The 115,343-nt window shown below is 31.8% G+C and carries 114 protein-coding genes and 1 tRNA gene (2 of these 115 running past the window's edge); 60 read left to right on the forward strand and 55 right to left on the reverse strand.

Annotated features, from left to right (window positions below; all coding sequences use genetic code 11):
* Positions 1-355: the 5' portion of a (4Fe-4S)-binding protein gene (locus AAFP94_RS00555; protein WP_316661152.1), read on the reverse strand. The gene continues 68 nt to the left of window position 1, outside the view; the window shows 355 of its 423 coding nt (coding positions 1-355); its start codon is at positions 353-355; its stop codon lies beyond the left edge, outside the window.
* Between the two features lie 116 nt (positions 356-471).
* Here AAFP94_RS00555 and kynU point away from each other — a divergent pair, with 116 nt between their 5' ends.
* The 12 genes from kynU (at position 472) to AAFP94_RS00615 (ending at position 11,140) form a co-directional block, all read left to right on the forward strand.
* A complete protein-coding gene (gene kynU / locus AAFP94_RS00560; RefSeq protein WP_316661151.1) occupies positions 472-1,743 on the forward strand; it encodes a kynureninase in 1,272 nt (423 codons plus the stop codon).
* Complete coding sequence (locus AAFP94_RS00565) at positions 1,736-3,133, forward strand: FAD-dependent oxidoreductase (protein ID WP_316661149.1); 1,398 nt, start codon at positions 1,736-1,738, stop codon at positions 3,131-3,133. Before kynU ends, AAFP94_RS00565 begins: the two co-directional genes overlap by 8 nt.
* A gap of 93 nt (positions 3,134-3,226) precedes the next feature.
* The gene (locus AAFP94_RS00570; RefSeq protein WP_316661148.1) at positions 3,227-3,628 is read left to right on the forward strand and encodes a RidA family protein; all 402 of its coding nucleotides are present in this window, start codon (positions 3,227-3,229) and stop codon (positions 3,626-3,628) included.
* A gap of 89 nt (positions 3,629-3,717) precedes the next feature.
* Entirely contained in the window at positions 3,718-5,157 is a 1,440-nt protein-coding gene (locus tag AAFP94_RS00575) for an aldehyde dehydrogenase (protein WP_316661146.1), read from the forward strand.
* Positions 5,158-5,165: 8 nt separating this feature from the next.
* Positions 5,166-5,948 carry an SDR family oxidoreductase gene (locus AAFP94_RS00580; protein WP_316661145.1) on the forward strand — a complete coding sequence of 261 codons (783 nt, stop codon included), beginning with the start codon at positions 5,166-5,168 and terminating at the stop codon, positions 5,946-5,948.
* Positions 5,949-5,972: 24 nt separating this feature from the next.
* A complete protein-coding gene (locus tag AAFP94_RS00585) occupies positions 5,973-6,509 on the forward strand; it encodes a 3-hydroxyanthranilate 3,4-dioxygenase (protein ID WP_316661144.1) in 537 nt (178 codons plus the stop codon).
* A 6-nt stretch (positions 6,510-6,515) separates the two neighbouring features.
* On the forward strand, positions 6,516-7,598 hold the full coding sequence (locus AAFP94_RS00590) for an amidohydrolase family protein (RefSeq protein WP_316661143.1): 1,083 nt from the start codon (positions 6,516-6,518) through the stop codon (positions 7,596-7,598).
* 44 nt (positions 7,599-7,642) lie between these two features.
* Positions 7,643-7,963: a GIY-YIG nuclease family protein gene (locus AAFP94_RS00595; RefSeq protein WP_316661142.1), complete on the forward strand. Its 321-nt coding sequence runs from the start codon at positions 7,643-7,645 to the stop codon at positions 7,961-7,963.
* 56 nt (positions 7,964-8,019) lie between these two features.
* Positions 8,020-8,667 carry an O-methyltransferase gene (locus AAFP94_RS00600; RefSeq protein WP_316661141.1) on the forward strand — a complete coding sequence of 216 codons (648 nt, stop codon included), beginning with the start codon at positions 8,020-8,022 and terminating at the stop codon, positions 8,665-8,667.
* A 13-nt stretch (positions 8,668-8,680) separates the two neighbouring features.
* Positions 8,681-9,451, forward strand: a complete 771-nt coding sequence (locus AAFP94_RS00605) for a carboxylesterase family protein (RefSeq protein WP_316661140.1) — start codon at positions 8,681-8,683, stop codon at positions 9,449-9,451.
* 29 nt (positions 9,452-9,480) lie between these two features.
* Positions 9,481-10,137, forward strand: coding sequence for a class I SAM-dependent methyltransferase (locus tag AAFP94_RS00610; protein WP_316661139.1), 657 nt, complete (start codon positions 9,481-9,483; stop codon positions 10,135-10,137).
* A gap of 202 nt (positions 10,138-10,339) precedes the next feature.
* On the forward strand, positions 10,340-11,140 hold the full coding sequence (locus AAFP94_RS00615) for a cyclase family protein (RefSeq protein WP_316661138.1): 801 nt from the start codon (positions 10,340-10,342) through the stop codon (positions 11,138-11,140).
* A gap of 110 nt (positions 11,141-11,250) precedes the next feature.
* On the opposite strand, the gene AAFP94_RS00620 is transcribed toward AAFP94_RS00615, so the two are convergent.
* The 5 genes from AAFP94_RS00620 to AAFP94_RS00640 form a co-directional block, all read right to left on the reverse strand.
* Positions 11,251-11,541, reverse strand: a complete 291-nt coding sequence (locus tag AAFP94_RS00620) for a Sec-independent protein translocase subunit TatA/TatB (protein ID WP_316661137.1) — start codon at positions 11,539-11,541, stop codon at positions 11,251-11,253.
* A gap of 42 nt (positions 11,542-11,583) precedes the next feature.
* Entirely contained in the window at positions 11,584-13,881 is a 2,298-nt protein-coding gene (locus AAFP94_RS00625) for a M1 family metallopeptidase (protein ID WP_316661136.1), read from the reverse strand.
* A gap of 74 nt (positions 13,882-13,955) precedes the next feature.
* Positions 13,956-16,202: a M1 family metallopeptidase gene (locus AAFP94_RS00630; protein ID WP_316661135.1), complete on the reverse strand. Its 2,247-nt coding sequence runs from the start codon at positions 16,200-16,202 to the stop codon at positions 13,956-13,958.
* 64 nt (positions 16,203-16,266) lie between these two features.
* Positions 16,267-16,770 (reverse strand): DUF6702 family protein, encoded by a 504-nt coding sequence (locus AAFP94_RS00635; RefSeq protein ID WP_316661134.1) that lies wholly within the window; start codon positions 16,768-16,770, stop codon positions 16,267-16,269.
* Positions 16,771-16,844: 74 nt separating this feature from the next.
* Positions 16,845-17,627: a carboxypeptidase-like regulatory domain-containing protein gene (locus AAFP94_RS00640; RefSeq protein ID WP_316661133.1), complete on the reverse strand. Its 783-nt coding sequence runs from the start codon at positions 17,625-17,627 to the stop codon at positions 16,845-16,847.
* Positions 17,628-17,740: 113 nt separating this feature from the next.
* Here AAFP94_RS00640 and pepE point away from each other — a divergent pair, with 113 nt between their 5' ends.
* Positions 17,741-18,448 (forward strand): dipeptidase PepE, encoded by a 708-nt coding sequence (pepE, locus tag AAFP94_RS00645; RefSeq protein WP_316661132.1) that lies wholly within the window; start codon positions 17,741-17,743, stop codon positions 18,446-18,448.
* A gap of 6 nt (positions 18,449-18,454) precedes the next feature.
* On the opposite strand, the gene AAFP94_RS00650 is transcribed toward pepE, so the two are convergent.
* Positions 18,455-18,880 (reverse strand): GNAT family N-acetyltransferase, encoded by a 426-nt coding sequence (locus AAFP94_RS00650; protein WP_316661131.1) that lies wholly within the window; start codon positions 18,878-18,880, stop codon positions 18,455-18,457.
* A gap of 87 nt (positions 18,881-18,967) precedes the next feature.
* On the opposite strand from AAFP94_RS00650, the gene AAFP94_RS00655 reads away from it, so the two are divergent.
* Entirely contained in the window at positions 18,968-19,735 is a 768-nt protein-coding gene (locus AAFP94_RS00655) for a M48 family metalloprotease (protein ID WP_316661130.1), read from the forward strand.
* 64 nt (positions 19,736-19,799) lie between these two features.
* Here the strand turns inward: AAFP94_RS00655 and AAFP94_RS00660 are convergent, their stop codons facing one another.
* Positions 19,800-20,189: an ankyrin repeat domain-containing protein gene (locus tag AAFP94_RS00660; protein WP_316661129.1), complete on the reverse strand. Its 390-nt coding sequence runs from the start codon at positions 20,187-20,189 to the stop codon at positions 19,800-19,802.
* Between the two features lie 256 nt (positions 20,190-20,445).
* Between AAFP94_RS00660 and gpmI the strand changes: the two genes are divergently transcribed.
* Positions 20,446-21,963: a 2,3-bisphosphoglycerate-independent phosphoglycerate mutase gene (gpmI, locus tag AAFP94_RS00665; protein WP_316661128.1), complete on the forward strand. Its 1,518-nt coding sequence runs from the start codon at positions 20,446-20,448 to the stop codon at positions 21,961-21,963.
* Between the two features lie 48 nt (positions 21,964-22,011).
* Complete coding sequence (locus tag AAFP94_RS00670) at positions 22,012-22,422, forward strand: BT0820 family HAD-type phosphatase (RefSeq protein ID WP_316661127.1); 411 nt, start codon at positions 22,012-22,014, stop codon at positions 22,420-22,422.
* 3 nt (positions 22,423-22,425) lie between these two features.
* Here the strand turns inward: AAFP94_RS00670 and AAFP94_RS00675 are convergent, their stop codons facing one another.
* Complete coding sequence (locus AAFP94_RS00675; RefSeq protein WP_316661126.1) at positions 22,426-23,697, reverse strand: acetyl-CoA hydrolase/transferase family protein; 1,272 nt, start codon at positions 23,695-23,697, stop codon at positions 22,426-22,428.
* Between the two features lie 122 nt (positions 23,698-23,819).
* Here AAFP94_RS00675 and map point away from each other — a divergent pair, with 122 nt between their 5' ends.
* Genes map through AAFP94_RS00695 form a run of 4 tightly spaced genes read left to right on the forward strand, consistent with a single transcriptional unit; the run spans position 23,820 to position 26,472 of the window.
* Positions 23,820-24,638 (forward strand): type I methionyl aminopeptidase, encoded by an 819-nt coding sequence (map, locus tag AAFP94_RS00680; RefSeq protein WP_316661125.1) that lies wholly within the window; start codon positions 23,820-23,822, stop codon positions 24,636-24,638.
* Between the two features lie 7 nt (positions 24,639-24,645).
* Entirely contained in the window at positions 24,646-24,963 is a 318-nt protein-coding gene (locus tag AAFP94_RS00685; RefSeq protein ID WP_316661124.1) for a cupin domain-containing protein, read from the forward strand.
* A 4-nt stretch (positions 24,964-24,967) separates the two neighbouring features.
* On the forward strand, positions 24,968-25,702 hold the full coding sequence (locus AAFP94_RS00690) for a DUF6090 family protein (protein WP_316661123.1): 735 nt from the start codon (positions 24,968-24,970) through the stop codon (positions 25,700-25,702).
* Between the two features lie 5 nt (positions 25,703-25,707).
* A complete protein-coding gene (locus AAFP94_RS00695) occupies positions 25,708-26,472 on the forward strand; it encodes a class I SAM-dependent methyltransferase (protein WP_316661122.1) in 765 nt (254 codons plus the stop codon).
* 80 nt (positions 26,473-26,552) lie between these two features.
* Here AAFP94_RS00695 and AAFP94_RS00700 read toward each other — a convergent pair whose 3' ends face one another.
* Together AAFP94_RS00700 and AAFP94_RS00705 are read right to left on the reverse strand one after the other, a co-directional pair.
* A complete protein-coding gene (locus tag AAFP94_RS00700; protein WP_316661121.1) occupies positions 26,553-27,533 on the reverse strand; it encodes an FAD:protein FMN transferase in 981 nt (326 codons plus the stop codon).
* Positions 27,534-27,911: a Na(+)-translocating NADH-quinone reductase subunit F gene (locus AAFP94_RS00705; RefSeq protein WP_316661120.1), complete on the reverse strand. Its 378-nt coding sequence runs from the start codon at positions 27,909-27,911 to the stop codon at positions 27,534-27,536.
* A 71-nt stretch (positions 27,912-27,982) separates the two neighbouring features.
* Between AAFP94_RS00705 and AAFP94_RS00710 the strand changes: the two genes are divergently transcribed.
* Genes AAFP94_RS00710 through AAFP94_RS00730 form a run of 5 tightly spaced genes read left to right on the forward strand, consistent with a single transcriptional unit; the run spans position 27,983 to position 32,551 of the window.
* Complete coding sequence (locus tag AAFP94_RS00710; protein ID WP_316661119.1) at positions 27,983-28,738, forward strand: DUF6090 family protein; 756 nt, start codon at positions 27,983-27,985, stop codon at positions 28,736-28,738.
* The gene (locus tag AAFP94_RS00715) at positions 28,735-29,349 is read left to right on the forward strand and encodes a peptidylprolyl isomerase (protein WP_316661118.1); all 615 of its coding nucleotides are present in this window, start codon (positions 28,735-28,737) and stop codon (positions 29,347-29,349) included. Before AAFP94_RS00710 ends, AAFP94_RS00715 begins: the two co-directional genes overlap by 4 nt.
* Positions 29,350-29,351: 2 nt before the next feature.
* The gene (locus AAFP94_RS00720; RefSeq protein ID WP_316661117.1) at positions 29,352-31,094 is read left to right on the forward strand and encodes a potassium channel family protein; all 1,743 of its coding nucleotides are present in this window, start codon (positions 29,352-29,354) and stop codon (positions 31,092-31,094) included.
* A gap of 1 nt (position 31,095) precedes the next feature.
* Positions 31,096-31,827 (forward strand): DUF6090 family protein, encoded by a 732-nt coding sequence (locus AAFP94_RS00725; RefSeq protein ID WP_316661116.1) that lies wholly within the window; start codon positions 31,096-31,098, stop codon positions 31,825-31,827.
* Positions 31,828-31,831: 4 nt separating this feature from the next.
* Positions 31,832-32,551 carry a DUF6090 family protein gene (locus AAFP94_RS00730; protein ID WP_316661115.1) on the forward strand — a complete coding sequence of 240 codons (720 nt, stop codon included), beginning with the start codon at positions 31,832-31,834 and terminating at the stop codon, positions 32,549-32,551.
* 78 nt (positions 32,552-32,629) lie between these two features.
* On the opposite strand, the gene nqrF is transcribed toward AAFP94_RS00730, so the two are convergent.
* Genes nqrF through AAFP94_RS00760 form a run of 6 tightly spaced genes read right to left on the reverse strand, consistent with a single transcriptional unit; the run spans position 32,630 to position 38,766 of the window.
* Positions 32,630-33,937 carry an NADH:ubiquinone reductase (Na(+)-transporting) subunit F gene (gene nqrF / locus AAFP94_RS00735; protein ID WP_316661276.1) on the reverse strand — a complete coding sequence of 436 codons (1,308 nt, stop codon included), beginning with the start codon at positions 33,935-33,937 and terminating at the stop codon, positions 32,630-32,632.
* Between the two features lies 1 nt (position 33,938).
* A complete protein-coding gene (nqrE, locus tag AAFP94_RS00740) occupies positions 33,939-34,676 on the reverse strand; it encodes an NADH:ubiquinone reductase (Na(+)-transporting) subunit E (RefSeq protein WP_316661114.1) in 738 nt (245 codons plus the stop codon).
* A gap of 50 nt (positions 34,677-34,726) precedes the next feature.
* Positions 34,727-35,371 carry an NADH:ubiquinone reductase (Na(+)-transporting) subunit D gene (locus AAFP94_RS00745; RefSeq protein ID WP_316661113.1) on the reverse strand — a complete coding sequence of 215 codons (645 nt, stop codon included), beginning with the start codon at positions 35,369-35,371 and terminating at the stop codon, positions 34,727-34,729.
* A gap of 3 nt (positions 35,372-35,374) precedes the next feature.
* Complete coding sequence (locus AAFP94_RS00750; RefSeq protein ID WP_316661112.1) at positions 35,375-36,127, reverse strand: Na(+)-translocating NADH-quinone reductase subunit C; 753 nt, start codon at positions 36,125-36,127, stop codon at positions 35,375-35,377.
* Positions 36,128-36,129: 2 nt separating this feature from the next.
* Positions 36,130-37,353: an NADH:ubiquinone reductase (Na(+)-transporting) subunit B gene (locus AAFP94_RS00755; RefSeq protein ID WP_316661111.1), complete on the reverse strand. Its 1,224-nt coding sequence runs from the start codon at positions 37,351-37,353 to the stop codon at positions 36,130-36,132.
* Positions 37,354-37,410: 57 nt separating this feature from the next.
* On the reverse strand, positions 37,411-38,766 hold the full coding sequence (locus AAFP94_RS00760; protein WP_316661110.1) for a Na(+)-translocating NADH-quinone reductase subunit A: 1,356 nt from the start codon (positions 38,764-38,766) through the stop codon (positions 37,411-37,413).
* A gap of 141 nt (positions 38,767-38,907) precedes the next feature.
* Between AAFP94_RS00760 and AAFP94_RS00765 the strand changes: the two genes are divergently transcribed.
* Positions 38,908-40,176, forward strand: a complete 1,269-nt coding sequence (locus AAFP94_RS00765; protein WP_316661109.1) for a type IX secretion system plug protein — start codon at positions 38,908-38,910, stop codon at positions 40,174-40,176.
* Positions 40,177-40,283: 107 nt separating this feature from the next.
* A complete protein-coding gene (apaG, locus tag AAFP94_RS00770; RefSeq protein WP_316661108.1) occupies positions 40,284-40,670 on the forward strand; it encodes a Co2+/Mg2+ efflux protein ApaG in 387 nt (128 codons plus the stop codon).
* A 3-nt stretch (positions 40,671-40,673) separates the two neighbouring features.
* Here apaG and AAFP94_RS00775 read toward each other — a convergent pair whose 3' ends face one another.
* The gene (locus tag AAFP94_RS00775) at positions 40,674-41,663 is read right to left on the reverse strand and encodes a DUF6695 family protein (RefSeq protein ID WP_316661107.1); all 990 of its coding nucleotides are present in this window, start codon (positions 41,661-41,663) and stop codon (positions 40,674-40,676) included.
* Positions 41,656-42,381, reverse strand: coding sequence for an NRDE family protein (locus AAFP94_RS00780; protein WP_316661106.1), 726 nt, complete (start codon positions 42,379-42,381; stop codon positions 41,656-41,658). The genes AAFP94_RS00775 and AAFP94_RS00780 overlap by 8 nt, the downstream gene beginning before the upstream one ends.
* Before the next feature lie 102 nt (positions 42,382-42,483).
* On the opposite strand from AAFP94_RS00780, the gene pruA reads away from it, so the two are divergent.
* Positions 42,484-44,109 (forward strand): L-glutamate gamma-semialdehyde dehydrogenase, encoded by a 1,626-nt coding sequence (gene pruA, locus AAFP94_RS00785; RefSeq protein WP_316661105.1) that lies wholly within the window; start codon positions 42,484-42,486, stop codon positions 44,107-44,109.
* A 511-nt stretch (positions 44,110-44,620) separates the two neighbouring features.
* Complete coding sequence (locus tag AAFP94_RS00790) at positions 44,621-45,580, forward strand: tetratricopeptide repeat protein (RefSeq protein ID WP_316661104.1); 960 nt, start codon at positions 44,621-44,623, stop codon at positions 45,578-45,580.
* A gap of 14 nt (positions 45,581-45,594) precedes the next feature.
* On the opposite strand, the gene rsmG is transcribed toward AAFP94_RS00790, so the two are convergent.
* The gene (gene rsmG, locus AAFP94_RS00795; RefSeq protein WP_316661103.1) at positions 45,595-46,221 is read right to left on the reverse strand and encodes a 16S rRNA (guanine(527)-N(7))-methyltransferase RsmG; all 627 of its coding nucleotides are present in this window, start codon (positions 46,219-46,221) and stop codon (positions 45,595-45,597) included.
* A 142-nt stretch (positions 46,222-46,363) separates the two neighbouring features.
* On the opposite strand from rsmG, the gene AAFP94_RS00800 reads away from it, so the two are divergent.
* Both AAFP94_RS00800 and AAFP94_RS00805 read left to right on the forward strand, forming a co-directional pair.
* Positions 46,364-47,464: a fatty acid desaturase family protein gene (locus AAFP94_RS00800; protein ID WP_316661102.1), complete on the forward strand. Its 1,101-nt coding sequence runs from the start codon at positions 46,364-46,366 to the stop codon at positions 47,462-47,464.
* Positions 47,465-47,477: 13 nt separating this feature from the next.
* The gene (locus AAFP94_RS00805) at positions 47,478-48,662 is read left to right on the forward strand and encodes a pyridoxal phosphate-dependent aminotransferase (RefSeq protein WP_316661101.1); all 1,185 of its coding nucleotides are present in this window, start codon (positions 47,478-47,480) and stop codon (positions 48,660-48,662) included.
* 47 nt (positions 48,663-48,709) lie between these two features.
* Here AAFP94_RS00805 and AAFP94_RS00810 read toward each other — a convergent pair whose 3' ends face one another.
* The 4 genes from AAFP94_RS00810 to trkA form a co-directional block, all read right to left on the reverse strand.
* Positions 48,710-48,982 carry a hypothetical protein gene (locus AAFP94_RS00810; protein ID WP_316661100.1) on the reverse strand — a complete coding sequence of 91 codons (273 nt, stop codon included), beginning with the start codon at positions 48,980-48,982 and terminating at the stop codon, positions 48,710-48,712.
* A gap of 128 nt (positions 48,983-49,110) precedes the next feature.
* Positions 49,111-49,365 carry a hypothetical protein gene (locus AAFP94_RS00815; RefSeq protein WP_316661099.1) on the reverse strand — a complete coding sequence of 85 codons (255 nt, stop codon included), beginning with the start codon at positions 49,363-49,365 and terminating at the stop codon, positions 49,111-49,113.
* Between the two features lie 151 nt (positions 49,366-49,516).
* Complete coding sequence (locus AAFP94_RS00820) at positions 49,517-51,010, reverse strand: TrkH family potassium uptake protein (protein ID WP_316661098.1); 1,494 nt, start codon at positions 51,008-51,010, stop codon at positions 49,517-49,519.
* A 3-nt stretch (positions 51,011-51,013) separates the two neighbouring features.
* Positions 51,014-52,363 carry a Trk system potassium transporter TrkA gene (gene trkA, locus AAFP94_RS00825; protein WP_316661097.1) on the reverse strand — a complete coding sequence of 450 codons (1,350 nt, stop codon included), beginning with the start codon at positions 52,361-52,363 and terminating at the stop codon, positions 51,014-51,016.
* Between the two features lie 169 nt (positions 52,364-52,532).
* On the opposite strand from trkA, the gene ubiE reads away from it, so the two are divergent.
* Both ubiE and porT read left to right on the forward strand, forming a co-directional pair.
* Positions 52,533-53,258 (forward strand): bifunctional demethylmenaquinone methyltransferase/2-methoxy-6-polyprenyl-1,4-benzoquinol methylase UbiE, encoded by a 726-nt coding sequence (gene ubiE, locus AAFP94_RS00830; protein ID WP_316661096.1) that lies wholly within the window; start codon positions 52,533-52,535, stop codon positions 53,256-53,258.
* Position 53,259: 1 nt separating this feature from the next.
* On the forward strand, positions 53,260-53,973 hold the full coding sequence (porT, locus tag AAFP94_RS00835; RefSeq protein WP_316661095.1) for a type IX secretion/gliding motility protein PorT/SprT: 714 nt from the start codon (positions 53,260-53,262) through the stop codon (positions 53,971-53,973).
* Here porT and AAFP94_RS00840 read toward each other — a convergent pair.
* Positions 53,960-54,691, reverse strand: coding sequence for a TrmH family RNA methyltransferase (locus AAFP94_RS00840; protein WP_316661094.1), 732 nt, complete (start codon positions 54,689-54,691; stop codon positions 53,960-53,962). The genes porT and AAFP94_RS00840 overlap by 14 nt on opposite strands.
* 125 nt (positions 54,692-54,816) lie before the next feature.
* Here AAFP94_RS00840 and tamL point away from each other — a divergent pair, with 125 nt between their 5' ends.
* The 5 genes from tamL (at position 54,817) to AAFP94_RS00865 (ending at position 62,273) form a co-directional block, all read left to right on the forward strand.
* The gene (tamL, locus tag AAFP94_RS00845; RefSeq protein ID WP_316661093.1) at positions 54,817-57,339 is read left to right on the forward strand and encodes a translocation and assembly module lipoprotein TamL; all 2,523 of its coding nucleotides are present in this window, start codon (positions 54,817-54,819) and stop codon (positions 57,337-57,339) included.
* Positions 57,340-57,468: 129 nt separating this feature from the next.
* On the forward strand, positions 57,469-58,536 hold the full coding sequence (fbaA, locus tag AAFP94_RS00850; RefSeq protein WP_316661092.1) for a class II fructose-bisphosphate aldolase: 1,068 nt from the start codon (positions 57,469-57,471) through the stop codon (positions 58,534-58,536).
* Positions 58,537-58,585: 49 nt separating this feature from the next.
* The gene (gene accD, locus AAFP94_RS00855) at positions 58,586-59,443 is read left to right on the forward strand and encodes an acetyl-CoA carboxylase, carboxyltransferase subunit beta (protein WP_316661091.1); all 858 of its coding nucleotides are present in this window, start codon (positions 58,586-58,588) and stop codon (positions 59,441-59,443) included.
* 120 nt (positions 59,444-59,563) lie between these two features.
* Positions 59,564-59,833 (forward strand): 30S ribosomal protein S15, encoded by a 270-nt coding sequence (gene rpsO / locus AAFP94_RS00860; RefSeq protein WP_316661090.1) that lies wholly within the window; start codon positions 59,564-59,566, stop codon positions 59,831-59,833.
* A gap of 202 nt (positions 59,834-60,035) precedes the next feature.
* Positions 60,036-62,273 carry a polyribonucleotide nucleotidyltransferase gene (locus AAFP94_RS00865; RefSeq protein WP_316661089.1) on the forward strand — a complete coding sequence of 746 codons (2,238 nt, stop codon included), beginning with the start codon at positions 60,036-60,038 and terminating at the stop codon, positions 62,271-62,273.
* A 91-nt stretch (positions 62,274-62,364) separates the two neighbouring features.
* Here AAFP94_RS00865 and AAFP94_RS00870 read toward each other — a convergent pair whose 3' ends face one another.
* The 11 genes from AAFP94_RS00870 to AAFP94_RS00920 all read right to left on the reverse strand — a co-directional run bounded on the left by AAFP94_RS00870 (position 62,365) and on the right by AAFP94_RS00920 (position 71,703).
* A complete protein-coding gene (locus AAFP94_RS00870) occupies positions 62,365-62,901 on the reverse strand; it encodes a hypothetical protein (protein ID WP_316661088.1) in 537 nt (178 codons plus the stop codon).
* A 25-nt stretch (positions 62,902-62,926) separates the two neighbouring features.
* Complete coding sequence (locus tag AAFP94_RS00875) at positions 62,927-63,310, reverse strand: hypothetical protein (protein WP_316661087.1); 384 nt, start codon at positions 63,308-63,310, stop codon at positions 62,927-62,929.
* 16 nt (positions 63,311-63,326) lie between these two features.
* Positions 63,327-63,725, reverse strand: coding sequence for a hypothetical protein (locus AAFP94_RS00880; RefSeq protein ID WP_316661086.1), 399 nt, complete (start codon positions 63,723-63,725; stop codon positions 63,327-63,329).
* Between the two features lie 2 nt (positions 63,726-63,727).
* Positions 63,728-64,543, reverse strand: a complete 816-nt coding sequence (locus AAFP94_RS00885) for an SDR family NAD(P)-dependent oxidoreductase (RefSeq protein ID WP_316661085.1) — start codon at positions 64,541-64,543, stop codon at positions 63,728-63,730.
* Between the two features lie 169 nt (positions 64,544-64,712).
* On the reverse strand, positions 64,713-66,140 hold the full coding sequence (locus tag AAFP94_RS00890) for a membrane dipeptidase (protein ID WP_316661084.1): 1,428 nt from the start codon (positions 66,138-66,140) through the stop codon (positions 64,713-64,715).
* Between the two features lie 17 nt (positions 66,141-66,157).
* Positions 66,158-67,249, reverse strand: coding sequence for a fatty acid desaturase family protein (locus AAFP94_RS00895; protein WP_316661083.1), 1,092 nt, complete (start codon positions 67,247-67,249; stop codon positions 66,158-66,160).
* Between the two features lie 11 nt (positions 67,250-67,260).
* Positions 67,261-68,190 (reverse strand): sterol desaturase family protein, encoded by a 930-nt coding sequence (locus AAFP94_RS00900; RefSeq protein ID WP_316661082.1) that lies wholly within the window; start codon positions 68,188-68,190, stop codon positions 67,261-67,263.
* A 10-nt stretch (positions 68,191-68,200) separates the two neighbouring features.
* Positions 68,201-68,905, reverse strand: a complete 705-nt coding sequence (locus AAFP94_RS00905) for a DUF6134 family protein (protein ID WP_316661081.1) — start codon at positions 68,903-68,905, stop codon at positions 68,201-68,203.
* Positions 68,906-68,951: 46 nt separating this feature from the next.
* Positions 68,952-69,230, reverse strand: coding sequence for a hypothetical protein (locus AAFP94_RS00910; protein ID WP_316661080.1), 279 nt, complete (start codon positions 69,228-69,230; stop codon positions 68,952-68,954).
* Between the two features lie 149 nt (positions 69,231-69,379).
* Entirely contained in the window at positions 69,380-70,525 is a 1,146-nt protein-coding gene (locus AAFP94_RS00915) for a helix-turn-helix domain-containing protein (RefSeq protein WP_316661079.1), read from the reverse strand.
* Positions 70,526-70,557: 32 nt separating this feature from the next.
* Positions 70,558-71,703: a helix-turn-helix domain-containing protein gene (locus tag AAFP94_RS00920; protein ID WP_316661078.1), complete on the reverse strand. Its 1,146-nt coding sequence runs from the start codon at positions 71,701-71,703 to the stop codon at positions 70,558-70,560.
* 208 nt (positions 71,704-71,911) lie between these two features.
* Between AAFP94_RS00920 and AAFP94_RS00925 the strand changes: the two genes are divergently transcribed.
* The 3 genes from AAFP94_RS00925 (at position 71,912) to rpe (ending at position 74,029) form a co-directional block, all read left to right on the forward strand.
* The gene (locus tag AAFP94_RS00925) at positions 71,912-72,286 is read left to right on the forward strand and encodes a hypothetical protein (protein WP_316661077.1); all 375 of its coding nucleotides are present in this window, start codon (positions 71,912-71,914) and stop codon (positions 72,284-72,286) included.
* Positions 72,287-72,373: 87 nt separating this feature from the next.
* Positions 72,374-73,237: a sigma-70 family RNA polymerase sigma factor gene (locus AAFP94_RS00930; protein ID WP_036121481.1), complete on the forward strand. Its 864-nt coding sequence runs from the start codon at positions 72,374-72,376 to the stop codon at positions 73,235-73,237.
* A gap of 132 nt (positions 73,238-73,369) precedes the next feature.
* Positions 73,370-74,029 (forward strand): ribulose-phosphate 3-epimerase, encoded by a 660-nt coding sequence (gene rpe, locus AAFP94_RS00935; RefSeq protein WP_316661076.1) that lies wholly within the window; start codon positions 73,370-73,372, stop codon positions 74,027-74,029.
* Positions 74,030-74,047: 18 nt separating this feature from the next.
* Here rpe and AAFP94_RS00940 read toward each other — a convergent pair whose 3' ends face one another.
* A complete protein-coding gene (locus AAFP94_RS00940) occupies positions 74,048-74,464 on the reverse strand; it encodes a CBS domain-containing protein (RefSeq protein WP_316661075.1) in 417 nt (138 codons plus the stop codon).
* Positions 74,465-74,659: 195 nt separating this feature from the next.
* On the opposite strand from AAFP94_RS00940, the gene AAFP94_RS00945 reads away from it, so the two are divergent.
* Positions 74,660-75,196, forward strand: a complete 537-nt coding sequence (locus AAFP94_RS00945) for a CHRD domain-containing protein (RefSeq protein ID WP_316661074.1) — start codon at positions 74,660-74,662, stop codon at positions 75,194-75,196.
* A gap of 46 nt (positions 75,197-75,242) precedes the next feature.
* Here the strand turns inward: AAFP94_RS00945 and AAFP94_RS00950 are convergent, their stop codons facing one another.
* The gene (locus AAFP94_RS00950) at positions 75,243-76,094 is read right to left on the reverse strand and encodes a zinc-dependent peptidase (protein ID WP_316661073.1); all 852 of its coding nucleotides are present in this window, start codon (positions 76,092-76,094) and stop codon (positions 75,243-75,245) included.
* A gap of 368 nt (positions 76,095-76,462) precedes the next feature.
* Here AAFP94_RS00950 and AAFP94_RS00955 point away from each other — a divergent pair, with 368 nt between their 5' ends.
* The 12 genes from AAFP94_RS00955 (at position 76,463) to AAFP94_RS01010 (ending at position 91,632) form a co-directional block, all read left to right on the forward strand.
* The gene (locus AAFP94_RS00955) at positions 76,463-77,776 is read left to right on the forward strand and encodes a tyrosine-type recombinase/integrase (RefSeq protein WP_316661071.1); all 1,314 of its coding nucleotides are present in this window, start codon (positions 76,463-76,465) and stop codon (positions 77,774-77,776) included.
* A gap of 85 nt (positions 77,777-77,861) precedes the next feature.
* Positions 77,862-78,863: a hypothetical protein gene (locus tag AAFP94_RS00960; RefSeq protein ID WP_316661070.1), complete on the forward strand. Its 1,002-nt coding sequence runs from the start codon at positions 77,862-77,864 to the stop codon at positions 78,861-78,863.
* A gap of 72 nt (positions 78,864-78,935) precedes the next feature.
* Positions 78,936-79,208: a helix-turn-helix domain-containing protein gene (locus tag AAFP94_RS00965; RefSeq protein WP_316661069.1), complete on the forward strand. Its 273-nt coding sequence runs from the start codon at positions 78,936-78,938 to the stop codon at positions 79,206-79,208.
* A gap of 29 nt (positions 79,209-79,237) precedes the next feature.
* Positions 79,238-81,442 carry a DUF3987 domain-containing protein gene (locus tag AAFP94_RS00970; RefSeq protein WP_316661068.1) on the forward strand — a complete coding sequence of 735 codons (2,205 nt, stop codon included), beginning with the start codon at positions 79,238-79,240 and terminating at the stop codon, positions 81,440-81,442.
* 189 nt (positions 81,443-81,631) lie between these two features.
* A complete protein-coding gene (locus AAFP94_RS00975) occupies positions 81,632-81,859 on the forward strand; it encodes a hypothetical protein (protein WP_316661067.1) in 228 nt (75 codons plus the stop codon).
* A 99-nt stretch (positions 81,860-81,958) separates the two neighbouring features.
* Positions 81,959-85,303 (forward strand): Eco57I restriction-modification methylase domain-containing protein, encoded by a 3,345-nt coding sequence (locus tag AAFP94_RS00980; RefSeq protein WP_316661066.1) that lies wholly within the window; start codon positions 81,959-81,961, stop codon positions 85,301-85,303.
* Positions 85,300-88,677, forward strand: a complete 3,378-nt coding sequence (locus AAFP94_RS00985; protein ID WP_316661065.1) for a helicase-related protein — start codon at positions 85,300-85,302, stop codon at positions 88,675-88,677. Before AAFP94_RS00980 ends, AAFP94_RS00985 begins: the two co-directional genes overlap by 4 nt.
* 5 nt (positions 88,678-88,682) lie before the next feature.
* Positions 88,683-89,426 (forward strand): hypothetical protein, encoded by a 744-nt coding sequence (locus tag AAFP94_RS00990; RefSeq protein WP_316661064.1) that lies wholly within the window; start codon positions 88,683-88,685, stop codon positions 89,424-89,426.
* A gap of 106 nt (positions 89,427-89,532) precedes the next feature.
* Positions 89,533-90,177, forward strand: coding sequence for a hypothetical protein (locus tag AAFP94_RS00995; RefSeq protein ID WP_316661063.1), 645 nt, complete (start codon positions 89,533-89,535; stop codon positions 90,175-90,177).
* Between the two features lie 85 nt (positions 90,178-90,262).
* Positions 90,263-90,418, forward strand: a complete 156-nt coding sequence (locus AAFP94_RS01000) for a hypothetical protein (RefSeq protein ID WP_316661062.1) — start codon at positions 90,263-90,265, stop codon at positions 90,416-90,418.
* Positions 90,419-90,537: 119 nt separating this feature from the next.
* The gene (locus tag AAFP94_RS01005; protein ID WP_316661061.1) at positions 90,538-91,329 is read left to right on the forward strand and encodes a hypothetical protein; all 792 of its coding nucleotides are present in this window, start codon (positions 90,538-90,540) and stop codon (positions 91,327-91,329) included.
* A 15-nt stretch (positions 91,330-91,344) separates the two neighbouring features.
* Complete coding sequence (locus tag AAFP94_RS01010) at positions 91,345-91,632, forward strand: hypothetical protein (protein ID WP_409627907.1); 288 nt, start codon at positions 91,345-91,347, stop codon at positions 91,630-91,632.
* A gap of 117 nt (positions 91,633-91,749) precedes the next feature.
* Here AAFP94_RS01010 and AAFP94_RS01015 read toward each other — a convergent pair.
* The 15 genes from AAFP94_RS01015 to mraZ all read right to left on the reverse strand — a co-directional run bounded on the left by AAFP94_RS01015 (position 91,750) and on the right by mraZ (position 107,785).
* Positions 91,750-91,823: transfer RNA gene (locus AAFP94_RS01015), tRNA-Arg, on the reverse strand.
* Positions 91,824-91,828: 5 nt separating this feature from the next.
* Positions 91,829-92,278 (reverse strand): GatB/YqeY domain-containing protein, encoded by a 450-nt coding sequence (locus AAFP94_RS01020; RefSeq protein ID WP_316661060.1) that lies wholly within the window; start codon positions 92,276-92,278, stop codon positions 91,829-91,831.
* A gap of 98 nt (positions 92,279-92,376) precedes the next feature.
* Complete coding sequence (gene ftsZ / locus AAFP94_RS01025; RefSeq protein WP_316661059.1) at positions 92,377-94,326, reverse strand: cell division protein FtsZ; 1,950 nt, start codon at positions 94,324-94,326, stop codon at positions 92,377-92,379.
* Between the two features lie 27 nt (positions 94,327-94,353).
* Positions 94,354-95,667 carry a cell division protein FtsA gene (gene ftsA / locus AAFP94_RS01030; RefSeq protein WP_316661058.1) on the reverse strand — a complete coding sequence of 438 codons (1,314 nt, stop codon included), beginning with the start codon at positions 95,665-95,667 and terminating at the stop codon, positions 94,354-94,356.
* 3 nt (positions 95,668-95,670) lie between these two features.
* Positions 95,671-96,303, reverse strand: a complete 633-nt coding sequence (locus AAFP94_RS01035) for a cell division protein FtsQ/DivIB (protein WP_316661057.1) — start codon at positions 96,301-96,303, stop codon at positions 95,671-95,673.
* Between the two features lie 76 nt (positions 96,304-96,379).
* The gene (murC, locus tag AAFP94_RS01040) at positions 96,380-97,732 is read right to left on the reverse strand and encodes a UDP-N-acetylmuramate--L-alanine ligase (protein WP_316661056.1); all 1,353 of its coding nucleotides are present in this window, start codon (positions 97,730-97,732) and stop codon (positions 96,380-96,382) included.
* Entirely contained in the window at positions 97,729-98,823 is a 1,095-nt protein-coding gene (gene murG / locus AAFP94_RS01045) for an undecaprenyldiphospho-muramoylpentapeptide beta-N-acetylglucosaminyltransferase (protein WP_316661055.1), read from the reverse strand. Before murG ends, murC begins: the two co-directional genes overlap by 4 nt.
* The gene (locus tag AAFP94_RS01050) at positions 98,823-100,016 is read right to left on the reverse strand and encodes an FtsW/RodA/SpoVE family cell cycle protein (RefSeq protein WP_316661054.1); all 1,194 of its coding nucleotides are present in this window, start codon (positions 100,014-100,016) and stop codon (positions 98,823-98,825) included. Before AAFP94_RS01050 ends, murG begins: the two co-directional genes overlap by 1 nt.
* Positions 100,016-101,353, reverse strand: coding sequence for a UDP-N-acetylmuramoyl-L-alanine--D-glutamate ligase (gene murD / locus AAFP94_RS01055; RefSeq protein WP_316661053.1), 1,338 nt, complete (start codon positions 101,351-101,353; stop codon positions 100,016-100,018). Before murD ends, AAFP94_RS01050 begins: the two co-directional genes overlap by 1 nt.
* 44 nt (positions 101,354-101,397) lie before the next feature.
* A complete protein-coding gene (gene mraY / locus AAFP94_RS01060; RefSeq protein ID WP_316661052.1) occupies positions 101,398-102,639 on the reverse strand; it encodes a phospho-N-acetylmuramoyl-pentapeptide-transferase in 1,242 nt (413 codons plus the stop codon).
* A gap of 1 nt (position 102,640) precedes the next feature.
* Positions 102,641-104,104 carry a UDP-N-acetylmuramoyl-L-alanyl-D-glutamate--2,6-diaminopimelate ligase gene (locus AAFP94_RS01065; RefSeq protein ID WP_316661051.1) on the reverse strand — a complete coding sequence of 488 codons (1,464 nt, stop codon included), beginning with the start codon at positions 104,102-104,104 and terminating at the stop codon, positions 102,641-102,643.
* Entirely contained in the window at positions 104,101-106,056 is a 1,956-nt protein-coding gene (locus AAFP94_RS01070; protein WP_316661275.1) for a penicillin-binding protein, read from the reverse strand. The genes AAFP94_RS01065 and AAFP94_RS01070 overlap by 4 nt, the downstream gene beginning before the upstream one ends.
* A 64-nt stretch (positions 106,057-106,120) precedes the next feature.
* Positions 106,121-106,438 (reverse strand): FtsL-like putative cell division protein, encoded by a 318-nt coding sequence (locus AAFP94_RS01075; protein WP_316661050.1) that lies wholly within the window; start codon positions 106,436-106,438, stop codon positions 106,121-106,123.
* Positions 106,435-107,331, reverse strand: a complete 897-nt coding sequence (gene rsmH, locus AAFP94_RS01080) for a 16S rRNA (cytosine(1402)-N(4))-methyltransferase RsmH (RefSeq protein WP_316661049.1) — start codon at positions 107,329-107,331, stop codon at positions 106,435-106,437. Before rsmH ends, AAFP94_RS01075 begins: the two co-directional genes overlap by 4 nt.
* Positions 107,318-107,785 (reverse strand): division/cell wall cluster transcriptional repressor MraZ, encoded by a 468-nt coding sequence (gene mraZ / locus AAFP94_RS01085; RefSeq protein ID WP_316661048.1) that lies wholly within the window; start codon positions 107,783-107,785, stop codon positions 107,318-107,320. Before mraZ ends, rsmH begins: the two co-directional genes overlap by 14 nt.
* A 292-nt stretch (positions 107,786-108,077) precedes the next feature.
* Between mraZ and AAFP94_RS01090 the strand changes: the two genes are divergently transcribed.
* Complete coding sequence (locus AAFP94_RS01090; RefSeq protein ID WP_316661047.1) at positions 108,078-108,842, forward strand: alpha/beta fold hydrolase; 765 nt, start codon at positions 108,078-108,080, stop codon at positions 108,840-108,842.
* Positions 108,843-108,853: 11 nt separating this feature from the next.
* On the forward strand, positions 108,854-109,456 hold the full coding sequence (gene yihA / locus AAFP94_RS01095) for a ribosome biogenesis GTP-binding protein YihA/YsxC (protein WP_316661046.1): 603 nt from the start codon (positions 108,854-108,856) through the stop codon (positions 109,454-109,456).
* Positions 109,457-109,461: 5 nt separating this feature from the next.
* Here the strand turns inward: yihA and AAFP94_RS01100 are convergent, their stop codons facing one another.
* Together AAFP94_RS01100 and AAFP94_RS01105 are read right to left on the reverse strand one after the other, a co-directional pair.
* The gene (locus AAFP94_RS01100; RefSeq protein WP_316661045.1) at positions 109,462-110,556 is read right to left on the reverse strand and encodes an ABC transporter permease; all 1,095 of its coding nucleotides are present in this window, start codon (positions 110,554-110,556) and stop codon (positions 109,462-109,464) included.
* Between the two features lie 8 nt (positions 110,557-110,564).
* On the reverse strand, positions 110,565-112,697 hold the full coding sequence (locus tag AAFP94_RS01105; RefSeq protein WP_316661044.1) for a carboxy terminal-processing peptidase: 2,133 nt from the start codon (positions 112,695-112,697) through the stop codon (positions 110,565-110,567).
* Between the two features lie 151 nt (positions 112,698-112,848).
* Here AAFP94_RS01105 and surE point away from each other — a divergent pair, with 151 nt between their 5' ends.
* The 4 genes in view from surE to AAFP94_RS01125 are tightly spaced (at most 11 nt apart) and all read left to right on the forward strand, a layout consistent with a single transcriptional unit that may run on beyond the window.
* Positions 112,849-113,625, forward strand: a complete 777-nt coding sequence (surE, locus tag AAFP94_RS01110) for a 5'/3'-nucleotidase SurE (protein WP_316661043.1) — start codon at positions 112,849-112,851, stop codon at positions 113,623-113,625.
* Positions 113,618-113,896, forward strand: a complete 279-nt coding sequence (locus tag AAFP94_RS01115) for a hypothetical protein (protein WP_316661042.1) — start codon at positions 113,618-113,620, stop codon at positions 113,894-113,896. The genes surE and AAFP94_RS01115 overlap by 8 nt, the downstream gene beginning before the upstream one ends.
* Positions 113,897-113,907: 11 nt before the next feature.
* Positions 113,908-115,023: a lipid-A-disaccharide synthase gene (lpxB, locus tag AAFP94_RS01120; RefSeq protein ID WP_316661041.1), complete on the forward strand. Its 1,116-nt coding sequence runs from the start codon at positions 113,908-113,910 to the stop codon at positions 115,021-115,023.
* Positions 115,016-115,343, forward strand: the 5' portion of a protein-coding gene (locus AAFP94_RS01125) for a C40 family peptidase (protein WP_316661040.1). 209 nt of this gene lie beyond the right edge of the window; only the first 328 of its 537 coding nucleotides appear in the window; the start codon lies at positions 115,016-115,018; its stop codon lies off the right edge, out of view. Before lpxB ends, AAFP94_RS01125 begins: the two co-directional genes overlap by 8 nt.

Below are 115,343 nucleotides of genomic sequence, written 5' to 3' on the forward strand. Positions count from 1 at the left end.
TACAAAAAGCAGTCGTTTTATTTTTAGTCTCTTCATCGCCATTATTATGGATAACTTTAAGTGTGCCATAAACCAACAATGGGCCGTCTTTTAAAACCTCGATTTTTGTTTCTATATTATTAACAGCAATATCAACTTCTTCATTATTCATATAATAACTCAATGCTCCAGAAGGACAACACTTTACTTGATTAATTACAGCCTCGGTAGTGGCTGCGTTAATTCTAACCCATGGTCTTACTTTTGGTCTAAAAACATCGGGCAACCCTTTAAAGCAAATTCTAGAATGGGTGCATTTTTTGGCTTCCCAAACCACAGTAACTTCCCCATTTGAATACTCTCTTTTTTTAGCCATAGGATAAATATTTTACTAAATATACAAAAAGATTCTTCTAAAATTTAGTCTAACTTATCGGTTCATTTCTAAATTTATAATTCTTATTTTTGTTAGGAACTGAAAAACATCAGACATTGTCCAACTACAAATTAGGTCTTGATTTTGCTGAAGAATTAGACCAGAATGACGAATTATCATCTTATAGATATCAATTTCATATTCCAAAAGACAAGAATGGAAATGAATTAATTTACCTCTGTGGAAATTCTCTTGGTTTGCAACCAAAAAGAACCAAGTCATACATCAATCAAGAGCTTGAAGATTGGGCAAATTTAGGTGTAGAAGGTCATACTGAAGCAAAAAATCCTTGGCTACCTTATCATGAATTTTTAACTGAAAGCATGGCAAAACTAGTAGGTGCAAAACCTATTGAAGTAGTAACCATGAATACACTTACAGCAAATCTTCATTTTATGATGGTGTCGTTTTACAAACCTACAGAAACACGCTATAAAATATTAATTGAAAGCGATGCTTTTCCAAGTGATAAATATGCTGTAGAATCGCAATTACGTCATCATGGATTTGATGATAAAGAAGGTTTAATTCTTTGGAAACCTCGTACAGGAGAAGAATTATTACGCTATGAAGACCTAGAAACCATTATGGAGGAAAACGGTCATGAAATCGCTTTGGTAATGATAGGAGGAGTTAATTATTACACTGGGCAATTTTTCGATTTAAAACGTATTACAAAACTTGGTCATAAACATGGTTGTTTGGTTGGTTTTGATTGCGCTCATGGGGCAGGAAACGTAGAATTAAATTTACATGATTCAGAAGCAGATTTTGCAGTTTGGTGTACTTATAAATACTTAAATTCTGGTCCAGGAAGTATAGCCGGAGTTTTTGTGCACGAACGACATGCCTATAACAAAACTTTAAATCGATTTACAGGTTGGTGGAGTCATAATAAAGAAGCGCGCTTTAATATGCGTCAGGAATTTGACCAACTTCCTGGTGCAGAAGGTTGGCAATTATCTAATCCTCCTATTTTATCATTGGCAGCCATACGTGCGTCATTAGATATTTTTAACGAAGTAGGTATGGAAAAACTCAATAAAAAATTAAAAAAGCTTACTGGTTATTTTGAGTTCTTACTCAAACAATTAGGAGAAGATACTATCAGAATCATCACGCCAAGCAATTATGAAGAACGTGGTTGTCAATTGTCAATACAAGTAAAGAATACAGACAAAAAACTGTTTGATAAGTTAACAGAATCAGGTGTAATCAGTGACTGGCGTGAACCAGATGTCATTCGCTGTGCTCCGGTACCATTGTATAATTCTTATCAAGATGTTTATAAAATGGTTGAACGATTGAAAGCTATTTTAAATGAATAGACAACAAAACATTCTTATTATTGGTGCAGGTCTTTGTGGTTCACTCCTAGCTTTACGTTTAGGACAAAGAGGTTATAACGTAACGGTTTATGAAATGCGACCAGACTTACGTAAAGTGGATATTTCTGCCGGGCGTTCTATAAACCTAGCTTTTTCAGATCGAGGTATCAAAGCTATGAAACTAGTTGGTATTCAAGAGAAAGTGGAGTCACTTTGTATTCCAATGCATGGCCGTATGTTACATGACCTTGAAGGCAATACCACATTGGCTCCTTATAGTGGGCGAGATCACGAATATATCAATTCTATTTCACGAGGTCAACTCAACGCATTACTTCTTGATGAGGCCGAAAAACATGAAAATGTAACCATTCATTTTAATAAAAAATGTAAATCGGTGAACTTCGAAAAAACTACTGCCTCATTTAAAAATTATGAAACTGGCAATCTGTTTATTGAAGATGCAGATGTCATTATTGCTACAGATGGAGCTGGTTCGGCAATGCGAAAAAGTTATTATTTAGGAAAAAAATTCCTTTTTAGTTTTTCACAAGATTGGTTATCACACGGTTATAAAGAGTTGAGTATTTTACCAGATGAAAAAGGTAGTTATAAAGCGTATAAAAATGCATTGCATATTTGGGGACGAGAAGACTTTATGCTTATTGCTCTGCCTAATCTTGATGGCAGCTTTACAGTGACACTATTTTTAAGTTATGACGAAGGCGAATATAATTTCAACAATCTAACAACAAAATCACGTGTTTTAGAATTTTTTGAAAAATACTTTAAAGACGCCTTATCATTAATGCCAAATTTGGTTGATGATTTTTTCAACAATCCAACATCAGCTTTAGGCACAGTAAAATGCTCACCTTGGCATTACAAAGGAAATACTTTGCTAATGGGTGATGCTGCACACGCCATAGTTCCTTTTTATGGGCAAGGCATGAATGCTTCGTTTGAAGATGTTGTTGAGTTTGATAAAATTCTGGAGCAAGGGCATTCAAGCTGGGAAGCCGTTTTTAAAAACTATGAAAAGAATCGTAAAAAAGATACAGATGCTATTGCTGATTTAGCTATAGATAATTTTTACGAAATGAAAGGTCATGTTAATCATGTTAATTTCAGAGAAAAGCGTAATTTAGAAATGGCTTTTGAAAAAACATTTCCAAACGAATATTCTTCAAAATATTCGTTGGTAACTTTTAATGAAGATATTGGTTATCGTGAAGCTATGTTACGAGGTAGAGCGCAAGACAAAGCTATCTTAAATATGTTGGCAGATGGCACTTTAAATCTTGAAGATAATTTAAAAACCAATTTAGCCAAAGTAAAGTACGAAACAGAAAATATATTGGAAGACGACAGAATAGCAGGATTAAATTAATTTGTCATTTAGCACTATGATGCAGAATCCAATATGAATGAAATAACAATAAGTAGATTCTGAATCAAGTTCAGAATGGCAAAAAAGAATAAAATGAGTAAAGGCAAAGTAACACCAAGAGGCGCTTATCCACATGTAAAAGTGGTTGGCGATTTTATATTTGTTTCAGGAACCAGTTCTCGCAGATCAGACAATTCCATTGCTGGAGTTGATCTTATAGATGAGATGGGGACCAAACGTCTCAACATTGAAGTCCAGACACGTGAAGTTTTAAAGAACATTGATAAGAATTTACAAACTGTAGGAGCTTCATTAAATGATGTTGTAGATGTCACTACTTTTTTAGTAAACATGAACGATTTTGCAGGTTACAACAAAGCCTACGCAGAATTTTTTAATGCAGAAACTGGACCAGCAAGAACTACAGTTGCAGTACATCAATTACCTCATCCAGATTTGGTGGTAGAAATTAAAGTTATGGCTTATAAGAAATAAGAATAATATTATCATTCCGCACTTGATGCAGAATCCAAAAAAAAAAACAAACTAGTGTAGATCCTGAATCAAGTTCAGGATGACATAAGATGAATATAAAAAACTACATCAACGGCAACTTGCATGATCCAATTCAAAATAATTGGTTAGATAATTATTGTCCTGCTACTGGTAAAGTTTATGGACAAATACCTAATTCATCAGAAGAAGATGTAGAGAACGCTTATATCGCTGCCAAATCAGCTTTTCCGAGTTGGTCTCAAACTACTCTTGAAGAACGCAGTAGAATTCTGATAAGAATTTCGGAACTAATTGAAAAAAACCTAGATAAATTGGTCGAAGCTGAAAGTGAAGACAACGGCAAACCTATAAGTTTGGCCAAAACAATAGATATTCCAAGAGCCTCTAGTAACTTTCGTTTTTTCGGAAATGCCATAACTCAATTTGCGAGTGAAAGTCATGAGAGTGTTGGACTTAATGCAATCAACTATACTTTAAGACAGCCTATTGGTGTTGTTGGATGTATTTCTCCTTGGAATCTTCCACTCTATTTATTTACATGGAAAATTGCTCCAGCAATGGCAGCAGGAAATTGTGTTATTGCTAAACCTAGTGAAGTTACACCAATGACAGCCTATTTGCTAGGTGAAATTTGTAATGAAGCAGGTTTGCCAAAAGGCGTTTTGAACATTGTTCATGGTCTTGGTAACACAACAGGACAATCCATTATTGAGCATCCAGATATAAAAGCCATAAGTTTTACAGGTGGTACAGCAACAGGAGCACATATTGCAAAAGTCGCTGCTCCAATGTTTAAAAAACTGTCATTGGAATTGGGTGGAAAAAACCCAAATATCATATTTGATGATTGCGATTACAACGATATGTTAGATACTACTGTTCGTTCTTCTTTTGCAAATCAAGGACAGATTTGTTTGTGCGGTAGTCGAATTTTTGTTGAAGCATCTATTTACGATAAATTCAAAACTGATTTTGTGGAAAAAGTAAAAAGATTAAAAGTTGGTCATCCTTCAGAAAAGTCAACCGATATTGGTGCTATAGTTTCTAAACCTCATCTAGAAAAAGTATTGAATTATATTAGCATTGCTAAAGAAGAAAAAAGTAAAATATTGTGTGGAGGCAATCAAGTTATATTAAATGGTTTTGAAAATGGCTATTATCTAGAACCAACAGTTATTGAGGTTCCAACAGATGAATGTAGAGTGAATCAAGAAGAAATTTTTGGGCCAGTTGTTACTATCATGCCTTTCAACACAGAAGATGAAGTCTTGCAAATGGCAAACAAAGTTAAATATGGTTTGTCAGCAACACTTTGGACAAGTAATTTGCAACGAACCATGCGCATGACCAATCAATTGCAAGCTGGAGTAGTTTGGGTAAACACTTGGTTAATGCGTGATTTGCGAACGCCTTTTGGAGGTATAAAAGATAGTGGTGTTGGTCGTGAAGGTGGATTTGAAGCTTTGCGATTTTTTACAGAACCTAAAAATGTATGTATAAAATATTAGAATAATATATGAACTTAAACTTAAATAATAAAAACGCTTTAGTATGTGGCAGCACTGCCGGCATTGGAAAAGCAACTGCAATAGCATTAGCTGATGAAGGAGTAAATGTGACATTAGTAGCGCGAAATAGAGAAAAGTTAAAAGAAGTTTTATCAGAATTGTCAGAAGGAGGAAAACACAGTTATATTGTTGCAGATTTTTCTAACCCAAGAGATTTACAAGAACAAGTCATCAAATTTGTTGATCAATTTCACGGTTTTCATATTCTGGTGAATAATAGTGGTGGTCCAAGAAGTGGTGAAATACTAACAGCCAGTTTAGTTGAGTTTGAAAACGCATTTACACAACATTTGAAATGTAGTCATGTTTTAGCTCAATCTACTATTCCGTTCATGAAAGACGAAGGTTTCGGAAGAATCATAAACATTATATCAACATCTGTAAAAGAGCCAATTCCTGGACTTGGTGTTAGTAACACCATCCGAGGTGCCGTTGGTAATTGGAGTAAAACTTTGGCAACCGAAGTTGGTCAATTCGGTATAACTGTAAATAATGTATTACCTGGTTTCACAGAAACTGAACGGTTAAACGAAATAATTAATATTAAAGCCGATAAGGAAGGAACCTCATTTGAAGAAATGGCAGAAATCATGAAAGGCTATTCGCCTTCCAAGCGTTTTGCAAAACCAGAAGAAACAGCAAAAGTCATTACATTTTTGGCAAGTGAAGCAGCAAGCTATATTAACGGTATTAACGTTCCTGTTGATGGAGGACGTACAAAATCTTTGTAACTTTATAATATAAAATCAAACGTCATGAGTAAATTATTTCCTCCTATTAATTTTAAAGAATGGATTGAAGAAAACAGACATTTATTAAAGCCACCTGTTGGCAATAAAGTGGTTTGGAAAGATGGCGATTTCATAGTGATGGTTGTTGGTGGTCCAAACAATAGAAAAGATTATCATTACAATGAAACTCCAGAGTTTTTCTATCAAGTAGAAGGTGATATTGTTCTAAAAGTTATTGAGAATGGAGAGCCAAAAGATATTCATATCAGAGAAGGTGAAATATTTTTATTACCTCCAAAAGTGCCTCATTCTCCACAACGTGGAGCAAACACAGTAGGTTTAGTTATAGAATATCCAAGAGAAGAAGGTGTGCAAGATGCTTTGCTTTGGTTTTGTGAAAATTGTACTACCAAACTATACGAAGAAGATTTTACATTAGATAATATTGAAACAGACATGCCAAAAATCTTTGATAAATACTACAGTGATCAAGAAAAACGTGCTTGTCCAAATTGCGGCAAAATTATGCAACCACCAAAAAAAGTTCAGTTAGAAGATTAGTTTTATATGAAACGTAAACTTCGCATTAACGGTCATTCTCACCTTCTACCATATCCGGAAGAGATTCCTTCTTTCATGAAGGACAAAGGTATTTTTTGGGTAGATAAAGACCGTAAATTCATGCTTCAAAAAGATTGGAGTCGTCCTGTTACAGATTCTAGTTTTTTCCTAAATGAAAAGTTAGAATGGATGGAACGCTACAAAATTGACCATGCTGTTGTCCTAAACTTATCACAGCTCTATGGTAATGGTTTACGTCTGGAAGAAATGAAACAAGCCTTAAGGTTTCAAAACGACTTTAATGCAAGAATTCAGCATGACCATCCTGGTAAATTTACTTGTGGATTTGTTGTGCATCCCGGTTTTGTTCGTGGAGCATGCTGGGAAATTGAACGATGTGTAGAAGTTTTAGGTTTGCGATTACTTTGTCTTCCAACACATTATATGGATACTATTGGAACTTGGAGAAGCATTTTCGACGAAGAAAACCAACCAATTTTTGAGCTGGCCAATAAGTACAATTTAGCCGTAGAAATTCATCCTTATGATGGTGAAAAATTCATAAAACTTGAGAATACGTCTTGGCGTTTTCATTTAATCTGGATGCTGGCACAATGTGCAGATGCTTATCACTTTTTAACCTTAAATGGTCTTCAGGATAAATACCCAAACATGAGAACTTGTTTTGCTCATGGTGGACAATTAGCCCAAATTAATTTAGGACGTCGTATTCAAGGGTTTGATGGAAGACCCGATTTGTTTAAAGGCAAACACCATCCGCGAAAAGCTGTTGGCCATAAAAACATTTTCTTTGATACTTTGGTTCATGATACGGGCTCATTAGAGTTACTAATTAAAAATCAAACTTCAAAACAAGTTTTAATGGGCTTGGACGACCCTTATCCATTAGGCGAAATGGAAAGTGCCAAACAATCTTCCTATCCAGGAAAAATTTTAGATTTGGCTGTAGAGCGAAACATCATAAATGAAGAAGAACGAGATGCTATTTGGGAAGATAATGTGATACAATGGCTATATGGTGATGATGAAAAAGGCAAGCAAAAAATGGTAAACAAGATTTTAGGGTAATGTCTGTTCGAGCGCAGTCGAGAACTATTTAAAACGAAATGTAAATGACAACATATTATGTTTATATATTAAAATGTGCTGACAGCTTAACTTATACTAGAATAACAAATAATATTTCAAGACGATTTAAAGAACATCAAAAAGGTTTGAATAAAAATTGTTTTACGTATAACAGAAGACCATTAGAATTGATTTTTCATCAAGAATTTAATGATATTGAACAGGCAATTTCTTTTGAAAAAAAAATCAAAAACTGGAGTGCAAAGAAAAAGTTGGCATTAGCAAATGGTAATTTTGAAATGTTGCAAATTTTAGCAGAGTGCAGAAATGCAAGTCATTCAAAGTATAAATCTATAAAAGAATGAGGTCTCATCTCGACTGCGCTCGATGTGACAGTTCGACTTAACAAAATAGAAAAATCATGCATTTCATACCAGAAAAAATTGATGATTATGTTGTAAACCATTCTGAAGATGAACCAGAATTATTACAGCAACTCAATAGAGAAACCAATCAAAAAATTCTGCAACCACGCATGTTGAGTGGTCATTACCAGGGCAGAGTATTAAGTATGATATCTAAATTAGTAAACCCCAAAAACATTCTTGAAATTGGAACCTATACAGGTTATTCTGCATTGTGTTTGGCAGAAGGCATGCAAGCTGATGGAGAATTGCACACCATAGATATTAATGAAGAATTGTTCGATATTCAACGTAAATATTTTGACCTATCTGACTACAGAAAACAAATACACCAGCATTTAGGAGATGCTTTGAAGATTATCCCAAAATTAGAGGTTAAGTTCGATTTGGTGTTTATTGATGCAGACAAAGGCAATTACGTTAATTACTTTCATACTGCAATAGACAAATTAAACTCTGGTGGCATCATTCTCTCTGACAATGTACTTTGGACTGGAAAAGTATTAGAAACAGTGCAACCTGACGATATTGACACTAAAACCCTTATTAATTACAACAAACTTCTTAAAGAAGATACTAGAATTGAAACCGTCGTTCTCCCAATACGAGATGGATTGACCATCAGTAGAAAGAAGAATACCTAACAAATAATGAAAAATGAAATTATTTAAATCTGAATTAATTAGTGTATTAATATTACTTTTTTGTTTTAGTACTATTTTTAAATCGTTTTCACAATCATCTCATTTTAGTTATGAAGAATATATAAATAGCGACGGTGAGATATTAAAATATAGACAAATGGTATCCGACTACGCTTTTGATACCAAATACCCATTAGTTATTTTTTTACACGGTTCAGGTGAAAGAGGAAGTGATAATGAAGCACAATTAAAATGGGGAGTAAAAAATTTTGCGACCAGTGAAAATATGAAATTACATCCTTCATTTGTAATTGCACCACAGTGCCCACAAGATATGAGTTGGGGAAATTTTCAAGGTGAAGATGTTTTGCTTCAACCTAAACCAACTAAACCCATGAAGCTTTTAATAGAGCTTGTTCATGAAGTTATTAATAATTTACCCATTGATACAAATAGAATTTATATTACCGGACTTTCTATGGGTGGATTTGGAACTTTTGATGCCATATCAAGATATCCAGACTTGTTTGCTGCTGCAGTGCCAGTTTGTGGTGGTGGCGATGTGACAAAAGCAACATCTATTGCACATATACCAATGTGGATATTTCATGGGGCAAAAGATGATACCGTAGACCCAGTTTTATCACAAAAAATGATAGCTGCATTAACTAAAGCTGGAGCGCATCCTGGTTTTACGCAATATCCTGAAGTTGGTCATTTTTCTTGGATTGCAGCTTATAGCGATACTATGATGATGGAATGGTTATTCAATCAGCGAAAGTAATACTTGCCATGATAAAAAATAGTAAACTTATGAATAAGAAAACCGAATTAAAGAAGCCAGCCTTACCACCTATGGGAGCACAAGACTTCTCGGAGATAGAAGATTGGTCTGGATATTTCAATGCTGTTCTTGGTAAAGGGGCAAGAGACACACTTATTGCAGCCCTAGATTCTTTTGAAAAAGAAGGATTTAATAATAGATTTGCCATCGATTTAGCAGCTGGTGAAGGACGTGATTCACTAGAACTGCTCAAAAGAAACTGGCAAGTATTAGCAACCGATAATCACCCAGAAGCATTCACTTATTTATGGGCTAGAGTCCCTGAAATTTTGAAACCCAACTTGACGACCACCGAGGTGAACTTCTGTAATATGAAGTTTCCAGAATGTGACATGGTGAATGCTAGTTTCGCTTTACCATTTTGCGAACCTCAATATTTTGAAGTGCTATGGAATAAAATCGTAGCATCAATTCGTCCTGGAGGTAGGTTTGCAGGTCAGTTCTTTGGAAATAGAGACACATGGGCATCTCTTGCAAATCGCTCCCATCATTCCCGTGAAGAAGTTTTAAAGCTATTGGAAGGGTTTTCAATAGAACTAATGAGGGAAGAAGAACGAGATGATCCGCCGGGCTTAAGAAAACCAAAACATTGGCATATATTTCATATAGTAGCTAGGAAACATTAATAGTAAAAGAAGATAAAAACAATTTGTTTATCAACAGGGTAGTTAAAGATAGTAACTCTTGACTTTTTTAAAAAAATTGAACTTTGTTTAACTGTTGAGACGAAGAACTTGTATTAAGTGAAGCCGAATTATTAAAACAGATTTATTTCAAAGCATTATGTCTTATAGAAAACCATAATTCATGAAAATTCTAATTTATTCAATGCTATTTTTTTTGTCGATGGTTGGATGTAAACCAAAGCCTAGCTATCAGAATTTTATTACTCCAAAAGAAATCATAGACCTCGGGGCACTTGTCACAGAAGATCTTCCCGAGCAAGTTTGGGGCAGACTTTTGAATCAATATGGATTTGAAGAATCCAACTCCTTTAATGTAATTAATCAAGAATTTGAATTTCCTGATGGGGTTCTATCAGTTACTAACTCATACTTAACAATATTCAATCATGGAGGACCACATGTGGATGTACCAAGCCATTTGAATTTAGGTTGGGGAATCGATAGTTATGAGATTGATGATTTTATAGGTCCATTGACGGTAATTGATGTCAGCCACCTACCATTTGGAAGAACCGTTTCATTATCGGAAATTATGAAACATGATATTCAACCGGGTGATATTGTGATAATTTATACCAAATACTCCTTGCCTGATGTGGATGAAATGCCACAACGAATAGCTCTATCTCAAAAAGCTGCTAAATATCTTGCCAATCTCCCTATAAAAGCATTTGGAACCGATTCATTTAATGTTGAAAGTGATGATAATCCGACCAATGTTGAACGCGATGATAAGCTGACTGAATTAATTTCTGAAACTGCAGTTCAACGAATTGTTCCTATTCATTATGAATTTTTGAGTAAAGGTATTCCAATATTTGAACAACTTTTCAATGTGGACAAACTATTAACTAAAAAAAAGATGTATTTTGTTGGTCCACCGTTAAATATAAAGGATGGAGATGGCATGATAGTTAGACCGGTGGTTTTTGTTTATGAGTAATGATCTAATTACTTAAATTGAAGAAATAATAAAAAAACAAGACATAACAGCAACTATATGTCAATACTCGCACTCGCTTCATACTGCATCTAGCCTACAGTCAAACGAAGCTACAATTTCCGTCTTACAGAACCTGTAAAATCTTCAAGATCGTCTTTTACTTTTTTGAGTTCGTTATCAACATCTTTGGTAACGCTAGTATCTATACCATGACTTTCGGCACTTTTGGTAATCTCGTGTTTGATCTCGTTAGTAGCATCTTTAAGCGTTCGCATACCTTTACCTAAACCACGAGCAATTTCTGGCAGTTTATCTGCACCAAAGACCATGATGACAATAAATAGTACAAAAACTATTTCTCCACCACTAATAAATAAAAATGTTGCTTGTTGTATCACCATGCAAATATACAAGATGTTTTATTCTGTTATTAAAAAAGAAAATTAATTATTACTCTTAAACTGATCAAATCTACTTTGTTTAATTTCTCTTGGCCAAGAATTATTATAAGTATCAACATCTGCAGTTTCCAGATTTGGATCTACCTTGATGGATTTAATCTCTTTATTAGAAGCCAGAACCTTACTTACCTCTTGATGATTATGTCGCCAAACTTCTGCAGGATAGGTTTCAGTTTTGGTTGAACCATCTTCAAATGTGTATTCTACAATAATTGGCATAACCAAACCTCCAGGTTTTTCGAAAGTAATATTGTAAAAATACTTTGGAACTTGAATGTCTTTTCGCTCTTCATCAGAAAAATTAGTGTCTAAATAATCCTTTAAAGTTTCAACAGTTTGAGTAATATCTTGGTCTTTCAATTCTGGTTTAAAATCTTCACTATTCTCGTCTACTAAAAACACATAATCCTTATAGTAACTCGCTTCTCTACTTCTTTGTGCAGCCAATTTCTTTGCTAGAGCATTTGGTTCTGCTGTGACATAAAACTTACTTACGTTTTTTACACCAATATCTACATAATCTGTAGTGTAAAACCAACCTCTCCAAAACCAATCCAAATCAAAAGCCGAGGCGTCTTCCATAGTTCTGAAAAAGTCTTCTGGTGTAGGATGTTTAAACATCCAACGTCTAGAATATTCTCTTAAAGCAAAATCAAATAGTTCTGGACCCATCACAGTTTCTCTTAAAATATTTAAAGCGGCAGCAGGTTTCCCGTAGGCATTATTACCAAATTGATGTGTATTCAATCCTTTGGTCATTATTGGTGCAATATAGGTTTGGTCTCCACCCATGTAAGGAACAATCTTTGTCGCTGGTCCTCTTTTTGAAGGATATTTTTCGTCTCCAGGCGATAAAGCATCTGGATACCAAGCGGCAAAATCTTGTTCGGCTACATATTGAACAAATGTGTTTAAACCTTCGTCCATCCATGTCCATTGACGTTCGTCGCTATTAATGATCATCGGGAAAAAATTATGTCCAACTTCATGAATAATAACACTCATCATACCATATTTTACCTTATCAGAATAAGTACCATCCTTTTTAGGACGACCATGGTTCCAACAAATCATCGGATATTCCATACCTTGATTTTTTGCGTGAACAGAAATGGCCTTATGATATGGATAATCGAAAGTCATTCTTGAATATGATTTTAAAGTACTAGCAACTGCTTTTGTAGACCAATCTTCCCAAAGTGGATTTCCTTCTTTTGGATACAACGAAACCGCCATAACATCTCTGTCACCAATCTTTACAGCCATCATGTCCCAAATAAAGCGTCTGGAAGTACAAAAAGCAAAATCACGAACATTTTCTGCGTAAAGTTTCCAGGTTTTTGTGTCTTTAGATTTACTCTTTTCAGCAGCTTCAGCTTCTGCTTGCGTGACAATCATTATAGGTTCATCATAAGATTTTTTGGCTTTCTCATAACGTTGCATCATGGTTTTTGTAAACACCTCTTCTCTATTCATGAGTTTACCAGTAGCATCAAGAATATGGTCTGCAGGAACCGTAATATTCACTTCGTAATCCCCAAAATTTAATGCAAACTCATCACGTCCCCAAAACTGTGAGTTTTGCCATCCTTCAACATCATTATATACTGCCATTCTAGGGAAAAATTGTGCAATAACATAAGCTCTATTATCATCTTCAGCAAAATACTCATAACCAGAACGACCTCTTCCATTAACATGGTCATTAATATTATACCACCATTTGATTTTGAACGTATATTTTTGGCCTGTTTTTAACGGTTTAGGAAGATTGACCCTCATCATGGTTTGATTGATCAAGTATTCTAAATCTTTTCCGTTAGCATCCTTTACTTCTTCAATATTAAATCCTCCATCAAAAGGGTCTTTCATAAAAGTTGACGTAAAAACATCTGGTTTTACAACAGCGGAAGCATTGCTATCTTCAATTAAAGGTGATTTTGAATCTTTAGCTCGCATGTTCTGATCCAATTGTATCCATAGATATCTCAATTCATCTGGTGAATTGTTGGTATAGGTTATTGTTTCGTTACCATATAATCTGGCGTTTTCATCATCAAGTTCGATATCCATTTTATAATCTGCCTTTTGCTGATAATAAGCAGGTCCAGGAGCTCCAGATCCTGTTCTAAACATATTAGGTGTAGAAAACTCTTCGTACAATTGTTTGAATTTGTTATTGTTTAAATGCCCTTGCTGTCTTTCTGGTTGCTCCTCTTGGGAAAAAATAGAAGTTGAAATAAAAACAGTCAATAGAAGAAATATTTTAAACAGTTTCATTGTGATGCTTTAACAGGTTATTTTCTAAAGTTATAATTAAAATATAGTTATACCAATCAATTCTTTTTGAATTATTAGTCGTTACTTTTAAATTGTTCAAATTTACTTTGTTTAATCTCCCTTGGCCATGAATTATTAGAGGTGTCAACATCGGCAGTTTCTTGACTTGGGTCTATTGTAATTTTTACAATGGCCTTATCAGATTTAATAACTTTACTCACTTCATTTTCATTGTATCGCCATATTTGAGCTGGATATTTTTTTGTTTCGGTAGTACCATCTTCATAAGTGATTTTAGCTATTATAGGCATCACCAAACCTCCAGGTTTTTCAAACGTTACTTGATAAAAATAGTTTGGAATAACACCTAATTGCTTTTTTTCTTCTTCTGGAAGGGTTTCTAAATAATAGGTCAAAATCTCGAAATCTGATGCCTTTTTTATGTCTTCTTTATTAATACTATCATTCATTTCTGTATAGAAAATTAAATAGTCTTTATACTGATCTAAATTTAGATTATAATTCTTCGAAAATTCTTCGGCTTTTTTTGTTGGTTTGTTGGTTAAATAAAATCGTTTTACATCTTTAACACCAATATCACAAACATCTGTTGTATAAAACCATCCTCTCCAAAACCAGTCCAAATCCATAGCTGAAGCATCTTCCATGGTTCTAAAAAAATCTGCAGGAGTTGGGTGTTTAAACATCCATCTTTTAGCATAGGTTTTAAAAGCATAGTCAAATAATTCTGGTCCCATAATAGTATGCCTTAACATATATAAAGCTGCGGCAGGTTTTGTATATGCATTAGGGCTTAACTGATGTACGTAATCACCTTGGGACATTATTGGAGAGATAAATTTTTGGTCACCAGCCATATACCTAACAATGTCTTTGGGTAAATTTCCTGTATCGAAATTAGGATCATAATCTAACTCGGCTAATGTTTCAAGAAACGAGTTAATGCCTTCATCCATCCAAGCCCATTGGCGTTCATCAGAATTGACTATCATTGGAAAAAAGTTATGACCAATTTCGTGGGTAATTACATTAATCATACTGTTTTTGGTATATTCAGAATATGTGCCATCTGGTCTTGGTCTTCCCCAATTAAAACAAATCATTGGGTATTCCATTCCCATGCCCGCTGCATGTACCGAAACTGCTTTATGATATGGGTAATCAAAAGTGAAACTAGAGTATAGCTCTAGCGTATTGGCAACCACTCTAGTTGAATGTTCTTCCCATAGTGGATTTCCCTCTTTTGGATACAAAGAAACTGCCATGACTGTTTTGCCATTAATATTAACTGCCATTTGCTCCCAAATAAATTTTCGAGATGATGCAAATGCAAAATCCCTAACATTTTTGGCCCTATAATGCCATGTTTGGGTTTCAATAGCAGTTGTCATTTCATTAGCTCTAGCTTCTTCTTCTGTAACGATAAAGACTGGATCTGTAAAGGATTTTTTAGCCAATTCTATTCGTTTTCGCTGTTCATTGGATAAAACTTCTTTTTCATTTTGTAATTTTCCTGTAGCCTCGACAATATGATCTTTTGGTACTGTAATTTTTACATCATAATCTCCAAATTCCAAAGCAAATTCACTTGTTCCCCAGAATTGCATGTTCTGCCAACCTTCTACATTATTATATACTGCTAGTCTTGGAAAAAATTGAGCAATGGCATAGGAGTTATTGCCATCATCAAAAGTTTCATAACCTGACCTACCATCATCTTCTACATGATTATTGATGTTGTACCACCATTTGATATTAAACTCAAAAGAATCTCCTGGAGGAATTGGCTTAACTAAATTGATTCGCATCATCGTTTGATTAATACTATAGGATAAAGGGTTACCGTCAGCATTTTTCACATATTCAATATTAAAACCACCATCGAAAGGTTTTTTTATATTATTATTTGTGAAAAACATGGGGTCATTCATGGGTGTATCAAATACTTCTGACGTGATATCTGGAGTTTTAGAATTTGCTGCTCTTTTATTTTGGTCTAGTTGTAACCAAAGATATTCTAAATGGTGTTTTGAGTTATTTTTGTAGGTTATTTCTTCTTGGCCATAAATGCGGTTACTGTTTTCATCAAGACGAATATTCATAACATAATCAACTTTTTGTTGTGTATATTCATATCCTGGAGCTCCCGAAGCAGTATGCTGGTTATTAGGTGTAGGCAATAGATCTTTCATTTGACGAAATTTATTCTGATCTGTATGCCCTACACTAGGTTGGTTTTGGGAATAACCATAAGAAGCTATAAGAAAGAAAATAAGAAGTGATTTTATGAAATTCTTCATATAAGATGTATTAAAAAAATGGAGCGCAAATTACTATTTATAAAGGTATTTTACTTTTAATAGATTAAAAATTTAACAAACCTTTATCATTCTTTTTAGTAAGTAAAAGGCTGTCAAACTTATCATTGATTTTAAGTTTTATGAGGTTTTGTTGGTCAGGAAAGAAATCTATAAGTATATTATTTTTAACCTCAATTGTGCTAATAGTTTTAACATTCTCAATTTCTATGTAAAGATATATAATATCACCTTCATATTCTTTTCCTAAATAATTGGTTTTAAATGTTTTATTATCAACCTTAATTTCAAAATGGTCTTGCAAATATTTTTTGATGAAATCATTGCTGTTTTTTAATTCTTCTCTTGAATTTAAGTTAAAGGTTTTGTCGAAAGTTTTATTTAGAGCAAGATCAAAATCATCCAGAAATAAATTCATAGTTATCTGAACAGATTTAGACTCTTTTATATAATCGATTTGCGTTAAACTAATATAATATTCATGTGCCTTTGTAAAAGATGAAGATAGGATAGTAAGCAATCCAATAAAAACTATTTTCTTTAAACGCATGGATATAATTTATTTTGTAAAGATATCATGTTTTGAGAATTTCAAAAAACATTCCAAAAATACTATTTTCAAGTTTAAGACTTCAAAAACAAACCACTTTGTACATGTAGATATTCTATAAGCTGCATTCTGTTTTTTTCTAAAAGAAGGTTTTGATCTACTCCATTGCTTTCAACAAATACAAGAAAAGCATCAAGTCTATCATCAGGAATATTAAATTTATTAACAATATAAGTTCTACCTAAAACGCCTTCTAGACTTTTATTATATACTTCTTGAAGATTTTCTTTATTATTCTTGCCTTTAGTTTTATTCGGCATAATAGCATCAAAAAGAAGTCCAATAACAGCTCCAACATTCATCGCATACATTAGCTCTCCGTTATTCATAAATGGGTTTACAACTTCTGTGTATTGATCATCTGGGAGTTCAAAGGCATTCATGTTTCCCAATTCAAAAAGAATGGGCTCTATTAACCTGACTTCTTCTGTATCAACAACCATATTTCCGGTAAGATCATAGGGCAAAATAAAGACTTCTTGAAGCTGTGTGACATTCTCTATGAGCGATATTTTTACAAATTCCTTGTTTAGTATTTCTTCTGTAATTATTATACTACCTTTTATATACTGTAAAGCAGATATTTCTAATACATCATTTAAAGCGACTTCAATTTTAAACTCACCATTTTCATTGGTGATAGTTCCTCTGTTTGATGACATGTTATAAACTGTTACGCTTTCTACTTCATTATTTTTTGAAAAAACTTTCCCTTCAATTTCAACTCTGTTAACACTTTGAGATAGCACATGCGTGAGAGGAAAAAGCAAAATTAACAAGTAAATTATTCTTCTCATGTCGCTGGTTTAGGATAATGAAGTAACCGAATCAAATTAAAAATTAATCACAAAATGTGTTTAAACTTTTGTTAAAACCTGTGATTACTTAAATTTACAACAAATACTGTTAAATGAAAAAAATTATTATCGCAAGTACATCCACTGTGTATGGGAGCGATTTTTTAGAATATCTTCTTGAAGATTTGATAATCTTTTTTAAATCTGTCGAAACTATTTTATTTATTCCTTATGCAAAACCTGGCGGCATTTCTCATGATGAATATACTAAAAAAGTAAGCAATGCTTTTTTAAAGATTGATAAAATGGTAAAAGGAATTCATGAATTTGAAGACCCAAAATTGGCAATTAAAAATGCAGAAGCAATTTTTGTTGGTGGTGGAAATACTTTTGTCCTCTTGAATCAATTATATAAAAATAATTTGATTGATGATTTAAAAACAAGTGTTTTAGGCGGCACTCCATATTTAGGAACAAGTGCAGGCAGCAATATTTGTGGGCTTACCATTAACACTACAAACGATATGCCTATTGTGTATCCTCCAAGTTTTAAAACCTTTGGCTTTGTTCCGTTTAATATTAATCCACATTATTTGGATCCAGATCCAACAAGTAAACACATGGGAGAAACACGAGAAACACGTATCATGGAGTTTCATAAATTCAATACTCAACCAGTAATTGGCTTAAGAGAAGGTAGTTGGTTAGCTGTAAATGGTAACTCTATCACTTTAAAAGGACGTATAACTGCTCGAATTTTTGAACAGGGAAAATCGCCTTACGAAGTTTCACCTGAAACAGAATTAAATACATTGAATTGAATAAAGCTATAATTTCTTTAAAAAATGATAGCCTAAAATTTCAAAACCTTCATTATAATAAAACTTATGTGATGGATGATTTTGTACATACGTGTTTAATTCAATGGTTTCACAACCTTTGGCTTTGGTATATTCGTAAATCCATTTAAAAAATTGTTTTCCTAGACCTTTACTCCTATAGTCATCATCAATATATACATGATCAACTTCAACACTTTTCCCAGCATAATGTCTTGTGCAATACCATAAACCAGTAACTCCAATAATTTTATCATTTTCAAAAATACAAGCACACTCATAGTTTTGTTTTGTCATTTCGAGTAAACGTTGCTTCAATATTTCATAAGAAATTTTAGAGCTATTCAATTTTTGTACTAGAGGAACAACCTTTTCTATGTCTTTGGCATCAATAATTTTAAAATTATAGGACATTCTAAATTCTTTAAGTGAAGATAGTTCAATTTAAAGTGAATACAATATTACGATATTTTGTAAATTTAATTTTAAATTTTCAAGTTTGTGAGAAGTAACAGATTTAAAATTAGATTATTAATTGGTATAGCAATTGTTGCTTTTGCTTTAATAAAAAGATGCAGTAGTAAAGAGACCAACCCATTCACTGGAAGAGTTCAAACCATAAATATGAGCTCAGAACAGGAAATAGCTATAGGCTTGCAAAGTGCTCCACAAATGACACAACAATATGGGGGTTTATATCCAGATGATAACTATCAGGCATTTGTTGATCAAGTAGGTAATAAACTTGTAAATAGTAGTATTGCCAAAGACACACCTTATAAGTATGAATTTCATTTACTTTTAGACGAAAATACCATAAATGCATTTGCTCTTCCAGGCGGTCAGATCTTTATAACGTATGCTTTATTTTCAAAACTGGAGAATGAAGATCAACTTGCAGGTGTTTTGGGTCATGAAATTGGTCATGTTCTGGGACGTCATTCTGCAGAGCGAATAGCTGAAAGCGAATTTTGGAATACAGTAAGCACCGGAGCACAAGTTGGAGCTGATATGGGTGGGCTTGTAAGCGGTATTGGACAACAAACCCTACTAACTAATGGCAGGGATGATGAACTTGAAAGCGATGAATTAGGTGTGCTTTTCATGATAAAAGCCAACTACAATCCCGATGAAATGATCGGTGTTATGGAAATTCTAAAAGCCGCTGCAGGACCTAATAGAGTACCTGAATTTCAGAGTACTCATCCAGACCCAGACAATAGGATAGAGAAAATTAAAGAAGCCATCAAAAAATATAAGGCACAATAAAAAAAGCCTTGCTATGCAAGGCTTTCTAACTAACTACTCAACAACTCGCTTTATAAAAAGGATATTACCTTTTAGTTAACGCGTTTTCTATTACAGATACTGCTTCATTAGCATTAGATAGTTCTGCATATTTTTTTGCAGTCCATCCTTGATCTGATTTTACTTTTAAATTAGCTCCATTAGCTATTAATAATTCTAATATTTCTGTTCTGTTAAATTTAGCTGCGTACATGGCTGGAGTCATTCCATTGGACCTGCTATTGACATCAGTACCAAGATCGATTAGTTTTTTTACTGTATCATAGTCTCCTTTTACAACCGAAAGACAAAACGCACTTACTTTGAAAGTGGCTACAGTTGTATTATCATTAAAGGATTCAGAAGAGGAATTGGCATTAACATTTACAATAGATAAACATACTGCCATAGCAGAAATAATGATTGTTTTTTTCATGATGAAAGAATTTAAATTGATTAATGATCGTTTTTTGATATACTAAAGAGACGAATAATTTTGATATGTGTTACACAAAAAATTGTTAAAAACTTTTTTTTAACGCTCTCTTAACAATTTTTTAAGATTACAAATGCATTAATACCAAGGCTTTTTTCAAGTTATTGATATTGAATTAAAAATATTTTACACAATTAATCTTATCACTTATCTTATCAAACTTCTTTATCTTTGACAACTCTTGAAATTTTTAAAAATGAATAAAAAAGTTATACTCATGATTCTTGATGGTTGGGGAAAATCTCCGGACCCAAAAGTATCTGCTATAGATAATGCCAACACACCTTTTATAGATTCACTTTATACAAAATATCCTAGCGCAAGCTTAAGAACAGACGGTTTGCATGTTGGATTACCTGAAGGACAAATGGGTAATAGTGAAGTTGGACATATGAATCTTGGAGCTGGACGCATAGTGTATCAAGATTTGGTTAAAGTAAATCTGGCAGTTAAAAACAAAACACTTCAAAACGAAAAAACATTGGTCGAAGCTTTTAATTATGCCAAAAAAAACGATAAACCTGTTCACTTTTTAGGGCTTTTAAGTGATGGCGGAGTTCATTCGCATATCAATCATTTATTTGGTCTTCTTGATGCCGCAAATGATTTTGGATTAAAAAAATTATTTGTGCATGCTTTTACCGATGGCCGAGATGTTGACCCTAAATCTGGATTTGCATTTGTAACCGCACTTGAAGAACATCTAGAAAAATCGAATGGAAAACTAGCAACCGTTACAGGAAGATACTATGCAATGGACAGAGACAAACGTTGGAAAAGAGTTAAACTTGCTTATGATGCGATGGTACATGGCATTGGAATACATTCAACCAATGCAGAATCATCAATTGATGAAAGTTATAATAATGACATCACAGACGAGTTTATAAAACCTATTGTTATGGTTGACAAAAACAATCAACCGGTAACTACAATTAAAGATGGTGATGTCGTATTATTCTTTAATTTTAGAACAGATCGTGGTAGACAACTCACTGAAGCCTTAACACAAAAAGATTTCCATGAGCAAAATATGCATAAGCTCAACTTGCATTATGTAACTTTAACTAATTATGATGAAAGCTTTAATAACATCAAGGTTATTTTCAACAAAGAAAATCTTCATAATACTTTAGGTGAAGTTTTAGAAAAACTTCATAAAAAGCAAATTAGAATTGCCGAAACTGAAAAATATCCCCATGTTACTTTTTTCTTCTCTGGAGGACGAGAAGAACCATTTGAAGGAGAAACAAGAATTTTAAGAAACTCTCCAAAAGTAGCTACTTACGATCTAAAACCCGAAATGAGTGCCTATGAGTTAAGAGATGCTCTTATTCCTGAACTCAAAAAAGGAGATGTGGATTTTGTCTGCTTAAATTTCGCAAATGGTGATATGGTTGGTCATACAGGTGTAATGGATGCAGCCATAAAAGCCTGCGAAGCTGTTGATACCTGTGTAAAAGATGTTATAAATATCGCTCTAGAAAATAACTATACAACATTATTAATAGCAGATCACGGAAATTGTGAAACAATGGTAAATCCTGATGGTTCACCACATACGTCACACACTACAAATCCTGTGCCTATTATTTTAATAGATTCTGAACTAAAACATATTAAAGATGGAATTTTAGGTGATTTAGCTCCAACAATTTTAAAATTAATGGGTATTGAACAACCAGATGTTATGACTTGTCATTCTTTAGTTTAATTTCAATTTAGAAAAATTGTATTTTTACACCTAACCATATTTTACTAAATGAATTTTTCTGAAACTCTTGTTATTGCCATAGATTTTGATGGAACCATTGTTGAAGATGCCTATCCAGATATAGGTAAGCCTAAATTATTTGCTTTTGAAACTCTAAAGCGTTTACAAAAAGATGGACATCGCCTTATCTTATGGACCTACAGAAGTGATGTTCGTCTTAAAGAGGCTATAGAGTTTTGTAAAAAAAACGGGCTCGAATTTTATGCTGTTAATAAAAGCTTTCCAGAAGAACAATTCAACTATTCAAAAAGTAGAAAAATTCATGCAGACTTATTTATAGATGATAGAAACATTGGCGGTTTTATAGGCTGGGGAGAAGTCTACCAAATGCTTACCAATCCAAAATACAGCCTTAAGAATATTAAAAAGAAAAAAGGTTTCTTCTCTTTTTTTAGGTAGAATCTATCCATTTAATAATTCAAAGTATGCCTTATCTATAGAATCTCTATGATTTGGATGCGCTATATTTATTAATAATTTTGCACGCTCCTTCAATGTTTTTCCGTATAAATTTGCAATTCCATATTCTGTTACAATATAATGTACATGTGCTCTTGTAGTAACTACACCTGCACCAACATTCAAACTAGGGACAATTCTACTTATTCCAGAATTAGTAGTTGATGGTAATGCAATGATCGCTTTTCCACCTTCGCTTAACGATGCTGCTCTTATATAATCCATTTGGCCTCCAACACCTGAATACATTCTTGGACCTATAGAGTCTGCACAAACCTGACCTGTTAAATCCACTTCTATAGCAGAATTAATGGCAACCATTCTAGGATTTTGCTTAATTATGGAAACATCATTTACATAGTTAGACTCTCTCAATTCTACAAAAGGATTATCATCAACATAATCATACAATCGCTTAGTTCCCATTAAAAATGTTGCCAAAGCTCGACCAGGATTTGTGGCTTTATAATTACCATTGATAACATCTTTTATAATCAAATCTATAACGCCATCTGAAAACATTTCAGTGTGCAATCCCAAATTCTTATGATTTGTCAATCTCGATAAAACTGCATTAGGAATGGAACCTATACCCATTTGTAAAGTACTTTTATCTTCAATTAAGCTAGCAACATAATTACCTATTTTACTTTCTATTTCGTTTGGTTTACCTAAATCAATAGTTGGTAATGGCTCATCACATTCAACAAACAAATCAATTTCTGTGTAATGTATTATACCATCTCCATGAGTTCTTGGCATTTGTTCATTGACTTGAGCAATAACCAATTTAGCACTATCTATTGCAGCTAATGTAGCTTCAACAGAAACTCCTAAAGAACAGTAACCATGTTTGTCTGGTTTAGAAACATGAATTAGAGCAACATCAAGTGGTAAAATATTTCGCTTAAAAAGCAGAGGCAATTCACTTAAAAAAACTGGTGTATATGAGCCATTACCGGCTTTTAAGGTATGTCTTACATTTTTACCAATAAAAAATGAATTCACATGAAAACTGTCTTTTAGTTCAGGGTTTGCATAAGGCGTTTCGCCTTCTACATGTAAATGACAAACTTCAACATTTCGAAGTTCTTCAAATCTATCAGACATCGCTTTCATAAGCAATTGAGGTGCTGCTGCTGCGGCTTGAACATAAACTCTACTATTAGATTTTATAACTTTTACTGCTTCTTTTGCACTTACTGCTTTATACATAATTAACTCAATTTATAAGGCAAAAATATTGATAAAATATCTACTAAAAACTGTCAAATGTCATATAAGCATTAAAAAAATATCACATTAATTTTAATATCTTTGCACATATTTTTCATACTATGATAATAGCTAAAACACCAGAAGAAATAGAATTAATGCGAGAAAGTGCTTTAATCGTTTCTAAAACTTTAGGAATTATCGCCAAAGAAGTGAAGCCTGGTGTTACTACTTTACAATTAGATAAAATTGCTGAAGACTACATTCGTTCTCAAGGTGCTGTGCCTGGTTTTTTAGGTTTGTATGATTTTCCCAACACGCTTTGTATGAGTCCGAATAGTCAAGTAGTTCACGGCATCCCAAACAATGAACCTTTAAAAAAAGGTGACATTATATCTATTGATTGTGGTGCCATAAAAAATGGTTTTTATGGAGATCATGCCTATACTTTTGCTGTTGGAGAAATTGATGCCAATACAGATAAACTACTCCAAGTCACTAAAGAATCACTCTATGTTGGCATTAGACAATATAAAATCGGTAATCGTGTTGGCGATGTTGGATATGCCATTCAGCAATATTGTGAATCTCATGGTTATGGTGTTGTTAGAGAATTAGTTGGTCATGGTTTAGGAAGAAAAATGCACGAAGACCCTGAAATGCCAAACTATGGAAAACGTGGTCGAGGGAAAAAATTTATTGAAGGACAGGTAGTTGCTATTGAGCCCATGATAAATATGGGAACGCATCGTATTAAACAACATAATGACGGTTGGACCATAACAACGCTGGACAATAAACCAAGTGCACATTTTGAACATAATGTTGCCATAGTTAATGGGAAACCTGAATTACTGTCTACTTTTGCTTACATTTATGAAGCATTAGGAATTGAAAGTGACGAAGAAAATGAATTTAGGCAACACCAATTAGTTTTATAATAAAATCATGCAAAAATTAATTTGTGAAATTGATCAGCGTGAACTTGTAAAAGGAATTAAAGGGCGCTATTTTCATACAGATTCTACAACTATTGGTTTTGTAGATATTGAAAAAGGAGCCATTTTACCTGCACATTCCCATATGCACGAGCAAACAACTCAAGTGACTGAAGGTAAATTAGAAATGACAATTGATGGAATAACCCAGATTTTAGAACCAGGTACTATTTTATTAATTCCATCAAATGCGGTGCATAGCGCAGTTGCATTAACCGATTGTAAAGTCACTGACATTTTCTGTCCAGTGAGAGAAGACTACAAGTAAATAGATGTTAAAATTTTTTAGAAAAATTCGTCAACAATTAATTACCAATGGAAGAGCAAAAAAATATTTCCTATATGCCATTGGTGAAATTATTTTAGTTGTAGTTGGTATTTTAATTGCCTTACAGATTAATAATTGGAATGAAAACAGAAAAGATCGCATATTAGAAAAAGAATATCTCAATAGAATTTTAGTAGATATTAAGTCTGATCAGGAATTACTTAAAGTATATACAATTGATAGATACGCGCGGAAGGTAGAATGTCTTGAAAAAACTAAAGCCTATTATCAAGGTGATTATATAATTACTGATACGATACAATTTCTTAATGATGTTGGTTATGGTGGTGTTTATGGTTTTGTAGATTGGTTTCTAAATAAAAACACCTACAATGAACTTATAAGTACTGGAAACTTAAGAAAAATTGAAAGTGACAGTTTAAGAACAGCCATTACTACATATTATGAAATTAGTAACGCTTTGCAAAATTCTGCAAAGAACTATATTAGTGGTTATATTAAATTTATAAATTCATTAAAAGTCTTTGATATTAATAATCCTGAATCAATTTCTGAATTTGATCAAAAGTTTATGTTAAAGCATATTAAAAGCGAAGAATTTTATCGGCTTACCAATTTAGAATTAACTTTGGCTCATAGAGTTACTAAATTTGCAGATAGAATTAAAAAGCAATCTGAAGAATTAGTTATTATGGTTGATGATGAATTGAAAGATTAATTTTTGTGAAAAAGATCTTCAAAATTCTACTAAACATTTTCCCAAGAACATTTCTTATCAGATTAAGTTATGTGGCGCGACCTATTTTAGCATTCTTTTTAAAAGGCAACAATTATACAGATCCTATAGATTGTAAAAGTTTTAGAAGCTTTTTACCTTACGGTTATGAGAAACAGCGACATAATGTGTTATCGCCTTCTACCCTTTCATTAGAACGCCATAGATTACTTTGGCTATATTTAAAAAATGAAACTAATTTCTTTACTGATAAATTAAAAGTGTTGCATTTTGCTCCTGAGCAGTCGTTTTATAAACGCTTCAGAAAAATGAAAAATCTAGATTATACAACAACAGATTTGAAATCACCACTAGCCGAAGTAAAAGCAGATATATGCGATCTTCCGTTTTCTGATAATGAATTTGACGTAATTCTTTGTAATCATGTGCTAGAGCATATTCCTGAAGATACCAAAGCCATGCAAGAATTGTATCGCGTTTTAAAGCCAGGTGGTTTTGGTATATTTCAAATTCCGCAGGATTTAAATAGAGAATTAACTTTTGAAGATGATTCAATCACAGATAAAAAAGAACGTGCTAAAATCTTTGGGCAGTACGACCACGTTCGCATTTATGGTAGAGATTATTTTGATAAATTAAGACAAATTGGTTTCAATGTTGAAGAAGTTGATTATACTTCTACACTTTCAATAGAAGAAATAAACCAATATTGTTTAGCTAAAGGTGAGATTATTCCGGTAGTTTCAAAGTAACCTCATTCCTGCGAAAACAGGAATCTACAACATTTGTATAAACCAAATAGATTCCAAATCAAGTGCGGAATGACAAGTTGCTATTTTTCAGGGAATCCATTTAACGATAAAGTTTCTAACTCTTGGTTTTCATTTTCATAAATCAGATACACTTTAAGCTCTGAATGTGTTTTTAAAAAGGTTTTTACCTTTTCAATTCCCATGGCTTTAAAAGCGGTTGCATAGGCATCAGCTGTCATACAATTTTCAGTAATCACAGAAATACTCAACAAATTAGTTTTGCTTGGATAGCCAGTTTTAGCATCAATAATATGTGAATATTTATTTCCGTTTTCGTCTACTTTAAATTTACGATAGGTTCCTGAAGTTGCCATGGATTCATTCTTCAGACTAATGGCTTTAATAACAGATTGCGAACCATCAAAATGTGGCATTTCAACGCCCACACGCCAGGCACTTTGCTTTTCAATGTTTTTGCCTTTTGCTCTTATTTCGCCTCCAATTTCAACTAAATAGTTATCTACATCCTTATGCTCTAAAAACTCACCAATGACATCGACGGCATATCCTTTGGCAATAGCATTAAAATCTAAATAAGTATATGGATTCTCTTTAACAATGGTTTTATTAATTCTACTAATTTTATTCAGATCAACTGAATGCATTAAGCTATCAACTTTTAAACTGTCTAAATTTATAATTTTTCCTTCAGGCCCGAAATCCCAAGCATTGACAACAGCTCCAATGGTTGGATCAAAAGCACCATCGGTTTTTTTATATATGTCTTTCGAAGCATCAAATACTTTGATAAAATGTTCATCAATGTTATTACTTTCATTTCTATTAATTTTAGAAATATCTGAATTCACCATATAGGTTGACATAGATTTATTAATCACATGAAATATGCTATCAAATTGGTTTTCAAAATTTAGATTTGATTCAGAGAAATACTGTATTGAATACGACGTGCCAAAAACTGGTCCGGAAAAGGTTTTGTTTTTTGGTTCTTGCTCACAAGAATTAAGGATGATTAATAGAGCAAAAAAAAGTCTTTTCATTTAATTCAAATTGGTTTCTACAACCTGAATACCGTTATATTCTAACAGATAATCTTCGTCAAGATATAATGGTAAAGCTTCGTCATCAGGATTTCCTAAACCGACCCCGGCATAAAGAACTTTAGCTTCTTGTTCTCTTGCATGCTTTTTAAAGGTTTCCATCCAAACCACATCATAATTATGCGGATTTGCAGGTAATTTAACAGCCTTAACAATTACAAAAAAACGCTGCTGATTTTTATCGACACACACAAATTGTGGATATTTTTTAAGTTTACTGTTTACAGCAATAAACTCAAAGCCACGTTCTTCTAGTTCCCTGCCAACATGGTTCATGGCGAGGTTATGCATGTCTTGATCGGTAAGAGGCGTTCTCATAATACAAAAATAGTATTTATATAACGATAGTTAAAATTGTTTAACTTTAAAACCACTAACTAACTTGATCAATGATTAAATTCTTCCGAAACATTCGTAAAAAACTTTTAGTAGAAGGCAAGACTTTAAATTACTTAAAATATGCAATAGGTGAGATTGTGTTGGTGGTAATAGGTATTTTAATCGCTTTACAAGTAAATAATTGGAATGAAAAAAGAAAACTAAATACTGAAAGAATAAAACTTGTTAAAGAACTTATTTCAGATTTCAAGATAACCAATAGTAGACTCACCGAAAGCATAGACTACGCCAGAAATACAAATAAGAATACAAATACCTTTTTAAACCTACAGGAAGAAGATATACTAACGCTATCTGTCGATTCTTTGGTAAGTCTTACAGGTTACTTCTTTGATAAAATAGATTTTGAGCCAATGCTTGCTACTTATAACAGAATGATATCATCAGGAACAAAAAACCTAATAGAAAATGATAGTTTATTTAAATTATTTCCTGATTTTTTTCAAGCCTATGATTCCTACCAACTACATGACAATTTAGGAGGCGATTTGGTTTATAAAGGTTCAACTTGGGAACTTCGAAGAACATTAGGAAGTCTGAATGTATTAAGCCGTAATAACCAATATCCTAAATCTTTTGAACTATCGGAAAAACAGTATAGAACCTTTCTTTTACAAAAGAATGTTTACGCAACTTGTGAAAACATGGCTTGGATATTCAGGAACATATTAAATAAATTAGAAGATATGAACAGCACAACCGACATGATAATAATACAACTTGAAAAATCTATAAATACAAAATGATTAAATCCTTCCGAAACTTTCAAAAACTCATTATTATTAAAAACCATTTTAAACTAATCATACTTTTCGTTTTTAGTTTATACTTTAGTTGTAGCCAACCCACTATTAATTGTGAAATTAAATCCTCTAAAGGAAATATTATTATAGAACTCTACCCAGAAAAAGCACCAATAACCGTTGCAAACTTTTTAAACTACGTAGACCATGGATTGTATAACAATTCATCATTCTTTAGAGTCTGTACTCCTCAAAACGAAGCCGATAGAGAGATTAAAATAGAAGTGATTCAAGGTGGTAATATTGACGAAACTAAAAGCTTTGCTCCAATTAAAATTGAAACAACAGAACAAACAGGTATAAAACATTTAAATGGCACTGTCTCTATGGCACGATTGGGTCCAGATACAGCTACAAGTCAGTTTTTTATATGTATTAATGACCAACCTGAATTGGATTATCAAGGCAAACGTAATCCAGATGGCCAAGGTTTTGCTGCATTTGGACAAGTTATAGAAGGCATGGATGTGGTTTTAAAAATCCAAAAACAAAAAGATGAAGGTCAATACTTGGTGAAGCCTATAGTTATTAAATCTATAAAAAGAATTCGTTAAATATGAATAAATTTTATGCTCAAATTCGAAAACCCTTATCAATAAATAAAATACTTACAACTTTTCTTTTTCTATTTGTCTTTGGTTTCAGTTTCTCACAAGAAGAACAAAGATATCGTGTTATTCCGTCTTTAACTGAATGGATAGAAGAAATAAATAACTGGCCAGATAGTGTTTATAGTCAAGGTAATTTAGAAATACGTTTCAAGCGAAGTGACTTAAAATATCTTGCTATTAACAAGCAAGAATTTTATAAAAATTCTGATTCTATACAAACATTAACACCAATTAATAAAAAAGTTGTTGTTTATGGTATTAAATTCCCAACACTAGGACTTTCGAATTTTGTTGGCCTTAAAAACCTAGAGTTTAAAGAAACCTTTCAAATATACTTTCTTAAAAATGATCGGTTCGGGTTTAAAAATATCACGTTCCAAAAAACCTTTATGGTAAGACTTGTTGAGTCTGCCTTTAACATTAATTTTTTAGACTGCAATTTTAATGGTTTCGTGAATTTTAACAATCCAAAAGAAAATCTAGACTTCATATTTAAAAAATGCACTTTTCAAAAAGCATTTAATATCTCGAGTGCAACTAATACACCGACCATTAAATTAGATAGTTGTAATTTAAAAAAGGTAATAAATTTTGATGAATCAAGTAAATTTAAGTCAGTATTAATTAGCAATACAAAAGCTGATGTTATTAGACTAGACCGAATGATTATTGAAAACAGTTTTGAAATAACAAATTCAAATATAAATTCTTTAGATTTTGATGGCTCAAATATTCCCATATCTAACACCTATATTCCTTACCATCAAATTAACAACAAACTAGCTTTAGCTACATTCAATTTTTACGAAGTTGAAAAGACTAGCATTAATATATATAAGGCTTCAACCAATGTTGAATTAAAGGAAAGTGAAAAATACAATCGCCTTATTTCCTCGTATACAAAACTTCAAAATGTATATAAAATACGTGGTGAGATGGATTCATATAATGCTTGTTATATTGAAATGAAGGACTTGGAAACGCGTCGTTTAAAACTCTTATTTAAAGAAAGTAAAACATTCGAGAATTTTTTTACGCTCAAAATCAATCAATTCTTAAAGGTGTTCTCGGCATATGGCACTAAACCTGCAAAGGCTATAATTTTTTCATTATATGTTATTCTACTCTTTGCGTTAATTTACCTTTTCTTTCCTAATACTTGGGACAAACATGGTAAAAATCGAATTATTAATCGCTATGCCTTCTTCATAAAATACATGAACCAAAATGCTGGTATCCATGAAGTATATTTAGAAGGTCAGAAAGAAGAACTTATGGCCTACTATGAATATAAACAGCTTGTAGAGTCTTCAGGGAAATCGGTTCCAAAATTCTTTTCAGTAACAGCATTACCTTTATACAAATGGGCAATTTCTGGCACGAAACTATCTGCTGCTTTATTAAAAAGCGTTGATATTATGAAAGGGACTTGGCTAGAATTACCGCAATCTAAACGAGTTTGGAAATCTATCCTATTAGTTAGTGCTTTTTTAATAGCAGTAATTTACGACATCTTTATTAAAATGCTCAATGCATTAATGCTTTCTATTAACACCTTTACAACTTTAGGTTTTGGAGAAATACCGATTAAAGGATTGCCACGATATCTTGCTATTGTACAAGGTTTTATTGGTTGGTTTATGTTAACTATATTTAGTGTATCACTTATTTCTCAATTATTGAATTAATATGTTTAAATTCTTCCGTAACATAAGAAAAAAGCTATTAGCAGAAGGTAAAACTGCCAACTATTTAAAATATGCCATTGGCGAAATTGTGCTTGTGGTTATTGGTATTTTAATAGCACTTCAGATTAATAATTGGAATGAAAAAAATATTGAAAAATCAAACGAACTAAACTATTATAAGAATATAAAAAGACAATTAAACGAAGATAAAAATGCAATTATAGCAAGCATTAACTATAACAATCGTTTATTAAAACAATTTAAACATGCCATAAATATTATAGAACATAATGATAGAAATTTAGTAGATAGCTTGGTTAAGATTAGTGTAAATTTATTAGAGTTTTCAGACTTTCATCGCCAAAGTAATATTTATGAAACAATGGTTAATAGCGGAGAAATCAAACTTTTAAAAAATCAGCAAATTATCGAAGCGTTACAGCAATTAGAAGAGAAATATATTTTTATTAATAAGTTAGAAGATACACATTCTCAAGCAGTAATTAAATTTGTTGTTCCAGAAATTATGAGTTCTATAAAAGTGACCAATATGAATGTAGAAATTATTGAAAAATTATACTCTTTTGAATTTCAAAATCTTTTCGCCTTATTGACTAATCTTATGATTGAAAAAAATGAAGTTTATGAAAATGTAATAAATAGAATAAATAGCATTGACAGTTTGCTTAATGAAGAAATAGGAATGAAAAATTTGAAATTAGACACAAATTAAAATAATGATTAAATTCTTTCGAAAAATCCGTAAAAAACTGCTGGCAGAAGGCAAAACTGCTAATTATGTAAAGTATGCTATAGGCGAAATCGTGCTTGTGGTCATTGGTATTTTGATTGCCTTAACTGTAGCCGAATGGAACAATGCGCGTCATGATAATAAAACAGAAATTAGATTATTAAATGAATTACATAAAGGGATTAGTGAAGATTTTGATTCAATTAATAAAAGACTTGAAAGTACTAATAAATGCATCCTAAAATTAATCGAGCTAGATAGTTTATTGAAATTGGATGTACCTGTAGCAAATGAGCACCTTTATGAATTATTTGGTAATGTTTATGGTTTACGGTATTTAAATTTAAATAAAGCAATATATGAAGATTTAAAATCGACCGGATTTGGTATTATTAAAGATGATAAATTGCGCTCTCAAATCATTAAAGTTTTCGAGGACAACTATAAATATATTGATGGTTTTAAACAGATAGAGTTCCTTGTCAACCAAGTTAATCGACCCTACTATCTTACAAACTTTGTAGAGCTAAAGTTTCAAAAATATGCCAAGCCTAAAGATTTTCAAACGCTTTGGAAAGATACATACTATAAAAATATTGTGAATTACCGATTAACAACTTTACAGATTAATCAACAGGCATATTATCCTAAAACAATTCATGAATTAAAGATATTATTAAAACTTATTGAGCAATACTTAAAATAATTAATTCAATTATGATTAAATTCATCTGTCAAAAAAACCCAACACTTTCGTATCGGGTTTTTTATTTTTATTAAACGTTTATCCTCCAAAGTCATCAAATCTGATATGCTCATCTGGGATTCCAAAATCTTCTCCCATTTTCTGAACCGCTTGGTTCATTAATGGAGGTCCACAGAAATATAACTCAATATCTTCTGGTGACTCATGATGATTCAAATAGTTGTCTATTACACAATTATGAATAAATCCAACAAAACCATCTCCTGGAGCATCAATATTCTCTTTTACTTTCCAATTATCTTCTGGTAAAGGTTCAGATAATGCCAAATAGAATTTAAAATTAGGAAAATCTTTCTCTAATTGCTGGAAATGATCTAAATAGAATAGTTCTCGTTTGGAACGCCCACCATACCAATACGTAACTTTACGTCCTGTCTTTAATGTTTTAAACAAATGATATAAATGAGATCTCATCGGTGCCATACCTGCACCGCCACCAACATAAAGCATTTCAGAATCAGACTCATTGATGAAGAATTCACCATAAGGTCCAGAAATAGTTACCTTATCACCTGGTTTTTGAGCAAAGATATAGGATGAAGCTACACCAGGATTTACATCCATCCATCCATTCTTACTCCTATCCCAAGGTGGTGTTGCAATACGAACATTTAACATAATTTCTCTGCCTTCTGCAGGATAAGAAGCCATAGAGTAGGCTCTTTCAACAGTTTCGGTGTTTTTCATAACCAACGGCCAAAGACCAAATTTATCCCATTCTGCTTGAAACTTATCTGGTGTTTCATGTTCTTCTGGATGTGCTGTGATATCTATATCAGAATATTTAATCTCGCAAGGAGGTATTTCAATTTGGATATAACCACCTGCTTTGTATCCCATGTCTTCTGGAATTTCTACTACAAACTCCTTAATGAATGATGCTACATTATAATTTCTAACTACAGTTGCTTCCCATTTCTTGATACCAAAAACTTCTTCAGGAATGGTAATTTCCATATCCTGTTTTACCTTAACTTGACACGCCAAACGCGCTCCATGTTGTAATTCTTTTCTTGTAAAATGAGGAGTTTCTGTTGGTAAGGCTTCTCCTCCACCATTCAACACATGACATTCACATTGAATACAAGTTCCGCCACCGCCACAAGCCGATGGTAAAAATATTTTTTGGTTTCCTAATGTAGAAAGTAATGTTCCTCCAGAGGCTACTTCAATTTCTTTTTCTCCATTAATCTTAATTTTTACTGGACCAGATGGTGATAACTTTTGCTTAACCACTAGTAACAGAGTAACTAATAATAATGTTACTAATAAGAAAGCTGCTACTGTTGCTAAAATGGTTCCTAATGTACCTGCCGCTAATATCATGTTACTCATTTATTGTTGTATTGTTAGCTAACTCTTTTTCAGTATCGTTTTTTAAATCTTCAGAAATATTCTGAATATTTTCAATTTGTGCTGTTTGATTTTCTTCTTTCACTTCTTCATCACCACCTGTTAACATACCTCCAAAACTCATAAAGCCAATAGCCATTAATCCTGTAATAATAAATGTAATACCTAAACCTCTTAAAGCTGGTGGCACATTTGAATATCTAATCTTTTCACGAATAGCTGCTATAGCAAGAATAGCTAAAAACCAACCTATTCCTGAAGAAACTCCATAATTGAATGCTAATCCTAAAGTAGCAATTTCACGAGATTGCATAAATAACGAACCACCTAAAATAGCACAGTTTACCGCTATAAGAGGTAAAAATATACCCAATGAATTATATAAAGCAGGTGAAAATTTTTCAACAACTATTTCTACCAGCTGAACCATAGTAGCAATAGTAGCTATAAACATAATAAATGATAGAAAACTTAAATCATAATCAACAAACTCTTCTCCCAACCAAACTAAAGCTCCTGGTTGCAAAATGTATTGATCTAACAACCAGTTTAACGGTACGGTTATAGCCAATACAAAAATTACTGCTGCACCAAGACCAACAGCTGTAGAAACTTTTTTAGATACAGCAAGATATGAACACATTCCAAGGAACGTGGCAAATACCATGTTATCTATAAATATTGATTTAAAAAATAATTCTAAATGTTCCATAATATATTGTTTGATGAGATTCTGAATCAAATTCAGAATGACAAATCATTTTAATCTTCAATTAATTCTTTATTCTTTGTTCTTTGTACCCAAATAATAATTCCAACCACAATTAATGCCATTGGTGATAAGAGCATAAATCCGTTATTCTCATAACCTGTTGCATACAAGCCCGTTTTTTCAATTGGGTCACCTAATACAGGAATCCCTAGTAAAGTTCCAGAGCCAAAAAGCTCTCTAAAGAACCCAACAATTATTAAAATAACACCATAACCAGCCGCATTACCTATACCATCTAGGAAAGATTTCCAGGGACCATTTCCTAAAGCAAAAGCTTCAAATCGCCCCATAATGATACAATTAGTAATAATTAATCCAACAAATACTGAAAGTGTTTTACTCAATTCATATGCAAATGCTTTAAGTACTAAATCAACAATAATTACCAAAGTGGCAACAACTACAAGTTGAACAATTATTCTAATTTTTGATGGAATAATATTTCGCATTAATGATATAACTACATTTCCTACACCTAAAACAAATAATACCGAAATAGACATTACTATAGAAGCTTCAAGCTCTGCAGTAATTGCCAACGCCGAACAAATACCTAATACTTGGATGGTAATCGGGTTATTATCTGCTAATGGGTCTGTAATTAACTTCGCGTCTTTTTTAGATAAAAGTCCCATACATTAATTGTTTTTTAAATTTTTGAAAAAAGGCACATACAATCTCAAATCGCTTTTTATCATTGCAGTTACTCCATTACCAGTAATGGTTGCACCAGCAATAGCATCTACCTCATTGTCTGTTTTGTTTTCATTTTTAGGATCTGCATTCCCTTTAGCCACATCAACACCTTTAAAACTTCCATTGGCATCCAATAAATGTTCACCAATAAAATCATCCATAAAATAACGCTGCTTAATATTAGCTCCTAAACCTGGTGTTTCTGCCTTATGGTCAAAATATGCTCCTTGAATAACCATATTCTCATCTAAAGCCATATAACCCCAAATAGCATCCCAAAGTCCTTTACCATAAATTGGTACCACATAAAATGTTTTTCCATCTTTTTCTCCTATAAATAATGGAAGGTTTCTCTTTGAAGAATCTCCTTTTGATGCTGCTTTGTCTTTTTTGATATCTATTAAATATGCTTGGTCATCTTCTTTTACATCACCATTTTGAATAACAATTTGATTGGTAATGTATTTTGCAAAAGCTTCAGGTGCTTTGTCTGTAGAAATAAATGTTGCAGAGGTTTCGTCATTCTCATTAACACCCATAGCATACAAAATGTTCTGTTGTTTTTCTAAACGTTTATTTTCAGAAATAGTGGGCTCTAATGATGACGCAGCAAAAGCTAAAAGTGAACCAACTACAACTACCATTGCAACAGCAAACAGTATAGTATATACGTTAGAATCTGTTTTGTTACTCATAATTACGCTGTTTTTACTTTTAAACGTTTCATTCTTTTCTTAACATTAGCTTGTACTATATAATGATCAATAGTTGGTGCAAATACATTCATCAACAAAATTGCCAACATGACACCTTCTGGATATGCTGGATTGAATACACGAATTAAGATTGAGATAAATCCTATTAAAAATCCGTAAATCCATTTTCCTTTATTGGTTTGTGATGCCGTTACAGGGTCTGTTGCCATAAATACAATTCCAAAGGCAAAACCACCAATTAATAAATGATGCCACCAAGTTGTACTCATTAAACCATAAAATTTACTTCCTTCACCAATCCATCCTGTATCAACGACTCCATTGAAAATTAATCCCATAGCTATAGCTCCAAGAGCTGAAGACAACATAATTCTCCAACTTCCTATTTTGGTAAAGATTAAGAATAAACCTCCTAATAAAATAAGTAAGGTAGATGTTTCACCAACGGAACCTGGAATGATCCCATAGAACATATCCATTACTTCATAACCAGCTGCTTTGTTTTGTGCCAAACTACCTAAAATGGTTTCTCCTGAAATAGCATCCAGATTTTCACCAGCTGCAATAAGTTGGTCTCTTTCAACAGCACCATGAACCCAAACCTTATCACCTGACATCCAGGTTGGATAAGCAAAGAACAAAAATGCTCTTATGGTTAAAGCCGGATTTAAAATATTCATTCCAGTTCCTCCAAAAACCTCTTTCCCAATTACAACTCCAAATGCTACAGCTACTGCAAGCATCCATAGTGGTATATCTACAGGAACAATTAGAGGTACTAACATACCTGTTACTAAATAGCCTTCTTCAACTTCGTGTTTTTTAATAACTGCAAACACAAATTCTATTGCTAAACCAACACCGTAAGACACAATGACCAATGGTAATATTTTCCAAAGACCAACAACAAGATTGTCCCAATTCCAAAAAATAGAATCCAGAAAACCAGTTGCTCGTTCTATCTCTCCTAATGCTAAATGATGCTGATAGCCTGCATTAAACATTCCAAAAATTAAACATGGTATCAGTGCCATGATAACGGTATTCATGGTGCGTTTTAAATCATCAGCAGCTTTTATATGCGTTCCGTGATGTGTTGTATCGTTAGGTGTATATAAAAAGGTATGGATTGCATTGAATGCAGGAGCCATATTGGTGCCTTTATACTTTTCTTTTAAGTTGTGTAAACTACTTTTTAAACCCATTTGTTACATTATATTGTTCAAGCTTGTGGTTTCGACTAGGCTTAACCACCAAAATTATTAACCTATCTCTTTAAGCATTAAGTCTAATCCTTCTCTTATTATTTTTTGATGCGGTTGTTTAGACACGCAAACAAATTCAGTGAGTGCGAAATCTTCTGGAGCAACTTCATACATTCCAAGAGCTTCCATTTCATCTAGATCTTCATACATACATGCTTTTAATATTTGCATGGGATAAATATCTAATGGGAAAACTTCTTCATAATTACCTGTTACAACAAAAGCTCTATGTTCACCATTTGTATTGGTATTCAAGTCATACTTTTTCTTTGGATATAACCAAGAGAAAGTCAAGGCTCGAGACGTAGATATTTTGTTAAACACAGGTTTATTCCATCCAAAGAAATCATAATCATCTCCTTCTGGAATAACCGTAATGGTATTACTGTAATAATCTAAAAATCCGTCTGGATGAATATGCTTTCCACTTAACACGTTTCCAGAAATAATACGAACATTGGCATCTTTTTCAATTCCATGGTCGTAAACCATAGTAGAAATCTCACTGCCTATTTTAGTTTTTAAATATCTTGGCTTTTTAATTGAAGAGCCTACTAAAGCCACAGTACGCTCCGCATTGAATTTTCCGGTAAGTAGAAGTTCTCCAATAATTATTAAATCTTGTGGATTCACAGTCCAAACAATCTCGCCTTTATTAATCGGGTCTATTTTGTTTATTTGAGTTCCCACATTCCCTGAAGGATGTGGACCTGAAACTTTATGTAATGTAATTCCTGATAAAACCGCCAATGGCGAACTGGAATTTAATCCAATTGAAACATGTACTTTTCCAGTTGTTAACTTACCTAATACTGTAATTGCGGCTTGCAATTCTTTTTCCTTTCCTTTTAAAACGTAGTCATAATCTGCCGCTAAAGGTGCACTTGCATATCCTGATATAAAAATAGCTTTAGGCGTTTTATCTGGATTTGCAATCACATCATAAGGACGTTGCTTTATGAATGGCCAGCAACCTGATGCCAATAAGTATGATTTTATTGTTTCAGCATCAGATGAACCGACATCAAGCTTACCATTATCTATATAACTTTGCTCCTTACTAGCATGAATTTTAATGCCTAAAATCTTACGTTTAGCACCTCGTAAAATTTCTATAATTTCACCCGAAATTGGTGAAACGAATTTCATCAATTCATTCCCTTTATTAAAAAATACGGCCTCTCCAGTTTTTACATGACCGCCTTCTTTAACTAATAGTTTTGGAATAATACCATGAAAATCCTCTGGTCTAATAGTGTAGTAATTGCTGATAATTGCATTTTCTGTAGTTTTTTCAGCCTGACCTACAAGGTTTATATCTAGACCTTTTTTAATCTTAATGTCGTTTGACATATTATAACTTATTGAAATTAGTTGTCTAAAAATCGGTGCAAATTTACGAATTAAAAATGCAGATTTCATAATAAATGGTATAGAATTTTGCTCGCAAACGTTTAAGTAATTTTAGGCATAAAATTTGTTTATCTTTACTTTATGAAGAAATTATTGATGACGCCCAAATCTCATATTTTATTTTTATTGTTTCTATTTTCAATTGATGCTTTCTCTCAAGTTGAAGAAGTTAATCCTCCTGATTATATTAAAACTATAACTTTTAAAGGCAGCACCAACGAAAGTCAGCTACCAATTTTGAGGTTGGGAGAAAAATTACAATTAGAGTTTGATGCATTAAATGGTAATGAAGACGATTTTTATTATACTATTGAATATTTTAACTTTGACTGGACACCTACTATTTTAGCTAGACCTGAATATCTCGATGGATTTGACAACCAGCGTATTAGAAATTATGAGAATTCGTTTAATACATATCAAATTTATTCGCATTATAAGCTGACCATTCCAAACGAAAGCACAAAGCGTTTAAAGATTTCTGGCAACTATTTATTAAGTGTATTTGACAACTATGGTGAGTTAGTTTTTAGTAGAAAGTTTATGGTTTATGAAAGTTTGGCAAATGTAGGTGTAAGCATAAAACGTTCGAGAGATGTAACATTCGTCAAAGAAAAACAAACGGTTGATATTATTATTGCTTCCAATAATCTCCAATTTAATAATCCCGAAAAAACGGTTAAAACATTATTAATTCAAAATAACAATTTAAACAACACGATTTCAGACTTAAAGCCTATGTACACTTTAGGCAATCAATTAATTTATAAGTACGGCAACGAAGCTAGTTTTTGGGGAGGAAACGAATATCTGTATTTTGAAAATAAAGACATAAGAGGAGCAAACAGTGGTATAAGAAGTATAGAACTAAAGGATCTTTACCATAATTATCTTTACGCAAACATTATTAGAACCACTAGGCCTTATACTTATAACCCTGACATTAATGGTAATTTTTTAGTTACAGCTTTAGATGCTGAAAATCCAGATATTGAGGCTGATTATGCTTGGGTTCATTTTTCATTACTTTCAGACAAATTACCAGATTATCTTTCAGTTCATATCTATGGAAATTTTAACAACTATGCCATTGATGAAAGTACTAAAATGATTTACGATGATATGGATCAAATATATCGAAATCAAATGTTATTAAAACAAGGGTTTTACAACTACAAATATGTTGTCTATGACGATAACACTGGATTAGTCGACGAAGGTGCTATTAGTGGTAATTTTTATGAAACAGAAAACGACTATAAAGTTCTGGTATATTACAGAGATTTAGGTGCTCGTTTTGATCGGATTATTGGTCTTGGTGGAGCAAATTCGGTCAATATTTCTAACTAATTGCGTTAAAATGAGTATTTTTTCGTTAAAACGAGTTAAAATTTATATATAAGATGCTAATATTTATTATTTTAGCATTTTAAATCTTACAACTCAATTGAGTTAATATGGTTCAACAAGTAACAAGAGGGATAAAAATTACGGTAGAGACTACTTTCGAAGGCACATTTTATAGAAACTATAAAATACAATTTGCCTTTGGGTACATGGTTACTATCGAAAATCAAAGTAAAGACTCTGTGCAACTAAATGCTCGTCATTGGACCATTCTGGATGCTTTAAATAATGTTGAAATAGTGTCAGGTGAAGGTGTAATTGGTAAAAAACCGGTTCTCAAACCTGGAGAATCTCACACTTATAATTCTGGTTGCTTGCTAACATCTCCTTTTGGAGCAATGCAAGGTTATTATAGTATGGTTAACTTTACAACGACCAAAAAATTTAAAGTGGTCATTCCTACTTTTAAATTGAGTGCTCCATTTGCCTTAAATTAATCCTTATTTTCTTTCAAATTTATAAATGGTATCACGCTGTTTGATACTTAAAAAACTACAATTAGAATGGTAAAGAAACTCGAACTTCTGATCATAATCAAATGATGGTTCAGAAACTACAAAAATAGCATCAACATCAATGCTTCCATAAGGGGAGATTCGTCTAAAATTATATTCACCTTCCTTTTGGGTTCTATGTAATTCAAACCAAGCTCCTGCTCCAATACCTCCAAGCCATTGGGCATTACCAGTGATTCCATTTACCTGCTTTTGCTTTAAATTACCTTCTAAATTAGGGGTAAACTTTTTTAAACCGTCCAGGAAACACCTAATATTTTCTCTTTTAACTGAAGATGAAAATTCGGAGACTTCACCTGATGAAGATACTTCATAAACCATGTTGTCGCCACTAGATAAAACAACATTACCAATAGTGCTAGGTGTGAACCAAGTCGATCTTTTTAATTTGTTTCTAATTTTGTTATCTGTTACAGAATTTATCAAAGTAGATGTTACAAAACGAGAACAATTACTTCCATTTTTTCTAAAAACTCCATAAGGAACAAAATACTGTTTTTGAAGTTTTCCAATAAAGCATTTAGCCTTTTCGTAGTCTATTTCATTACAAACCGAAGCCAACATTTTACCTTCTCCATGTGTCAATTTTGGATTAGTAGCCAGGAAATATAAAATATCATTTAAATTTTTAATTTTTCCATTTTCCAAATGGGACTGCAAAGGAAAATCCAATTCGTTATCAGTTAATTTAGATCTTACTCTACCATATGGTAATGGAACAATATATCTACCAAAATCATAATAATCTAAGTCGCCAGTAGTTTTATTAATTAGGACAATAGCCGCATGTCCTGCTCTCACATAATCTTTAGTACCAATCCCAATAAATCGTAAATAATTTACGAACCACTCATCAGAAACTCTAACTATGGTTTCTGGATAGGCCAACGTTAAAATGATCCCTGAACTATTCATTAACCACTTCTGAAATCCTAAATTGGGCTGTTGAAACGTCTGATTGTTTTAAATCATCATAGCACATAATTACTAAATCTCCTGATTTTTCAATTTGAGTAATGCTTGTAGTTTTTACAAAACCTCGGTCCATGATAACTCCATAGTCATTATTTCCATGTCCAGCAGAATGATGGAATTTTAATAAAGATTCTGCATTTAATTCATGTTCAGCTTTAAAACTTTCAAACCAAGAATGGCGTTCATTTTTCATTGCTACGGAATACAAGGTTGAAGATGACCAAATATTTGGTTCTTTATTTAAAGGTTTTAGGTGCTTATCATTTCCATCCCAAACTAGTTCCATAAATATCATGTCGTTATTCCAATCTGCAATGACTAAAGTAAATGGTTCTATATCATAAAAATCATATTGATCTATTGCTTCAACAATATCATCTGAAGCTAACAACTTTTTAACAATAATTCCTCTGCTTAACCTGTAATTTGGTTTTCGTTCATGAAAATCAAAACCACCATTCAAGACACAAAGCATTCTATTTTTACTGCTTACACCAATCCAAGTACCTTGAGATAATTCATCTTTGGGAAAAAGCATTTTTGTATCTTCAAATAAGTACAATTCAGGTTTTACTGAAGCTCTGTTAGGAGCTTCATCTCTATTTGATGTAATAATAAAATCATTATCACCTTTGGGAATAATTGTTACAGTACACATGCACAAAATAGTCTTAAAACTGCCAAGCAACTTACAAAAAAGTCCTTAAAAAAGTCGTAACTTTGCAGCTCAATTTTTAAATTTTATTAAATCAAAATACACATGGGAAAAGGATTTTTTAACGTACCTATTGCCGTAAACGAACCTGTAAAATCTTATGCTCCAGGCTCACCGGAACGTGAAGCTGTATTGAAAGCATATAAAGAGATGTTCAACAGTACCGTTGATGTACCAATGTATATTAACGGAAAAGATGTACTTACTGGAAATACCAGAACAATGTCTCCACCTCACGACCACAAACATATAGTTGGAACATACCATCTTGCAGAAAAGCAACATGTTGAAGAAGCTATTGCAACGGCTTTGGAAGCTCGTAAATCTTGGGCTGTTTTACCTTGGGAACAACGTGCAGGTATTTTTTTGAAAGCTGCCGAGCTTATTGCTGGTCCATACAGGGCAAAAATAAACGCTGCAACAATGATTGCACAATCTAAAACTATTCATCAAGCAGAAATTGATGCAGCTTGCGAGTTGATAGATTTCTTACGTTTTAATGTTCAGTTTATGACAGATATTTATGCTGAACAGCCTGAAAGTATAACCGAAGCTTGGAACAGAATAGAATACAGACCATTAGAAGGTTTTACTTATGCAGTGACACCTTTTAATTTTACAGCCATTGCCGGAAATCTTCCTTCTTGTATGGCACTTATGGGCAATGTGGTAGTTTGGAAACCTAGCGATAGTCAAATTTATTCTGCAAAGGTAATTATGGATGTTTTTAATGAAGCTGGTGTTCCAGATGGTGTTATTAATGTGGTTTTTGGAGACCCTGTGATGATTACTGATACTATCATGTCAAGTCCAGATTTTTCTGGGTTACATTTTACTGGTTCTACATTCATCTTTAAAGAACTTTGGAAACAAATTGGTAACAATATTCATAATTATAAAACCTATCCAAGAATTGTAGGTGAAACCGGCGGCAAAGATTTCATTGTCGCTCACAAATCTGCTAATGCCAAACAAGTAGCAACGGCTATTGTACGTGGTGCTTTTGAATTTCAAGGACAAAAATGCAGTGCTGCTTCCAGAGCATATATACCAACAAATTTGTGGGAAGATGTGAAAAATTATGTAATTAAAGACGTCAACTCTTTTAAAATGGGATCTCCAGAAGACATGAGCAATTTTATAACTGCTGTAATACATGAAGGCTCATTTGATAAATTGGTAAAATATATAGACCAAGCCAAAGCAGATAAAGATGCCGAAATAATTGTTGGAGGAAATTATGATAAATCTAAAGGGTACTTTATAGAGCCAACTGTTATTGTAACCAGCAACCCAAAATACACAACGATGTGTACCGAATTGTTTGGGCCCGTGATTACCATCTACGTTTATGATGAAAATAAGTATTCTGAAACCTTAACATTGGTTGACGAAACCAGTGAATATGCATTAACTGGAGCTATTTTGGCTACAGACAGATACGCTGTAGACGAAGCAACTAAAACTTTACAAAATAGTGCTGGCAACTTCTATATTAACGACAAACCAACTGGTGCAGTAGTTGGACAACAACCATTTGGTGGCGCAAGAGCTTCTGGAACCAATGATAAAGCTGGAAGTGCACAAAACCTGTTACGTTGGGTGTCTCCTAGAATGATAAAAGAAACCTTTGTTACACCAACAGATTACAGATATCCATTTTTAGGATAATTAAATCCTGAACAAAATAGAGAAGCTATTTCAGTTAAGAAATAGCTTTTTTTATTTTACATCATATTGACTTTCTAAAAAAAATAGCCGAACTTCGTTTAACTATGGCTAATAACAATTAAAACTATGATTAGCCTTACATTAAACGAAACTCTAAAATCAATGCTGGTTTAAGTCTAGGATCCGACTTTTATTACCTTATTAATCTATAATTTAATTGCTCGCTTATGCAAAGGGAATGAGTTTATAAATTTGAAAAAGTCTGTATTTACTTAATATTTATTGAAACTTTTTTTGATGTTATTGAAAACATTGCACCTATAAATCTTAGAAGAGGTGACCTTAATCAGATTTGGGTGTCGACAGCTTATTTTTTTGCCACACTTAAATTCGTAATTATTGTTATTGTATTTTCTTCATCATTTTAAACTGGTTGGCATATTTATTGGTGCTTAAAAAAAATTAAAACTTAAACGTTTAAAACTGAAAAATTCTTTGCTATCTTCATAATATGAAAAAGATTACATTTCTACTTCTTATGTTACCACTCATTTCGATTGCTCAAGCAAACAAATTGTTCAGAAAAGCAATGAGAGTAGAAGATTTAAATGAAAGAATAGTGCTTCTTTCTCAAGTTATAGATTTAGAGCCCAAAAATTTTGATGCTTATTTTTATCGTGCCAATGCAAAAAATGATATGGATGATTTTCATGGTGCCATAATGGATTATACAAAAATAATTATTTACAAACCCAGTGCAGAGATCTATTACAACCGCGGAAATTCAAAATTTAATTTAGAAGATCTTTATGGGGCCAAAGAAGATTATTTAGAAGCGTTAAAGCTAGAACCAGAATTTATAGATGCTCGCTATAATCTAGCCAGCGTTAAATATTTTTTAAATGACTTCGAAGGATCTATTTTAGACTTAACCAAAATTATAGAATTAACACCTTACCAACCAAGTGTTTATATGAAAAGAGCTGATTGTTTTTTAGCTCTAGAAAAACCTCTTTATGCGTTACAGGACCTAACATTATCCATTATTGCTGCGCCAACAGCCGAAGCGTATTATAAAAGAGGATTAGTGTATTTAAGTATCAATTATTATAGAAATGCCAAAAACGATTTCTATAATTCAATTTCCATTGAACCGAATAATAGCTCATCATTTTTCTATCGAGGCACTACCTATTTATTATTAGGCAAATATAAAAGAGCACTTGCTGATTTTTCTGTGCCTTTAAAATATTATTCTCTGGATTATGAAGCTTTACTCGGTCTAGCATTAACCTATTACAAGATGAATGATTTGGAAAATGCTAAAATAAACTTCGAAAAAGCTATTAGAATAATTGACCCGAAGAAACTAAACAACATCAATATTGAACTGTTTTCAGAAACATATTGGTATAAAGAACAGCTGTTTTTCTTTAGAGATCATTTTGAAGGATTGAGTAAGCTATTATAGTTTTATTAATATACTCATTTGAATTTTAATGGTAAATGCACCAGCTTTTTAGTTTCAAAAAAATCTTCCTCATAATAATCAGACAAATTATAAATAGCAGCATTAGGAAAATCTTTCAATTCTTCGGCTAAATCACCTCCTTTTAAGTACAAAATTCCGTTTTTTAAATCATGTTTTTGTTTTTTTGAAACTTTTCCTTTTACCCAATGTACAAAGGTTGGCATGGCTGCTACAGCACGGCTCACAATAAAATCATAAGTCTCATTAATGTCTTCAACCCGACTGTGCGTTGTATGCACATTTGTCAAACCAAGACCTTCTGCAACTTCATCCACAACTTTAAGCTTTTTGGCTATACTATCCACCAAATGGAATTGACATTCTGGAAACATAATAGCTAGTGGTATACCAGGAAATCCTCCTCCTGTACCTACATCCATAATCTGGCTTCCATCTTTAAATTGAATGACCTTAGCTATAGCCAAAGAATGCAACACATGACGTATGTAAAGTTCATCAATATCTTTACGAGAGACAACATTTATCTTAAGGTTCCAGTCTTGATATAGAGCTTCAAGATGCTTGTATTTAGCTATCTGATCTTCTGTAAGATTCGTGAAATATTTCAAAATAAGTTGCATTACTTTAATTTTTCAACAAAAATATGACATTTTTTATGTGCATTTTTATGAAAACTTTATTAAGATACCAGTGTTTATTAATTATCTTTGAGCCCAAATAACAAAAATTTTATTTAAATCGTTATTTTAAAAAAATAAATTTATGTCAAAACAGATGCTATCTTTTTCTAGAGGAGATTCTGCGAAATTTTTCAGAACTTTAAATAAACGTGTAAATGATTACTTTAAAGATAACAATGTAAAACGCACAGGGAACTGGAAACTTTGGGTTAAAACCATTGTCATGTTTTCAATTTTCCTTGCTCCTTACTTTTTAATTCTAACATTAAATATTCCTGGTTGGGCTCAACTGCTTTTAACGATTGTTATGGGAATTGGAATGGCAGGTGTTGGAATGAATGTAATGCACGATGGTAATCATGGTTCATATTCTAACAAAGAGTGGATTAATAGGTTGATGGGAAGCAGTATTTATATTCTTGCTGGTAATGCCTATAACTGGAAAGTACAGCACAATGTTTTACATCACACTTATACCAATGTTCATGGACATGACGAAGATTTAGATGCTGGCAGAATTTTACGCTTTACAGAACATGCCGAGTGGAAATGGTATCACAAGTTTCAACATTATTATTCAATTCTTTTATATGGGTTATTAACAATCAATTGGGCCATAACAACTGATTTTCAGCAGATGAGTCGTTATATGAAGCGTAAATTGTCTTATGGAAAATTCCCTAACCCAGTTTGGAATTGGAGTAAACTAGTTATTTCTAAAATAATTTATATAGGAATTTGGATTGTTTTACCATTGCTAATTTTGGATATTGCTTGGTGGAAAATTTTGATTGGATTTTTTGTAATGCACTATACTGCTGGTTTAATTTTAAGTGTAGTATTTCAATTAGCTCATGTTATGGAAGAAGCCGAAATGCCACTTCCAGAGAAAGATGGCACAATGAAAAACACTTGGGCAATTCATCAGCTTAAAACAACAATTAATTTTTCTACCAAAAACAGAATTGTTAACTGGTTTACTGGTGGTTTGAACCATCAAGTGGAGCATCATATTTTTCCACATATAAGCCATATTCATTATACCAAAATCTCTAAAATAGTTAGAGAGACTGCCAGAGAATTTAATCTTCCATACAACGAATATAAAACAACAAGAAAGGCCGTTATTGCACATTTTAAATACTTACGCGAAATGGGTATGAATCCAGCCTTACAAGTCTAATTCTAATTTTTTAATGAACTTACTTTCGGATAGAGTTTTAAACATGTCTACCTCTGCTACACTTGCAATGGCAGCAAAAGCAAGAGAATTACGTGCAGAAGGAAAAGATATTATTAGTTTAAGTCTTGGTGAACCAGACTTTAATATTCCAGATTTTATTAAAGATGCTGCTATACAAGCCATTAATGATGGCTATAATTCTTATACTCCCGTTGATGGCTATGTAGAACTTAAAGAAGCCATCATAACCAAATTTAAACGTGATAATAATCTATCATATACTCTACCCCAAATAGTGGTTTCTACTGGCGCCAAACAATCATTAGCCAATGTAGCTGCTGTTATGCTAAACAAAGGCGATGAAGTTATTTTACCATGCCCATATTGGGTAAGTTACAATGATATTGTAAAACTTAATGATGGTGTTCCGGTAGAAGTAAAAACGTCTATTGATACCGATTTTAAAATGACTGCAGAGCAACTAGAATCTGCAATTACACCAAAGACCAAAATGATTTGGTTCAGTTCGCCATGCAACCCTAGTGGTTCGGTTTATAGCAAAGAAGAATTACGTGCTTTGGCAGATGTATTACAAAACCATCCCAATATTTATGTTGTTTCAGATGAAATATATGAACACATAAACTATGTTGGTCAGCACTCAAGTATGGCTCAATTTGAGGATATGTACAATCGTACAATTACTGTAAATGGTGTATCTAAAGCATTTGCAATGACAGGTTGGAGGATAGGATTCATAGGTGCTCCAACCGAAATTGCAAGAGCTTGTAATAAAATGCAAGGTCAAACTACCAGTGGTGCCAATTGTATTGCGCAACGTGCAGTAATAACTGCAATGTTAGCTCCGCCAGCTAAAGTGAAGTATATGATTGACGAGTTTAAAAATAGACGTGATTTGATACTTGACTTATTGAATGGAATTGAAGGATTTAATGCGAATACTCCAGAAGGTGCTTTTTATGTTTTTCCTAATATTTCATATTATTTCGGTAAAACATTACGAGGTACAACCATTACTAATGCCACAGATTTTTCTCTATATCTGTTAGAACATGCCTTGGTGGCAACTGTTACTGGAGAGGCTTTTGGTAATCCAGATTGTATAAGAATCTCTTATGCTGCTTCTCAAGATCAAATTGTTGAAGCCATGAAGCGAATTAAAACAGCTGTGAGCTAGTTAAAAAATAAGCCAAAAGCTTTAAAAATTTAGATGCCATTTTATTGTTATAAATTTACATGCTCCACAAAAAGAATAACAAGTATTGCTAGTATTATAATGGTTATAATAAATGCTTTAACTATTCTTATTCTGTTTACTTTTTTAAGCTGATTCTTAAATAGTTCTAACTCTTGAGGAGTTGCATTGTGGTAATCGAATATAATCTCTTTAGTAATATCACCGAACGTTCCTTTAGTTTTTCTAAACCTTTTGGTCTTATCAAGCATAATAGCTTTATTGCTTCTTAAAGTGCTTAAAAAAGACTCTCCTAATGGCATTTATAATGAGTAAATTAAATTATCGTTAAAAGAGCATCAAATATAATAAGTTGTTTTGAAATGGTTCTTTAACATTTTAATATTAAGTAAAAGAATACAGAAATGTTATATGCTAAAACGTATTTGCATCAAAAAATGACTAGAAAAACGATTGCAAATAATGATATCTTTAAAAGAGCTTCAATACCAGGTGCGGATTTAAATTGAAAACTCTTTACACGTTGTCTTATGCCAAAGATGGAATGCGAAGATGTATTGTTTAAATTGTGGTCTGCTATACTTTTATAATTAGAATTTAACAAACCTTGAGGTCTCCAATTTTCTTGAGATACTTTGGGTTCAGGTAATGGTTCTAAATCTTCTGTTGTTAATAATAACTCCATAATTTTAAATTTAATTGGTTACATAATATTGACGAGGAATTAAAAAGAATGTTACACAACATATTTTTTTAAAACCTTAAAAATCAAACCATAAAACGCCAAAGCATCTATAAATACTAATAAATTTCAATTTTATGTATTTTGAAAAAAATTATCTATTTCTCCAGAAGAAAGGAGTAAATAATATTAAAACTGTAAAGAGTTCAAGTCTGCCAATAAGCATTAAGAAGCAACTCCACCATTTGGCAAGACTTGGTAAAGCTGAATAATTATTTACTGGCCCAAAATCTCCTAAAGCTGGTCCTACGTTACCAAGGCTAGACGCAGACAGACCAACTGAAGACTTAAAATCTATTCCAAACATAGAAAATATTAAAGAACCAATAATAAATGATATCATATACAAAATAAAGAAGGCCAAAATATTAAATACAATTTCTCCAGAAATAGATTTTTTGTTATAACGTACTGGTAAAACAGCATTTGGATGCAACGTTCTTTTAAACTCTAAAAAACCATTTTTAATCATGATTAAATGCCTCACTACTTTTACTCCACCAGATGTACTACCAGAAGAGCCACCTAAAAACATCAAACCAAAAAAGAAAACTATTAAAAACGGCGTCCAAAGGGTAAAATCAGCAGTAACAAATCCTGTTGTAGTAATGATACTAATTACCTGAAACAATGCATGCCTTATTGAACTTTCAAATTCGCCATAGACCAATGGGTGATTAATAGATGATGCAGAGAAATCAGTTTTAAAATAGATTATAATTGTTGCTATAATTGTAAATACAATAATAAACTTAAAGTATAGTTTAAACTCTTCGTCTTTAATAATTTTCTGAATATTACCTTTAAAAGCAAAATAGCTCAAAACAAAATTGGTTCCTGCCAAAAACATAAAAACCATGATAATATATTGTATCAAAGGTTGTCCATTCCAATGTGCAATACTGGCATTTTTTGTAGAAAAACCACCTGTTGACAATGTACACATAGCATGATTAATAGCATCAAAGAAAGACATACCTGCCACTTTAAGCAAAACAGTTTCGGCTGCAGTATACCCAAAATAAATAAGCCATAAACGTTTAGCTGTATCAGTAATTCTTGGATGCAATTTATCGGCATTAGGACCTGGAGCTTCGGCTGCAAATAACTGCATACCACCTATTCCCAATAATGGTAATATAGCTATAGCCAATACAATAATACCCATACCTCCTATCCAATGTGTAAGACTTCTCCAAAATAAAACCCCTTTAGGTATAACTTCTATATCATTTAAAATAGAAGCACCAGTAGTTGTATAACCAGACATGGTTTCAAAAAAAGCATTTGTAAAACTTGGTATTGTTTCGGTTAAAACATATGGCATAGTTCCGGATAAGGCCATAATTATCCATCCAAAGGTTACTACAATATAACCTTCCCGTTTGTTCATCTCTTTTTTCGGTTTTCTTGTAAAGAGCATAACAAGAGAACCTGCAAGCAATACTAAAATTCCAGAAAGAAACAGTTGAAATGTTACACCATCCTCATAAATCAAACTCACGAGAGATGCTAAAAGCATAAAACCACCATTAAACAAGACAAGTAGTCCTAAAAAATGAAAAATGATTTTATAATTAAGCTTCATACATTACAAAAATAATTTTTCGACTTTTTTAATAGATTTTGGTAAGCAGCAAACTACAACGCGATCTCCTTCTTGAATTTTGAAATCTCCAAGGGCTATAAGCCCTTTACCATTTCTAATAACACCTCCAATAATAGCTGATCGAGGGAAATCTATTTCTTTAATAAGTTCGTTACAAATATTAGAAGTTGGTTTAACAACAAATTCTAATAGCTCTGCATTCATGTTATTGAGCTTAGTCATGGCAACAACTTCTCCTTTTCTTATATATCTAAAAATATTGTTTGCAGCCAATAATTTTTTATTGATTAAGGTATCAATGCCTATAGAATGACTCAACTCAAAGTAATCCATGTTTTCTACTAACGCTATAGTTTTTGCAACCCCTTTAGATTTTGCCACCAGACAAGACATAATATTAGTTTCAGAATTACCCGTAACCGATATGAATGCATCCATTTCTTCAATACTTTCTTCGTCAAGTAAATCAACATTTCTGCCATCGCCATTAATAACCAAAGCCTGTGGGATTAAATCAGCCAATTCAAAAGATCTCTCTTTGTCCTTTTCAATAAGTTTAACATTAAAACCCCTATTACTTAAATCTCTAGTTGCTTTAAATCCAATTTTACTACCTCCAAGAATCATTACATTTTTAATGTCTTTATTGGTCTTTCCTGTGACTTTACAAAGTTCTTCTGCACCACCTTCAGATGTTATAAATACAACATTATCTCCTCTTTTTAATTTGGTGTCACCTCTCGGAATAATAGTGAATTGTGTTCCAAAACGCTGGATAGCAATTGGGACAAAATGAATTTCTGAAAAAATTTGCGCGGCTTCCTTTACGGTTTTACCAACAAATAAAGCCGTTGATGACAAATTTAAAGCAACCATAGTCAAAGCACCATCTTCAAACTCATAGCTATCATTAAAAGCAGATTGATCTAACAGTAATTCAATTTCTGATGCCGCAAGAGCTTCAGGTGAAATTAACTCATCAATACCTAATTTGGTAAATTCGATCTCATCCTTGTGGCTAATAAATTCAGTATTAGAAATTCTAGCAATGGTACGTTTGGCTCCTAATTGTTTAGCTAAAACACTAACGGTAATATTTGTGGTTTCTGAAGAGGTTACAGCAATAAGCAAATCGCTTGTTTTAACACGCGCTTCTTTTAAAATAGAAATTGATGTTGCATCTCCTTTAATAACTTTAATGTCAAGATGATTGTCTGCATAATTCAGACTTTCTTTGTTTGTGTCTATTAACGTAATTTCTTGAGATTCGTACGATAATAATTTTGCTAAATGAAATCCGACTTCACCAGCACCTGCAATGATTATTTTCATTTGTGGTAAATCATAAAAAGTGGTACAAATATACTGTAAAAATAAATATTGCTGAATAAATAGTTGTTAATATCAAGCCTTGTATATGAGTTACTCAATATATTACTTCACACATCAGAAATAAATTAAAATGAAAAAAAATATGTAGGTTTGCCAAAAATTATTCACTTTGGCTAAAGTAACACCTTATAAAAACAGTGGTCTAGGAAAAAAAGAACAAGTCACTAAAATGTTTGATACTATATCTAAAGATTATGATGGTTTGAATCGTGTTATTTCTTTTGGGTTTGATGTGAATTGGAGAAAAAAGGTCGTTAAAATCGTTAAGGACAAAAAACCGGATTCTATCCTTGATATCGCTACAGGTACAGGAGATTTAGCCATTCAGTTTTCAGAAACTTCTGCTTCAAAAATTGTCGGTTTAGATATTAGTAAAGGAATGCTTGAGATTGGTAAAGTTAAAGTTGAAAAAAAAGGACTTCAAGATAGAGTTGAACTTGTATTGGGTGATTCTGAAAACATGATCTTTCAAGACAACTCATTCGATGTTGTAACAGTTGCTTTTGGTGTTAGAAATTTTGAAAATCTGGAAAAGGGTTTAAAAGAAATATACCGTGTACTTAAACCAAAAGGCACTTTTGTAATTCTTGAAACATCTGTCCCTGCAAAAACACCATATAAACAAGGTTACATGGCCTACACAAAATACATATTACCCTTAATTGGTAAAGTTTTCTCCAAAGATAGAAATGCTTATAAATATTTAAGTGAATCGGCTTCAGTTTTTCCTTATGGTGATGCATTAAACAATATTTTACAGGAAATTGGGTTTAATAGTGTTGAAGATTTTCCACAAACCTTTGGTGTTGCGACGATTTATAGAGCAACTAAATGATATGAAAAACATTCTTATTGCTATAATATTCATTTTTACTTTTCATTCAGTGAATGCACAGTTGTTTACCAAAGAAAAGATCACAAACAATGAAAACTTTGATAAACCTTTATTAAGTTGGGGATATTATTTAGGTTTTAGTAGTTATGATTTTAATTTTGACTATAATGAAGACTTAAAAGATATACATGTAAAAAGAAATGTAGGCTTTAATGTTGGTCTTATTTCAAATTTACGAATCAACGAGTTTTTAGATTTGCGTTTTGAGCCTGGATTAAATATAACAAGTAGAGATTTGTATTATGACGAATCTTATTTTGATGGTACATCATTTAGTTCTTCAGACTTAATTAGAGAAGTAAAATCTACCTATATACATTTGCCTTTACTGCTTAAATTTTCAACCAAACGATTAAATAATTTCAAGCCTTTTATTGTTGGTGGTTTTTCTACAGCATTAAACCTTTCTAGTAACGAAAAAAACCCTGACGATAATGCCAATGGACAGTTTAGAACCAAAAGCAACATGTTTTTTTATGAACTAGGTTTTGGTATAGATTTTTATTTGTATTGGTTTAAATTCACTCCAACCATTAGAGGTGTTTTTGCTATAAATGATGAATTAATTCGAGATGAAGATCTAAACAGCCCATGGACAGGCAATATTTACACTATGAAAACCAGAGGTGTATTTATCAATTTTACGTTTCAGTAACACCTCTCTTAAACTCACTTAACAAAATTGCAGTAGCTGCTGCTACATTTAAGCTTTCTGTTTTCTGTAAATCTCCAAAACGAGGTATTGAGATTTTTTCGTCAATAAAACTTCCAACTTTATTAGAAATTCCGCTAGCTTCATTACCTAAAATAAGAATCCCTTTACTCGGTAATTGTTTTTCATAAACCGAAACGCCATCCATATATGCACCAAATTTTTTCAGTTTAGTTTTTGCCAAAAACTCAAGCAAATCAATATAACTTATATTTACCCGAGCAAGAGAACCCATAGTAGCTTGAATTACTTTAGAATTGTAACAATCAACTGTTTCTTCAGTACAAACTAAATCTCTTACTCCAAACCAATCACAAAGCCTAATAATGGTACCTAGATTTCCAGGGTCTCTAATGTTATCTAAAGCAATAATGAGTCTTGAGTCGTCTATTAATTTTGGTTCTTTTATCTCAAAAATCGCTAAAGCAGTGTTAGGTGTTTTTAATGCGCTGATTTTTTTCAATTCCGCTTCAGAAATTACAACTTCATTTATGGCATTAATATTGAAGCTTTCAGTAGTAAACAAATAATGAAGATTAAAATCAGAATTCAAAAATTCTTGTATAGTCTTTAGACCTTCGGCAACAAAAAGATGATGCTGTAATCTATATTTTTTTTGTTTTAAACTCGTTATAAGTTTTATCTGGTTTTTAGATAACATTTAAACCTATTTTTATCGTATAAAGAAACTGAATAATTATTAATTTAGGTAATTAGCACCTTAAATATTAAAATATTTAATTTCAATGGAAATAGTGTATTTTTGATTTTAATAATAAGACTTACTTGAAACTAAATCTCTCTAAAATAACATTATTAATTGTAATTACAGGATTAATTAACTCCTGTAATTCAGTAAAAAGGGTTGCAGAAGATGAGTATTTGCTTTTGGATAATGATGTGTATGTTAACGAAGATAAAAACAAAACCGAAGTCATCAATAATCTAATTTATCAACAACCAAACAGAAAGATGTTTGGTATCCCTTTAAGACTATATATATACAATTCTGCACGCCCAAATATCGATTCAATTATAAACGCTGGCATTGATAAAAACCCTAAAAAAAGACAAAGACTAGAAAATAAGTTATCAAAAAAACAATTGGACAAGTATGTTGAGTCTAGAAAGAGTTTTAACCAATGGCTTAAAGAAACAGGCGAAGCTCCAACAATTGTGGATCAGGAAAAAACAGAAAAGTCTGCAAAACATTTAAAAGATTATTATTTTCATAACGGATGGTTTAATGTGGATGCCACTTATAATATTGAAGAGATTGATAAGCAGCGTGCTAAAGTGAACTATAAAGTAAAAACTGGTCAAGGCTTTATTATAGATTCTATTTCAACAAAAATTGCAACTCCTGCAGTAGATTCTTTGTATCAAAAATCAAAAGAAGAATCAATTATAAAAAAAGGTGAACAGTATAAAACAATAAATTTCGAAAATGAAAGAAATAGAATCACAAACAACTTAAGGAACTCTGGTGTCTTTCATTTTAGTCAGGATTACATAGGTTTTGAAATCGATACGGTTGGTACGAACAAAAAAGTAAATGTAGGTCTTCAAATAAAAAATCGTTCCTTAAGAACTCAAGATTCAGTCGTGAGAAGACCTTTTAATATTTATAAAGTAAGGGATGTTAATATTTTTACCGATTCTTCTTACGAAAATAAAGGCGAAACTGCCACCAACACTAATACATTTAATGGTTATAATTTTTATAGTATTGGAGAGATGAAGTATAAGCCAAAAGCAATTACAAATGCCGTTTTTATAAATCCCGGAGAAGTGTTCAAGGATTCAGATAGAACTTTAACTTACAGACATATAAGTGAGTTAAAAACATTTAAATATCCTAATATTCAATACATTGAAAATCCAGACACAACACTCACTGCAAATATATACTTAACACCGTTAAAAAAGTTCAGTCTTGGCTTTGCCGCCGAAGTCTCTCAAAGCAATATTCAAACAATTGGGTTTTCTGTAAATCCAAGTATACTTATGAGAAATGTTTTTAATGGGGCTGAAACACTACAGCTTTCTGCATTTGGGTCAATTGGTGCTTCAAAAGATGCTGGAAATGATAAAGACCAATTTTTTGATATTACTGAAACTGGTTTAGATTTAAAACTTACTTTGCCTCGGTTACTTTTACCTTTCAATACAGAAAGAATTATACCTAAATATATGTCTCCAAGTACTAGAATGAGTGTTTCTTATACTGGACAAAGAAATATTGGTCTAGACAAACAAACATTAAATGGTGTCTTAAATTACCGATGGCGCCCATCAAATTCTTGGACCAACAGATTAGACCTATTTAACATACAATACGTTAGAAACCTGAATCCAGATAACTATTTTGGTGTTTATAAAAATTCTTACAATACTCTAAACAATATTTCACAAGACATAAATTATAATAATGGAGAAGATTTAACATTTCCAGATCAAACAGATGATTTTATTAATGATGTATTGAATGAAAATACAGCAATAACTCCGAGCGACCCAGAATATCAAACCGTTTCAGACATTAATGAAAGAGAACAACGTTTAACAGAAAACAACTTGATTTTTGCTTCTAGCTTTGGTTTTACAAAAGATAACCGAACAAACCTCTTTGATGAAAATTTTTCAATCTTTCGTCTTAAACTTGAATTAGCTGGAAATTTGCTGTCGAATATGTCAAAAATAATTGGGCAAGATAAAAATGAAGAAGGCAAATATGAAATTTTCAACGTTGCCTATTCACAATATGTAAAAACAGAGTTCGACTATATTAAACATTGGGATTTATCTAAAAAAAATATATTCGCAATTAGAGCATTTTTTGGTATTGCAATTCCTTACGGTAACTCAACAAATATTCCTTTTTCTAAAAGTTTTTTTGCTGGCGGTGCTAATGACAATAGAGCGTGGACTGCATATAATCTTGGACCAGGAGGTACATCAAGTACAAACGAGTTTAACGAAGCCAACATGAAACTTGCCTTTAGTTTAGAACAGCGATTCAATATTTTTGAAAGCTTAAATGGTGCATTATTTGTTGATGCTGGAAACATCTGGAATGTTTTTGATGATGTTGAAGACCCAAATGCAACATTTGACAGCTTTGGTTCATTAAAAGACATAGCTATTGGTTCAGGTTTTGGGTTACGATACGATTTTGGTTTTTTTGTTTTTAGATTTGATATTGGTTTCAAAACATACAATCCAGCATATAATGAAAACAATAGATGGTTTAATGATTATAACTTTAGAAATGCAGTATACAATATAGGTATTAACTATCCTTTCTAATATCTTGGCACAACCAAAAAAACCTATAACGTTTTCGTAAAATTTACGTTCAACTTAATAAAAAATAGGCTTCATTTAGTTAAAAATTGTTTACTTTTGAGGTCTAATTTTCATTATAAAAAGACTAAAATGGGCCACAATATAAAACCTGGTGTAGCAACAGGGAATGAAGTTCAAGAAATTTTCAAACTTGCAAAATCAAAAGGATTTGCTTTGCCTGCAGTAAATGTTATTGGATCAAACACCATTAATGGTGTACTTGAAACTGCTGCCGCTTTAAATGCACCTGTTATCATTCAATTTTCAAATGGAGGAGGACAGTTTAATGCTGGTAAAGGATTAAGCAATGACAATCAAAAAGCAGCTATTGCTGGAAGTATTGCAGGAGCAAAACACGTACATTTAATGGCAGAAGCCTATGGTGTTCCTGTAATTTTACATACAGATCATTGTGCTAAAAAATTATTGCCTTGGATAGATGGAATACTAGAGGCAAGTGAAAAGCATTTTGCTGAAACAGGAAAACCTCTTTATAGCTCTCACATGATAGATCTAAGTGAAGAACCTATTGAAGAAAACATCGAAATCTGTAAACAATACCTTACTCGCATGAGCAAAATGGGAATGACTCTTGAAATTGAATTAGGAATTACGGGAGGAGAAGAAGATGGTGTTGATAATACAGATGTTGATGATTCAAAATTATACACACAACCAGAAGAAGTTGCTTATGCATATGAAGAGTTAAGCAAAGTAAGTAGCCAATTTACTATAGCGGCGGCTTTTGGTAATGTACATGGAGTTTACAAACCGGGTAATGTTAAACTTACTCCAAAGATTCTTAAGAATTCGCAAGAATATATTACAGAAAAGTATGGTGTGGAACACAATCATATAGATTTTGTTTTTCACGGAGGTTCTGGGTCTACAGTCGAAGAAATTCGTGAAGCTATTGGTTATGGAGTTATTAAAATGAATATCGACACTGATATGCAATATGCTTTCATGTCTGGCGTTCGTGATTATATGAAACAAAATGAAGCTTATCTTCAATCGCAAATCGGTAATCCAGAAGGAGATGACTCTCCAAATAAAAAATACTACGATCCTAGAGTATGGTTGCGTAAAGGCGAAGTAACTTTTGTAGAAAGGCTTAAAAAAGCATTTGAAGATTTAAATAATGTAAACACATTATAATTTTTATGTAGCTTTGTACTACTAACAAAAAATAATTATTCCCAAAAATATGTCTTGGTTCAAAAGAAAAACAAAAGGAATAACAACATCTACAGAAGAGAAAAAAGACACACCAAAAGGTCTTTGGTATAAATCTCCAACTGGTAAAGTAGTAGATACAGAAGAGCTTGAAAAAAACTTTTATGTAAGCCCAGAAGATGATTATCATGTAAGAATAGGTAGTGAAGAGTATTTCAACATTCTTTTTGATGATAATGAATACAAAGAACTAGATGCCAAATTAGAATCAAAAGATCCATTAAAATTTGTTGATACAAAAAAATATCCTGATAGATTAAAGGCTGCACAAGAGAAAACAAAACTTAAAGATGCCGTTAGAACGGCTGTAGGGAAATCTAAAGGAAAAGATTTGGTTATAGCTGCAATGGATTTTAGTTTCATTGGTGGTTCTATGGGAAGTGTTGTTGGTGAAAAAATAGCTAGAGCAGCAGATTATGCCTTAAAAAAGAAAATTCCTTTCCTAATTATTTCAAAATCTGGTGGAGCAAGAATGATGGAAGCTGCATTGTCATTACTTCAATTAGCTAAAACATCAGCAAAATTGGCACAATTGGCAGAAGCTAAAATCCCTTATATTTCTCTTTGTACAGACCCAACAACTGGTGGTACAACAGCATCTTTTGCAATGCTAGGAGATATTAACATGAGTGAACCAGGAGCGCTTATTGGTTTTGCTGGACCCAGAGTTGTAAGAGATACTACAGGAAAAGAATTACCCGAAGGTTTTCAAACTGCAGAGTTTTTATTAGAACATGGATTTCTAGATTGTATTTCTCACCGAAAAGATTTAAAAAATAAAATTAATAAATACCTCGATTTAATTTTAAATCAACCATTGAGAGTTTGACATGTTTTTTGTCAGAATTCTATTTTTCTAAATAAATTTGTATCTCATTAAAAATTACTATATTTGCCGCTCGAAAGAAGGGCTTTCGTGTACATAAAAATTATTTAAATAAATATTGGAATGTATTTAACAAAAGAAGTTAAAGAGAAAATCTTTAAAAAGCATGGTAAAGATGCAAAAAACACTGGTTCTGCTGAAGGACAAATTGCATTATTTACACACAGAATTAATCACTTAACTGAACACTTAAAAAACAATCGTAAAGATTATAATACAGAGCGTTCATTAGTAAAATTAGTTGGTAAGCGTCGTGCTTTACTAGACTACCTTACTAAAAAGGATATCATGAGATATCGTGCAATAGTAAAAGAATTAGGATTAAGAAAATAATCATAAAAAAGAGGCTATTATGCCTCTTTTTTGTTTTAACTCGAAATAAAATCGAGGATAATTAACATTCTGAAAATCGTTTCAGAAATAGAAGAAACTAGCTTTAGTTTTTCATTGGTCTCACAACAACTACAACAACACAACGACCATTGTTTAACATTATTTCGTTATATAATATTCGGAGTAATAATTAAAAATATTTATGATTCCAAAAACATTTAAAGAGGTCATTGACCTTGGTGATGGTAGAGAAATTTCTATCGAAACCGGAAAATTAGCAAAACAAGCTCATGGTAGTGTTGTGGTGCAATCAGGAAAATGTATGTTGTTATGTACAGTAGTTTCCAATTACAAACAAAGTGATGTAGATTTTCTACCACTAACCGTTGATTATAGAGAAAAATTTGCGGCAGCTGGACGTTATCCTGGAGGCTTCTTTAAAAGAGAAGCAAGACCAAGTGACGGCGAAGTATTAACTATGCGTTTAGTAGACCGTGTTTTACGTCCGTTATTCCCAAAAGATTATCACAGTGAAACACAAGTGATGATTCAATTAATGTCTCATGATGACGACGTTATGCCAGATGCTATGGCAGGTTTAGCCGCTTCTGCAGCTATTCAATTATCTGATTTTCCATTTGAATGTCCAATTTCTGAAGCCAGAGTTGGTCGTATAAATGGCGAATTTATTATCAACCCTTCTTATGCTCAATTAGCAGAATCAGATATTGATATGGTTATTGGTGCTTCTGCAGATTCTGTGATGATGGTTGAAGGTGAAATGAAAGAAATATCTGAAGAAGAAATGGCTGAAGCAATTAAGTTTGCTCATGAAGCTATTAAAGTACAATGTGCCGCTCAAGTAAGACTGGCTGAAGCATTTGGTAAAAAAGAAGTTCGTGAATACGAACCTGAAAGAGAAGATGAAGATTTAGCAAAGAAAATTCACGATATGGCATATGATAAAGTCTATGCTGTAGCAAAAGGAGGTTCATCTAAACATGAAAGAAGTGCTGCCTTCGCAGAAATAAAAGAAGAAATAAAAGCTACTTTTTCTGAAGAAGAATTAGAAGATATTGGTGGTTTAGTATCTAAATATTATAGCAAAGCTGAAAAGGCTGCCATTCGTGATTTAACCTTAAATGAAGGGTTGCGATTGGATGGCAGAAAGACTGACGAAATCAGACCAATTTGGTGCGAAATTGATTATTTACCATCAACACATGGATCTGCGATTTTCACTCGTGGAGAAACCCAAGCGTTAGCTACAGTAACATTAGGAACAAGTAGAGAAGCCAACCAAATAGACATGCCGTCGTTTGAAGGCGAAGAACGTTTTTATTTACACTACAATTTCCCTCCTTTTTCAACTGGAGAAGCAAGACCAATTCGTGGTACATCACGCCGTGAAGTAGGACATGGTAATTTAGCACAGCGTGCTTTAAAAGGCATGGTGCCAGAAGATTGTCCGTATACTGTTCGTATTGTAAGTGAAGTATTAGAAAGTAATGGTTCGTCATCAATGGCAACTGTTTGTTCGGGTACAATGGCATTAATGGATGCAGGTGTTCAGTTAAAGAAACCTGTTTCTGGTATCGCTATGGGATTAATATCTGAAGGTGATAAATATGCTGTTTTATCAGATATTTTAGGTGATGAAGATCATTTAGGCGACATGGACTTTAAGGTCACTGGAACTGCTGATGGTATTACTGCTTGTCAAATGGATATAAAGGTAAAAGGATTGTCTTATGAGATTCTAGTAAAAGCACTTAAACAAGCTCGCGATGGACGTTTACATATTCTTGAAAAATTAACCGATACTATTTCGGCTCCAAATGCCGACGTAAAACCTCATGCTCCAAAAATGATAACAAGGGTAATCCCGAATGAGTTTATTGGTGCATTGATTGGTCCTGGTGGAAAAGTCATTCAAGAATTACAAAAAGAGACCAAGACGACGATAGTCATAAATGAAGACCCTGTAACTGAAGAAGGAATTGTAGAAATTCTAGGCACAGATCAAAATGGTATTGACCAAGTATTAGCTAAAATTGAATCATTAATGTTTAAACCTGAAGTTGGTAGCGTATATGAAGTAAAAGTCATTAAGATGTTAGACTTTGGAGCTGTTGTAGAATATACTGATGCTCCAGGAAATGAAGTTCTATTGCATGTAAGTGAATTGGCTTGGGAACGTACCGAAAATGTTTCTGACGTAGTAAACATGGGAGACGTTTTTGATGTGAAATACTTTGGAGTAGATCCAAGAACACGTAAAGAAAAAGTATCTCGTAAAGCCATCTTACCTAAACCAGAAGGGTTTAAAGAAAGACCTCCAAGAGATAATACTCGTGGTCGTGATAATAGAGGTCGCGACAACAGAAATCGTGATAATCGTCGTGATGATAGAAGACCGAGAGAAGATAAAAGAGATTAAACTCTTTTATTAAATTATATACGGAAACCTCGCAAAGATATTGTGAGGTTTTTTTATGCATAATCACAAATTTTTTACGGTAAAATCTATTTTATTTAGTATTTCGCGTCAAAGAATTACTCTTAATAAGCTTAAGATTTTCTAAATAAATATTGGTATGTCCGTTAATAATTATTTTCTTTTTCGCATTACCTCCTAGTGCTCCAAATCCAGCTCCAACAACTCCAAATCCAACAGCATTCATCGCTGCTTTTTCTTCTTTTGAAAAACCAAACCAACCACCTTGATCATCACCACTCGCAAGCCCTATAATTGCACCCAATGTAGCCCCGGACAAAGCACCAATCCATACTCCTTTTCCAACACTTCCTTTTTTCCGAATTCTTATTTCTCTTATTTTTTCTGCTTCTATATATTGTAAATTATCGGAAGTCATACCATCTGACAAACTTACTCCTGTACTATCAGCCAAATACAAAACACCTTTTTCTATTGATCCATTCATTAATTTCACCCAAGCTTTATAAACTTTTATCTTATCAGGTTTATTCTGTGAATAACTATTTACTCCAATAATTAGTGCAATTGAAAAAAGCAATGTTTTAATTTGTTTTTTAAGTGTTTTCATTTTTTTTAATTGATTTTATCAAAAATTACAGAAACCCATAAGAGCCTAAACTTGTATCGATCACAATGGCTCCAAGAACACCTATGATTACAAGCGGAATTCCAATACTTAAAACAGTTGATAATGTTTTGTCCTTTTCGTTAATTGTATTGATATATTCTTCATCTAAAAGAGTCTTGACCTCTACATTATTAGTTTTCTTTACACCGTAAAAATTACCATCTTCCTCACCTATTCTGTTAAATTTAAATTTCTCGTTACTCTTGGTTTTAACTCTAACTTTAGATTCATTTTTCACAGCTTGTTCCAGTGAAATGGGAACAGATTTATAAACTGTACAGCCTTGAAATAAGATTAACATGCATAAGATTAAGGCAATTAATTTGAATTGTTTTTTTATTATTTTCATGATAATAATATGATCATTAGTTATTCCAATCAACATTACTCAAATCTATACCGCAACAGCTTGCTGCAGCAATTGCCGTTAAGCCGCCAACAACAACTACAGGAACACCTATACTTAAAACAGTTGATAATGTTTTATTTTTGACTCGTATTAAAGAAAAATTATTTTCTTCTAAAGGTGTTTTTAAAGAGGCTCCATTTACTTTCTTGACACCATAATATTTTCCATCTTCAAAATCAACTCTTTTAAACTTTAACGTATTATTAGATTTGGTTTTAATCTTTACTTTGTTTTCAGTTTTTGCCGCTTGATCTAACGTAACAGCAGTTGATTTATAAACCGTACAACTTTGCAACATAATTATCACCCCAAAAAGTAACGATACTGTTCTGAATTGTTTTTTTATTGTTTTCATGATTATCCGTTTTCTATATTATTATAATTGAGTTGTTTCGCTCTGTTTCTTTCTTGAATTAATCTTACAATTGATGTCACCTTCTTTCTGGGCATAATTCTTGGAAGAAATGCTAAAACCTTATTGAACAATCCTGGTATGACAATTTCTTTGCCTTCTAGCATAGCCTTGTAACCAATTTTAGCCACTTCTTCTGCCGATGCCAAATTTATTTTTATCTTATTCTTCGATGATGAATTTGATACTACATCTTGAAATCTTGTTTTAGTAGGGCCTGGGCACAAAGTAGTCAGAGTAACTCCTGTCCCTTTAAGCTCGTTTGCAATAGCTTCAGAAAAAGAAAGGATATAAGCTTTTGAAGCATAATAAATTGACATTAATGGACCTGGCTCGAAAGCAGCTAATGAAGATATATTTAAAATTTTGCCTGAATGACGTTGAACCATTCCTTTTAAAAAAAGCTTTGTCATTAGTGTTGTCGTCATAACATGAAGATTAAGCATATCTTTTTCTCGTTGCCAATTTGTATTTGTAAAAGGCCCAAAGAGTCCAAATCCTGCATTATTTATTAAAACATCAATTGGTTTACTATTAACAAGTTGGAAAACTTGTTTAGAAGCATCAATACAGGACAAATCTTTACAAATTAAATTCACTTCTACATTATATCGTTCTATAAGGTGGTTTTTTGTTTTATTTAATAGTTTAGAATCTATATCGACCAAATAAAGATTGTAAGAATCTTTGGCTAATAATTTTGAAAACTCAAAACCCAACCCTGATCCTGCTCCTGTGATTAGTGCTGTATTTTTTGTCATAATTAAGTTTTTAATATTTCACATTTTTTAAGTTAGAGATAAAAAATATTTTAAGAAATGATCAAAATCATGTGAGACAGTTTTTAATGATAACATTTATTTAACTCATTAATTTAAATGTAATTTTAAATCTAAAAACTAATATCCAAGATTATTCAAGTTTTGAATTTTAGGATAAGAAAACATAATCTCGGACATCAATTTCTTGACGCTGATTCAAAAACTTGCATGTATTATGAATACAAAAATTTGAAACAAGAACTTCTGGGTTTATAGTCTTATTTTCAACAAGCGTTAGTGTATTTGGATTCTTCAGATAGTCGCTAGCAAATTCTAGTAATTTATTAGCCATTTTGTTAAAGTCTTCTGAAGTCCATATTTCATTTAGCGGATTGATTGTACCATCAAAATCACTGCCAATACAACAAGTTTCCCACGCCGGTAAACCAGCTGCATCCAATATTTCTGCAACGTGTTGAATTTGTCTCCATACAATTAATGCAGAATTTGCCAAAGCTTTATCTTTGTTTCGATTACCTAATGGTTTCTTAATGAGGTTTTGTGGTGCTAATCTTTTCGAATCCAATTGAACGGCAAACATACCTTTAGACCTTGCAATATAGATAAGCTCTTCATCATAAAAATTAATGGTATCATTTGCAAAATATTCTGGATTTAATGAACTATTCGATTTTCCATTTAAGTTCCTTCCAGTAACTGCTCCATGACTAACAATAATGGGAATATCATTATTATATTTAGTATCCAATAGTCTGTAATATTCCAACCTAGACTGTAGACTCATATGTTTAAGGTCTATCAAAATACGGTTTTGACTATTACCTTTTAGTAGTTGGTCAATGACTTTATAACCTAAAGTTGTAAATCCTATATCTAAATTTTTGCTTTGATTTACAAGTCCTTTTAAAGGTTCTAAACTTGGTGCATGACCACAAAAATCATTGTTAAAATTATGAGCAAATGTGATAAATACAGGAGGATACTTCAAACTTTTTACTTTTTGAATATTGTTTAGAATTTCCCGTTCATTTAATTGACGACCATACTCGGTTAATCCAGAATTAAAAACATGAGCGCCTTCTATGGTAGGAACTACTAAAACCTCATTCTCTTGGCTTGAAGTAAATGATTCTGAAGCAGTAAAAAATTTCCAACAAAATTTTTCATTCTTATAATTGAAGGTTTTTTTACTATTCATTAAAAAAATATACTCTTCAATTAAATCTTCAAAATAATTCTGGTGCTTTTGAATATATCTTACACGTTTATAACCAATAGAAGTAATAAAACTTGCTATTACAGCCACAATTTTATTATTTAGGCTAGAGTTCTTAAAAAATCCTTTTTCAAAAGGATAAAAAGACACAAATGCTATTTTTATGTTCCCTTTGGTCATAGTACAAAAATCGGCTTGTGAAAATTTGGTAATACCTGTTAACTTTTGAATTAGTTTTGTAAAAAAGTTAGGTGGATTATAATGCCATATACTCGAACTTTTTTTTGATTTTGAAAAAGACTTCCCAAAGGCTTTTAAGGTTGGATGACAGTGCAAATCTGCAAATTGGAATTGTTTCATATCTATTATTATTAATTTTACATATCTTCCTCAAAAACATTAAAGTCTAAAGCATTTGCTTTAATGAGTCTATAATGATATTTTAATGCTTCAAACAATCCATAGGACCTGTAGTTCAAATTATTTTTAGAGGCATATTGTTTTATGACTTCAGTGACTTCTGGCGCATAAACAGAACTTATTTTTGGAAACAAATGATGCGCCAAATGAAAATTAAAATTTCCCATAAAATGTTTTGTAAACCAATTATTTAGAGAGATATCGTTTGTAGTAATAAATTGGTGATTAAGCCAGCTAGTGTCAACTTCCCCGTTTTCACTTGGGATAGGAAATTGATTAGTTTCATTTGCATGTGGTGTGAGTAAAGAAAGTAAGGCAAAAACACTGCCTACAGTAAGCATAATGCATAGTGCTCCAATGGCTGTTAGTGGTTTTACACCCAAAAGTATTGGAATTACTAGAATATAAAAGAAGAATGTTATCTTAAAAAAGAACAGTTTGAAATACTCAATTAAGGGAATTTTAACCACTTTTTTTATTAAACGATCTGTCAAAAAGAAATCTTTAAAATCACGAAATAAGATCCAGTTAAATAAAAACAAAGGATAAAAAGCAAAAATGAAAATATGCTGGAATTTGTTAATTGCACTTGTCTTTACATGCGGATATATTTTTATTAAGCCTGCTTGTTCTATATCAGAATCCCAACCTGAAATATTCTGAAAATTGTGATGCATTAGCATATGTCTCTTTTTCCAGATGTAGCTATTTCCTCCTATTAAATCGAAAATGAGAATAATCAAATGATTATATCTTCTGCTTTTAAATATGTTATTGTGTACCGCATCATGAATAATATTGATAAAAATTAATACCGATATTATCCCTAAAAAAGAATAAAGTGTATAGTACAAAAAGACAAAATCTCTAAAATAAATAGCCAAAAGGTAAATGATCAAGAACAAAATTGGCAAAGCCAAAACAAAGCAGATTTTCTCTTGTTTTCGTTGTTCTGGAAGATCTGTAATAACATCTTTTAGCATAGATTTTAGTTTCCTGTAATGTAAATTATCATCAACATTTTTCTTAAAATAAATAGAAGTATTCATGGTTTTATGTTTTAATTTATTACCTGTTTAAATTGTCTTTGAAGTTGTCTTACGGTCAAAGATTGTCCGTTAGGACGCCAGCCTGGTGGCCCAAAAGTGTACATAAAGGCCTCTTTTAAGTTTTTGGCTCTTTTTATATCTTTCCAAATAGATGCATACTCATGAGTGGCTATGACAAATGGGTTATAAGAATTGGGAGAATGTATCACACCATAGGCTATATCTATTTTATCATCATAATCCTTCCAAGTGCCAAAAATTCGATCCCAAAAATTTAAGATTGCACCATGATTTTTATCTAAATACTCAACATTAGTAGCATGATGCACTTCATGCTGTTTTGGTGTGATTAAAAAAGACTCTAAAAATTTTAATTTTGGACAATAGGACGTATGTAATAGAAATTGCCAAACAGATTCAATACCCAAACAAACCAAAACCATTTCCGGATGAAATCCTATTACAGGCAACCAAACATAAAACAAAGGTTTATAGATCATAGCTGTCCAACTTAATCTTAAAGCGGTTCCATAGTTATAATGCTCTGATGAATGGTGAACAACATGAGCTGCCCACATAAATCTTACTGTATGATTAAACCGATGCAACCAATAATGACTTAAATCGTCGAGAACCTGACAGATAATCCATATATACCAAGCCCAACCGAAAGATGTATAACCTAGAATATTAATTCTTACTCCATCAACTATTGGGTTGCATACTTCATAGACAAAAAAGAATAGCAATCCAGAAACCAATAACTTTACCAAAGGGTTTATAATCATAGCTCCCACTCCCATTAGGCTACTTGCTAGCAAATCTTTCCATTGGTAAATGCTTTTATGCCCTTTTAATCTACTATAAACAAGTTCTGAAACCAATAAAACTATGAGTAAAGGTGAAGCCCAAAGCAACGGTTGAATAATTAAAGTTTTCATAATTATGCATTTAAGATTTTACATTTTGGAATTTTCGTACCAGATCTACCTTATAAAAGGACCCTTTGAGTTCTACTTTAATACATTCATTATTCTTATAATAATAAGTACTGGTACTATTATTTGGTAGTGAGATTTTATATTTCTCACTTCCTAGAAAAACAATCTCAACCATACATTTGAATCTATCAGAATAAACCTCATGAATTCCTTTAGGTTCTTTATACAGAAGTGTAACAAGATTGTGCTTTATAGTATTCAAAGGAAGTTTCTCTTTTTTACCTCTATTTTTGAAAATGTATCTGCCATTTTCTAATGTTAAAGATTGATCTAATTTTAGTTTATCATTCATTTTTCTATACATAGAAGAATAGACCAAAACATCATCTTTATAAATAGACCTTTCATGTCCATTAGCCTTAAAATTGAAAATCACCCTCACATTCACTTCAGAGTCTATAATGTAGTTTGTAACGTTATCCAGCTTTTTTCTTTTGATCTCGACAAAACCAATGCTGTCATTATGCCTTGAAACATTAAATACTATAGTTTCTGAAGTATTTGAGCTTTCTTCTGGGTTAGAAAAAGAAAATAATAGGAATACAAAGAGGTATTTTAACTTTCTTAAAAAACTTGAGTAGAATCTTTTAAGATCGATTTTTTCTGAAAATTTATTACGGTTTTTGAAAAAATAAATGAGATAAATTAAAGCCATGATATTTGTTATTATAAATTCTATTTTTTAAAATTTCTATTCCTTATCACAAAATGGTTATCATTTTTATAGCATTAATGTTTAAATTGATTTTTGACATTTTTCCTTTAATATTTTCTATGCCAAAAAATTGACCTGATTGAACACCAATACAATTAAATTGAATAGTCTCATCTTGATTGGTTACTACTTTAATCGGTTTACTTTGGCTAATTGCTTGGTTCAACTTCATACACTTTTCTTTATAAACTTTTAACATTGAGCAACTAGGAATTGACCAGAACATTACAATTATGGGTTTTGAACTATTTGGTAAAGTTTTCATAATTAATGGTTTTAAACTTTAAACATTAGCTCTATAGTGAGCTCTCAATAGTTCAAATGTATTTTGAAGAAACAAAAGGAATATCCAAGATTATTTAATGCAGAAATATTAGGATGTCCGAATATGATTTCGGACGTCCTAAAAAATTGTCAACCATTTAATTCTCTATAGGCTGAAGGAGTTTGAGATGTGAATTTTTTAAAAGCAGAATAAAATGTAGATTTAGAATTAAAACCGCTTTCAAGACCTATTGCAATTATGGTATATCGATCAAAACTACGATCTTCAAGTAACTTTTTTGCTTGTTCAATTCGAAGTGAATTAATATAATCTGAAAAATTGAAGGAGCCAAAAGTGTTAATGATTTTAGAAAGCTGGCTAATACTTATATTGAGTTCTTCAGACAACTTTTCCAAACTAAATGTTGGATCTAAATATCTATGTTCTGCAATAATATAATCTTGAATACTTTGAAATGTATTTTTGTGCTTTGCAATAGAACTCTTTCTGTCTTTTACAAAGTTGCTTATCAAATTTTTATTGATATGTTCTTCAGAATTTTCAATATGTCTTCTTAAATAAATTCTATCATTTACGATTTTAGAATGTATCAAGCTTTTGTATCCTAACCAATAAATTAGTACAGAATATAAGACTTTTAATGGATCATATACTACAGCATTTCTTGTAATTGAATAATAAATAACTGCAAAAATCCATAACACCATTAAAAAGAATCCAAATTTTAAAATGTTTTTAATCCATGAGATATTATCATACTTATAAATTGTTTCCAAAGCATGTTTATCAAAAAATATCAACCTTATAATTCTGTAAAAAATAAAAATGGCATATACTGCATTTAGCATTTCTTCAATTATTATATAATCTGCAAATATGCCTTCTAAATCAGTACTAACACCAATTAAATAAATTCTGATTGAAGTTTCAATTATGAATATAGAGTAAGTGAATTTTAAGTAATTCGGTATTTTATTGTTTACTTTTAAATAGTAAATTAAAAAAGCATAAAACATAGGCACTACTAAAAAATGCCAAGGAAATGATAAGTAAAAATATATGATTGTATCGCTTAAATGATTTCCATCGAAAACAAATTCTCTAATGTTATTAAGAGATAGACATAACACCACTATATTGAGATATTTAATGGAAATGTCGAATTTTTTCCTTTTCAAAAAAACGAATGCATTAAATATAAACCCTTGAATGATCCCGATTAAAATAATAAACTTAATAACAGAATCGAGATTCATAATCAAAAAATAACTCATTGCTTTAAAAATGTAATCTTGAATATATTAAATTATTGTATTACATCTCTATATTGTGAAGGTGTTTGAGAAGTAAATTTTTTAAATGCTGTGTAAAATGTGGATTTTGAGTTGAATCCACTCTCCAAGCCAATGGCTACAATAGTGTATTGATCAAAACTATCATCATCTAGAAGCTTTTTAGCCTGTTCAATACGCAAAGAATTTATATAATCTGAAAAGTTATAGTTGCTAAATGAATTAATCAATTTTGATAGATGGCTGACACTTATCTTTTGCTTTTCGGCCAAGCTTTCCATACTTAAATACGGGTCTGTATAAAGTTGATTAGAAATAATGAATGAATTTAATTCTTCAAATTCTTTCTGATGTTTTTCATTTATAAAATCAACTTTATCTTGTCTAGATTTTATCTGACTATCTGCAACTTGTAAAGCCTTATTTGTTGTTATAGATTTACGTAGCATTATCCTATCATTTACAACATTGTATCTGTAAAAACCTTGATACCCTATCCAATAGAGAATTAGTGAATCGGTAAACCTTAATAAAAGATAGGCATCTCTATTACCAGTTATATTAAAAAAGACAACAGCCAACACCCAACAAAACAAAACAATACAGCATAATTTTAAAAATAACTTTATCCAATTAATATAATCATAAGTAAGAATATAGTTATAGAGCTTTTGCTTTCTAAAAACTAATATAAGTGCCTGACCAAAAATAAATAAGCAATAAATTAGGTTAATGATTTCCTCAAAGGCAGTATACCTACTAATAATTGTAGTATCATTATTAGGGATATAATAATAAACAAAGCCTATTAAAAATATTCTAAAAATAACCTCAAGAAAAAAAACGGCTAAAGTCAATTTCAAATAATCCTTGACTTTATTTTCAACCTTTAAAAAGTGTACAAGAAACAAATAGAAAAATGGAAACATTAACACATACCAAGGTACCTCAAGTTGTTTTATAAAAAGAATATCAGACGAGTATCCATTTTCTCTAATCCATGCTTGCAAATTGTTAAGTGATAAAAACAGTACTGTGAGATTTAAAAACCAGATAGCCTTGGTTAGTTTTTTCCTAAAAAAAAGTGTAACGAGGTTAAATAAAAAACCCTGTATCACTCCAGCTATTAATAAAAAGTTTATTGTTGCAACAAGGTTCATGGTTGGTTTCTAAAACAGTTTTAAAGTTTTAATAACAGCAATATGATAATAAATATCTTTAAAAGTAATTATTTTTTTATCATTTTAACTAAATCATTAATAAAATCAGACTGTATCGGCCGTAACTAATTCCCTATTAATAACATTTTAAAACGTTAATCTTTCTTAATTACTAGGTTTTGTCATTTTTTTTCTTATCTTATAAGCTATGATTTATTCAGACAAAGAAAAATATTCAGACTTTTTAAACGATTCTCTAGCCTATCTTAAACAAAAGGGTTATAAAAATATTAAAGCAGATATAGAAGGATATGAAACTCCAAAATCATACTCTAAAGTTGGCAGTGATATTGTGATAACACCCGATATTGTTGCAGAAAAAGAAGGTAGAAAGCACATTTTTGATATTGGCTTAAAATCTTCTAAACCAAATTTATTGAAATCAAAATGGTTGTTTTTAAACACTTTAAGCAACTTAAAATCTCATCAATTTAAACTAATTACAACACGAGGGCATTACAAATTCACTAATGAAATGCTATCTAACATTAATTTAAATGATAAAAAATTAATTAAAATTTGATTGATTTTGTAACATTTTCTTTACTAATTACGTATAACTACAAGTAAAGTATAATTTACCCTCAATAAAATTAATAGAGACTACTAGATGAGACAACTCAAAATTACGAAGCAGGTAACCAATAGAGAAACGGCTTCGTTAGACAAATATCTTCAAGAAATTGGAAAAGTTGACTTAATTACAGCAGACGAAGAAGTAGAATTAGCACAACGTATTAAAGCGGGAGACCAAATAGCTCTTGAAAAATTAACCAAAGCTAATTTACGTTTTGTGGTGTCTGTAGCAAAGCAATACCAAAACCAAGGTTTAACTTTACCTGATTTAATAAATGAAGGTAATTTAGGATTAATTAAAGCTGCACAGCGTTTTGATGAAACGCGTGGTTTTAAGTTTATTTCTTATGCTGTTTGGTGGATTCGTCAATCCATTTTACAAGCATTAGCAGAACAATCTCGTATTGTACGTTTACCTTTAAACAAGATTGGTTCTATTAATAAAATTAATAAGACTTTCGCATTTTTAGAGCAAGCACATGAGCGTCCACCTAGTGCAGAAGAAATTGCAAAGGAGTTAGATATGACTATTAACGATGTTAAAGAGTCTATGAAAAACTCTGGACGACATGTAAGTATGGATGCTCCGTTAGTAGAAGGAGAAGATTCCAATCTTTATGATGTATTAAACAGTGGTGAATCGCCAAATCCAGATAAAGAATTATTACACGAGTCTTTAAGAACAGAAATTGAAAGAGCTTTAGAAACTTTGACTCCTCGAGAAGCAGATGTTATTCGCTTATATTTCGGTTTAGGAAATCAACATCCAATGACTTTGGAAGAAATTGGAGAAACTTTCGACTTAACAAGAGAGAGAGTTCGCCAAATTAAAGAAAAAGCAATTAGACGATTAAAACATACTTCTAGGAGTAAAATTTTAAAAACATATTTAGGATAACTATATTTGTATCCTATAACAGTAACAAACAGTTCACATAACTGTTCGTTTTTTGATTGATGAAAGAACCCTCGGCTGATTACCGAGGGTTTATTTTTTTAGCTTATTTTTGCAATACATAAAAAAGACTTCATGGGTTCCAAATTAATTGCTCCATCAATTTTAGCTGCAGATTTTGCAAATCTTCAACGTGATATAGAAATGGTAAACCAAAGTGATGCTGATTGGTTTCATATTGATGTTATGGATGGTCACTTTGTACCAAATATTTCTTACGGCATGCCCGTAATAAAAGCCATAAAGAAACATGCTAAAAAACCACTTGATGTTCATTTAATGATAGAAAAACCAGAGCGGTACATTGAAGAATTTAAAAAAGTTGGGGCTGACATTATAACTGTTCATTATGAATCTACTGTACATTTACATCGTACATTATCACTAATAGAAAATGTAGGTTGTAAAGCAGGTGTAGTGTTGAACTTAACAACACCAGTAAGTGTTCTTGAAGATATATTACCTAAATGCTATATGGTTTTACTTATGTCAATAAATCCTGGATTTGGAGGTCAAAAGTTTGAAAGCATGACTTATAGCCGAATTAAGAAATTGCGTAAAATGATTAACGATCAAAATCTAGATACATTAATAGAAATTGATGGTGGTGTTAATGATAAAAATGCCAAGCAATTAGTTGATGCTGGTTCAGATGTACTGGTTGCTGGTAGTTATATTTTTCAAAGCAGCGATCAACTTCAAACAATAAAGAATTTAAAAGCACTGATAAGCTAATAACATTTTAATAAAAGACTACAGTTGTTCTAACAAGTATTTTATTAAATCAGTAGTAGTAACAATTCCAACCAACTTATTATTATCAACAACAGGCAAAGCATGAAATTCTTTGCTAGTCAGAATTTCTGCCACTTCTTTTACAGTTGTATTTGGAGATACACATGTAATGTTTTTTACCATGACCTGTTCTATTGTAAACATATTGTAAACAACAGTATCAATCTCTTCATCATCATAAACCGCATCAGCAAAGCTTATCCGTAGTAAATCGGTATAACTTAACATACCAATTATAGTATCATTCTTAACAACAGGAATGTGCCTTATTTTGTTTTTTTTAAACAAAAGTTCTGCTGTCTCAAGGTTGTCTTTAGTAGATAAAGTAATAACCTTCTTTGTCATTATTTCCGAAATAGGCATATTTTTTTTCATCTTACTTTAATTTAATTCCACAATTAAAAGTAGTTATGAATTATAAAAAAAAGTATGATAAAAATCATATTGGTTTTTATCATACTTTTTTTCACTATCTTTAAAGTAGTCTTAACTTCGTTTGGAAGTTTATTCAAAACACACATCTTCCCCATCGTTTTGAAATTAGCTTCTTAAACATTTAAAAAAAACACTATGAAAACAAAAGTCTTATTACAGTTTTGTCTGCTATTTGCTATTGGTTTAGTATTTACCAATTGCACAAACGAACCTTTAATTAACTCTGAAATCGAGGTTAATAATGAAGAAGTAGCCCTACGTAAAGGAGGCAATCAATTTAAATTCAATGCATCTCTAAAAGGCTCAAATGAAGTTCCTGCAAACGACTCAAAAGCTGCTGGGGAAATTATTGTTAATATTAATGATGATGAGACTTCTATTCATTACAAATTAATTGTAGCTAACATTGAAAATGTTTTAGCATCACATTTTCATTTTGCTCCTTCTGGGTCAAATGGTGGTGTAGTTGCTTTTCTTTATGCCAACCCTAATCCTCAACCGTCTGGTCGTGCAAAAGGAGTTTTAGCAGAAGGAGATATCACTGCAGAAAATGTTATCAATGCCTTTGCTGGAGATATATCAGCTTTAATTTCTGCAATTCGAGAAGGAAACATTTATGTAAATGTTCATACATCGGCAATTCCTTCTGGAGAAATTAGAGGTCAGTTGTAATAATTAAAACTATATAGTTTAAGAGCCTCAATTTTTTGAGGCTTTTTTAATATCCAGCAAAATTAAAATTTAGCATCTGTTTTGTTTTATTATAAACTTGTGGGAATTGGTTTCTGAAATCTTTGGGGTTTTCTATAAAAGCTTCAATAATTACAGCAATAAATTCATATTGATTTGTGTAACCATAATTTCGAAAGTAATTTGAAGTAACCAAATCATTCTTTAAGTTTTCATCACTAGACAACAAGACAACAAGTTCGTTAAAAGAATCGCTAAAAATAGTTGAACTTACATCTCGTTCTTTGATACTATTTAAATGGATGGCGTGTGCAAATTCATGTATTCCTAAATTTATTTTGTCATCATAAATATCAAAACCGTTTTTAAAGTCTTCCCAGGATAATGCCATAGTTTTCAATTTTGGATTGAATTCTCCTTTATGCGCTTTTCTATTCAATTTAGAATAAAATTCTCCAGGATAAACAACAATCTTATTAATTAATCCTATGTAGAAATCTCTAAAACCAAAAGTAAGCATAACTGCTGTAGCAGAAATTAATACTATTATCTCATCATTGATTTTAAGATTATTCCTTCCTATAAAATGTTTGTCTATGATGAAAGATTTTACACGATGGTCAAAATATCTTCTCTCCTTTTCGTTTAGTTTATTGTAAAAAGGAAAGCTCTTTCTTAAAATAGATTGTTGCGCTTTATTTAACTTTTTAGCAAAAGGATGAAAATGAAAATATAAGGGCTTTCTATATTTCATTACATACAGCATTTCAATCATTTTAAATGCATAGTGCAAAAACATATAAAACAGTGCAGCAAATAATATCCCTAGAATTATCTTACTCCCGATTGTATATCTTTCAATTAAAAAATGAAATTGCATAAATTAATAACGGCTTTAGGTTGATAAAATTACAAACAAAAAAGGGATTCGATATCCCAAAACGTACAGTTTTGAAAATAAAAAATCTAAACTTACAAATTCAAACAAGCTTGATTTGACGTTTAGATCTTTTATTTATCCGTGACCCTTCAGGGACTACAAATTACTTTATTCAACTTTTTAATAGCTTCTTGCATCATCTATTAAGTTTGTCTATATTTTATAGATTTTAAATATAAACTAAATTTTTAAATGTCAAATTGAATCAATTTATGTAAAGTTAAATAAAGATAAAAGTGACACAAATAATGACTCAAACATCATATATTGTGTCACTTTTTTTGTATATTTAATAAACATTATTAGCCATGGCGAAATTGACTTTCAAAATCAGAAAAGGCGTTAGTAAATCTGCTAAAATTCAATTGTTTTTTAATTACGGTACGAATAAAAGACTTCGGTATTCAACTGGTCTAGAAGTTTTAGATTCCAAAAACTGGGATTCAGAAAAAATGAGGATTAAAAACGTTTTAGTTGAAGTTCATAAAAATGATGTGAACAACAAATTAACCGACATACAAGCATTTCTTGAAAAAACCTATACTCGATTGTCGGTTACTGAAAACATTGAAGTCGACAATGAAATATTGAAAACAGAACTGAACTCTTTTTTAAATAAAAACAAACATCCAGAAGAAAAAACTGAACACTTGGAATTATTGCCATTTTATAAGTGGTTTATAAATAATTATCAAAAAAACCCTTTAGTAACCACAGGACAGCCAATGGCACCTGGGACTGCTCGAACCTACAAAAACGGCTATACTTTACTTAAAAAATTTAATGATACGCAGTTTAAATTAAATTATGAAAAAATCAATATTGATTTCTATGATGCTTTTTTGAGTTACATGTATGAAAATGAATATAGTTTGAACTACATAGGCACACAAATTAAAATTCTAAAGACCATAATGAATGCTAGTTTTGAAAAAGGATTTCACAATAATTTAGATTTTACTAAAAAATACTTTAAAAAACCTGTTGAAGAAGTCAACAATATATACTTGAACCAAGAAGAGCTACAAAAAATTTTTGATTTAGACTTTGCTGAGTTTAAACCAAAACGCATAAACAAAGATTTCGTGGTCACCAAAGATAAATTAGAAAATGCAAGAGACTTATTTCTTATTTCAGCCAATACTGGATTGAGAGTGTCAGATTTCAATTCTTTAACTAAAAAGAACCTTATCATTGAAAAAGGCAATGATTATATATCCCTAACCACTAAAAAAAATTCGAAACTACTAACAATACCTATCAATAAAACCGTCAAATCAATTCTGAAAAAAGGTGACGGAAAACCACCAAAAAAAATGCCTGAACAGCATATTAATTATTGTTTAAAGGTAATTGGTGAGCTTTCTGGAATTAATGAAACCGTCCAAAAAAAAATAACCAAAGGTGGTATAAAGAAAGAGCAAGAGTTTAAAAAATTTGAATTAATTAGTAATCATACTGGAAGGAGAAGTTTTTGCACAAACGCTTACAAAAGTGGAGTACCAACGATTGATATTATGGCCATTTCAGGTCATAGAACTGAACGAGTATTTTACAAATACATTAAAGTTGATGATTTAGAGAGAGCAGAAAAAATTTCTAAACACAGTTTTTTCAAATAGTTTTTTTTGGTGCTTTTTAATTATACTAACCTATATTCCCTACGATTTCATATTTTAGAGTGTTGAATAATAATCCTATATGATTATGGAACAAGCTCTTGAACAAAAATTCATAATAAGAAATAAGCTTTTTAATATTTATGAACAACTTTTCTTCATTGTCAATATCTTAAAGCAAAACGAGGAAAAACAATACACCAATAATTCTCTAGAGCTAGAAAGCAATTCTTTAGCTGTTTTAAATAATTTATTTAAAGAATTATGGAAGTTAAGCGATGAAAATAACTATTTCTGGCATAACTGTAGTCTTAAAGTATATTCCAATTATTTCCTTGAAAACAAATCTTTTTTAATAAAACAATATGGGATAAGGAGATTTAACAGACTCTTAGAAATTCATTTAAACTCTTTTACTAAAATCAAAAAGGATTACAACCCAAATGCAAACTTACCTTTATCAAAAAATTTGATGCAAGATTTTTTCATTTTGCTTGATTATACGAATTTTTTGAATGAAGAAAACACAGCAATAATTGATAATTTCAATAAATCGAAAATTGAATTCATTACGACTGAACTAGTGAATGAAAAATATTATATAAAAGAAAGTTATGGTTTTTATAAAATCAAAAGATACAGCTCAAGACCTTTTAAAGGAGATGTTATAGGACATAACATAGATGATGACTCATTTGTAATTCAAAATATGAATGTAATTCATATAGATAATAAGTCGTTTTCAAATCAGGCTGTCAATTCAATACTAAAGGTGATAGGCGAAACTCTTGAACGAGGTAAAACCTTTCAAGAATTTCCAGAACAAAACCTTAATAAAAAAGGATTACCAAAATTTAATATTCAAACTAGATACGAACTCTTCAAAAAAATAGGAGGAGAAAAAATTATAGACAATATAATTTGTCATAACGAAAAAGGTAAAGGGTTAATTCTTGGCTCAATAATGGATATAAGTCCAGATAATGCTAGACATTTAGTTAGTAAAACATATAAACATGCCTTTACCAATCAAAACGAAAATTTACTCAAAGATTTCTTCACTAAATCGAACATCAAAATAAAGAGCTAACATTTTTTGGGTCGACCCAAAAAATGACCCAGATTAACATTGCACCATATAAATTTTTAAACAAAAACTATTATGGTTCAATTAATTCAAATTACTGAAGAAAAGCTAACTGATACTATCATATTGGCTTTTAGAAAGGAACTGGAACAGCTTAAAAAAGAGTTCCGACCTCAACACCCACCTAAATGGATTAGTCGCAACGAAACGGCTGAAATTCTTGGGGTATCATTCCCAACTCTATATAGTTGGCACAGAAAAAAAGTACTCATTGCTTACAGTATTGGTAATCGAGTGTATTACAAGCGTGAAGATATAGATAATGCATTGACCCCCATTGCTTGCTAACAAAGATTATTAATAAAAAAACTATAAGAATGAATACCCTATATAAAAAAGTTAGAGACCAATTTGGTAAAAAAATTGGTGATATAAAGATTCAAGATATTTTACAAGAAATTAAATCTGGTCGTTTTAAAAATGACATATTAGCCATTAGAACCGCTAAACAAAATGATGATAAATCTGAAGTAGATAATTTAAAAAGTAAACTCTTGGCATTCACTCCATCTGGAACATTTGGTGACCAAAGAAAAAAAGAATTTTTAAAGTCATATTCAAAAATAATAAATCTTGATTTTGACCATATTCCTAAAGATGAGATTGAAGTCTTAATCGAAATAATAAATGACTGCAAATATACATACGCTTCTTTTATAAGTCCAAGTGGCGAAGGAGTAAAAGTCTTCGTTAGAATAGATACTGAACAAGCAATGCATAACATTGCTTATCTCCAAGTTGCAAACTATTACAAGATATTGACTAGCTATGAGTTTGACTCTAAATGCAAAGACATTACTCGCTTATGTTTTGTTTCACATGATGAAAAAACCTTTATAAATGAAAGTTCAACAATTTTTAAAGTAAACCCTGATATTATGGGTTCAATGAATTCAAATGACCAGCAATTTTCGCCATCAGAAAAATTGGATGAATGTTTGACTTTTACAGAAAAGAAAATTCAGTATTACGAAGGAAATAGAAATAATTTCGTTTATCAATTTGCTTGCAACGCAAACAGAATTGGAATACCTGAAGAAGAAACTTTTGATTATTGTTATGATAATTTTGACCTTGATGAGGTTGAAATGCGAAACACGGTAAATAGTGCCTATAAAAATCATATTGCAGACTTTGCAAAGTTTGCAAACCTTGCAAAACACTCAAATACCGACTTATTGGATGACAAAACAGATAGTGTTTTATTAATCACTCCCAAGATTCCAAAATCAGTCTACGACCACTTACCATCATTATTAAAAAAAGGTTCTGAAGCTTTTGAAGACCAACGCTCAAAGGACTCTTTCTTAACGGGTGCTTTGTCAATAATTTCGGGTTGCTTACCAAATGTCTCAGGGGTATATAGTGGCCGTAAGGTTTATCCAAATTTGTTTTCATTTGTTATTGCGCCAGCCGCTTCAGGAAAAGGTGCTTTGTATTCAGCAAAAGAATTGGCAGACAAGTTTCATAAAGAAACAATGAGAATTTCCTTAAACGCAATTGAAGAGTACCTAAGGGAACAAGAAGAAAGAATTGATGATGAAGAAATAGACCCCACTCCAGAACCACAATTCAAGGTGGTTTACATTCCAGCCAATACGAGTAATTCCAAAATAATTCAGCATTTGCAACAGAATGATGGAAAAGGTATTATATGCGAAACAGAAGCTGATACATTAGGTCAAACCCTAAAAAACGACTGGGGTTCTTATTCAGATATGGTTAGAAAAGCATTCCATCACGAAAAAATTTCAATTTCAAGAAGAGCTAACAACGAATATTATGAAATCGAAAATCCTCAATTATCTGTTGCATTATCAGGCACTCCTAATCAAATTTATAAAATAATATCGTCTGCCGAGGATGGGTTATTTAGTCGCTTTGTATTTTATATTTTTAAATCGGATACAAAATGGATTGACCCATCTCCATATGGAAACGCTATAAATCTTACGGAGCATTTTGAAAAACTTTCTAATAATGTATACGAAATGACATTATTTTTAGACAAAAATGAAACGATAGTTGAACTTACAAAAGAACAATGGTCTGAACTTAACAAAGCATTCTCGGGTTATTTAGAACAAATAAATACGTTTATAGGAGAAGATGCCTTAAGTATTGTGAAAAGACTTGGTTTAATTTTATATCGGTTCTGCATGATACTAACATCTCTTAGAAAGTTTAACAATAAAAAATTGGAAAAAGTTATTGTATGCTCAAATCAAGATTTTAAATCAGCTATGGCTTTAATCCAAATTTATTTACAACACAGTATAATAATGTTTAATAACTTACCTAGTCATTCTGAAGAAGGTTTTTTCAAGCAAGGTTCAAATAAGGATTTATTTTTTAAAGCTCTACCAGATGAATTTGGTAGAAAGGATGCCATTTTATTAGGGAGAGCTTATAATTTAAGCAATAGGACAATTGATGCTCTTCTTAAAAAATGTTTAGGCACATTTTTAGAGCAACCTAAAACTGGTAGTTATAAAAAAATAAATGTGAAACCCAATTCTTAACTATTTATGAATACCAGGGAGATAGGGATTAGCACAACCCACGTATTCTCGCTTACTTATAAAAAACCAAATTAGAAAAAAGTACCCATCAAACCCGTAAAAAAATTTTTGGAATTTTTTGGGTACTTTTTTTGACCTTAACGACACGTAATCGTAGATGAGGTTTAAAATAATCTAATTGATTCAGGTATGAAAACTAATATTCGAATCAAAACAATCGGACTCGTAAACAAAATTTTAAATAAAATGGACGAAAAAGAAAACGACATAAACGACAAAATTCAAATCAAACAAAAGGAAATTGAAGTCGAAGACGATTTCAACAAAAAACACGAACTTCAACGAGAACTTCAAATCCTTACAATGAGAAAAGAAATTGAGAAAACTAAAGAAAAATTGAACAACAAAAAACTTTAATTAATACAATAAATAGTTGAGAGGTCTTAATCAAAGTTAGTATCTTTAAATTCCCATAAAGCATTAATTGTAATATTAAATAAGATACCTGGTTTTATTATGTCTAAAATTAATGAGCTTATCCAAAGCTTCTCCAATACTACATTAATCGCATTTTTACGGCAGCAAATACCAACATTTAAACCTGATGATGATGATTTAGCTTACTTGTTTGATGATGAAATTTTTGATAAATATTTATCTATAAATAAAGTTGGTGAAGCCACAATTAATGGTGATGATTTGATTGTGATAACTTCTGAAACATCAGACCCATTAACAGAAAGAACGGGTAAAAAGAAACAGTATGAGATTGCAAAACAGATATTAAAGCATGAAGTTAAAGATGCTGCTTTATTTGTGTTTTACGATGTTGAAGGTAACTTCAGGTTTAGTTTTGTAAAGGCTAATTATCTGGGTACCAAAAGAAATTTCACAGACTTCAAACGATATACATATTATATCACTCCAGATAGAACCAATCGTACTTTTATAAAACAAGTTGGAGGTTGCAACTTCAATTCTCTGGATGAAATTATAGAAGCCTTTAGTGTAGAACCACTAAACAAACAATTCTATCAAGAAATTGCAAAAGCATTTTACAGTTTAATTGGTGGTAAGATTAAAATTGGTAGTAGAAATCAAGAGTTTGACACTGTATTGAAACTACCTTCTACTCCATCAGCTGAAAATAGAAAATTGTATCAGGAGTTTAGTGTTCGATTGATTGGTAGAACTATTTTTTGTTGGTTTTTAAGAAATAAAAAGTCTGAAAATCATATTCCTTTGATTCCAGAAAATTGGTTGTCATCTTCAACCGTAGAACTTTTAGCTAATGGCGGTTTTAACTATTATCATGATTATTTAGAAAAGGTATTCTTTTTAATTCTAAATAAAAAAGTTGATGACCGAAAAGACTTTGATTTACCAGATGGTCACGAATTAATTCCGTTCTTAAATGGTGGATTATTTGAACCTCATATTGATGACTTCTTCGGCAATAATGGAAAACCTAATTATGGTTTGGATATTCCGAATATATGGTTTTTAGATTTATTTAAAATTCTTGAACAATACAATTTCACAATTGATGAAAATAGCATCTATGACGCTGAAGTAAGCATTGACCCAGAGATGTTGGGAACCATTTTTGAGAATCTTTTAGCGGAGATAGACCCTGATACGGAAAAAAGTGCGAGAAAGGCCACAGGAAGTTTCTATACACCTCGTGAGATTGTTGATTATATGGTGGAACAATCATTGATTCAATATTTAAAGACCAAAACAAATATTGAAAATGAAGAGCAACTTCAGGAATTGTTTAAAGAAGGGGGTGAAAATAGGTTTAATCCATTTGAAACCAAAAAAATATTACAAGCTTTAGGTGATGTCAAAATTTTAGACCCCGCATGTGGTTCTGGTGCCTTTCCTATGGGAGCATTGCATAAAATAATTAATGCATTGCACAAACTAGACCCTGATGTCTCTTGGTGGAAAGAGCGACAACTGGAAAACATACCAAATGTATTGGCTCGTAAAATGCTGAAAGAAAAATTAGACACTGCTAGCGCAGATTATGTTAGAAAGCTAGGAATAATACAGAATTCAATATATGGAGTAGACATTCAACCTATAGCCGCAGAGATTTCAAAATTAAGAAGCTTTTTGTCCTTGGTGATAGATGAAAATATTGATGACAATGCAGAAAATAGAGGTATTGAACCTTTACCGAATTTGGAATTTAAATTTGTTACTGCCAATACCTTATTAGGCCTTGAAGAAAAAAACATTTCTGTAATAGATTTTGGGCAAACAGAACCTTTACAAGACGAATTACAACGTATAAGAAATGATTATTTACAAGCTTATGGAATTGCAAAAGTAAAACTCAAAGAACAATTTGAATTAGTACAATCTCAAATCTATAAAAATGAAGTTGCTGGTGGAGGACAAAATAAAAGGGCACTACAGTTAGCAGCATGGAAGCCCTTTAGTCATGAGAGTAATTCTTGGTTTGACCCATATTGGATGTATGGTTTTGATAAATTTGATATTATAATAGGTAATCCACCATATAACCAACTTCAAAAAGAAATCGATGATAGTAAAAAACTTGCCGATATATATCAAGATTTAAAATATTTAACCTTCGAAAGAAGTGGAGATATATATTGTCTTTTTTATGAAAACAGTATAAATCTTTTGTCAAATAATGGTTTTGTCTGTTTAATTACTTCGAATAAATGGATGAGGGCGAAATATGGCAAGTCCTTACGTAAACTATTTCTTAAATATAATCCAATTCAACTTATCGATTTAGGCCCTGGAGTTTTTAACAGTGCAACCGTTGATACAAATATTCTAATCCTCCAAAATGAAACTAACCGCAAGATACAACTGAATGCAATTGAGTTAAAGAAGAATAAAGATTTAAATAATTTAAATGATAAATTTACTGAAATCAATTCTTTGAGTGAAGAAAGTTGGATTATTCTTTCTAAAGAAAAACAAAAGATAAAACAAAAGATAGATAATAAAGGTAAAGCGTTAAAAAAATGGGGAGTTAATATTAATAGAGGAGTTCTTACTGGGCTTAACGAAGCTTTTATTATTGATGAAAAATGTAAAAATGATTTAATTTTTAATGAACCTGAAGCAATAAAATTTATACGACCTTTATTAAAAGGTAGGGATGTACAACGATATAAAATATTAGACAATAAATTATGGTTAATTGGTACTTTTCCTTCTAGAGGCATTGACATTGATAGATATCCATATCTGAAAAATTATTTAGAAAAATTTTGGCCTAAAATTAAGCAGTCAGGAGAAAAAATAGTTTTAAAAGACGGCACTAAAGTAAAGACAAGAAAGAAAACCAAGCATCAGTGGTTTGAAACACAAGACCAAATAAATTACTTTAATGAATTTGATAAAGAATTCATAGTTTGGGCTGAAACTATTAAAATATACTTTGATGGCTCTCGAAATTTCCCACGTTTCACTATTACAGAGAATGTTTATTTGGATAAAACTTGCTTTTTCATGACAACTAATGAGAATAACAAAAAATACATTTTATCAATTTTAAACTCAAAATTGTTCGAATTTTATATACTTAATTTGGTAATGACTTTGGGTAGTGGTAGTCTTGGATTGCAAAAAAATTATATTGAAACAATACCGATACCAGAAATATCTTCTGAAAAACAAAAAACATTTTCTGATGTTGCATCTATAATTTTGGACAAAAAGAAACTGAATCAAAATACTTCAGAAGAAGAGCTTAAACTAGATGTAATGGTTTACAAGCTTTATGATATTTCATTTGAAGAGATTATAACAATTGACCCGACATTTTACTTATCCCAATCTGAATATAATAACTTTGACATAATTAAATGAGTAAAAATTTCATAACAAATAGTCAGGAAAGTGCAACCTTAAAAAAACGCTTGGAGAAACTTATTTCAGCAAGCCAAGAACTCAAATTTTTGGTAGGGTTTTTCTATTTTTCTGGTTGGCAAGAAATCTACAAGAATCTTCAAGATAATAATCAAGTTAAGATTAAAATTCTTGTTGGTCTTCAAGTTAGTAAACTTTTAAGTGATATCGTGGAGGTGGGTCTAAAAGATGATACGTTAAGTCAGGAGGAGTATTTTACACAGTTTATGAAATCCATGGGTTATGCCATCAATAACGCAGAGATGGATAATGAAGACTTTTATAATCAAATAGAATTTTTTATTGAGTTATTGAGTGAAGGCCGATTGATTATTCGTAAAACTCTTAACCCAAACCATGCAAAGTTATATTTATTTCAACTGGATAATCAATACCAAGACCTATTTAACCTAAAAGGAGAGTTTATAACTGGTAGTAGTAATTTAACAAAAGCTGGATTACATAGTCAAGAAGAATTTAATGTTGAGATTAAAGATTATGGTTTTGAAAGTGCTGAAGCTTATTTTGATGAATTATGGAATTCGGCTATTCCAATAACAGAAGCAGAAAATGGTACTAAAATCATAATTGACTTTTTAAAAAATAAAAGCCAAGCTTCTTTAATAACTCCATTTGAGGCTTATGCCTTGATTTTGAAAACATTTATAGAGCTTCAGGAAGCCAAAAAAATTAACGATGCAATAACACGCTTGCTGGAAGAAAATGGTTTTGAAAAATACCAATATCAATTAGATGCTGTAAACCAAGCCTTAAATGTAATTGACACCTATAATGGAGTCATCATAGCAGATGTAGTTGGATTAGGTAAAAGTGTGATTGCCTCATTGATTGCTAATCAACTTGGCAAACGAGGATTAATATTATGTCCTCCTGGATTGATAGGCAGCAAAAAAGAGAACAGTGGTTGGTGGGAATATTGGAATCGTTTCAAATTATATAATTGGGATATTGATAGTTCAGGAAATTTAGAAGCTGTTGCAGAAAGTATTAAAAATCATGATTACGGTTATCAAATTGTCATTGTTGATGAAGCACATAAATTCAGAAATCAAGATACTTCAGCATATGAAGCATTAATGGATATTTGTAGGGGTAAACAAGTGATTCTATTGAGTGCCACACCATTTAATAATTCCCCAGCAGATGTATTCTCTCTGTTAAAATTATTTATCATTCCAGGGGCTTCTGGAATCACAATTGAAGCTGATTTAGAAGGCAGATTTAATGCCTATAACTATAGATTTAAAAGGTTATCAAACATACTTAAAAATCATGATTCCAATAATCCAGAAAAAAGACGTAAGGCCGAGAGAGACTATGATAAAATGTTTGGTTTACCATTACCAATAGATTTAGCTATAGTTAGAGGCAACGTAAACTCAATGGCAAATGACATTAAAAATGTAATTACACCTGTAGTTATAAGAAGAAATAGATTAGACCTGAAAACAGATTTTGAGTATAAAAATGAAATTGAATATCTATCAGAAGTAAAAGACCCTGTTGAACAATTTTATGAATTGACACCTGAACAGGCCAATTTTTACGATAGAATTATACAGGATTATTTTAGCGAAACAGGCCATTTTAAAGGAGCTATATACAAGCCAAATGAATATGAAAATTTGATTGAAGACGAAGACAAATTAAGTGAAGATGCAAACAGAGCCTTCCAACAACAGCGTAACTTATATGATTTTATGAGACGTTTGTTGGTGAAGCGTTTTGAAAGTTCGTTTGGTGCATTTCAGAAAAGTATAGAACGCTTTTTAAGAACCCATAAAATGGTTTTATCATTTGTCGAAAAATCTGGGAAATATGTTTTAGATAGGAAAGTAATTGAAAACATATATGATGATTCTGATGATGCAGATGATTTTACTTATGAAGCCATAAAAGAAGCATTAAAAGAGTTTGAAAGAAATGCCATTGATAAAACTAAACCAAAGCACACAAAAATTTATGATATTGATTCTTTTCAATTTAAAAAAGAATTTATTGATGATATAAAAAGTGATATTAAACTCTTCAAAAGAATTGAAGAAGAGATAAAAGAGTTAAAAATCATCAAGAATGACCCTAAAAGAAGAGCAGTTCTAGAAACAATAAAAGATGTATTAAGTCAAAAATCTAAACCAAAACGTAAGGTTATTCTATTTACAGAATACACCGACACCGTTAGACATCTTCAAAAGTATTTTGAAAAAGAATTAGTTGGAAGAGTAATGTTCTGTGATGGTGGAATCACAAAAAAGTTTGCTAAAAAATTGGATTCCAATTTCAATGCCAAATATAAAGAACAGGAAGACGATTACGATGTTTTGGTTACTAGTGATAAACTTTCTGAAGGGTTTAACCTTAACAGAGCTGGTTTAATAATCAATTATGACATTCCATGGAACCCAACAAGAGTAATTCAACGTGTTGGTCGAATAAACAGGATGAGTGCTAAAGTTTTTGACGAACTCTATATTTACAATTTCTTTCCAACAGAACGAGGCTCAGATATTGTAAAAAGTAGGGAGATTGCACAACAAAAAATGTTTTTGATTCATAGTGCATTGGGTGAAGATTCTAAAATATTTGACCCAGATGAAGAACCATCACCAAGTGGGTTATTTAGTAAAATAAGTTCCAATCCAGAAGATAATGAAGAATTGAGTGTAGCTACTATCATTAGGAATGATTACAATAAAATTATTGAGTCATACCCTGAAGTTGTTAAAAAGATAAGTCGGTTACCAAATAGAACCAAAACTGCTAAATTATATTCTGATAATAATGTTGTGGTATTAAGAAAAAAAGGTATGGCATTATTTTCTATTGTTCATAATTATGAGAATGAAAAGCCTCATGATAAACCTGAAGAAAAAACATTTGAAGAGTTAATTGAATATGTTAAATGTACTCCTGATGAACCAAGGCAACCATTAAACAGTAAATTCTGGAAGTCGTATGAAGAGATTAAAACTTTTAAGCCTAGGTTCTCATCTGGAAAAAGTGAAGCTGCTTTAGAGAATAAAGCTTCAGTAGCTTTAAAAACGCTTCTAAAAGAGAAACGAGATGATTTAGACCAAGAGCTTGTTGCTTTCATAGACACGCTCTTAAACGACATCAGAAAGTATAAAACACTCCCAAAATTTACTTTGCGGCAATTGAAGCTTTCCGAGAAGAAAAATCCATATGACGAGCTAATTTCAAACATTAAAGATTTAAGGAGAAGGCTTGGTGATGATTATCTTAAAGTTATTTTAAGTAGGACTGGAAATATTGAAAATGATGTGATTATTGCGGTTGGGAATAAAAAAGAATAAATAAAATGAAATACAACCTATACATACATATACCACTTCATGGTAAGTTTAATATTTTGTCAATCACAAAAGAGCAAGTTGAATTTGTAGTAGATGCGTATAAAAAAGGTAAATCAAAGTTTACCCTGAATGGAACGAAATATGATTTACATGACGTTAAAGATTTTCAAATATATGAGATGAAAATGGAACTTGAAGTTTTTAAAAAAACAAGTCTGTTCGGTGGGTTTCATAAAAAAGGAGGTTATTATGGATTTTACATTCCAAAAGAAAATCTAGAAAGGCTTGGAAGCAACGTTACTTCTAATTTTATAGGCAATACTGAATATGGTGAAGAGTCTAATAATGAAACTACTCAAAACAAAGAGTTCGTTTCTAATTCAAGATTAGATGAATTACGAGCATTAAGCTCAAGTAATTTTGACTTTAAAAAATTAATCAGATTATGTGAAGAATTAAATGATAATTTTTCTAGAGGAAATTATTTTTCAGTTGGGGCTTTAGGTAGAGCAATTTTAGACCACATTCCACCATTGTTCAATGTAAGTACATTTACACAAGTAGTTGGAAATCATGGTGGAAAAAGTTTTAAAAAAAATATGGAAAATTTGGAAAAATCTCTCAGAAATATTGCCGATGGATACCTACACCTTCCTATTAGAAAAAAAGAGGTGCTACCGAACAGTGTTCAAGTTAATTTTTCACAAGATTTAGATGTTTTATTGGCAGAAATAGTAAGGATATCATGAAATGTTATCCTTAAACCAAATACTTACTTAAATAGTTTAAATAGTGTATAAAGACCATCTAACATTTGAAATTTTTAAATCTTTATCAAAACCAATATGGAGATATATGAACTTTTGGAAATTTTTGAACCTTTTAGAAACCAGTTCTCTTTATTTTTCAAATGCAGAGAATCTTGGTGATAATAATGAAGGAAGAATACCAGAAGTAGTTTATCAAATGATGATAGAACAAGACAATGAAAATGGAAACACAAATAATCAAGACACATATGAATATATAGAAAATAATTTAAGAAAGGAAACATTAATTAGCTCTTGGACATATCATGACGATGAATCATATGCACTCTGGAAAATGTATGCAAAGGATAAAATGGGTATTGCAATAAAAACAGATATACCTTCATTAAGAGAATCTTTTAATGAAACAGACCGTCTCATATACATAGGAGAGGTCAAGTACTTTGACCCCAAAAGTTTTCATTATTCTACTACTAATTTATACTACCCTTTTTTAGTTAAACTAAAATATTATAGCTTCGAAAACGAATTGAGATGTATTACGAGCTGTACTCAAGATGAATTGAAAGAAAATAAACTAGTAAAAGTAGATTTGAATAAGCTAATAAAGGAAGTTTATATTTCGCCAAACTCAAAACCCGAATTCAAAAAGCTGATTGAGTTATTAAGTCAAACCTATAATGTAAATTTCAAGGTGAATTTTTCTAAAGTTAATGATAAGTGGCTATAATAAAATAATCCTAAACACCTGGTTTTTAGATACATAATTTTGTAATCATTGTTTTATACACTATATTGCATTAAATCAGAAAACTATGATAACAAAAAGCTTTTCAGGCTCGATTAGACTAAAAACAGGTGGCCATTTTATTAATGTCAAATGTGATGCAACTTCACCATCAGCCGCTAAAAAAATAATTCAATCTCAATATAATGTTAAAAGTTGGGCGAAACAGATGGCGAGTAGATAGTTTAATAATTTTTTATAATTTCATATAAGATATTTCCATATTCATTTTCAAAATATGTGGGTTTAATCTAATTGAGTTTTTAATTTACTGTAATTTATGAATTAATAAATTATTAGGTTTTGGGGAAAAGTAGACAGGAATTAATCGATATTTTTAATTCGTCAAATTATCTTGATATTATCCAAAATGAAGTACATAGTGAGCTTCATTTAAAAATTCTGGAAAAAATTAGACAATCCACCAGATTTTTAAAAAAAGAAATAGTTAATCACACTTTTAGCAGAAAGTACGAGAGAATAGAGCCTTCAGATAGTGTGAAAATTGTCTATAAGAATCATAAAGGAGTAATATTATATAGTATTAAATACTCTTGGATGTTTAATTCCTTTTTTATTAGTGAACATTTTAATGTTGAATTGAACAAATTTATTGATTTACACTCAATCGATGCTATTTCTGAATTGAATACGAAATATTTTGTTGTTCACTTGAATAGAATATATTATGATGAACCAAATGATGTAAATGAATTAAGAATTTGGCCAATGCTAGTTGAAAATCAAAAAGATGTATTTTTATCAAAAGTTCACAAAGAAAACAATCCAGACGATTTTATATTAATTTGTGAAAAGCGTGACCATCTTTCATTTTATGATAAATTTTATTTTTTTGACCAAAAATCTAACTTTAAGCCTGACGAAACACCCTATATTAGTAATACTAGTTGGCGTTTTATTGATTCTAAAACAAAATGTAAGATTAGTAATGGAATAATACATTTCAATGGTATTGCAGAACATAATTCCCATCGTGAAGTTTATCAGGAATGGAATATAGAAGCTACCATAGATATTAGCAACAATAAATTTTATATTGCTAATTCAATTTTCACAAGGTTTGATTACAAATAAAATATTAAAATTTTTATGGGAATAGATGACTTTAACAATCTAAAAAGGTATGAAAAGCTATCAATACTCAAAATGTACGGAGTGGAATTGAACAGGAAATTTACAAAATATGGTACTATAAAATTAGTTATATGTGTTGCAATTAAAAATTTCTTTGTTGAATTGAATTTTAATGTCATGACAAAACAAATAGAAAATATATTTGCATTTGAAGATGGAGAAATTTTGAATAATCACTCGAACTTTAATGAGTACTTAATAAATACAAAGGGATTTGATGACAAGTTTGAATTTACTTATTGAGCAAAAAAGTTATCACTAAAATCAAATAAAAACCACTGAAGTGTCACATAAAGTGACACAAAATAAAATAAAAAAATCGTAATGTACTATTATATAGTTATTTACGATTTTATTAAGTGACCCTTCAGGGATTCAAACCCCGAACCGCTGGAGCCGAAATCCAGTGCTCTATTCAGTTGAGCTAAAGGGCCATTATTTAACTTAATTTTTGCTTTACTATTGTAGATATCGTTTTACCATCGGCCTTTCCGGCCAATTCTTTACTTACTATACCCATGACTTTACCCATATCTTTCATTCCTTGTGCTCCAATACGTCCTATGGTAGTATTTACAATTTTTTCTATTTCTTCTTCACTTACTGCTTCTGGTAGAAATTGTCCAATAATTTCAGCTTCAGCCAATTCTGGAGCTGCTAAATCTTCTCGTCCTTGTTCTATATATATAGCGGCACTATCCTTGCGCTGTTTTACTTGTTTTTGTAAAATTTTTATTTCTTGTTCTCCTGTTAGTTCTTCTTTAGCTCCAGTTTCTGTCTGTGCTAGTAAAATAGCCGATTTTACAGCTCTTAAGGCCGTTAAAGCTGTTTGATTTTTTTCTTTCATAGCAGCTTTCATAGCTGTCATTATTTTTTCTTGTAAACTCATAACTCCATTTTGGTTTTGCGAAGATAAAAAGAAAACCCGAAAAGTTGAGGGTGCTTTTCGGGTTAATAAGAAGCTATGACACTAATTTTGACTTGCTATTAATCAACGTTGTCGTGTAAGAATGAATTATTGCTTCTCAATTGTATCTCATCATTGTCATCTACATCAATACTTGTTCTAGACATATCTGTTTCTGACGAATGCTTTGCTTGATCTAAATCTATACCTTGTCTCTTATATGCCGGGACTTTTTCCATATCATCAATTTTTGCGTTGTTGAATTTATAGTTAAAGTCTTTCATCTTACGCCTACGTTCTTCTGCTCTTTCTTTTAGCATTTCTGAAATCGGGCTATTCATTGGATCGATATCTTCTTGTACTGTTTCTTCTTCTGTTTTAGATTCAACCACCTTTTTCTCAAAAACCACTTCTTTGTCGATATCTTCTTGCACTTTTGTTTTGTTCATAGAAGATTCTATCTCAACATAATCTTCTAAAGTATAACGAACTTCTCCTTTTTCGCTTGACTCTGTTACCGTAATCAGTTCGACATAATCATTTACCGGTAGAGCATTTACATCATTCTCTGTTAGTGGTTCAGAGATTCTATCTTCCTTACTTTTGGCTTTAGACTCACTTAAAGGAAGATCGAAAGTAAGAGTAATCTGTTGTTCTTCTTCATTATCATCTTCATTTATTTCAACCTCAAAATTCGGAATTGGAGTAATTATAAAATCTTGGTCTTCATCTTTAACAGCAACGACTTCATCATATACAACGTTCATGTTTTTAATAATTTCAGTTGTTGGTATGAGTAACATTTCATTCGATATTGTCTCATTAACATTCATCTCTTTATTTTCAGTTTTAACTGAATCTTCTATTTCATCTAAATCTAATGTATGCTTTACTACAGGTTCTTCAATATTGGTTTCAAGCTCGACGATAGGCTTTATAATAGCTGGATCACGCTCTTTGGTCAAATCTTGAGACAATACCTGTTCATCTTCCAAAGAATGAATTACTTTTTTGACTTCTGTATTTGAAATTTCATCTTGCTGTTCGATATTAAATCCAGTAGCTATAATGGTAACTGCTATAGATTCATCTAAAGACTCATCTTCTCCTACACCCATAATTATATTAGCACCGTGACCTGCTTCATTTTGGATGTGATCATTAATCTCACCTATTTCATCAATGGTAATTTCTTGTGAACCAGAAACTATAAGCAACAATACATTTTTGGCTCCAGTAATTTTGTTATCGTTGAGCAATGGAGAATCTAAAGCTTTTCTTATAGCTTCTTGAGCGCGATTCTGTCCTGAAGCAGAGGCAGATCCCATAATGGCAGTGCCACTATTACTTAAAACAGTTTTGGCATCTCGTAAATCGATATTTTGTGTGTAATGATGTGTAATAACTTCTGCTATACCACGAGCAGCGGTAGATAGCACTTCATCAGCTTTTGAAAATCCGGCTTTAAAACCAAGATTACCATAAACTTCTCGAAGTTTGTTATTGTTAATTACTATTAAAGAATCTACAACATTACGAAGGTTTTCTATACCAATTTGAGCTTGTTGGTTTCTCATCTTGCCTTCAAATTGAAATGGCATGGTTACAATTCCTACAGTTAAAACATCTAAATCTTTTGCCATTTTTGCAATGATAGGTGCAGCTCCAGTACCTGTACCACCGCCCATTCCTGCGGTAATGAAAATCATTTTAGTGTTTGTATCCAACATGTTTTTAATCTCCTCGTAACTCTCAACAGCAGATTGTTCTCCAATTTCTGGATTAGCTCCTGCACCTAACCCTTCTGTGAGATTAACTCCTAACTGAATCTTGTTAGGCACTCCACTATTTTGAAGAGCTTGCGCATCTGTATTACAAATCACAAAGTCTACACCTTTGATACCTTGTTGAAACATGTGATTAATGGCGTTGCTACCACCACCACCAACACCAATAACTTTAATAACATTTGATTGATTCTTTGGTAAGTCAAATGAAATATTGGTTTCGAATTCTTTTTTGCTGCTCATAAATTCTTATTTACTGGTTTTAATAAATTATTCTGCATTATCTAAAAAGTCTTTAACTCTTTCTGTTAATTTGTCCAAAAATGAACGTCTTTCTTTTACTGGTTTATTTAAAATTTCCTGTGATTGGTTAGATTCGTCTTCAAATTCATTAAGTAAATTCTCTTTTTCAATTACTTTTCTTTCTTTACGTTTAAGTCCGTCTAACACCAAACCAACTGCTGTTGCAAATAATGGACTAGTAACATCATCATCACTATCTCCTGCCAAATGTTCGTTGGGATATCCTATTCTTGTATCCATCCCAGTAATATATTCTACCAATTGTTTTAAGTGCTTAAGTTGGCTTCCTCCACCTGTTAAAACAATACCAGCAATGAGTTTTTTCTTTTGTTCTTCATGACCGTAATTTTTTATCTCAACATAGACTTGTTCAACAATTTCAACTACACGAGCATGAATAATTTTAGACAGATTCTTTAAAGTAATTTCTTTAGGTTCTCTTCCACGTAATCCAGGAATAGACACAATTTCGTTGTCTTTATTCTCTCCTGGCCAAGCAGAACCGAACTTTATTTTTAAAAGTTCTGCTTGTTTTTCAATAATTGAACAACCTTCTTTTATGTCTTCTGTTATAACATTTCCGCCAAAAGGAATAACCGCTGTATGACGAATAATTCCGTCTCTAAAAATGGCCAAATCTGTTGTCCCTCCACCAATATCAATTAAAGCTACTCCTGCTTCCTTTTCTTCCTGACTTAAAACTGCATTTGCTGAAGCCAATGGTTCAAGTGTTATCCTTTCAAGGTTAAGTCCAGCACTTTTTACACAACGCCCAATATTTCTAATTGATGATACCTGACCTACAACTACATGAAAATTTGCTTCAAGTCTACCACCATACATACCTATTGGTTCTTTAATTTCTGCCTGACCATCTACTTTATATTCCTGTGGTAACACATGAATAATTTCTTCGCCTGGAAGCATTACTAATTTATGAACCTGATTGATAAGTCTATCTATATCTTCCTCACCAATAACATGTTCTGAATTGGGCCTTGTGATGTAATCACTATGTTGTAAACTTCGTATGTGTTGTCCTGCAATACCAACAGTAACCCCTTGAATTTGCATATCAGAAGCTAATTCTGCTTCTTGTACAGCTTGTTGAATAGATTGTATTGTTTGAGTGATATTGTTTACAACACCTCTGTGCACACCAAGACTTTTGGATTTGCCTATTCCAAGAATCTCAACTTTACCATACTCATTTTTGCGACCAATCATGGCCACGATTTTGGTTGTTCCTATGTCCAATCCAACAGCTATATTATCTTCCATAGTTTATAATTTGGTGCATACAACTTGATTATCAAATTGTAAATTGACATTGCTATAGTTATTCAGTGTTTTTTCTTTTAAACTTTTCTTATAAAAAGCTTTAAGGTTATTTATTTTTTTATCCAAATTATTCATGTCACCAATTTGAACTATAAAACTGCATTGTCTCAACCTTAAAAAAATTGTTCTATTAGCGTTTTGATTAATCTCAACAACATTTTTCTTTAAAAATTCATCCTTCTGTATTTTGTTAGCCATAATAAAAACATTATCTAGTTTATTTTTATCTATTTGGCCAGTAACTAAAGGCACTCTTGCTGAATGATTCTCTGACAAAGGCATATATGTACCTTGATCATCAATATAATATGAAGCGTTAGTGCTTACTCTTGCTATAGGTTTTTTCTGTTCAATATCAGCGTTAAGTTCACCTTTTAAAGTAACATAAACCTGTGCTGACTTGACCATAGGATTAGAATTCAGGGCAGTTTCTAATTGGTTCAAATCTAAAGTTTCTTTAGGCATTTTTTTAACACCCTGTTGATTTTGTATTAACAATTTACTAACAGTCTCTTCTGTAAGAAATAAATTATTGTCTCCTTCAAAATGAATATTAAATTCAGATACTTTTCTCACTGAATTCTTGCTTGATGAAAAGGCAAACAAGGTCACTACTAAAATTAGTAGAGACAATAGTTTTATATAGTTCCAATTAACTCGCAACTTTCAAGGCTTGTTTAATCTGTTTGACTTCCTCTCCAATATCTCCCGCACCAATTGTTAAAATAACTTGTGCATCACTCTTTTTAATTTTTGCAACTATTTCATTTTTACTAATAAGTTGTTTGCTAATATTATTGATTTTATCCAGTAGCCATTTTGATGTTATACCAACAATAGGCAACTCACGAGCTGGATAAATGTCTAATAATAAAATTTCATCAAATTGTGATAAACTCTCCGCAAATTCGTCTGCAAAATCTCTTGTTCTACTATAAAGATGAGGCTGAAAAATGGCTAATACTTTCTTTTTAGGGTACATTTCTTTTAGAGCTTGAAATACAGCATTTATCTCTTGAGGATGGTGCGCATAATCATCAATATAAACCAATGATTCTGTCTTGATGTGATAGGTAAATCTACGTTTAACACCTTTGTAAGATGCTAAAGCCCTGACGAGCTGTTGGTGAGGGCACCCATATTCTACAGCCATCGCCAGGGCAATTAATGCATTTGACAAATTATGTCTACCAGGCAGGTTAAATTGTATATTTTTAATAACGTTGTTTGGTGTTTTTACATCAAACACATAAGTTCCGTTTTGTATTTTAATATTTTGAATGGAATAGTCTGAATCATCTTCTATACCATAAGTGATTGCCTTAATTGGGAGCCCATTTCTAACAAACAATTTTCCATTAGGCTTTAGTTTTTTAGAAAAATCAATAAAGGAATCATGCAATTGGCTTACTTCTCCATAGATATCCAAATGGTCTGAATCCATAGAAGTAATGCATGCAATATCTGGTGAAAGTGTTAGAAACGACCTATCAAACTCATCCGCTTCAACTACAGAAACTTTAGTTCCTTTTAAAATTAAATTTGAATTATAATTTTCGGATATACCACCAAGAAAGGCCGTGACTTCAACATTACATTCGCTTAATAAATGACCAAGAATACTCGTAGTTGTAGTTTTACCATGTGTTCCTGCAATTGCCATGCAGAATGTGTTTTCTGTAATCAACCCAAGAACTTTTGAACGCTTTAGAACTTCAAAATTATTATTTCTAAAATAGTTTAACTCACTATGACTATTTGGAACTGCTGGAGTATAAACCACTAACGTTGTTTTTGTGTCTAAAAATCTTTCTTCAATTTCGTTAATAGAGTCATTAAAATGAATACGAATTCCCAAAGCCATTAATTCATCCGTAATTCCAGTCATCGTTTTATCATAACCACCAACATACTTTCCATTTGCATGAAAATAACGCGCTAATGCACTCATACCAATACCTCCGATCCCAATAAAATAAACGTTATTTATACTATTTAAATTCATTTATTTAATAGCTTTTCAACTTCATCTGCTATTTCCTTTGTTGCATTTGCCAATGCTAACTTTTTAATATTTTCGCTCAATTTTCTCTGTCTTTCTTGTGAAGCAATGAGCTGCGAGAATTTATTTTCAAAATCAATATCCAATTCATTTTCCTTGATCATTATTGCCGCATCATTTTCTACAATAGCTAAAGCATTTTTTGTTTGATGATCTTCCGCTACATTTGGAGATGGAATAAAAATTACAGGCCTTCCCACAATACTCAACTCTGAAACTGAACTTGCTCCAGCTCTTGAAATGACAACATCTGCTGCTGCATAAGCTAAATCCATATTATTCAAAAATGGATAAACTTGAACATACTCTAAATCGTTATAAAATTTAAAATCTTGATAGTATAGCTTACCGCACTGCCAAATAATTTGTGTGTTCTGGGTTTCGAAAAACTCTAATTTATCTTCAATTAGTTCATTTATTTTTAAAGCTCCTAAACTTCCACCTATAACTAAAAGCGTATATTTTCCGTGTTTTAGTTTAAAGAAATCTTTTGCTTGCACAGTTTTATTCTCAATTTCTAACAAATCCTGTCTTACAGGATTTCCTGTTTTTATGATTTTATTCTTTGGGAAAAAGCGTTCCATATCGTTATAAGCAACACATATCTTGTTCACTTTTTTTGACAATAGTTTGTTGGTGATTCCAGCATAGGAATTTTGCTCTTGTATTAGGGTTGGTATTTTCTTTGAAGCTGCTACATGCAACAAAGGTCCACTGGCAAAGCCTCCAGTACCAATCGCTACATCTGGTTTGAAATTTTTGATGATTTTTCTCGCTTTTATTAAGCTTGCTAAAAGTTTAAAAGGAAACATTAAATTCTTTAATGTTAGCTTTCTTTGAATACCAGAAATCCATAAACCCTCAATTTCATAACCAGCTTGAGGTACTTTTTCCATTTCCATTCTATCTTTCGCACCAACAAATAAAAATTCAGAATTTGGAAAACGAGACTTCAACTCATTTGCAATTGCAATGGCTGGATAGATGTGTCCTCCTGTTCCTCCACCTGACAATATGATTTTATACTTACTCATTAAATAGTTTCAGCTAAAACTTCTAACGGATTATCTTCATTATAATCCTGTTCTTTTAATTCTTCTCTTTTTGCACTTACGCTTAAAATAATTCCAAGAGCCAAACAAGTCATCCAAATTGATGTCCCTCCACTACTAATAAGCGGTAATGTTTGTCCTGTTACTGGAAACAATTCAACTGCAACAGCCATATTTATTAATGCTTGAAAAACTATAGGTAATCCAACACCTAATACAATTAGTTTTCCGAAAATGGTATCTGCTTTTTGAGCAGCAATTACTATTCTAAACAACAACCACATATAAAGAATCATAATAAGAAAGCCTCCTATCAATCCATATTCCTCAATTATGATTGCAAAAATAAAATCTGAGGATGACTGTGGTAAAAAATTCTTTTGAATACTCTTTCCTGGGCCAACACCCTGAATACCTCCAGAAGCAATGGCTATTTTGGCCTTTTCAATTTGATAATCTGCTTCAGTGTCCTCTTTATCTGTAAAACTTTCAATTCTACTCATCCAAGTATCAACTCGATTTGGCATTAACTCTGGAAACGATTTAGCGACTAGTACAAACATTACGAGAGCGACAACACCAGAACCTATTATTAATGCTAAATATCGTATTGGATAACCTCCTAAAAATGTTAACATGACAACCATACAGAATAAAATTGCAGCAGTTGAAAAGTTAGCTGGAAGAATTAATATAATTACTAAAAAAACCGGAATCCAAAGTGGTAAAATAGATTCTTTAAAGGTTATTTGTTTATCTTTAATTTTAGACATATATCTTGCAACATATACCATCAGGACAACTGATGCTAAAGTTGACGTTTGGAATGACATACCTACAATTGGAATCTGAATCCACCTACTAGCATTTGCTCCTTCTGTTGTAGTTTCTTGTGACATGGTTATCACTAAAAGCACCAAAACTATTGGCAGCATAACCATAGATAAACCTCTAAAATATCTGTATGGGATTTTGTGAACTCCATACATAATTCCAAATCCAAGAAACAAATGCATGAAATGTTTTAAAAAATATGCAAAGGTATTTCCGTTTCCTCCAACATAAGCTAAATTACTTGCGGCACTATACACAGGTAGGAATGAAAATATCGCCAACAGGGCTACAATAGCCCAAATTAACCGATCACCTTTAATATTTTTAAATATCTCTTGCACTATAAATTTCTTACCGCTTCTTTAAATTGACGACCTCTATCTTCGTAGTTTTCAAACAAATCAAAACTTGCGCATGCAGGTGATAATAATACATTATCACCTGCTTCTGCTATTTTGTACGCTATTTTAACAGCCTCGCTCATAAATTGCGTTTCAATGATAATATCAACCATAGAACCAAAATTTTCCATAAGTTTTTGGTTATCAACACCCAAACAAATAATAGCTTTTACCTTTTCATTTACAAACGAAAAAAGTTCTTGATAATTATTGCCTTTATCAACTCCACCAACTATCCAAACCGTTGGAGCATCCATGCTTTCTAACGCATAATAAGTAGCATTGACGTTGGTTGCTTTAGAATCATTGATATAGTGTACTTTGTTTATTTTTAGAACATGCTCCAAACGGTGTTCAACGCCTTGAAAATTCTCCAAACTTTCTCTAATTGTCTGCTTTCTAATTTTTAATACATGTGCTACAGTTGAAGCTGCCATAGCGTTTTTAATGTTGTGATTTCCCTCTAGTGCTAAATTTGTGGTTGGCATAATTATTTGCTTGTTATCTATTGTTATTTTAATATCCTTGTTGTCTAAATACGCTCCATTTTCAATAGTTTTTGTTAGTGAAAATGGTAATAATGTTGATTGAACTGGGTTCTTTTCTAACCAATTTGTTATTTCTTCATCATCTGCATCATAAATCAAATAGTCCTTTTTGGTTTGATTCCTAGCAATCCTGAATTTTGACGCTATATAATTTTCAAATTGATAGTTATATCTATCTAAATGATCAGGTGTAATATTGGTTATAACAGCTATATGTGGTTTAAAAGTTGCGATATCATCTAACTGAAAGCTGCTTATCTCCAGGACATAGTTTTTATAATCTTCTTCTGAAACCTGTTTTGCAAAACTCTCACCAATATTTCCAGCCAACCCAACATTCAATTCTTGTTTTAGAATATGGTGTGTTAACGAGGCTGTTGTAGTCTTGCCATTACTTCCTGTAACACCAATAATGGTAGCAGTAGTAAATCTTGAAGCAAATTCAATTTCTGAAACTACTGGAATTCCTTTTTTACGAATTTGTTTTACCAAATCAACTTTATCTGGAATACCAGGACTTTTCATTACTAGATCTACATTAAGAATCTTACCTTCTGTGTGCTGTTCTTCTTCCCATTCAATCTCATTATGTATAAGAACTTGTTTATATTTTTCTTTAATTTTTCCTTTATCTGAAACAAAGACTTCAAAACCTTTTGCTTTCCCTAAAAGTGCTGTTCCAACACCACTTTCTCCTCCTCCTAATATGACTAGTCTTTGTTTTGTCATTCCTTCAATTCTTGAGATTCCTGCAATAGCAGGAATGACAATAATTATCTAATTTTCAATGTCACGATTGTTATAATTGCCAACAGAATTCCAACAATCCAGAATCTGGTAACAATCTTACTTTCATGATATCCCGATTTTTGATAATGATGATGTAATGGCGACATTTTAAAAATGCGTCGACCTTCACCATATTTTTTCTTTGTATATTTAAAATAGCTTACCTGCATAACCACAGATAAATTCTCTGCCAAGAAAATACCGCAGAGTACAGGTATTAACCATTCTTTTCTAACTGCAATTGCTATTACTGCTATAATTCCTCCTATGGTGAGACTTCCTGTGTCTCCCATAAAAACCTGCGCTGGATAGGTGTTGTACCATAAGAATCCAACCAATGCTCCGACAAAGGCAGCTATGTAAATTGTGATTTCTTCAACTCTTGGTATGTACATGATGTTGAGATAATCAGAGAAAATGATATTTCCGGAAACCCAAGCAAAAATGCCTAATGTAAGTACAATAATAGCAGAAGTTCCTGCTGCTAGACCATCTATCCCATCTGTAAGATTTGCTCCATTTGATACTGCTGTAATAATAAAAATGGCAACAATTATGAAAATCACCCATGCATATTTTTGTAAACCTGGGTTAATCCAAGTGATTAAATCAGCATAATCAAACTCGTTACCTTTTACAAATGGAATAGTAGTTTTAGTAGATTTTTCTTCATCCTGAAAAAGTTTAGTGGCTTCAACATTTGGACTTGACATTAATATTTCCTGACGTTGTGCTTCAGGTAGTTTTTCTTTTAATGTCACATTTGGATGGAAGTATAATGTTGTTCCTACAATTATACCTAAACCAACTTGTCCAAGAACTTTAAACCTTCCTTTTAGACCTTCTTTATCATTTTTAAACTTTTTAATGTAATCGTCAATAAACCCAATGGTTCCCATCCATACGGTTGTTACAATAAGTAGGATGATATAAATATTTTCTAATTTGGCAAAAAGCAAAACTGGAATGAGTGTTGCCATTATTATAATAATTCCACCCATTGTTGGTGTCCCTGCCTTCTCAACTTGACCTTCTAATCCAAGATCTCTAATAGATTCACCAACTTGTTGTTTTTGTAAAAACTTAATAATGCGCTTACCGAAAATAGTAGAAATGAGTAATGATAGGATAATTGCCATAGCAGATCTAAACGAAATGTAACCGAACAGTGTAGCTCCTGGGAATTCGAATTGTTTTTCTAAATATTCAAATAAGTAATATAGCATCCTACTTTTGTAATTGCTTTAAAAATTCTTGTACTATTTTAAAATCATCAAAATCAAAGCGTTTACCTTTAATTTCCTGATAGGTTTCATGCCCTTTGCCAGCTATTAAAATGATGTCATTGGTGTGCGCCATTTGGCAAGCTGTTTTAATAGCTTGTCCTCTATCTGTTATGGATATTGTTTTCTTGAAATTCTGTGGTTCAACACCTTTTTCTATATCTTTTATTATAGTTTCAGGAACTTCGCTTCTTGGATTGTCACTCGTAAAAATCACTTTGGTGCTTAATAATGAAGCGATGTGCCCCATTTTAGGGCGTTTGGTTTTATCTCTATCACCTCCACAACCTACAACTGTAATAAGTTCTTCGTTTTTTGTACGAATACTATTGATGGTTTCCAGCACATTTTTAAGAGCATCCGGTGTATGTGCATAATCAACAATTGCAGTTATATTATCGTCTGAAATAAGGTATTGAAAGCGTCCTGCTACACTTTCCAGTTCACTAATCAACCTTAATATTTCAACTCGTTCAAGGCCGAGTAATTCTGCAGTTGCATAAATAGCTAATACATTGTAAGCATTGAAGCTTCCAATTAATCTGGTCCAAACTTCACTATCATTGACTTTAAGAAGTAATCCGCTTAATTGATTTTCCAAAACAATAGCCTTATAATCTGCATATCCTTTTAGAGCATAAGTGTGTTTTTTTGCCTTAGTATTTTGAATCATGAATAAGCCATTTTTATCATCTACGTTTACCAGTGCAAATGCTGAACTCGATAAGCCATCAAAAAATAATTTTTTTACATTTCTATATTCTGCAAAATTCTCATGATAGTCTAAATGGTCATGAGACAAATTGGTGAAAATCCCTCCTTCAAAATGCAATCCTTCTGTTCTATTCTGATGAATACCATGTGAGCTTACTTCCATAAAGCAAAATTCAACACCCTCAATATTCATTTCCTTTAAGTATTTATTTATAGTTAAAGAGTCTGGTGTTGTATGTGTGGCTTTATACATCTTATTATCAACCATTATTTTTACAGTAGATAATAATCCAACTTTAAAGCCTGCATTTTTAAAAAGTTGATATAACAATGAAGCGATCGTTGTTTTTCCATTGGTTCCTGTTATACCAACAAGTTTTAAATTTTCTGAAGGGTTTTCAAAGTAATTTGAAGCCATAATGGCCAATGCACTTGTTGAACTTTCAACTTCTACATAGGTTATGCCTTTGACAATATTTTTAGGTAAAGTTTCGCAGACAACCGCGATTGCACCTAGCTTAATGGCTTTATCTATAAAATCATGACCATTAGATATAGTTCCTATAGTTGCAACAAAAACATCATTTGTGGAAATTTTTCTCGAATCGAATTCAATCTTATTAACAGACACAGAAGTATTCCCAACAACAGCATTCAAGGTAACTTTATACAATATATCTCTTAAATTCGTCATGATGCCTGAATAACAACTGTTTGATTTTTATTTACTTTGATACCTTTGTCTATTGATTGTTTTTTTACCAAGCCAACACCTTCAACCTTAACCTTTAATCCCATATTTTCAAGAAGTGAAAGGGCATCCATTGTTGGTAAGCCTATCACACTTGGCATAATGGTTTTATAAGTTCTAGCTATATCATAATAATTTAGATATTCTTTCTCTACAGCAGTTCTTTTAACCTCTAGTTGCTCTATTTCGTCAACAATTGGAGTATCTATGAAAATTTTTTGGGCAATTCTTTTAAACACTGGTCCCGAAACATCTGCTCCATAATACCCAACACTTTTATCAGGTTCATGAATCACGACTATGCAAGAGTATTTTGGATTATCAGCTGGAAAATATCCCACAAACGATGAGATATAGTTCAGTTTATCTTTTTTGGCATAATCTTTTTGACATGTTCCTGTTTTTCCTGCCATAGAAAAATTTGGCGAGTATAATCTATGACCTGTTCCATGTTCTTTATTGACCACATCTTTTAATAGCTGCTGTACTTTAAGAATTGTTTCTGTAGAACATATTTTAGAATTTATGATTTCCTTTTTGAATGGAACAATAACCTTATCAAACTCTTTAACTTCTTTTAAAAATTGTGGTTTAATCATTACGCCATCATTGGCAATGGCATTGTAAAACGTCAATGTTTGTAACGGCGTGAAGGAAACACCATAACCATAAGCCATCCATTCTAAAGCAATTCCGCTCCAGCGATTGTTTTTAATTCTTGGGTCTGGAATAATTGGCACTCCTTCTCCTATAATGGGTAGATCTAACTGTTTATTCAAATTCATTGAATAGAGGCGATCTACAAATTTGGAAGGATTGTCATGATAACTGTTGTGAATAGCCTTTACAATGCCTGTATTGGATGAAACTTCAAATGCTTTAGCAATTGAAATTTTACCATAGCCTCCGTTTTTTGAATCTCTAACTTTTTTACCATAAAAAGTCAATATTCCGCTTTCTGTATCTACAACATCACTGGTATCAATTACTTTATCTTCTAAAGCTGCTGTAATTGCCATGAGCTTAAAAGTAGAACCTGGTTCATGACTTTCTCCAACAGCATAATTAAGCCTTTCGTAATAATAGCCTTCGCTATTTCTACCCAGGTTTGAAATAGCTTTCACTTTCCCAGTTTTAGTCTCCATAACTACTACACAACCATGGTCTGCTTTATATTTTTCCAATTGTTCTAATAAAGCATGATGAGCAATATCTTGTATATTAACATCAATTGTAGTGTAGACATCATAGCCGTCTTTTGGCTCTACTTGGTTATAGTCTACTATAGGTTTCCATTGACCTTTACCTATTTTCTGCTTTAATCTTTTTCCATCAACACCGCGCAAGTATTTAACTCCGAAAGCACCATCAAGCCCTGGTCTGGTAACATTTCCTTGATCATCTATATGCTCATAACCTATAGTTCTTTGCGCAATGCCTCCCATTGGATGTTCTCGTTTGGTTGTTTGTTCAACAATTAAGCCTCCTTTGAATGCCCCCAATTTTAAGAGTGGAAAGTTTCTGAATCTGACATAATCTGAATAGCCAATATTTCTGGCAAGCAGATAATACCTGTTTTTATTTGCTCTAGCTTTTCTGATTTCTTTTTGAAAGTATGAAGATGACTTACCTGAATAACCAGAAAGGGAATCGCTTAAAGCTTTAATATTTTCTTCAAATGTTTTTGCTGTAGGTGTTATAGCATCCAGCCTAATATCATACTTGGGAATTGAAGTAGCTAAAAGATTTCCATTTTCTGAATATACGTTTCCTCTATTCGCAGGAATAATAACATTTTTTACATCTCTTTTTTCTGCTAAATCACGATATCTATCACCTTGAACAAACTGAATATTGATTAATTTGAATACTACTGCTAATCCGAAGACGAACATACATCCGGAAATAAAATACAATCTGTTTAATATGTTCTTCTCGCTTACTGCCAAGATTATTTTTTCAATTTTGAGATTTTACTTTTATTTTTTTAGGTGGAATAACAGATGACAATAATCCTTTTTCTTTTAATTTGATTATCACAGCAGATTCCATCTTTAGTTTCATAAGTTTTGAACGACTATCTAAAAAAGCAGACTTTAACTCCTTTGCTTCATTATCTAATCTAGCGATCTCATGAACTTTTTTATCCGCGCTATGTGAACTAGCAATCATTACTATAGCAAGTGCTGAAATAAAAAGGATTGCCCTCCAGTTTTTAAACGAATCCTCGCTTACCAAAAACTTCCCTTTAAGTATTTTGTATATACCCTTTTTCATGTCTTCTCGGCTATTCTTAATTTTGCACTTCTAGCTCTGTTGTTTTCTTTTATCTCTTGAAATGTTGGAACAATTAGGTTGCCAACTTTTTTTAGTGGTACTTCAAAATTTCCAAACACATCACGTTCAGGTTCTCCTTCAAACAAACCATTTCTAATAAAACGTTTTACCAACCTATCTTCTAGAGAATGATAAGAGATAATGCTTAAGCGCGCTCCTTTCTTTAATACTTCAGGAACTTGCAAAAGAAATTCTTTCAAGGCTTCTATTTCTTGATTAACTTCTATTCTTATGGCCTGATAAATTTGTGCCAACACCTTGTTTTCTTTTTTATGTTGCAAAAACCGTTTTAATATCTCCTTAAACTGTTTACTTGTTTTTATTGGCTCTGATCTCCTAGCTTCAACAATTGCTCGCGCCATTAGAGGTGCTTGTCTTAATTCTCCATATTGCCAAAAAACTTTTCTTAACTTCTCTTCATCATATTCATTGATAACATGATATGCTGAAAACTCATTTTCCTGATTCATCCTCATATCCAAGTCAGCTTCAAATCTGGTTGAAAAACCACGTTCGGCAACATCAAATTGATGTGATGAAACTCCAAAATCTGCTAATATGCCGTCTACTTCTGTTACTCCATAAAATCTCAAAAACCGCTTCAGGTATCTAAAATTCTCATTGATTAATGTAAAACGGTCATCATCAATTGTATTTACTAGAGCGTCTTGGTCCTGATCAAATGCAAACAATTTTCCTTTTTCACCTAAACGTTTTAAAATTTCCTTACTATGTCCTCCTCCACCAAAAGTGACATCTATATAAATACCATCTTCAGAAATATTTAAACCTTCAACTGTTTCTTTAAGTAAAACTGCATTATGATATTCCATTGTCATCATCTTGTCCCATTACTTCTTCAGCTAAATCAGGAAAATCACCTGTTGCATCATCTATAGCTCGTTCATATTTCTCTTTATCCCAGATTTCTATAATATTGATAGCAGATGAAACAACTATTTCTTTAGAAATTCCAGCAAAAGAAATAAGGTCTTTTGGCACCAATAACCTTCCTGCATTATCTACTTCTATAATTTTTACACCTGCAGTAAACCTCCTTATGAAATCATTATTCTTTTTTTTAAAACGGTTTAGCTTATTAACTTTTTGCATTAAGCCTTCCCACTCTTGCATAGGATATAGTTCTAAACAGTTTTGAAAAACAGCTCTTTTCAAAACAAAACCAGACTGTAACGCAGGAGACAATTGCTTTTTTAAAGCAGCAGGCAGCATGAGTCTTCCTTTAGAATCTACTTTACATTCGTATGTTCCTATTAAAGAATTCAAGGTGGTTGGCTATAGTTTTATGTTATAAGATTCAAATATATTGAAAAATATACCACATTTTACCACATTTTACCACTTTGTTGATAAATTTTCGATTAAATGCTTTTTTAGAATGATTTTGAATTAAATAATTTTAAGCTGGAAGCTTAAAATTCAATGATTTAGTATACCCACTGTTTTTAGCTAACAGCATGTTAATTAAATTGAAAAAAATTGCTTAATTTATTAAAACATCTATAATATGAATGAAATACCTATATTTGTTTTTATCAGTAAATGACTAGCTAATTTAATGACACATCATTTAAGGAAAGAAAAAAATTATAGCTATATAGAAATTGGTGAAGGTACACCAATTATAGTGTTACATGGTTTGATGGGAGGATTGAGTAATTTTGACTCTGTTACCTATTTTTTTAGTGAAAAAGGGTATAAAATTGTTATCCCAGAATTGCCTATTTACACCATGTCTCTTATTAAAACTAATGTTAAAAGTTTTGCCAAATATCTCCATGAATTTATAGAATTTAAAAAATTTGATAATGTTATCTTGTTAGGTAACTCTCTTGGAGGTCATATAGGTCTTTATCATACTAAATTGTATCCAGAAAAAATTAAAGCTCTTGTCATAACTGGTAGTTCTGGATTATATGAAAGTGCTATGGGTGGTGGCTATACAAAACGAAGTGATTATGAGGTTATTAAGAAAAAAGCACAAGATGTTTTTTATGATCCAAAAATAGCAACCAAAGAGATTGTTGATGAAGTTTATGCTACAGTAAACGATAGAAATAAACTTATTAAAACTTTAGCCATTGCAAAAAGTGCAATAAGACATAATATGGCAAAAGATTTACCAAAAATGTCAACTCCTGCCTGCATCATTTGGGGAAAAAACGATACTGTTACTCCTCCAGAAGTTGCTGAAGAATTCAATAGCCTATTACCTGATTCTGATTTGTTTTGGATTGACAAATGTGGGCATGCAGCTATGATGGAACATCCAGATGAGTTTAATGAAATATTATATGCTTGGTTAACTAAAAGAAATTTCTAAACCAAAAACTTATGCAAATTAAATCTGCTGAATTTGTTGTAAGTAATTCTGACGTTTCTAAATGCCCAAAAGATTATTTACCAGAATATGCATTTATTGGTCGAAGTAATGTTGGGAAATCTTCCCTCATAAACATGTTAACAAATCGAAGAAATCTTGCCAAAACATCAGGAAAACCAGGAAAAACACAATTAATTAATCATTTTATAATTAATAAAAACTGGTATCTGGTAGACTTGCCTGGTTATGGATATGCAAAAGTTTCAAAAAGTGCTAAAAAGACATTTCAAAAATTTATAACTGCCTATTTTAGTGAAAGAAAACAATTAGTTTCAGCTTTTGTCCTTGTAGATATTAGACATGAACCACAAAATATTGACTTGGAATTCATGCAATGGTTAGGTGAAAACATGATTCCATTTTCAATCATTTTTACCAAAGCAGACAAACTAAAACCTAAAGCTATCGAGAGTCATATTATTGCTTATAAAAATGTGCTTTTAGAGACTTGGGAAGAATTACCAAATTATTTCATTACCTCTTCAAGTAAAGGTGTTGGTAAAGATGATCTATTAAGATTTATTGATGAAACAAATAAAAATTTAACAACCTAGATTTGTTAGCTTTTCACATCAAAAGCATCTCTCATAGCATTTCCTATAAGCATAAATGCAACTACCAAACTCATTATACAAAGACCTGGAATAACTGCTAAATAGGGTTTTCCCAGAATAATATAATTGTAATGATCTTTTATCATTGCGCCCCAACTCGCCATTGGTGGTTGAGCGCCAATGCCTAAAAAACTTAATCCGCTTTCTATTAATATTGCTGCTGCAAAATTGGCTGCAGAAATCACTATTATTGGTGACATAATATTGGGTAAAATATGCTTTGTAATAATCCTAAAATCATTATATCCTAACGCTCTTGCTGCTGTAACATATTGCATTTCCTTTACACTAATAATTTGTCCTCTAACTACTCTAGCCACCTCTACCCACATCGTAAGGCCAACAGCAATAAAAACTTGCCAAAATCCTTTGCCTAATGCTAGTGTTATTGCAATGACAAGTAACAATGTTGGGATAGACCAAGTTACATTAATAATCCACATAATAATGGCATCTGTCTTACCTCCAAAATACCCAGCAATGCTTCCCATGGTAATTCCAATAATTAAGGAAATAAAAACAGCAATAAAACCTATAAAAAACGAAATTCTAGCGCCAATAAGAATTCTACTCAATAAATCTCTTCCGTATTTGTCTGTTCCTAAATAAAACTTTCTATGCTTTATCAAATCTTTCATCAAATAATCTGGGAATTCTGAAAGATTAACAGACTTTGTTAAACCATCTAATCCATCAGACGCATATTCTGTGTAGGTAAGTTGATTATCATCTCTAATGAAAGAAGAAATTGGTATCTCTGTATCTGTATTTTTTTTTCCAAAAAGAATCCTACTGAAAAAACTCTGATTTGAATCAGTTTTTGATGGAAGCGTAAGCATTTTTACTTCAAATCCTGGTTTTTTTGAATGGATTGCCAAATGCATTTGATTTGCATTTTGAGAATTGTCTGGTGCAAAAACATAGGCAAAAATTGAAATTATACCAACAAGCAATATAAAGATAAAACTAAAAACGCCCCTAAAGTCTTTTTTGAACTTTTGGAGCGCAAGTTGTTTTAATGAGCGAGATTGGTTACTCATATTTAAGTTTAGTCTTTTACAGCCGCAACTTTATTAATTGAATAAGACATTTTTAAATCCTCTAATACATTCAAGGCTTCTTCAATATATACATCTTTACTTAAACTCTCATGCCAACGCTCTCTTTTTATTTTTAAAACTGAATCTTGCTTAAATAAATTTTTCTCGTAAGCTAAAGACTCAAAAGTTAGGTTAGTTTGATAATTAGATATCTTATCAAACTTCTTTACTTCAGTTTCATTTTTATCTAAATTAGCTTTGTATTTTTCATAGTTTAATGAATACGATTTGATATCCATATTGTTTTTTACCCACATCGCATATTGTTCAATTAGTTTTAATTGATCATTATTGCTCATGCGTTCTTTACTATTAGCAATAGTGCTGTCATAATCAAAATAACTATCCCAAACTTTATAATTTGCCGCATCAATTTCATCCCAAGGTAACGGATTCTCCCAGTCTTTTTCACCAACTGGAATAAAGCTCCAACGATCTGGGACGACAACATCACTCTTAACACCTTCTAACTGGACTGAACCTCCATTAATTCTATAATATTTTTGAATTGTGAGTTTTAATGCTCCTAGATCCCCATTCGTATTATTCCTTACCATTCTGTTAAGGTCCATAACTTGTTGTACTGTCCCTTTTCCATAAGTTTGCTTACCTCCAATAATAATAGCTCTTTTATAATCTTGCATGGCCGCTGCCATAATCTCTGACGCAGAAGCGGATAATTCATTAACCAAAATTACTAATGGACCATCCCAAATAATAGATCTATCTCTGTCTTTTAAAACTTCTTTAGGTTCTCCTGTAGCTCTTACTTGGACTATCGGGCCATCTTTTATAAACAACCCAGCCAAGTCTATTACAGCTTGTAATGATCCTCCTCCATTATCACGTAGATCTAAAACCAAACCTTCCATACCTTGTTCTTTAAGGCGTTCTATTTCTACCTTAATGTCTGAAGCAGCATTCCGGTTTTTATAATCATCAAAATCAGCATAAAATTTTGGTAAGTAAATAACTCCAAAATTCTTATCTGCCTTTTTTACAATTGAAGTTCTAGCATAGGTTTCTTCTATTTCTACGACATCTCTTATAATCTCAATATCCCTAATTGTGCCATCTACTTTTTTAACAGTCAATGTAACTTTTGTTCCTTTTGGCCCTTTTATATATTTAACCGCATCATCAGTACGCATACCGATCAAACTTACCGGTTCTTCTTCGTCTTCTTGTTTTACTTTTAAAATAATATCACCTACTTCTAATTCTTGACCTCTCCAAGCAGGTCCTCCAGAAATAAGCTCAACTATTTTAATATTATCAAACTGACTGCTCAATCTGGCACCTATCCCTTCTAACTTTCCAGATATTTCTTGATCAAAAGCATCTCTGTCATCTGGGGCAAAATAAAACGTGTGTGGATCAAACTCTTCAACAACAGCATTCACATACCTTGAGAACCAGTCTTTACGTTCTAGTCCTTCCAATCCATCCTCATAGTACCTATCAATTAATTTCAATACAGATTCTCTTGCTTCTTGCTCTAATTCAACATTAGTTTTTGTTACATAAGAAGAATCATTTATCAAATTCTGGTCTTGCTCTTCAATTAAATCTGTGTAATTAGAAATCGTCCAAAGTTTAAGTTGTTTTCTCCATCTATCTTTAAGCTCTTTTTTTGTATTGACATAATCGATGTTTTCATAATCGGCATTAAATTCTTCATCTATTGTAAAGTCGAATGGTTTGGTCAAAATTTCACGATAAATAGCTTTAGATTCTTCAATTCTTTTAACCAATCTCTCATGGGTTAAATTAAAAAAGGAAACATCATACTTTTTTAATTGATCATCAAGTTCTGTTTCAAACTTTCTAAATTCATCAATATCAGACTTATAAAAATACCTTTTATAAGGGTCTATTTGTTCAAAATAGCTTTTAAATACATGTGTTGAAAAGTCATCATCAATACTTTTAGGATCAAAATGCACTTGTTCTAAAAGATATGTTATGACTTGAACCAATAATTTATCTTTATCAGGATCGTCAATAGTTTTAGTGGTAAAACTGCAAGATGCAAACGCTAAAAGAAGCGCCAGCAACATAACTTTATAATTCCTTTTCATAATTCTATTAAGTTTCATCATATAATTTTCACTAAAATAAAGAAAAAACCATGCCATCAATATCAAATAGCCCTAATTTTTTGTTAAACTGGTCAAATAGAACGATTACAAACCAAATTACGTATTTTAGCGATGAAATAATATTTTATACATGTCAAAAAGACCTCTTATTTTAGTTACAAATGATGATGGTATAAATGCGCCTGGAATCAGATCATTAATTCAGGTAATGAATGAGATTGGTGATGTAGTTGTTGTTGCTCCAGATAGTGCACAAAGTGGTATGGGTCACGCTATAACCATAAATTCTACGTTGCATTTGGATAAAATATCTAATGATTCCGAAAAACAACAAGAGTATAGTTGTACCGGCACTCCTGCAGATTGTGTAAAGCTCGCTATTAATGAAATTCTAGAAAGACGACCAGATTTATGTGTTTCAGGCATAAATCATGGTTCCAATTCTTCAATTAATGTTATTTATTCTGGTACAATGAGCGCAGCAATAGAAGCGGGTATTGAAGGAATTCCTGCCATTGGATTTTCACTATTAGATTATAATTATAATGCAGATTTTGAAGCCGCAAAATACTTTGCTAAAAAGATTACTAAAACCGTACTTAAGAATAGCCTTCCAAAAGATGTGGTTTTAAATGTGAATATTCCAAAATTGTCAAAAAAAGACATTAAAGGCATTAAGGTTTGCAGGCAAGCAAGAGCCAATTGGCAGGAAGAATTTGACAAAAGAAAAACACCTCAAGGTAGAGACTATTACTGGCTTACTGGGAAATTTGTAAATTTAGATAAAGGTCAAGATACTGATGAATGGGCTTTAAATAATGGATTTGTTTCTGTTGTCCCAATACAGTTTGATTTAACTGCTCATCACAGCATACAGTATTTAAATACATTGAATTTAGATGATTAAAAAAGAAATTTTTAAAGGTATTCTCGTTGGCATATTGGTAAATACTATTGGTTTAGTATTGGCTACATTAATTTTTTCAGAAGATAATAACATTGTCATTACACTTAAAATAGCACTAGCCGAAGGTTTTTTAGGTAAACTAATTAGTTTGGGTGCAATCTTAAATCTCATTGCATTTTTTTACTTCATCAAAAAAAAACAAGATTATCGTGCTCGAGGTGTACTTTTAGTAACCATTTTTGTTGCTATCTTTACCTTTATACTAATGTGATGTAAAATGCTATGAAATATTACATTATTGCCGGAGAAGCTTCAGGAGATTTACATGGTTCCAACCTAATGAAGGCATTACAAAAAATTGATGTTGATGCTAGCTTTAGAGTTTGGGGTGGAGATTTAATGCAGAAAGTTTCAGACAATTTAGTAAAACACTATAAAGACCTTGCTTTTATGGGTTTTCTTGAAGTTCTACTAAATATTCGAACCATCCTCAAAAACTTGTCTTTCTGTAAGAAGGATATTGAAAACTATAATCCAGACGTTATTATTTTTATTGACTATCCTGGATTTAATTTAAGAATTGCGAAATGGGCAAAACATAAAAATTACAAAACTCATTATTACATCTCACCTCAAATATGGGCTTGGAAAGAAAATCGTATTAAAGTCATAAAGCGAGATGTTGATAAAATGTATGTGATTTTGCCTTTTGAAAAAAAATTCTACGAAAAGAAGCATAACTATCCTGTAGAGTTTGTTGGACATCCACTAATAGATGCCATTGCTGATAGAAATCAGGTTGACGAATATGAATTTAGAGCAGAACATGAGTTGTCTGAAAAACCAATCATTGCTTTGTTGCCTGGAAGTAGAAAACAAGAAATAAAAAAAATGCTTTCAGTCATGTTGAGTGCGGTTAATGATTTTAAAGATTATCAATTTGTAATTGCTGGTGCTCCGAGTCAGGATAAAGAGTTCTACAATCAGTTTATTAAAGATGCTAATGTACATTTTGTATCTAATATGACATACGACTTATTAAGCGTGTCTTTTGCTGCTTTAGTTACTTCTGGAACCGCTACTTTAGAAACCGCATTGTTTAAAGTCCCTCAAGTGGTTTGTTATAAAGGAAGTTGGTTGTCATATCAAATAGGGAAAAGATTGGTTAAGTTGGAATATATTTCACTTGTCAATCTAATAATGGATAAAGAAGTGGTTAAAGAGTTAATTCAAAACGAACTAAATTCAGTTCAACTTAAAAACGAGCTTGAAAAAATTCTAGATCCTTATGAACGCACAAAGTTCTTTATTAATTATTACGAATTAGAGAAAAAGCTTGGTGGAAAAGGAGCTAGCGAGAAAGTTGCTAATTTAATTTACTCAACAATTAATGGTTAAAGCAATTCAAAGAAAATTATTTCTGGTTTCTCTTCTAATACTTTTTCTCGGAAGTTGCAAATCTTCTAAAAGAGCAGTGTCAAAAAGTTCCAAATCGACTTCAGAAGAGATTATTTTAACTCGGGATTCTACACTAAAAGTAAATGAATTAGCAAACAAAGTTGTTGATTACGCTAAACAATTTAACGGTGTTAAGTATAAATATGGTGGGAATACAAAAAGAGGCATGGATTGTTCAGGTTTAATATCCACTTCTTTTGGTAGCGAAAAAATACTATTGCCTAGAACAACTTCCGATCTTTCAAAAACTGGCCAATGGA

Source organism: Gilvirhabdus luticola (genome assembly GCF_040117515.1).
In the GTDB taxonomy this organism is placed as follows: Bacteria; Bacteroidota; Bacteroidia; order Flavobacteriales; family Flavobacteriaceae; genus Gilvirhabdus; species Gilvirhabdus luticola.

Excerpts from the sequence above, each read along its gene's own strand:
- murG (WP_316661055.1), bottom strand. The coding sequence starts at position 98,823 with ATGAGTAAGTATAAAATCATATTGTCAGGTGGAGGAACAGGAGGACAC.
- AAFP94_RS00640 (WP_316661133.1), bottom strand. The coding sequence starts at position 17,627 with ATGAGAAGAATAATTTACTTGTTAATTTTGCTTTTTCCTCTCACGCAT.
- AAFP94_RS00975 (WP_316661067.1), top strand. The coding sequence starts at position 81,632 with ATGAAAACTAATATTCGAATCAAAACAATCGGACTCGTAAACAAAATT.
- AAFP94_RS00590 (WP_316661143.1), top strand. The coding sequence starts at position 6,516 with ATGAAACGTAAACTTCGCATTAACGGTCATTCTCACCTTCTACCATAT.
- AAFP94_RS00960 (WP_316661070.1), top strand. The coding sequence starts at position 77,862 with ATGGAACAAGCTCTTGAACAAAAATTCATAATAAGAAATAAGCTTTTT.
- AAFP94_RS00700 (WP_316661121.1), bottom strand. The coding sequence starts at position 27,533 with ATGAAAAGACTTTTTTTTGCTCTATTAATCATCCTTAATTCTTGTGAG.
- AAFP94_RS01075 (WP_316661050.1), bottom strand. The coding sequence starts at position 106,438 with ATGAAAAAGGGTATATACAAAATACTTAAAGGGAAGTTTTTGGTAAGC.
- AAFP94_RS00980 (WP_316661066.1), top strand. The coding sequence starts at position 81,959 with ATGTCTAAAATTAATGAGCTTATCCAAAGCTTCTCCAATACTACATTA.
- AAFP94_RS00600 (WP_316661141.1), top strand. The coding sequence starts at position 8,020 with ATGCATTTCATACCAGAAAAAATTGATGATTATGTTGTAAACCATTCT.
- AAFP94_RS01105 (WP_316661044.1), bottom strand. The coding sequence starts at position 112,697 with ATGAAAAGGAATTATAAAGTTATGTTGCTGGCGCTTCTTTTAGCGTTT.
- AAFP94_RS00840 (WP_316661094.1), bottom strand. The coding sequence starts at position 54,691 with ATGTTATCTAAAAACCAGATAAAACTTATAACGAGTTTAAAACAAAAA.
- AAFP94_RS00955 (WP_316661071.1), top strand. The coding sequence starts at position 76,463 with ATGGCGAAATTGACTTTCAAAATCAGAAAAGGCGTTAGTAAATCTGCT.
- AAFP94_RS00800 (WP_316661102.1), top strand. The coding sequence starts at position 46,364 with ATGTCAAAACAGATGCTATCTTTTTCTAGAGGAGATTCTGCGAAATTT.
- AAFP94_RS00995 (WP_316661063.1), top strand. The coding sequence starts at position 89,533 with ATGAACTTTTGGAAATTTTTGAACCTTTTAGAAACCAGTTCTCTTTAT.
- AAFP94_RS00565 (WP_316661149.1), top strand. The coding sequence starts at position 1,736 with ATGAATAGACAACAAAACATTCTTATTATTGGTGCAGGTCTTTGTGGT.
- AAFP94_RS00930 (WP_036121481.1), top strand. The coding sequence starts at position 72,374 with ATGAGACAACTCAAAATTACGAAGCAGGTAACCAATAGAGAAACGGCT.
- AAFP94_RS00715 (WP_316661118.1), top strand. The coding sequence starts at position 28,735 with ATGATTAAATCCTTCCGAAACTTTCAAAAACTCATTATTATTAAAAAC.
- AAFP94_RS00675 (WP_316661126.1), bottom strand. The coding sequence starts at position 23,697 with ATGTATAAAGCAGTAAGTGCAAAAGAAGCAGTAAAAGTTATAAAATCT.
- AAFP94_RS00635 (WP_316661134.1), bottom strand. The coding sequence starts at position 16,770 with ATGCGTTTAAAGAAAATAGTTTTTATTGGATTGCTTACTATCCTATCT.
- AAFP94_RS00910 (WP_316661080.1), bottom strand. The coding sequence starts at position 69,230 with ATGAAAACTTTACCAAATAGTTCAAAACCCATAATTGTAATGTTCTGG.
- AAFP94_RS00585 (WP_316661144.1), top strand. The coding sequence starts at position 5,973 with ATGAGTAAATTATTTCCTCCTATTAATTTTAAAGAATGGATTGAAGAA.
- AAFP94_RS00875 (WP_316661087.1), bottom strand. The coding sequence starts at position 63,310 with ATGAAAATAATAAAAAAACAATTCAAATTAATTGCCTTAATCTTATGC.
- AAFP94_RS00885 (WP_316661085.1), bottom strand. The coding sequence starts at position 64,543 with ATGACAAAAAATACAGCACTAATCACAGGAGCAGGATCAGGGTTGGGT.
- AAFP94_RS00870 (WP_316661088.1), bottom strand. The coding sequence starts at position 62,901 with ATGAAAACACTTAAAAAACAAATTAAAACATTGCTTTTTTCAATTGCA.
- AAFP94_RS00940 (WP_316661075.1), bottom strand. The coding sequence starts at position 74,464 with ATGAAAAAAAATATGCCTATTTCGGAAATAATGACAAAGAAGGTTATT.
- AAFP94_RS01100 (WP_316661045.1), bottom strand. The coding sequence starts at position 110,556 with ATGAGTAACCAATCTCGCTCATTAAAACAACTTGCGCTCCAAAAGTTC.
- AAFP94_RS00985 (WP_316661065.1), top strand. The coding sequence starts at position 85,300 with ATGAGTAAAAATTTCATAACAAATAGTCAGGAAAGTGCAACCTTAAAA.
- rpe (WP_316661076.1), top strand. The coding sequence starts at position 73,370 with ATGGGTTCCAAATTAATTGCTCCATCAATTTTAGCTGCAGATTTTGCA.
- AAFP94_RS00820 (WP_316661098.1), bottom strand. The coding sequence starts at position 51,010 with ATGAAGCTTAATTATAAAATCATTTTTCATTTTTTAGGACTACTTGTC.
- fbaA (WP_316661092.1), top strand. The coding sequence starts at position 57,469 with ATGGGCCACAATATAAAACCTGGTGTAGCAACAGGGAATGAAGTTCAA.
- AAFP94_RS00650 (WP_316661131.1), bottom strand. The coding sequence starts at position 18,880 with ATGTCCTATAATTTTAAAATTATTGATGCCAAAGACATAGAAAAGGTT.
- AAFP94_RS00720 (WP_316661117.1), top strand. The coding sequence starts at position 29,352 with ATGAATAAATTTTATGCTCAAATTCGAAAACCCTTATCAATAAATAAA.
- AAFP94_RS01000 (WP_316661062.1), top strand. The coding sequence starts at position 90,263 with ATGATAACAAAAAGCTTTTCAGGCTCGATTAGACTAAAAACAGGTGGC.
- AAFP94_RS00990 (WP_316661064.1), top strand. The coding sequence starts at position 88,683 with ATGAAATACAACCTATACATACATATACCACTTCATGGTAAGTTTAAT.
- ftsA (WP_316661058.1), bottom strand. The coding sequence starts at position 95,667 with ATGGAAGATAATATAGCTGTTGGATTGGACATAGGAACAACCAAAATC.
- AAFP94_RS00570 (WP_316661148.1), top strand. The coding sequence starts at position 3,227 with ATGAGTAAAGGCAAAGTAACACCAAGAGGCGCTTATCCACATGTAAAA.
- map (WP_316661125.1), top strand. The coding sequence starts at position 23,820 with ATGATAATAGCTAAAACACCAGAAGAAATAGAATTAATGCGAGAAAGT.
- AAFP94_RS00730 (WP_316661115.1), top strand. The coding sequence starts at position 31,832 with ATGATTAAATTCTTTCGAAAAATCCGTAAAAAACTGCTGGCAGAAGGC.
- AAFP94_RS00685 (WP_316661124.1), top strand. The coding sequence starts at position 24,646 with ATGCAAAAATTAATTTGTGAAATTGATCAGCGTGAACTTGTAAAAGGA.
- AAFP94_RS00620 (WP_316661137.1), bottom strand. The coding sequence starts at position 11,541 with ATGGTGATACAACAAGCAACATTTTTATTTATTAGTGGTGGAGAAATA.
- gpmI (WP_316661128.1), top strand. The coding sequence starts at position 20,446 with ATGAATAAAAAAGTTATACTCATGATTCTTGATGGTTGGGGAAAATCT.
- pepE (WP_316661132.1), top strand. The coding sequence starts at position 17,741 with ATGAAAAAAATTATTATCGCAAGTACATCCACTGTGTATGGGAGCGAT.
- AAFP94_RS00745 (WP_316661113.1), bottom strand. The coding sequence starts at position 35,371 with ATGGGACTTTTATCTAAAAAAGACGCGAAGTTAATTACAGACCCATTA.
- AAFP94_RS00625 (WP_316661136.1), bottom strand. The coding sequence starts at position 13,881 with ATGAAACTGTTTAAAATATTTCTTCTATTGACTGTTTTTATTTCAACT.
- AAFP94_RS00965 (WP_316661069.1), top strand. The coding sequence starts at position 78,936 with ATGGTTCAATTAATTCAAATTACTGAAGAAAAGCTAACTGATACTATC.
- AAFP94_RS00810 (WP_316661100.1), bottom strand. The coding sequence starts at position 48,982 with ATGCCATTAGGAGAGTCTTTTTTAAGCACTTTAAGAAGCAATAAAGCT.
- AAFP94_RS00895 (WP_316661083.1), bottom strand. The coding sequence starts at position 67,249 with ATGAATACTTCTATTTATTTTAAGAAAAATGTTGATGATAATTTACAT.
- AAFP94_RS00760 (WP_316661110.1), bottom strand. The coding sequence starts at position 38,766 with ATGTCAAACGACATTAAGATTAAAAAAGGTCTAGATATAAACCTTGTA.
- nqrF (WP_316661276.1), bottom strand. The coding sequence starts at position 33,937 with ATGATATTAGCGGCAGGTACATTAGGAACCATTTTAGCAACAGTAGCA.
- AAFP94_RS00950 (WP_316661073.1), bottom strand. The coding sequence starts at position 76,094 with ATGCAATTTCATTTTTTAATTGAAAGATATACAATCGGGAGTAAGATA.
- AAFP94_RS00900 (WP_316661082.1), bottom strand. The coding sequence starts at position 68,190 with ATGAAAACTTTAATTATTCAACCGTTGCTTTGGGCTTCACCTTTACTC.
- rsmG (WP_316661103.1), bottom strand. The coding sequence starts at position 46,221 with ATGCAACTTATTTTGAAATATTTCACGAATCTTACAGAAGATCAGATA.
- porT (WP_316661095.1), top strand. The coding sequence starts at position 53,260 with ATGAAAAACATTCTTATTGCTATAATATTCATTTTTACTTTTCATTCA.
- AAFP94_RS01115 (WP_316661042.1), top strand. The coding sequence starts at position 113,618 with ATGATTAAAAAAGAAATTTTTAAAGGTATTCTCGTTGGCATATTGGTA.
- AAFP94_RS00755 (WP_316661111.1), bottom strand. The coding sequence starts at position 37,353 with ATGGGTTTAAAAAGTAGTTTACACAACTTAAAAGAAAAGTATAAAGGC.
- apaG (WP_316661108.1), top strand. The coding sequence starts at position 40,284 with ATGGTTCAACAAGTAACAAGAGGGATAAAAATTACGGTAGAGACTACT.
- AAFP94_RS00705 (WP_316661120.1), bottom strand. The coding sequence starts at position 27,911 with ATGAGAACGCCTCTTACCGATCAAGACATGCATAACCTCGCCATGAAC.
- AAFP94_RS00970 (WP_316661068.1), top strand. The coding sequence starts at position 79,238 with ATGAATACCCTATATAAAAAAGTTAGAGACCAATTTGGTAAAAAAATT.
- AAFP94_RS00905 (WP_316661081.1), bottom strand. The coding sequence starts at position 68,905 with ATGGCTTTAATTTATCTCATTTATTTTTTCAAAAACCGTAATAAATTT.
- AAFP94_RS00790 (WP_316661104.1), top strand. The coding sequence starts at position 44,621 with ATGAAAAAGATTACATTTCTACTTCTTATGTTACCACTCATTTCGATT.
- AAFP94_RS00595 (WP_316661142.1), top strand. The coding sequence starts at position 7,643 with ATGACAACATATTATGTTTATATATTAAAATGTGCTGACAGCTTAACT.
- mraY (WP_316661052.1), bottom strand. The coding sequence starts at position 102,639 with ATGCTATATTACTTATTTGAATATTTAGAAAAACAATTCGAATTCCCA.
- nqrE (WP_316661114.1), bottom strand. The coding sequence starts at position 34,676 with ATGGAACATTTAGAATTATTTTTTAAATCAATATTTATAGATAACATG.
- pruA (WP_316661105.1), top strand. The coding sequence starts at position 42,484 with ATGGGAAAAGGATTTTTTAACGTACCTATTGCCGTAAACGAACCTGTA.
- rpsO (WP_316661090.1), top strand. The coding sequence starts at position 59,564 with ATGTATTTAACAAAAGAAGTTAAAGAGAAAATCTTTAAAAAGCATGGT.
- AAFP94_RS00945 (WP_316661074.1), top strand. The coding sequence starts at position 74,660 with ATGAAAACAAAAGTCTTATTACAGTTTTGTCTGCTATTTGCTATTGGT.
- AAFP94_RS00580 (WP_316661145.1), top strand. The coding sequence starts at position 5,166 with ATGAACTTAAACTTAAATAATAAAAACGCTTTAGTATGTGGCAGCACT.
- AAFP94_RS00605 (WP_316661140.1), top strand. The coding sequence starts at position 8,681 with ATGAAATTATTTAAATCTGAATTAATTAGTGTATTAATATTACTTTTT.
- AAFP94_RS00610 (WP_316661139.1), top strand. The coding sequence starts at position 9,481 with ATGAATAAGAAAACCGAATTAAAGAAGCCAGCCTTACCACCTATGGGA.
- AAFP94_RS00615 (WP_316661138.1), top strand. The coding sequence starts at position 10,340 with ATGCTATTTTTTTTGTCGATGGTTGGATGTAAACCAAAGCCTAGCTAT.
- AAFP94_RS00805 (WP_316661101.1), top strand. The coding sequence starts at position 47,478 with ATGAACTTACTTTCGGATAGAGTTTTAAACATGTCTACCTCTGCTACA.
- AAFP94_RS00780 (WP_316661106.1), bottom strand. The coding sequence starts at position 42,381 with ATGTGTACTGTAACAATTATTCCCAAAGGTGATAATGATTTTATTATT.
- AAFP94_RS00690 (WP_316661123.1), top strand. The coding sequence starts at position 24,968 with ATGTTAAAATTTTTTAGAAAAATTCGTCAACAATTAATTACCAATGGA.
- surE (WP_316661043.1), top strand. The coding sequence starts at position 112,849 with ATGTCAAAAAGACCTCTTATTTTAGTTACAAATGATGATGGTATAAAT.
- AAFP94_RS01090 (WP_316661047.1), top strand. The coding sequence starts at position 108,078 with ATGACACATCATTTAAGGAAAGAAAAAAATTATAGCTATATAGAAATT.
- AAFP94_RS00660 (WP_316661129.1), bottom strand. The coding sequence starts at position 20,189 with ATGAAAAAAACAATCATTATTTCTGCTATGGCAGTATGTTTATCTATT.
- AAFP94_RS00670 (WP_316661127.1), top strand. The coding sequence starts at position 22,012 with ATGAATTTTTCTGAAACTCTTGTTATTGCCATAGATTTTGATGGAACC.
- AAFP94_RS00750 (WP_316661112.1), bottom strand. The coding sequence starts at position 36,127 with ATGAGTAACAAAACAGATTCTAACGTATATACTATACTGTTTGCTGTT.
- AAFP94_RS00865 (WP_316661089.1), top strand. The coding sequence starts at position 60,036 with ATGATTCCAAAAACATTTAAAGAGGTCATTGACCTTGGTGATGGTAGA.
- AAFP94_RS01010 (WP_409627907.1), top strand. The coding sequence starts at position 91,345 with ATGGGAATAGATGACTTTAACAATCTAAAAAGGTATGAAAAGCTATCA.
- accD (WP_316661091.1), top strand. The coding sequence starts at position 58,586 with ATGTCTTGGTTCAAAAGAAAAACAAAAGGAATAACAACATCTACAGAA.
- AAFP94_RS00920 (WP_316661078.1), bottom strand. The coding sequence starts at position 71,703 with ATGAACCTTGTTGCAACAATAAACTTTTTATTAATAGCTGGAGTGATA.
- AAFP94_RS01065 (WP_316661051.1), bottom strand. The coding sequence starts at position 104,104 with ATGACGAATTTAAGAGATATATTGTATAAAGTTACCTTGAATGCTGTT.
- AAFP94_RS00890 (WP_316661084.1), bottom strand. The coding sequence starts at position 66,140 with ATGAAACAATTCCAATTTGCAGATTTGCACTGTCATCCAACCTTAAAA.
- AAFP94_RS01070 (WP_316661275.1), bottom strand. The coding sequence starts at position 106,056 with ATGTTCGTCTTCGGATTAGCAGTAGTATTCAAATTAATCAATATTCAG.
- AAFP94_RS00880 (WP_316661086.1), bottom strand. The coding sequence starts at position 63,725 with ATGAAAACAATAAAAAAACAATTCAGAACAGTATCGTTACTTTTTGGG.
- AAFP94_RS00765 (WP_316661109.1), top strand. The coding sequence starts at position 38,908 with ATGAAGAAATTATTGATGACGCCCAAATCTCATATTTTATTTTTATTG.
- rsmH (WP_316661049.1), bottom strand. The coding sequence starts at position 107,331 with ATGGAATATCATAATGCAGTTTTACTTAAAGAAACAGTTGAAGGTTTA.
- murD (WP_316661053.1), bottom strand. The coding sequence starts at position 101,353 with ATGACAAAACAAAGACTAGTCATATTAGGAGGAGGAGAAAGTGGTGTT.
- lpxB (WP_316661041.1), top strand. The coding sequence starts at position 113,908 with ATGAAATATTACATTATTGCCGGAGAAGCTTCAGGAGATTTACATGGT.
- AAFP94_RS01020 (WP_316661060.1), bottom strand. The coding sequence starts at position 92,278 with ATGAGTTTACAAGAAAAAATAATGACAGCTATGAAAGCTGCTATGAAA.
- AAFP94_RS00725 (WP_316661116.1), top strand. The coding sequence starts at position 31,096 with ATGTTTAAATTCTTCCGTAACATAAGAAAAAAGCTATTAGCAGAAGGT.
- murC (WP_316661056.1), bottom strand. The coding sequence starts at position 97,732 with ATGAATTTAAATAGTATAAATAACGTTTATTTTATTGGGATCGGAGGT.
- trkA (WP_316661097.1), bottom strand. The coding sequence starts at position 52,363 with ATGAAAATAATCATTGCAGGTGCTGGTGAAGTCGGATTTCATTTAGCA.
- AAFP94_RS00575 (WP_316661146.1), top strand. The coding sequence starts at position 3,718 with ATGAATATAAAAAACTACATCAACGGCAACTTGCATGATCCAATTCAA.
- AAFP94_RS00915 (WP_316661079.1), bottom strand. The coding sequence starts at position 70,525 with ATGAGTTATTTTTTGATTATGAATCTCGATTCTGTTATTAAGTTTATT.
- yihA (WP_316661046.1), top strand. The coding sequence starts at position 108,854 with ATGCAAATTAAATCTGCTGAATTTGTTGTAAGTAATTCTGACGTTTCT.
- AAFP94_RS00925 (WP_316661077.1), top strand. The coding sequence starts at position 71,912 with ATGATTTATTCAGACAAAGAAAAATATTCAGACTTTTTAAACGATTCT.
- AAFP94_RS00775 (WP_316661107.1), bottom strand. The coding sequence starts at position 41,663 with ATGAATAGTTCAGGGATCATTTTAACGTTGGCCTATCCAGAAACCATA.
- ftsZ (WP_316661059.1), bottom strand. The coding sequence starts at position 94,326 with ATGAGCAGCAAAAAAGAATTCGAAACCAATATTTCATTTGACTTACCA.
- AAFP94_RS00815 (WP_316661099.1), bottom strand. The coding sequence starts at position 49,365 with ATGGAGTTATTATTAACAACAGAAGATTTAGAACCATTACCTGAACCC.
- AAFP94_RS00710 (WP_316661119.1), top strand. The coding sequence starts at position 27,983 with ATGATTAAATTCTTCCGAAACATTCGTAAAAAACTTTTAGTAGAAGGC.
- AAFP94_RS00630 (WP_316661135.1), bottom strand. The coding sequence starts at position 16,202 with ATGAAGAATTTCATAAAATCACTTCTTATTTTCTTTCTTATAGCTTCT.